A 115,343-nucleotide genomic window follows, 5' to 3' on the forward strand; every position below is an offset into this window, starting at 1 on the left:
GGCTCCTAGTGCCAAGGCATCCACCGTGCGCCCTTACTAACTTAACCTTATTTTTGACCTCTCAGTCATATACTCATTAATATTCACAGCGTTTCGGTTTATTTTCTTGTTACTATTTGATATCGTTATTCAATTTTCAATGTGCTAAATTTAGGATATTCAGAGACGGTTCGCTTGCGAAAACTTCTGTAGAAAAATAGGAAACTGACGCTGTGTTCCATGAACACAAGGAAGTTTATCTTTTTTCCTAAGAAGTTAGTCTCGTATTCAACTTCACTTCTTTATTAAGTTCAGTAGGATTCTATCCTAATGGAGCCTAGCGGGATCGAACCGCTGACCTCCTGCGTGCAAAGCAGGCGCTCTCCCAGCTGAGCTAAGGCCCCGTACAATACATAGTTGTACTCTATTTTATTTTTTCGCGATACTCTATTGTTAAGTTACCGCTGGTCCCTGTCGTGCGCTAACGCTTCGACAAAGGCGAACTGGCGTTCTCCTTAGCTGAGCTAAGGCCCCACAAGACCTCTCAAAACTAAACAAGACAAACTCAATGGCTTCCGTTTTCCTTAGAAAGGAGGTGATCCAGCCGCACCTTCCGATACGGCTACCTTGTTACGACTTCACCCCAATCATCTATCCCACCTTAGGCGGCTGGCTCCTTACGGTTACCTCACCGACTTCGGGTGTTACAAACTCTCGTGGTGTGACGGGCGGTGTGTACAAGGCCCGGGAACGTATTCACCGCGGCGTGCTGATCCGCGATTACTAGCGATTCCGACTTCATGTAGGCGAGTTGCAGCCTACAATCCGAACTGAGACTGGCTTTCAGAGATTAGCTTGCCGTCACCGGCTTGCGACTCGTTGTACCAGCCATTGTAGCACGTGTGTAGCCCAGGTCATAAGGGGCATGATGATTTGACGTCATCCCCACCTTCCTCCGGTTTATTACCGGCAGTCTCGCTAGAGTGCCCAACTCAATGATGGCAACTAACAATAAGGGTTGCGCTCGTTGCGGGACTTAACCCAACATCTCACGACACGAGCTGACGACAACCATGCACCACCTGTCACCGATGTTCCGAAGAAACTTCCTATCTCTAGAAATAGCATCGGGATGTCAAGACCTGGTAAGGTTCTTCGCGTTGCTTCGAATTAAACCACATGCTCCACCGCTTGTGCGGGCCCCCGTCAATTCCTTTGAGTTTCAACCTTGCGGTCGTACTCCCCAGGCGGAGTGCTTAATGCGTTAGCTGCGGCACTAAGTCCCGGAAAGGACCTAACACCTAGCACTCATCGTTTACGGCGTGGACTACCAGGGTATCTAATCCTGTTCGCTCCCCACGCTTTCGAGCCTCAGCGTCAGTTACAGACCAGAGAGCCGCTTTCGCCACCGGTGTTCCTCCATATATCTACGCATTTCACCGCTACACATGGAATTCCACTCTCCCCTTCTGCACTCAAGTTAAACAGTTTCCAAAGCCTACAATGGTTGAGCCACTGCCTTTCACTTCAGACTTTTCTAACCGCCTGCGCTCGCTTTACGCCCAATAAATCCGGACAACGCTCGGGACCTACGTATTACCGCGGCTGCTGGCACGTAGTTAGCCGTCCCTTTCTGGTTAAGTACCGTCACAGCATGAACTTTCCATTCTCACACTCGTTCTTCCTTAACAACAGAGCTTTACGATCCGAAAACCTTCTTCACTCACGCGGCGTTGCTCGGTCAGGGTTCCCCCCATTGCCGAAGATTCCCTACTGCTGCCTCCCGTAGGAGTCTGGGCCGTGTCTCAGTCCCAGTGTGGCCGATCACCCTCTCAGGTCGGCTATGTATCGTTGCCTAGGTAGGCCTTTACCCTACCTACTAGCTAATACAACGCAGGTCCATCTACTAGCGATGCAATTGCATCTTTTAAGCATCTAACATGTGTTACATACTGTTATGCGGTATTAGCTATCGTTTCCAATAGTTATCCCCCTCTAATAGGCAGGTTACCTACGCGTTACTCACCCGTTCGCAACTCACAGTCTATGGTGTAGCAAGCTACGGTATAAACTGTGCGTCCTACTTGCATGTATTAGGCACGCCGCCAGCGTTCGTCCTGAGCCAGGATCAAACTCTCATATAAAGTTTGAGCTCTCACTCATTTCTGTCACTGACAGATTTATTGTTTCTTCTTAATGTTTGACGGACTGTCTTCTTAAACAGTCGCCTGCACATTGGTTCGTCTTGTTCAGTTTTCAAAGGTCTTTGTCGCCCCTCAAGCGACAACTATCTTAGTATATCACCTCCTCCTCTTCTTGTCAATACCTTTTTTCATCTTTTTTTATTTTCTTAAACTTTTTCTTTCAATTGAAAGTTCTAAAATGAAGTTAGCCACTTCGAGTGTATGAAAAAACATCTCAAAGAGATATACTTGTAGTTCACCACAAATACAAGGAGATTCTTTAAGATGTCTACTCATTATACCCCAAAAGGCAAGCACTTAACAATAGCTGAGCGCCGTTTAATCGAAAAGTGGAAGGACGAGGGAAAATCAAATCGTCAAATCGCTCTCTTGCTTGGAAAAGGACCTCAAACTATTCATAATGACATCAAGCGTGAGCTGGTTCGCCAACAAGTACGCAAGGGAAAGTTTGAACTGCTCTATTCTGCAGATGCTGCTCAAAGTCGTTACGAATCAGCTAGAAAGAAGTCTGTCCGAAAGGGTCGACTTGATAAGGCTATCAAGGAGAAAATCTTGCACTATATCAAGCAGAAATACTCTCCTGAAATGATGGTAAATGCAAAGAAAGTCAACGTCCCCATATCTACCATCTACTACTGGATTCATCATGGACAGCTAGGACTGACCTACAAGGACTTGATTTATCCCAGAAAACCAAAAGCTGAAAAGAAGAGGGCTAGTCCGCGGTTTAAACCTGTTGGGAAGTCTATTGAGGGACGACCTGAAATCATCAACCAACGTCTTGAAAATGGGCATTATGAGATTGATACCGTCATTCTGACTAAGCAGAAAAATCAGTGCCTTCTCACCCTCACTGACCGCAGAAGTCGGCATCAGATTATCCGACTAATCCCTGACAAAACCGCTCAGTTGGTCAATCAAGTTGTCGCTGCACTTATGGAAACTAATACCATCAAATTCATCACGGCTGATAATGGAACGGAGTTTAATAGACTAGCTGAGATATTTCCACAGGACAACATCTATTACGCGTACCCTTACTCCTCACGGGAAAGAGGAACGAACGAGAATCATAACAGACTTATCAGACGATGGCTTCCTAAGGGAGTTAAGAAAATAACCCACAAACAAGTCACTTTCATCGAAAATTGGATTAATAACTATCCTAAGAAAGTTTTAAACTACAAGTCACCTCAGATTTTTTTGATGACTGGCTAACTTCTACTTGAAATTGAGCTTTTTATGACCTTTAAAAAGGGAAAAGTTCTGACTTATCTTAATCACTATAATCTTTTAAGTAGGCTCTTAATTCTCGAATCATAGCTTGGCGGCCTTTGAACCGTTCATCGGCTAGTAAGCGCTCGTACTGCTCCTGTTTCTCTGGGCTCAGTTGAGCTTGATAGCTCTTTAGCTGGTCTCGGAGAATCACCAATTCATCCAGATATAGTTCTTTTAGGCTGAGCTTGTGACCAATCTCGCTCACTTCTTCATAAGCTTGACGATCAAGTTTGCGTTTTTGACTTTCCTGTTTACGGAGGATGTCCAGGATATGATTCCGGAACTTGGTCTTATAGTAAACATAGAGCTGACTTTCTTCTTCTACCAGCTGCGGATACTGGCTTACCAACTGATAGAGCACCAACATTCCCTCTTGGTCCCAATCACTTAACTCCCACAGGTGGACATAATATTCCCGACAGCACTTTAGTACAATTCCTCTCACCTTGGCATATAACTCCTTGAACTCCATCTTCTTCTCCTTCCTTTTTCTTACCTTTTAAGGATAACAAACTTGAAGCTTTTAGGAGAGCTGGGTAGCTGTTCTACTCTTTTCGGTTTCTATTTCGCACTTCTTAATACACCTATCTATCTCTTCAGGTACTTTTACATTCTTTTCAGCGGATAAAGTTAAAACCCTCTGATTCTAAATCAAAGAGTTTTATCGTTTTAATTTATTCTGGCTTTTGCTCTTCCATTTGGGATTTCACTTCATCATAACTCAAAGCATGCGAAGAACTTACACTTGGTTCATCAGGCATTTCACCAGTTTCATACAATGATTTAATTTGATGACTATCAAGTGTTTCGTATTTAAGAAGAGCTTCTGCAATCAATTTATGCTTTTCACGATTTGATTGGATAATTTCTGCTGCTTTGTTGCGCGCTTCATTAAGCAAATTACGAACTTCTTCATCAATTTCATATGCAGTTTGCTCTGAAATTGATTTTTGTGGGCTCGCAGCGCCAAACATCGCATGGTTTCCTTCATATTGAACTGGACCGAGTTTTTCACTCATACCATACTCTGTTACCATCGCACGTGCCATTTGTGTGGCTTGTTCAAAGTCATTGGAAGCACCTGTAGTTTGGACGTTGAAAATAATTTCTTCAGCAACACGTCCCCCCATAAGTCCTGCCAATTGCTCTTTCATATCTTCTTTAGATAAAAGAGTCTGATCTTCTTTCGGGAGAGCAATCATATATCCACCTGCACGACCACGAGGTACAATGGTTACCTTGTGAACGACACGTGCATTTGATAAAACAAGACCAACAATCGTATGTCCTGCTTCATGATAAGCGACAATTTGCCGATCACGTTTTGAAACTGTCTTATCTTTTTTAGACGGTCCTGCAATAACACGATCTTCTGCTTCATCTATATCGGAAGCATCAATAACTCTTTTATTTCGACGCGCTGCGACAAGAGCCGCTTCATTTAAGACATTTTCCAAATCAGCACCAACAAAACCAGGCGTTTGTTGAGCAACTAGTTTTAAGTCAACATCTTCAGCAAGAGGTTTATTTCTAGCATGAACACGAAGGATTGCTTCGCGACCTTTTACATCTGGCTGACCAACAAGAACTTTACGGTCAAAACGACCAGGACGCAAAAGAGCGGGATCTAAAACATCACTTCGGTTAGTAGCAGCAATGACGATAACCCCTTCATTGCCTTCAAAACCATCCATCTCAATCAGAAGTTGATTAAGGGTTTGCTCGCGCTCATCATTTCCTCCACCGAGACCAACACCACGTTGACGACCAACAGCATCAATTTCATCAATAAAGATAATCGCTGGAGCTGCCTTTTTTGCATCTTCAAAAAGAGAGCGAACACGACTAGCACCGACACCGACAAACATTTCAACGAAATCTGAACCTGAAATACTAAAGAATGGAACTCCTGCTTCACCAGCGACGGCTTTTGCAAGAAGAGTTTTACCAGTCCCTGGAGGGCCTTCAAGAAGAACACCAGCTGGTATGCGAGCTCCTAGTTTTGTATAACGTTTAGGATCCTTTAGAAATTCAACAACTTCAACTAGTTCTTGTTTTTCTTCTTCCGCACCTGCTACATCAGAAAAACGTACTTTTATATCTTCTTTGTTTGTCGCACGCGCTTTATTACGTCCAAAACTCATAGCTCCACGCGCTCCACCGCCTCCACCTTGATTCATCATAGAGAACAGGAAGAAAGCAAAGATGGCAAATGGCACCAGAGTTGTCAGCACCTGAATCCAGACACCACTTGAACTTTCACGTTTAATGGTGATTTCAGTTCCCTTATCTGAAGCTAATTTTTGTAATTCAGCTACCGTTAAATCTGAAGGTAGAATAACACTAGTAAAGCGGCTTACAGAGGTAGAAGAAGGAGTAAAAAACTGAATACCACTATTATCCTTTACCTTCTTTTCTTTCTTATAAGTACCTGCAACTTCAATAACACTACCATTTGGCTGATAGCTAATATCCTTTACATTTCCATTTTTAATTTCTTTAACTAGCTCAGTATAGTTAATTTGTTGGCTGCGACCTACAGAACTTCCAGCTGAAAAATACTGAAAACCTGTAATGACAACAACAATGATTAAAATGTATAGGAAAGGATTTTTTATAAAACCATTATTTTGTTTATTTTTCATCTATCTATCAATATACCTTTTTATTTTGTGTAAACTTCTTCTTTTAAAACACCTACATATGGCAGATTCCGATAATTTTCATCAAAATCTAGACCATAACCAACTACAAATTCATTTGGAATTGTAAAACATGTGTAATCTGCTTCAATATCAACTTTTCGTCCTTCGGGCTTGTCCAAAAGTGTAGCAATTTTAACAGATGCAGCTTTTTTCTCCCTAAATAACTCACACAGGCTTTTCAATGTTTTTCCCGTATCAATAATATCTTCGACAAAAAGAATATGACGTCCAGCAATATCTTGATCAATATCTTTAATAATATTGATAACACCACTGCTAGATGTCCCACCATGATAGCTTGACACTAACATAAAATCCATTTCAATATGGGTATCAACATGCTTTATCAACTCTGCCATAAAAGGGATGGAACCTTTGAGAATTCCTACAAAAATAGGATTTTTCCCTGCATAATCACTAGTTAATTGAGTTCCTAAATTTTTTGCTGCTGCCACGATCTCATCATGTGAAACCAAAACTTTCTTAATATCTTGTTCTAGCATCTTCTTTACCTATCTAAATTTTGAATATAAAGTTTGTTATACATTATATCATTTTTTTGACTCTTACTCAAATCACATGTTACGATTCCAACAATTGCTAAGATTTTCCCATTTTGCTCAATAATAATAGCATTTTTTCTTTGATCTATAGGGATTTTTTGATCAATAAAGTAACGACGAAGCTTTTTATGGTGTTGGTTCAAGATAATTTCATCTTGTTCTTTTCTATGTCGAAGTAAAATTTCTGTTTCACGTGAAACAAACACTTCTTGGATGTTTTTTCCATGAAGCTCTTTTCCAAAAGAAAAGCGATAATTACCATATTCTACAATATCGTTATATTTTAACAAAATTGAATCCACTTTTAAATCAGACTGTGGACTGATTTTACGAATCTCAAAGGAATCATAATTTTTATAGAGTTCGTAACCCGCTTTAAGTGGTTGCTGATAATTAGATTGTTTGTTCAAGATTGCTAAAATATCAGAAAACTGTGCTTTACTTACCTGCAAATCAGGAAATTTCTTTAAATAAGTCTGTAGCAAAAAACTTTGCACAAAATATGGCTGAGATTGAAATTCTTTTAGATTTGTTAATTCAATATTTTTAGTTAAATATGCTAATGCGTTCTGCATTTGAGAAATTTCTGTTCCCAATTCTATTAAATGTTTCCTAAACTGCGGATCTTCTTGTTCTAACAACGGAAAATACTCATTTCGAATTCGATTACGTAAATAATGGTTCTCTTGATTTGTCCAATCTTCAAAATGAAAAATAGGAGGGAAATCTGATTTTTGAAAAGAAAGCAACGGTCTTATCAATTCTCCATTTGCAAATTTTTGTTTTTCTTTCATTCCTGAAATATGAACTAAACGACTGCCACGAAGAATTCTCATAAAAATCGTTTCTGCTTGGTCATCAGCATGGTGTGCTGTTACTAATGCTGTGCATTGTTCCTCTTTCATAATTTTTTTGAAAAAAGCATAGCGAAAATCACGCGCTTTTTGTTCTGAGAATGGTCCAGAAAAACTTGATGTAAAAATGCTTACACCAAGTTTCTTTGCTATTTTTTTTAGTTTTTCTTCTTCAAAGTCAGATTCTTCTCTCACTCCATGATTAACATGAGCAAGGTAAATTTCTATTTCTAGTTTTTCGCGATATTTATAAAGCCAGTCAAGCAAAGTCATAGAATCTAATCCACCAGAAATAGCAAGTAAAACTTTTCTATGATGTCTGAAATAGCCTTTTTTTTGCAACATTTGAAAAAATTGTTGTTCTATCATTTCAAAACCTCATAAATATCATCTGCAATTTTAGAAATGGTGTCATAATCAGAATGATTTGTAAAAATAGACAGAACAAAAGGAGAATTAGTATAAACAATTGCAACATCATGCTTAAAATCATAAGCATCCCCAATTTTATGAGCCACTTTTACATTTATATTTTTAGAAATACGCTGCTCATCAAAATTTGTTTGTGATAGTGCATTGATAATGTCCCCATTTTGTTCATAGATAGCTTCCATCACATTTCCTACCATCCTTGCTGAAGCATCGCGTTTTTCCACATCCCATTTTTTCCCAGCGATTTGCTCAATTGTTGCTTGATAAGCGTTGTCTGATTGATTAGTAATATAATATCCTAAAATATTTGTAGCTGCATTATCCGATTCTTTTGCGATATGGTTCATCAATTCCTGAATGCTGTAGGACTTATTATCTGATTTTTTAGAAATGCTTCCACTACCTTCTGTATCATAAGCACCTGAATAGTCATTTACAGCAGGAATATATTTTAAACCAGAAGATGGCTTGTATTTTCCTTCATTCAACTGCTTTTGAGCATAATAAAGAATAGGAAGTTTTGCCACACTAGCAGAATACATTTCCAAATCTGGGTTGATACCAGCAGTTTTCCCAGAATCTAGTTGTTTTACATAGATAGAATAGTCTGCTTTATTGTACTTGCTTGTTAAGATTTCTTGAACTTTATCCATACGATTATCTGTATCAGATAGATATTTTACATCAATCCAACCTTTGCCCTCAACATAAGCATATTTTCCTGATGTCGTCTCAGCCAGTTGAGTAATTTTCACTGGATGATATGGTAATAAATTCGTCTTCACTTCCTTTGTTCCATTTACAAAAGCTTGATTGTAAACTACAAACGACGGTTTGAGCCATATTGTTTGTGAAATATCTTCACTAGATTGGACAATATCATCATAAATCATTCGTTTATCGGCAGGAATGAATTGTCCATTTGCGAGTTTAAAAACTGGGAGTCCTTGTTCATTGACTTGTAAGTCAGAAAGTTTAATTGGTGTATTCGGAGTTAAACTCCCAGCAACTTTTTCTAAATTTAAGGACATATAAGTTGGAATTTGCTCATAAACATTTGGATTGGTTGGAAGATCCGTGTAGTAGTTACTGTAGGTCGTACTAGTAATTTCATACTGTTGCTTTGCGGTCAATTTTACATCTTGTTCTGTACTTACTACTACTTTTGCAGTGAAAAATGCTGGCAACAATAATAGAAATAGCAACTTACGCATGCTCTCCCCCTTCCTTTTTAGTCTCTTCTAATTTTAAGGTCTGATTTTTTCTGGATAATTCTTCTAATTTTTCATCAGAAAACTCCAAAAATTGTTCAATCGTTTTTAATAAATTTTCCATCCTTACTGTGGCAACAATCCTGGGATTGTATAGATATATTCCCCTTGTTTAGAATAATAATATTTAGCACGTGCATATTTAGCAGCATATTCTTCATCTTTTAATTTATTAGCAAAAGCTTTTTGAGATTCTTTTTCGTTGCTTATTTCTTCGTATCTCTTTTGTAAATGCGTTAATTGTGTTCGACGTTCTAGTAAATTTTGATAACTTTGAACCAAATTAAATGTCGGTAAAATGAACAATAAGATGACTAAAATCAATACCCAACCCATAAAGCGATTCTTTTTTCTTCTTTCTTGCTCTAAATAACGACGATGTTGGTTTTCATCTTGTATATAGCGATTATTTAATTGAACAATATTTCTAGCCATCTACTTCTACCTTTGTTTCTTTTATAATTTCGTACATTTTAGTGGCATCTTCTTTTTTAGTGCTGTCTTTCATCTCTAGAACACGAACTAATAAAATTTTATTTCCAAAACGAATCTCTATTTCGTCATTGATTTTTAAATCTGTTGAACTTTTAGCTAAAATTCCATTTACTTTAATTCTTCCCTTATCGGCTACCTCTTTAGCGATAGGACGACGTTTTATAATACGGGATACTTTTAAATATTTATCTAATCTCATAAAGTTACCTCAATTTATTATTTTACCATTTTTTAAAAAGATATTATAGATGAAAGCGAAACTTTACAAAATTGTAAAGTTAGCAATCTTTCTTTTGATTTTTAATTTCTACCAACTTTTCTGAAAACTGCAGAAGTCCTTCTAAAATTTCATAATCTTTTTTATTTTTTACATCAAATATAACTTCAATCAATCCCTTATTTTCTGAAATTCTTGCTTTTAAATTTGTTACAGAAAGAGCTTCAAAGTAATCTTGAGTTAAGAAAAACTGTTGAGAAACTTTTTCAAATCGGACAATCACAGATTGTTGCTTTTTTTCAACAAGCTGAACAAAAGCTTGATCTAAATAAGACTTTACAAGACCAATTTCTAATAAAAAGGCAACAACATCTGGATATTCTCCAAAACGATCTATCAATTCATTCTGTAATTCTTCATAATTTACACGACTGTCAATCTCGCGAATACGTTTGTAAATTTCAATTTTCTGCCTTTCATCAGTAATGTAATCGCTAGGAAGATAGGCATCAATCTGCAAAATAATTTCAGCATTTCCTTTTTGCCTTCTTTTTTCTTTACCTTGTTTTTTAGCAATAGCCTCTTCTAATAATTGAGAATACATTTCAAAGCCAACAGAATCAATAAAACCAGATTGTGAGCTTCCAAGAATATTTCCAGCACCACGAATAGATAAATCTCGCATAGCAATTTTAAAACCAGAGCCTAATTCTGTAAATCCTTTTATAGTTTCCAAACGTTTTTCAGAAATTTCTGTCAAAACCTTGTCAGGACGATACATGAGATAGGCATAAGCAATACGATTACTACGACCAACACGCCCCCGCAATTGATATAAAGTTGACAGTCCCATGTAATCTGCATTTTCAATAAAAAGAGTATTAACATTAGGAATATCAACACCAGTTTCAATAATAGTCGTTGTCACCAAAATATCATATTCCCCATTGATAAAATCAAGTAAAGTATTTTCAAGAAGGATTTCACTCATTTGACCATGTACATATCCAATAGAAGCTTCTGGAATCAATTCTTTCAATTCTGAAACTTTTTGCTCCATTGTATCAACTTTATTGTAAAGATAGTAAACCTGTCCTCCTCGATCCATTTCTCTTAAAACTGCATCTCGAATAACTGTTGCATTATTTTCTAAAACATAAGTTTGAACAGGGTAGCGATTTGTTGGAGGAGTTTCAATAACTGATAAATCACGTATACCTAACATAGACATATGGAGTGTACGAGGAATAGGGGTCGCCGTCAAAGTTAAAACATCAACTTTCGTTTTCAACTCTTTTAATTTTTCTTTATGCTTAACTCCAAAGCGTTGTTCCTCATCAATAACAATGAGTCCCAAATCAGAAAAATTAACATCTTTTGACAGGAGACGATGCGTTCCAATAATAATATCCACCTGCCCTTTTTTTAGTTTTTCTAAAATTGTTTTTTGTTCTGATTTACTTTTAAAACGACTTAATACTTCAATATTGATAGGAAAATCATTGAAACGTTCCTTAAAATTCGTATAATGCTGTTGAGCTAAAACAGTAGTTGGAACTAAAATTGCCACTTGTTTATGATCATTTACTGCTTTAAAAGCAGCTCTCATAGCTACTTCCGTCTTCCCAAAACCAACGTCCCCAACTAAAAGACGATCCATAGGATGATCACTTTCCATGTCTTTTTTAACTTCTTTTATAGAACGCAGCTGATCTTCTGTTTCTACGTAAGGAAAATCATTATCAAATTCTTGCTGGTAAGAATCATCACTAGAAAAAGCAAACCCCTTTAATTGACTTCTCTCTGCGTAAAGTTTGATTAAATCCTCAGCAATGTCTTCGACTTGATGTTGTACTCTCTGTTTAGTTTTTTGAAAACGTCCATCGTTTAATTTATTGATTTTAGGCGCTTTACCATCACTCGCAACATATTTAGAAAGAAGCTGAATCTGATCAACAGGAATAGAAATACGATCTGCATTTTGATATTGAATAGTGAGATAATCACGATGAATTCCTGAAATTTCAATCGTCTCAATTCCTAAATATCGCCCAATTCCATGAACATTATGAACAACATAATCTCCTTTTTCTAGCTCATTATAATTTTTCAAACGTTCAGCGTTAGAAATATTCTGTCTACGAACTTTTCGTTTTACTTTTTTTTGCAGAATTTCATACTCTGTAATCAAAACAATTTTTTCATCTACAAAATTAAATCCTTGAACTAAATGCCCTTCTACTAATTGAACAGCATGTTCATGAATTTTAGTATCATTGACATAATCAAGTGAAATTTCATACTCTTGTAAAGTTTTATGTAAAGTTTGTAAAGATAATGAAGAATTTGATTGTAAAATAACTGTATAGTTAGATTTTTTATAGCGACTGATTTCTTCTTTTAAAAGCTGGAATTGACTAAAAAATTCCTGCATAGGATACTGATTAAATTGATAAAGAGAATCAAATTTTAAATTTCCCAGTCCTTTATGAAAATTGGAAAAGAAGGTAGCTGGTTTATACTTTCTAAATATTGAATAAACATCTGCAAAATAAGATTGATTTGCAATAGCTTTACTAGTTTGTAAATCTTCTGTCAATAAATTTGCTGCTTCTAATTGAAACTGAGCATGTCTATTCATAATTTTTTGAAAATCATCAAAGAAAATTGGGCTATGTTTTGGAATATAATCAAGAATTGTCCATTCATTTTGATAAAAATAAGACAATAATTTTCTAATATCAGCATGTTGAATTTGTTCTTTTGTACTAGCTAAAATCTCCTCTAAATAAGATTTTGAAGTTGAATCTACAGTTTTTTCTATAAGATTTTCTATTTTTTTCTGTGCACTTTTATAATCTGCTTTAGTAAATATGATATCTGTAGCAGGATGAATATGCACATGTTCTACATTTTGAATAGAAATTTGATTTTCAGGATTAAATAGACGAATACCATCAACTTCATCACCAAAAAATTCAACCCGAAAAGGCATTTGACTAGAGCGCTCAAAAACATCTAAAATATCACCACGAAGACTAAACTCCCCTTGTTTCAATACTTGTGATACTTGCTTATAACCTGAATTTAGCAATTGAGAAATCAAATCTTTCAACTCATATTCTTGCCCTATTTTTAAATCAATATAAGCTGAATTGAAATTAACAGGATTGGGTAAAGATAGTTGACTAGCTGCCACATTAACTATCAAAAATCCTGATTGTTGAGAATCTAATAAAAAATCTAGAGCTTCCAAACGAGAAAAAATCTTTTCTTGAGAAGAAAAGACAAACTCAGCTAACGGAGTATCAGCTGCAAGAAATGTATAGACCCTCTCTTCTCCCACCAAGCCAATCAGATCACTAGAAAGTCTTTCTGCTTCACTATAAGTAGACGTTAAAATCAAAATTTTGTGATTTTCTTCTACACAAGAGGCCATTGTAATAGCCTTAGTTGAAGATGACAAACCCATTAGTAGCTGTCGAGTTGATTTATTTAGATTTCTTTGCCAATCAGCTATCTGTTTATTTTGATTAAATAATTCAATAATATCCATCTTTTTATCCATTGTACTGTTGCATTGTTTGTTCAAAATTATCAGACTGTAAATAATAATTTACAGCACTGTCAACTTTGTCAAGTGTATTTAAAATTATAGCATAGTCTCCTTTTGAAAATTTTCCTAACACATGGTGAATAATGGTTATATTATTTTCGGGACGACCAATACCAATTTTAATTCGTTTGAATTCTTGGGTTCCTATATGTTTGATAATTGATTTGATGCCATTGTGACCACCAGCAGATCCTTTTGCTCTAAGTCGTATTTTTCCTACTTCCATATCTAAGTCATCATAGATAACCACTAAATCTTCAATATCTAGACCATAATAAGATAAAAGGGCATGAACAGCCTTTCCACTTTCATTCATAAAGGTCGTTGGTTTGACAAAATACACTTTCTCACCATTAAAAAATGTGGAAGCTATCTCTGCTTGAAAAATTTTATCAGTTGTAAACTTTAAACTTTGTTCTTTACACATTTTGTCAACGAGCATAAATCCGACATTATGTCTTGTTTCAAAATATTTTTCTCCAGTATTTCCTAATCCTACAATCATCTTTACCATTTTTTACCTCTAAAAAGACCAAAAGGGCTGGAAAAGTTTTTCCAACCTCGTTTATATTTAGTTTACAGTGCTTTACACATTAAATCTAAATTCCATAATATCGCCATCTTGAACGATATATTCTTTTCCTTCTTCACGCAGCCGTCCTGCTTCCTTGACTGCTTTTTCACTCCCATATTTCACTAAATCATCATAAGACATAGTTACAGCACGGATGAAGCCTTTTTCAAAGTCTGAGTGAATAATGCCAGCTGCTTGTGGTGCTTTCATGCCACGTTTAAATGTCCAAGCTCGAACTTCCTTTTCTCCTGCTGTAAAATAAGTTCCAAGTCCTAATAAATGATAAGCTGCTCTGGTTAATTTGTCAACCCCAGATTCGTTCAAGCCCATTGCTTCAAGAAATTCAGCTTTATCTTCATCATCTAGCTCAGAAATTTCTTCTTCAGCACGCGCTGATATAACCACTACCTTTGCATTTTCAGTTGCTGCAAACTCGCGAATTTGTTGAACATACTCAATATTATTCGGATCTGCTACCTCGTCTTCACCAACATTCGCAACATAAAGCACTGGTTTTGTAGTCAATAAAAATAATTTTTTGACAATTTTTTGTTCTTCTTCATCAAATTCAATGGTACGCGCTGATAAACCATTTTCTAAAACTGGTTTAATTTTTTGCAAAACATGAAATTCAGCTACTGAATCTTTATCTTTTTGGGTTCGAGCAACTTTTTCCACACGTGCATAGCGTTTGTTGATACTTTCTAAATCTGCCAAAATCAACTCAAGATTAATCGTTTCAATATCAGCCATTGGGTCAACAAAATTTGACTCACGTCCTTGTTCCCGCATAACATTTTCATCATCAAAAGCCCGAACCACATGAACAATGGCATCAACTTCACGAATGTTAGCCAAAAATTTATTTCCAAGACCTTCTCCTTTTGAAGCACCTTTTACAATCCCTGCAATATCTGTAAACTCAAAAGTTGTTGGCACTTTTTTCTGTGGTTTGATAAGTTCTGTTAATTTATCCAAACGAGCATCTGGAACTTCTACCCGTCCAACATTAGGGTCAATCGTTGCAAAGGGATAGTTAGCTGCCTCTGCTCCTGCTTTTGTAATTGCATTAAATAAAGTGGATTTTCCAACATTAGGTAATCCTACAATTCCTGCTGTTAAAGCCATTTAGCTCTTCCTTTCATCTTCTCAGTTCAATAAACCATTATACCATATTTACAACTATTTGACTTATAACTTAATCATTTTTGTAAAATGTTGTATTTTCCTAATAAAAATATTATAATTTTATTGAGGTATAGGAGGTAATGCCATGAAAAAAAGATATTTAAAACAATTATTGTTTAGTATTGTTGCAGTTTTTTCACTCATAACTCTCATTGCATGCGGGTCTCAGGAAAAAAAATGTCATTTCAAAGAATTGATCAAAATTTACAATACGACTTACGTTTAACTTATTATTATAAAGGAGATACTGTCACAAAACAAACTACTAATTCATTTTGGTCTTATAAAACCTTAGGAGCTACTAAAAAAGAAGATGTTAAAGACAGAATTGATAAAGCTTCTCAAATGTATCAAAATATTAAGGGAATTAAAGAAAAAGTCACTTATGAAGAAAAGGGAGTTAAGGAAACTGTAGAAATTAACTTTAATAAAGTAGACTTTGATAAATTAGCAACCTTGCCTGGAATGTATACAGATAAGAATACAAGAAAATCTAAAAAAATTAGTATGAAAGCTAGTAAAGAACTCTTAACAAGTAAAGGTTTTAAAGAAATTACAGACGGTAAATTTGAAAAATTAAAATAAGATCATGAAAAAGTGCTAAGAAATCAATTTCCTAGCACTTTTTTTAGTTTTCGTTCAAAATTATATCGGCTCATCATCACGATATGTTGGCAATTTGTACAGCGAATTTTAATATCCGCACCCACTCGAATAATTTCCCAATGATTTGCTTTTTTGCCTGTAGATTTAATCGTACAAGCATGTGGTTTTTTCATTTCAACAAAATTTCCTACATCATACATTAGTTTGTTCTCACTGGCGTAATCAATTGAATAAAGTTTTCTGTATCTTCATTTGGAACTAAAGTAAATGGACGTACAGCCGAAATAAAGCTGATTGTAACTTTTTCACTATTAATAGCTTTCAATGAATCAATTAAATAAGTTGGATTAAAACTGATGGTTAAATCTTGACCTGATATACTTTCAGTATCAATTTCTTCATTTACACGGCCAACTTCAGGAGAGTTCACATGTGCACTAACTACACCATTTATAATTTCTAATTTAACTGTTCCATTCTGAGTTGCATTTGAAAGAAGGCGTGCGCGTTCCATTGCGTAACGAAGGTCATTTTTATCAAATGTGACAACACTCGTAAATTCTGTTGGAATTAAACGGTCGGTATCAGGATAATTTCCCTCTAACAGCCGAGTGTAGAAGCTAATATTTTCACTTCTAAAAAGCAATTGATTATTTGTGAAGTAAATCTCTACTGTTTCAATATCATCCGTAAAAACGGCTGAAAATTCGCGTAGAGAACGACTAGGAATAACAACATCAAAATTATCCCCATTTTTTTCTAAGACAATCTTCTTTTGGCTCATCCGATGAGAGTCTGTTGCAACCGTCTTTAAATTTTTATTTTCTGTTAAAACAAAATGAACCCCCGTTAAAATCGGACGACTTTCTTGTGTACTAGCTGCAAAAGCTGTCTCGTTAATAATATTTTTAAGAACACTTGTTTCAAGCATCAAAGGATTACTTGCTGAAATTTCTTGAATACGAGGGTATTGATCTGCATCTTTTCCTTTTAAGGTAATTTCTGATTTACCACTAGTTAAAACAATTTGCTTTTGCTCAATTTCTTTAAAATCAAGTGTAACATCAGGAAGACTTGATACAACATTGATGAAAAAAGTTGCTTCAAGCAAAATGGAGCCTGAAGAGGTCACTAAAAGCCCTGCATTTTCGTTTTTAATTGAAATAAAATTTTCAATAGAGATTTGTCCATTTGAACCAATTAATGTAATTCCTTCATTTGTAACATCAATTTTTACTGTAGAAAGAATTGGAATAGCATTTTTAAGACTAATAGCGCGTTTGGTTGTATTTAAAGCTTGTAAAAATAAATTTTTATTGATTGAAAAGTTAATCATAGACACTCCTTTTATTATTTTATGATTATTAAGTTAATAGTAATAGTAGTTTGTGTGAAACTTGTGGAAAAGTTTCCTAATCAGCGATAGAACACAAAAACAGACTTGTTTATAAATTGTGAATAACTTTAACATTTTTTCTGCAATTATCCACAGTTATCTGATTTTATTTTTTATGTTTTCTATTTCTAATCGAAGATTATCATCCGTTTCGAGCATTGTTTTAATTTTCCCATGAGCATGTATGACCGTTGTATGATCTTTACCGCCAAATTCTCTTCCAATTTTTGGAAGACTATTATCGGTTAATTCACGGGCCAAATACATAGCTACTTGTCTAGCAAGGACAATATTTTGAACCCGACGACTTCCTTTCATTTCTTTAACGCTAACTCCATAGAAATTTCCAACTTCTGTTTGGATTTTATCAATTGGAATAACTAAAATTTGACTTGCATCTTGTTTTCGAGCTCGAATAGCTTCAGCAGCAGCGTCAATTGTAATTTCTTTCAGATTTTTTACTCTAGCCATAAGAGAAATATCATTTAGAGCACCTTCTAAATCTCGCACATTTGAATCAAATTGACCTGCTAGATATTCTAAGGTATCATTTGGAAAAATGTAATCTAAACCTTCTATCTTATTGCGTAAAATAGCGATTCTTGTTTCAAAATCAGGTGGAGTAATGTTTTGAGTTAATCCCCATTTGAAGCGCGTGACTAAACGTTCTTCAAGATTATCCAGATGATCAGGACTTCGGTCGCTTGTTAAAACAATTTGTTTATTATCTCCGTGCAAAGCATTAAAGGTATTGAAAAATTCTTCTTGAGTAGAAACTTTTTTTCCTCCTAAAGATTGAATGTCATCAATCAATAAGAGATCAAGGCTGCGATAAGTTCTCTTAAAACTTTCCATTTCTCCTAATCGAAGATGTTCTAAAAAGTCGTTGATAAAAGTCTCAGCAGGAATGTATTTCACTCTAGCATCAGGAATATTTTCTAAAATTTGATTTCCAATTGCATTTAGTAAATGGGTTTTTCCTAATCCTGGTCCACCATAGATAAACAATGGATTATAAGTTGTTGCTAAATTTTCAGAAACAGCGAGTGCCGCCGATAGAGCCCAAACATTTCCATCACCTTGAACAAAATTATCAAATGTATATTTTGCTTTTAACCCAGTTTCAACAGGAGGAAGACTTGGTTTACCTACTGAATGATTTGTATTTGTTGATGGAGTAACTTCATCATTTTCCTCTTGAAAGATATAGTGTACGGTGATTTGGTCATTATAAATTTCAAAACCTGCAGTAATGATGACATCTGCTAAATTTTGATCCCAAAATAATTGTTTGACAGGACTGTCAAGAAGTACAGTAGCTTGAAAATTTTCAACTTTCATTAACCGAGCTCCTGAAACAAAATAATCATATGTATTTTTTTTGATTTGTTTTTGAGCCAATTCTAAAACACGCGCCCAAAAATTAGCTTCTTGTGACATAAAAAACCTCCTTCCTTGCTAATAAATTCTTCGTTATATTTAATTATCCATAGAAGTTATTTTAACATAAAACGCAAAAGTTTTCCACAATCTGTGGAAATAAATTCACATTGTTCTTTAAAGTTTTCCACAGATTGTGAATAAAGGAGTTTTTCTGTGATTTATTAAGTTTTTCTTATAAAATAAGAGTGGATAACTCTGTGACTTGAAAGAATAAAAATAACAGCCTTATTTAAAGCTGTCAATAATTCTTTGATATTCTTCTAGGTTTGAAAAATGAATACAAATTTTCCCTGATTGAGATTGTTTAGAAAATTGAAGAGAAATCTCTGTACCAAATATCTTTTTTAATCTTTTTTCTTCCTCTTTGAGGAAGAGATGATGTTTATTTTTTATTACAGTTTTTGTCTGTTGGGAATGCAATTGTTTTTCTAGCTGTCGAACTGAAAGGCTTTGAGATAAGATTTTATCAAACCACTGATTTTGCTCTTTTTCTGAGAGATTAATGAGCAGACGAGCGTGTCCCTGAGAAATATTTCTTTCTTTTATCGCTTCGATAATATTGAGAGGTAAATTTAATAACCGGACGGAATTTGTAATATAAGGACGTGATTTTCCCATAGTTAGAGCGATTTCTTTATGTGTCAACCCTTTGTCAATCAAATATTGATAAGATTGTGCTTCTTCTATAGGATTTAAATCTTCTCGTTGTAAATTTTCAATGATGGCTTGCTTCATCATTTCATCATCTGTTACTTCTTTTATAATAGCTGGTATATTTGTTAAGCCTGCTAATTTAGCAGCTCTAAAACGCCTTTCACCAGCTAGCAATTCATAACCAATTATCGGAGATTTTCGTACAATGATGGGCTGAATAATCCCATGTTCTTTTATAGAACTAGCAAGTTCAGCAATTTTTTCTTCTGAAAATTCTTTTCTTGGTTGATAAGGATTTGTTTGGATGTCATTAAGTGTGATATATTGATATTTTTCCATGTTTATATAGAATAACACACCTTTACAATTCTGTAAAGATGTGTTAATAAAGTGTCAATTATTTGAATCTAAATCTTTTGTAGATTTTGTAAGCTTAATGGTAGTAGTAGTTTCTTTTCCATCACGATAGAAAGTGATTTTTATGTTGTCACCAATTGAATGTTTGTATAAAGCGGATTGTAAATCACTTGTTGAAGAAATTTCTTTATCATCTACTTTTGTAATCACATCATATTTTTGAAGTTTTCCTTCAGCTGGCATTCCAGATTGAGCTGAACGTACGACAACTCCACTAGTTATTTTTGATGGAAGTTTTAAGCGTGATAGATCTGAACTAGACAGATTAGTGATGTCAATCATTTGGATTCCTAGAGCTGGTCGTGTAACAGTTCCATTTGCTTCTAACTGGTTAATAATGTTTATAACATCATTAGATGGAATAGCAAATCCTAATCCTTCAACCGAAGTTCCGCCGTTGCTAGCTATTTTACTTGAAGTAATACCAATTACTTGTCCTTGGATATTCACAAGTGGTCCACCAGAGTTCCCTGGGTTAATAGCTGTGTCTGTTTGAATAGCTTGTGTTGAAATCGTTTGTCCGTCTTCAGATTTTAAAGAAACATTACGATTTAAACTAGAAATAATTCCTTGCGTCACAGTGTTAGCGTAATTTGATCCGAGCGGACTTCCAATCGCAATAGCTGTCTCACCAACCGTCAATTTACTAGAATCTCCAAATTCAGCAACTGATTTTACTTTATCAGCACTAATTCGAACAACGGAGATATCAGAATAAGTATCTGACCCTACAATTTCTCCAGGAACTTTATTACCATCTGCTAAACGAATGTCAACTTTTTTAGCACCACTGATAACGTGAGTATTGGTTACTAAGTAAGCGTATTTTCCATCTTTTTTATAAATAACCCCAGATCCTTCGCTAGCTACTTGTTGAGAATTATCATTGTTATTATTTGAATCATCATTTCCAAACACGCTGTTTTGTGAATTATTATTAGCATAGGTAATAACGGATACCACAGCATCTTTCACTTTACTCACAGCTTGTGTTGTGGAATTTGTATTTTTATAAGCAGTAGTAACTTGATTAACTTTAGTCGTTGTAGAGCTATTTGTTGATAATTTAGATGAAGTTAAGTTTCCAAGTAAACCACCGATAAAACCTATAGCTAAGACCATGAAAAGCAATAACAATTTTTTTGTGAAATTTGAAGAGTTTTTCATATCTTCCTCCTAGTTATTTCAATTACTGAAAGTATAAAGAATTTAACTTAATTATAGCTTAAATGTTTTATCTTTTCCACAAATTGTGGATAACTTTTAAAATCTGTGATTTTCTAAGTCATTTATAAGGTAATTTAATTTTTTATACTGTGAATAAGGTGTGAAATAATTGTGGATATGGTAGAATAGAAATATGAAAATAAAACTTGTAACTGTTGGAAAATTAAAAGAAAAATATCTAAAAGATGGAATTGCAGAGTATGTAAAACGTTTAGGGCGCTTTACTAAATTTGAGATGATTGAACTTCCAGATGAAAAAACACCTGATAAGGCAAGTCACTTAGAAAATCAACAAATTCTTGACAAAGAAGGAAATCATATCTTATCGAAAATTAATGATAAAGAATTTGTGATTGTTTTAGCTATTGAAGGGCAACAATTTCCGTCAGAAGAATTCAGTAAGAGATTAAGCGATGTGACTGTTCGTGGATTTTCGGATATTACTTTTGTGATTGGTGGGAGTATTGGTCTGTCTACTGCTGTCAAAAAAAGAGCTAATTTGCTGATGAGTTTTGGAAAATTGACACTTCCTCATCAGTTAATGCGATTAGTTTTAGTAGAACAAATTTATCGATCGTTTATGATTCAACAAGGAAGTCCCTATCATAAGTAATCTTGACGTCATAGGCTTTTTTTGTTAAAATGATAGAGCATTGGTCTCATAGCTCAGCTGGATAGAGCATTCGCCTTCTAAGCGAACGGTCGCAGGTTCGAATCCTGCTGGGATCATATAAGAAAAGGGCACGGGAAAGCGTGCCTTTTTCTATAACTGGATAAAGAAGTCTTTTGAGATGTAAAAATGTATCGTTTAGAGTTTTTTTCAATTTATTTATGAAGATTTTGTATAATTACCTTGTAAGATTTCTTACAAAAAATAAACATTAAGGAGAAATTATGAAAAAGTTGTTTGCTAAAAAAGAGGTAGTAAAAAAGGAAGTTGTAGAATTTAAAGAACTGAATGATGAGCAGTTAGATAAAATCGTTGGTGGGGATAGGAGGGATCCTAGAGGAATGATTGGAATTGGGAAAAAATTATTTGGTTAGGAGATTTTATCATTATGAATCTGGATAAAATATTTATAATCATTTCTTTTATTATCGGAATTTTATCTTTTTCAATTGTTCATAAAAAAATTAGTAAAGTGAAAATTATAGATTTTCGCTTTACTTTATTGTGCTTGTGTTTATTTTTATTTTCATCTTTTATAAATTCGATTAATTCCTTATTAGCCTATTTATGTTTATTATTAGAGCCTATTATAATTTACTTCTATTTTTATCGCTTTAAGAAATATGAGAAGTGTATATCAGTTTTTGCAACCTTTTTAATTTATTCATCTGTAACTACCTCTGAAACCTTCTTTTCAGTTATTATTTCTTCTGTTACAGGTGATAAGTTTGTTGATAGATACTGGGGATTGTTCTATATTTTTATCAATATTATTTCTTTAATTTTTATTTTAAAAGCAATTGATTATTTTAAGTTTAATTTTAAATATTTTAAAAAGGCGGATTTCAAAGAGAATATTTTGCAGTTAAACTTTTATCTCTTATTTATTCATTTTGTATTAAATTTATCGCATTGGCTTAGTAACATGAAAAATTTAAATAGTTTTTCTAGTATGATTGCTACAATTTGCTTTTTAATGTTTATGTCAACTTTATTCTACTTACAATCTATTCGTGAAAAGTATGAAAAAGAAGAACAAATTAAACAAAAAGAACGAGAACAACTACAATTACAAAAATATACAGATGAAATAGTGAGTCTGTATAATGAAATTCGAGGTTTTCGTCATGATTATGGAGGAATGTTGGCAAGCTTCCAATCAGCCATTCATACAGCTGATATAAAAGAAGTAGAGCGAATTTATCAGGAAGTGCTAGTAAATGCTAATTTACAACTTCGTTCAGATAAATATACGTATTTTGATTTAAATAATGTTGGAGATTCAGCACTTAGAAGTGTTATGACACAAACCTTATTTAAGACGCGTGACTATAATATAGAATTAACATTTGAAGTAAAAGATTTTGTCAAACCCTTGCCGATTAAATTGTTAGATTTGGTTAGAATGACAAGTGTCCTTTTAAATAATGCAATAGAGGGAGCGGCAGAAAGTTATCAAAAAACGATGAATGTTTCTTTAGTAGATCTGGATACAGAAACAATCTTAGTTATTCAAAATTCACGTAAGAAACGACCGCTAGATTTAGAAGAGATTTACCAAACTGATTTTTCAACAAAGGGTGAAGGACGCGGTTTAGGCTTAAGCAATATCAAAGAAATTATTAACAACTATGAAGGAATTATCCTCGATACTAAAATTGAGGATGAATATTTTACACAAGTAATAAGAGTAAGGAAAGAAGGTTTATAATGAAAGTATTAGTATTAGAAGATGAAATTACACATCAAGTAAGAATGGAAACAACTTTGGCAGAGATTGCAAAAGAAATGGGAATTACGATAAAAGTTAAAGTAACTGGAAAAGTAAGGGAATTTAAAGAATATATTGAAAACGATGAAGTAAATCAATTATATTTTTTAGATATTGATATTAAAGGAGAGGAAACAAAAGGTTTAGAAATAGCAAAATTTATACGTCATCACAATCCGTATGCCATTATTGTTTTTGTTACAACGAAATCAGAATTTGCCACTATGACCTTCAAATATAAGGTATCTGCACTGGATTTTGTTGATAAAAATTTGAGTGATGTTGCTTTTAAAAAACATATAAAAGACAGCATTGAGTATACAAAAGCGACATTGATTGAAAATAAAGATATGGTGGATTATTTTGAATATAGCTTTCGTGGCGGAGAGGTTAGAATGCCTTTTAATGACATTTTATATATTGAAACGACAGGCTCTTCTCATAAATTAAGAATTGTCGGTAAAAACTTTTTTAAAGAATTCTATGGCACTATTGCAGATATTCAAGAAAAAGATAAAGAAACAAGACGTTTCTTTTCACCTCATAAATCCTACCTAGTCAATATTGGAAACATCAAAGGTTATGACAAAAAAATGCGAGAAATAATTTTTTATGAAGATCATCGTTGTCCGATTACTCGAATGAAACTTGGAAAATTAAAAGCTATTTTAGAGGAATTAAAAGGATAAATAGAATAGATAATGAAATAGCAAATATAGTTAAATTTTTAAATAAAAACTATTGACAAAGTTCTCCAAACTGGTATAATAGTATATGTTCTGTGAAAGAGCATATATGGTCCGTTGGTCAAGGGGTTAAGACACCGCCTTTTCACGGCGGTAACACGGGTTCGAATCCCGTACGGACTATATTATCCGGCATAGCTCAGTTGGTAGTAGCGCATGACTGTTAATCATGATGTCGTAGGTTCGAGTCCTACTGCCGGAGCTACGAAGCATTCATAAAGGATGCTTTTTTATATTAGTAATATATAATAAAACCCAAACTGTCTTTTTGTTCAGTTTGGGTTTTTAATTATAACAATTTTTTCTTTCGTATCTTATTATAAATAATAAAGAATGAGATTCCAGATAAAAATGCTATACTACCTTCTTTTAGACCATTCGGGATAAATGTCAGTTTTATTTTTCCTGCGCCTTTTTTGACATTAACCTTCATAAAGCCATTTTGTGCCCTTGAGATTTTGATTGATTTTCCATTTTGTGTTGCAGCCCAACCTTTATCATAAGGAATGGTAAAGAATAAAGAACTATCTCGTTGAGCTTGATAATGTGCTGTTATTGTATTATGTTTTGTTGTCACAGATACTTTTTGTCGTTGAATCTTGTTTATCGCTTGTTGAAAATGACTGGTGTCAAGCTTATAAAATTCAGGACTATCAAATGAAACTTTTGAATTATCTGGGAAAGATATTTTAACGGTTATGATTTGTTTTTGCTTAAAATAACCAAGATTAAAAAATGGAAAAACATTGTTGGTACCATAATGCATTTTTTGATTGTTATTTACAGTTATGTCAACTGATTTTTGGTTATCATTTGAGAAAGTTAAGTTTGGCAAAGTTAAATAAACTTGACTATTTGCTGGAACTTCTAAAGTGTAAGTGATGCTGGCAAAAGAGTCATAACTTTCTTTATCTACTTCTGCAGCTATTCTATTTCCAACTTGCTTAACATTATGATTACTTGTAGGAGGTAATCTGTGATAGTATTTTAAATTTAATCCAGAAAGCTGATTGAGAAAACGAGTTTGATTATCTAATGTTAAGTGATTAAACTTTACATCTCTGTAAATTGAATTTGTTAAAAATGCTAGTGAATTAGCATTTTTATTTTCATAAAGTGTTAAATTATCTTTCGTTTTAATGGAAGTAAAACCATATTTTTGAGGATTGTTTGTTGAAATATTATATTTTACACCCAATAAGCTATCCATAAGGATACTATTGTTTTGGTAACGTAAATTTAAATTAGTTCCAGATGACTTAAAACCTAATTTATCAAGAATAGAACTAGCTGCAGTATTGCGGACAGAAGAAAATTGTGAGATACCATTATAATTGTATTTCATACTGTCATTTCCAGTTTGAATAGCTAATTTTTCAGTTCTAAAAAAATTGGAATTTTTCTTTTTACTGTAGTTGACGAGTAAATCAATAGCTGTTAAATCTTGTTCATAAGCATTTCTACTTGCAAAGACCCATTCTTTTGCAATTCCTTCCATTTGATAAAAACTATTTAAACTTAGTTCGAAGCAAACAAATAATAAAGTAGAAATAGTAAATATTTTAACAGAAATATATTTTTTTGTATAAGCCCAAGAAATTAAAAGATAAGTAATCAAAAACTCTAATGTTAAGATGAAATTAACAGAACCTAAAAATTTGTAATGATTCTTAAAAATAAAAGCAGCAATAAAACCAAGTCCTAAGATAGAAAAACTGGCTAGAATGTTTGTGAATTTAATCTCTTTTAGACGCTCCAAGCTTTCTGCAGCTAAGAAGATAATGACAATGGAAAATGTCCAAGAATAACGATGTAGAAACATATTTGGCGCATGCATACCTTGCCAAAATAAATCTAACGGTTGTAAAGAAAAGCTAGCTACTAAAATTGTAATTAAAAGAAAATAAGCAAGTTTCACGTGAAACTTAATAGATCGTAATGTAAAAAATAGAACTGCTAACAATAATGGAATGAGACCAACATAAATCATAGGAATAGAGCCATATTTAGTTGTGTCAAAAGCTCCAATGAAGTTTTTGGCAAAAATATCTAAATACCAACTTTTTTCAGTCAGTAAGGTTGTCACTTTTGTTAATTTTTCACCATGAGTTTTTAAGTCTAGAAAAGTTGGTAAAATCATGATAAGACTCGTTATCCCAGCTAAAATTGATACAATTGTAAAGTCCAGGAAAGATTTAATCCTAGTTTTAAAATCCCATGAAATTTGAACAATATACCATAGAATAAGAAAGAGAACCATCATGTATCCAAAATAATAATTTTGAATGAAAAGAATTGACAGAGATGTAAAGTAAAGAACATAACCTTTTTGGAGTATCAAATAATGTAAACCGAGTAAAATAAGCGGAATAATGATGAAAACATCTAACCAAGTTTTTATTTCAAGTTGACTAACTGCAAAACTCATTAAAGCATAGGATGTTGACAGTATCAAAATAAGATGAGGAGAAATTTTTTTAAAGATAGCTTTAATACTTATGAAACATGTTAATCCCATTAAACCAAACTTTATCAGAGTAAATAAATATACTGCATCCGGCATATTTTTTAAATTGAAAAAGTAAACTAAAGGTGATAAGAAACTTCCAAGATAATAGCTAGATAAAGCATAAAAATTTAATCCAAGTCCACTTGTAAACGTGTAAAAAATACTGTCTGTACCATGCAAAATATTTCTTAAGGTAACATCGAAAATGACATACTGATGAAAACCATCTCCCAAAAGTGGAGAAGTATCACTTTTCCAATAAATTCCATTTATAAAATAAGTTAAAAACAGGATAAAAAATGGGATAAAAAAGGCAAACAGATAATAATGCTTAAGAAGTTTTTTGATTTTTTTCATAGGTTATGATAAATAATAAAATGCTAAAAATTAAGGAACTGAATCTTTTATCAGCTCCTACTGTCGAAAAGGTTTAATCTTTCCAAAGGTTCTTGACTTTTTCTTGTACTTCTTGATTTTCTAAAAATTCATCATAGGTTTCATCAATTCGGTCAATGACACCATTTTTAGAAAGAACAATAATGTGATTAGCAAGTGTCTGGATAAATTCATGATCATGACTAGCAAAAATAATAGATTCTTTAAAGTTTTTCAGACCGTCATTTAGGCTAGAAATAGATTCTAAGTCTAAGTGGTTGGTTGGATCATCTAATATCAAAACGTTTGATTTGAGAAGCATGAGTTTTGACAGCATGACACGAACCTTTTCCCCACCTGACAAAACATTGACAGGTTTGTTAACTTCATCACCAGAGAAAAGCATACGCCCTAAAAACCCTCGAAGGAAAGTATTGTCATCTTCTTCTTTACTTGCAAATTGACGGAGCCAGTCAAGAATAGATTCCCCACTAGCAAAGTCTTTGCTGGTGTCTTTTGGTAGATAAGATTGACTAGTTGTAACGCCCCACTTTACAGTTCCTTCATAGTCAATATCTCCTATAATAGCTCGAATCAAAGCAGTTGTTTGAAGGTCGTTTTGTCCAATCAAGGCTGTCTTATCTCCAGGACGCAGAATGAAGCTGATATTATTAAGAATAATATCGCCGTCAATCTTGACAGAAAGATTTTCGACTGTCAAGAGGTCGTTTCCGATTTCACGTTCTGCTTTGAAGTTAATAAATGGATATTTACGGCTTGATGGGACAATTTCTTCCAATTCAATTTTGTCAAGCATTTTTTTACGAGAAGTTGCTTGCTTAGATTTTGAAGCATTAGCAGAGAAGCGAGCAACGAATTCTTGCAGTTGCTTGATTTTTTCCTCAGCTTTAGCATTGCGGTCTGCTAAGAGTTTAGCAGCTAATTCACTAGATTCTTTCCAGAAGTCATAATTACCAACATAAAGTTTGATTTTACCGAAGTCTAAATCAGCCATATGGGTACATACTTTATTAAGGAAGTGACGATCGTGAGATACAACAATAACGGTGTTTTCAAAATCAATCAAAAAATCTTCTAGCCAAGAGATGGATTGGATATCAAGACCGTTTGTTGGTTCATCTAGTAACAGAACGTCTGGTTTACCAAATAGAGCTTTAGCAAGAAGAACTTTTACTTTATCTCCATTTGATAATTCGTTCATATTTTGGTAGTAGAGGGTTTCAGGAATATGAAGATTTTGTAGCAATTGAGAAGCTTCGGTTTCGGCTTCCCAGCCACCTAATTCAGCAAATTCACCTTCTAATTCAGCTGCTCGGACACCATCTTCATCAGAAAAATCAGGTTTCATATAAATGGTATCTTTTTCTTTCATAATATTATAAAGATGCTCATTCCCCATGATAACTACGTCAATAACTCGATTTTCTTCATAGTCAAAATGATTTTGTCGAAGGACTGAGAGACGTTCATCTGGTCCGAGTGAGATATTTCCAGTAGTTGGTTCGATATCGCCAGCTAAGATTTTTAAAAAAGTTGATTTTCCTGCACCATTAGCGCCGATTAAACCATAAGTATTTCCTTTTGTAAATTTGATATTCACATCATCAAATAATTTTCGATCACTAAATCGTAGTGAGACATCCGATACTGTAAGCAATATTTTTCTCCTAACTCTGTAATTAGTTTCATTTTACTAGAAAATTTGACTTTTTTCAAATGATTCAGGGATAAAATATTACATTTTAGAATATAGAGAAGTAAGAAAAAATAAATAGATTTATAATAAATTTATAAATTTTTAGGAGGAAAAAATGAAAATTTTATTAATAAATGGTTATCAAAAGCATGATTTCTGTAAAGGAGAATTAAATTTTAGTTTGTATAATGTTATGTTGGAAAATTTACGACACAAACATGATATTCAGTTATCGTCAGTTGAGGACTACAACGTAATAAACGAAAGAAATAAATTTTTGTGGGCAGATTTGATTATTTTTCAATTTCCTATTTATTGGTTTAATGTACCTGGGAAGTTGAAATTATATATGGATGAAGTCTTTGAATATGGTCAATTTTATTCATTTGCAGATACTTATGGACAAGGTGGTTTAATGAAAAATAAAGAATATATCTTATCCACAACTTGGAATGCCCCAGAAGAAGTTTTTAATAATCCGGCTGCATTTTTTGATGGAAAAAATGTAGATGATGTTTTAATTTCATTCCATAAGACCATGGAATTTTGTGGTTTAAAGAAAAGAAAAACACTATCTTTTCATAATGTTGTGAAAAATCCTCAATTTAAATTTTATAAACAGACAATAGAAGATTATTTTTTAAAAGAGTTGTAAATAGTGTAAAGGGGGCGTAAAGTGTTAGTTGTTTTTAATTTTAAAAATCAGATGTCAATCAAGCAACAATTAGAATTGTTAGAGAAGTTCAATCAACCAATGAGCAAACAACATCAATTGATTATTGCTCCTATCATACCGGATTATAATGTATATCATTTTGACATTGCAGTTCAAAATTTGTCAATTAAAGGAAGAAATGTAGGTGATTTATCGCCTCAACATTTAAAACATTACAATATAAATTATGCTTTTGTAGGTCATTTAGAAAGGCAAAAGTATTTAAATGAAACAACAAGAATGATTCGCTCAAAGATTGACAATGCTTTACAGAAAAATATTATTCCTATTATTTGTGTAGGAAATCATGAAAATCCTATTTTTGAATGCGCAACATATTTAGATGATCTAGATCTCCAGGATAAACATATTATTGTAGCTTACGAAATATTGAGTGCAACATTAAAAGGAAAAAAAGATTATTCCTTTATAGATGTTGAAGAAAGTTTTCAAGATTTAAAAGATTATTTGGATAATTTAAGTGTAAAGTTTGGTTTTACATATCAGTTGATTTTTGGTGGTGGTGTAAACTGTGAAGATATTGAACAGATTTTAACTATTGGATTTGATGGGATTCTTATTGGAGATAGAATTGAAAGTTTGGTTGAAACCTACCAATACTTACTAAAAGATACTCTTGTATTGATGTAGAAAGACAAGGAGAAGAAAAAATGAAATCAATTTTAGTAACAGGTGGAGCTGGATATATTGGCTCTCATACTGTAAAGGTACTTTTAGATGCTGATTATGATGTGCATGTTTTGGATAATCTAGCATCAGGTGTCAGGGATGCGGTGGATGTAAGAGCACACTTTAAAGAACTGGATGTTTATGATGAGTCTGCATTAAAAGCTTATTTACAATCTCATAAAATTGATGCTGTATTGCACTGTGCAGGGGAAATCGTTGTTAGTGAAAGTATTGAAAATCCTAGTAAATATTTTGCAGCAAATGTAGCTGGTATGAATCGTGTGTTAAAAGTATTATCAGAAGTAGGAATTGATAAAATTATATTTTCTTCTACAGCTTCAGTTTATGGCAATAATTGTATGGATAAACCTGCAAATGAAGATACGCTATTAAATCCAGTAAATCCTTATGCAGAGACAAAACTGATGGGAGAACGCATGATTTATTGGATGGCCAACCGCTATAGTTGGAAATATGTCATTTTTCGTTATTTTAATGTTGCTGGTGCTGCTATGGATACTTCAAATGGTTTGAGGGTTAAAAATCCGACACATATTATCCCTAATATTAATAAAACGGCTCTTGGACAAAATGATGCTTTAAAAATTTATGGCGATGATTATGAAACGCGAGATGGCTCATGCATTCGTGATTATATTCATGTTTTAGATTTAGCGCAGGCACATGTAAAGGGATTTGACTATTTGTTTACAGATTCGTCAACTTCACAGATTTTCAATTTAGGAACAGAACAAGGTTATACTGTCAAGGAAATTTACAATACTGCAGAGCAAATTTTACAGCAAAAAATTCCTCATGAAATTGTGGCACGTCGTTCTGGTGATCCAGCAAGTGTGTTAGCAAATGCCTCTAAAGCAAAAGAATTTTTAAATTGGCAAGCAACTTATTCTTTGAAAGATATTATATTATCTGATTATAAATGGCGTGTGAAAGCTGGTAATTCAATTGTCAAATAATTTTAAGAAGTGTAGAAATAGTTTCTACACATTTTTCTTGAAAATGGTATAATATTATCAAGAAAATTCAAGGAGAATGTGATGTCAAAACCTATTATTTTAACAGGAGATCGTCCAACAGGAAAATTACATATTGGTCATTATGTAGGAAGTTTGCGAAATCGTGTTTTATTACAAGATGAAGGAAAATATGAATTATTTGTATTTTTAGCTGATCAGCAAGCCTTGACAGATCATGCTAAGGATCCTAAGACAATTGTAGAGTCAATTGGAAATGTAGCATTAGACTATTTAGCTGCTGGATTAGATCCTGAAAAGACAACCATTTTTATTCAAAGTCAAATTCCTGAGTTGTCAGAGCTGTCAATGTATTATATGAATTTGGTGTCATTAGCGCGTTTGGAACGTAACCCAACTGTCAAGTCAGAAATTGCTCAAAAAGGATTCGGTGAAAGTATTCCAACTGGTTTTTTAGTTTATCCAATTGCACAAGCAGCAGATATTACTGCTTTTAAAGCGAATTATGTTGCAGTAGGAAATGATCAGAAACCAATGATTGAACAAACTCGTGAAATTGTACGTTCTTTTAACCATACTTATAATTGTGATGTCTTGGTAGAGCCTGAGGGCATTTATCCTCAAAATGAAGCAGCAGGACGTTTGCCGGGGCTTGACGGGAATGCAAAAATGTCTAAATCTTTAAATAATGGCATCTATTTATCTGATGATATGGATACTTTACAAAAGAAAGTGATGAGCATGTATACTGATCCTGATCATATCAAGATTGAAGATCCTGGTAAAATTGAAGGCAATATGGTTTTTCATTATTTAGATGTGTTTGGTCGTCCAGAAGATGCGCGAGAAATTACAGCCATGAAGGAACACTATCAACGAGGTGGACTGGGAGATGTGAAAACAAAACGCTATTTATTAGAAATTTTAGAGCGCGAATTAGGTCCTATTCGTGAACGTCATGTTGAATTTTCAAAAGATATGGGAGCAGTCTACACTATGCTACAAAAAGGTAGCGAAAAAGCACGTCAAGTAGCTAGTCAGACTCTTTCTGATGTAAAATCTGCTATGGGAATTAATTATTTCAAATAAATTAAGAAAGACTGTCACTAAAAGTGATGGTTTTTTAGATAATAGTGATTGACAAATACAGATAGAATGGTATCATATTAACAATAAATACGAGCTGTGCTCAATCAATAAAGAAAAGAGGAATTGTGGATGTCTAACTGGGACACTAAATTTTTGAAAAAAGGTTTTACTTTTGATGATGTATTACTCATTCCTGCAGAGAGTCATGTTTTGCCAAATGATGCGAATTTACAAACAAAATTGGCTGAAAATTTGACACTCAATATTCCAATTATCACCGCAGCAATGGATACTGTTACAGAAAGTAAAATGGCCATTGCTATTGCTCGTGCTGGAGGTCTTGGTGTTATTCACAAAAATATGTCTATTGAGCAACAAGCAGATGAAGTTCGGAAAGTTAAACGATCAGAAAATGGGGTTATCATTGATCCATTCTTTTTGACTCCGACTCATACGGTATCAGATGCAGAAGAGTTGATGGAACGTTATCGTATCAGTGGTGTTCCCGTTGTTGAAACGCTTGAAAACCGCAAATTAGTTGGGATTATTACGAATCGTGATATGCGATTTATTACGGATTACAATCAACCTATTTCAGCGCATATGACGAGTAAAAATCTAGTAACTGCTCCTGTTGGGACAGACCTTGAAACGGCAGAGCGGATACTTCATGAGCATCGTATTGAAAAATTGCCATTGGTTGATGACTACGGTCGTTTATCTGGTCTGATTACAATTAAAGATATTGAAAAAGTAATTGAATTTCCAAATGCAGCTAAAGATGAATATGGTCGTCTTTTGGTTGCTGGTGCAGTAGGAGTTACTTCTGATACATTTGAGCGTGCAGAAGCTTTATTTGAAGCAGGTGCAGATGCTATTGTCATTGATACAGCACATGGACATTCAGCGGGAGTACTTCGGAAGATTGCTGAGATTCGTGAACATTTTCCAGAACGAACGTTGATTGCAGGAAATATTGCTACTGCAGAAGGTGCACGTGCGTTATACGATGCTGGAGTTGATGTTGTGAAAGTCGGAATCGGTCCAGGTTCAATTTGTACCACTCGTGTCATTGCTGGAGTTGGTGTACCTCAAGTGACGGCGATTTATGATGCTGCACAAGTTGCGCGTGAATATGGGAAAACAATTATTGCAGACGGAGGTATTCAGTATTCAGGAGATATTGTGAAGGCACTGGCTGCGGGAGGAAATGCGGTCATGCTCGGTTCAATGTTTGCTGGTACAGATGAAGCGCCAGGTGAAACGGAAATTTTCCAAGGTCGTAAGTTTAAAACATATCGTGGGATGGGTTCGATTGCAGCTATGAAGAAAGGGTCAAGCGATCGTTATTTCCAAGGTTCTGTTAATGAAGCAAATAAATTGGTACCGGAAGGAATTGAAGGTCGTGTAGCTTATAAAGGTGCAGCAGCAGATATCGTTTTCCAAATGATTGGAGGAGTTCGTTCTGGTATGGGATATTGTGGAGCAGCCAATCTCCAAGAGCTACATGACAAAGCTCAATTTATTGAAATGAGTGGAGCTGGTTTGAAAGAAAGCCACCCTCATGATGTTCAAATTACGAATGAAGCTCCAAACTATTCTGTACAATAAGATTTATTATAAAAGCTCTGCAGTAGATAATGCAGAGCTTTTATAATTAACATACTTTGCAAACGTGTAAAGCGTGTTAATATCTAGTTTACACCTTGTCTTCAGTTAAATGTCCTTCATGAATTGAGAAAATTTTAATATTAGAAGGCATGTTTTGTAGATGTTCTAGAGTTGTTGTTGTCATAAATGTTTGGATATTTTGAGAAATAGTTTCAAGTAAATTAAGTTGACGACTATTGTCAAGTTCACTCATAACATCGTCAAGTAGAAGAATTGGTTTTTCTTTAGTAACAGTTTCCATGAGCTCAATTTCTGCCAGTTTGAGAGATAAAACCACGCTTCGATGTTGTCCTTGACTACCAAAATTGGCATTCATGTCATTGATATAAAAAGCAATATCATCTCGATGGGGACCAACTCCAGTATTTTTTTTAAATAAATCTCTACTACGGCTTTGCTTTAATGCAATTTGGAAAGATTCTTTTAACTTATTGGAATCTGAAAGTGGAACAGAAGAGCAGTACTTAATGGTTAAGTTTTCTAAATGACTTGAGAGTTCCAAATGCTTTTGTTGGCCAAAGTGCTCTAATTTTTTGAGAAATTCTATCCTATGCTGCATAACACGACAACCAAACTCTACTAGTTGATCATCTAAAACTGCTAAAAAAGTCTCATCCATTGTTTTTGCTGTTTTTAAATAAGTATTTCTTTGTTTTAAGACATGGTGGTAATTTGATAAATCAGATAAATAGATTGGTTTAATTTGCCCCAATTCTATATCAATAAATTTTCGTCTAAGGGCTGGAGCTCCTTTAATCAACTGTAAATCTTCTGGAGCAAATAAAACAACATTCATATTTCCAACATAATCAGATAGTTTGCTTTGTTTTAGATGATTAACTTTTGTAATTCTTCCTTTAGGTGTCAAGTCAATTTCCAAAGAAATATTTCCAGTTTGCTTGACAAGTTGTCCAGATATTTTCAGGGTATCTTTGGAGAAATAAATTAAATCTTTGTCTGAACGAGTTCGATGACTTCGTGTCAATGCAAGAAAATAGATAGCTTCCAAGATATTTGTTTTTCCTTGAGCGTTTTGGCCTAGAAAAATATTGAGACCAGAATGAAAATCTATTTCAGTTGCTTCATAATTACGAAAATGTTGAATTTGTAAGTTTTTTAACCACATATTAAATACCTGGGAAGCGGATAGGAGCTTTTTTATTAGATTTATTGGCTTTTTGATTTACTGTTGTTGATTTACTTTTTTTGATATTTTTGTTCATTTCTTTTACAAGGGTGGCAACTCGTCTTTTTTCTAAAAGTTCTTTTTCATGCTCCCCCCTGTCCTTTTCATTTGGTGCAGTCAGCAGTATTTCTAATTTTTGATTTGGAAGAGTAATGGTATCGCCAATGCGAATTTTCTTTCCGCGGCGAGTTTCGAGCTCTCCATTAAAATAAACTTGATTTTCTTGAAGAAAGCTTTTAATAGCACCACCACTTTGAATGATTCCGACTTCTTTTAATAATGCTTGTAGAGTGATGTAGTCATCAAATAATTTATATTCCATAATTCACCTCGATCTTTGTCATTATATCATAATTAGATGAAAAGATGATATTAGAATTATCACAAGCACACCATTAAGAAAACGTTTTAAGTTGAAAGAATAAAGCTTGAAGGAGAAATTAGGAGTCGTTTCGTGATATAATAGAAGTCAATATTAAAAGAACATGAGGGACACTATGGAGCTGGTTTCTGGAGTAGATCTCCATTTTATAACATCAAAAAAATTTAAAACGAATCGAATAAAAATGAGGTTTTCAGCTCCGATGTCTACGGATACGTGCTGGTTGCAAGTATGCTTGAAACAGCTAATGAAGTATATCCAACTTCGCAGATTTTTCGTGAACGATTAGCAACTCTTTATGGTGCCAACTTTTCAACGGGATTATCACGCAGAGGACTAATACATTACGTGGATTTAAATATCTCTTTTGTTAGCGATGCGTTTTTAAGTCGAAAAAATACACTGACAGGAGAGATACTTGATTTTTTAAAGGATAGCTTGTTAAGACCCTTAGTGAATGGAGGAGCTTTTAATCAGGCTGTTTTTGAAATTGAAAAAAAGAATGTACTCAATGATTTAAAAACTGAAATTGAAGATCATTTTTATCACGCACATCAAGAGCTGAATAAATTATTTTATACAGAAAAGGAAATGCAAACGTCTCGTTTAGCTACGCCAGACTTAGTTGACAAGGAAACACCAGAAAGTAGTTTTGCTATTTTTCAAAAAATGCTTCAAAATGATAAAATTGATATCTTTTTTATGGGTGATTTTAATGAGATTGAAGTCTGTGAATATATGAAAACCTTTGGTTTACAGCCTCGTCAACTTAGTTTACAATTGCATTATCATCAAGAGTTTTCGAATATTTTAAAAGAATCATTGGAGCAAAAAGATGCTCATCAATCTATTGTTGAATTAGGATATCATTTTTCTACTCAATATGGTGATAAGACTCATATCCCTCTTATTGTATTAAACGGACTTTTAGGTGGCTTTGCTCATTCAAAATTATTTGTTAATGTTCGGGAAAAAGAGGGTCTAGCTTATACAATTTCAAGTAGTATTGATATTTTTTCGGGTATGATGCGTATTTATGCTGGAATTGATAGGAAAAATCGAACAAAAACAGTGAGTTTAATTTATCGACAAATTGCAGATTTAAAAAAAGGACATTTTACTGATGAGGCGTTAAATCAGACCAAAAAAATGCTACGAAATGCGATGCTCCTTTCTTTAGATAGGCAAAATACGTTGATAGAACAAGCTTATATGTCATCTGTTTTGCAGAAAACATTTATGCCAATTGCTGTTTGGCTAAATGCTTTAGAAGCAATCAGCCGAGAAGATATCATTGTTGCTGCAACACAACTCAGGCTACAAGCGATTTATTTTATGGAAGGAAAATAATGCAAACTTTAAAAATGGAGAGGAAGGATTATCCAGCAGTTGGTGAAGCAGTCTATCAGACTACTTTACGAAATGGTCTAAAAGTATTTCTTTTACCCAAACGAGATTTCAATGAAACTTATGGGATTATGACAGCAAAGTTTGGCTCAATTGATACTTATTTTATTCCACGTGGTTCTAATCAAGCTGTTCAATATCCTGCAGGAGTTGCACATTTTTTGGAACATAAATTATTTGAGGATGAAAATGGTCAAGATCTTTTACAACAATTTGTTGAATTAGGTGCTGAGAGCAATGCCTTTACAAGTTTTACTAAGACCAGTTATCTTTTTTTGGCGACGGACAATGTTTTAGAAAATGTGAGATTGTTGCAAAGTTTACTAGAAAATGCTTATTTCACAGAAGAATCCGTTCAACGTGAACAGGGAATTATCCAGCAAGAAATTGATATGTACAAAGACAATCCAGATTATTGCCTGTTTTTTCACACTTTAGCAAATCTTTATCCAGACACTCCATTGGCAGAAGATATTGCAGGAAGCGTTGAATCAATTGCAGAAATAACCGTTGAGGATTTGGATGAAAACTTTGAAACCTTTTACCATCCATCTAATATGAGTTTACTGCTGATTGGTAATTTTGACTTAGAAAAGACCATTGCTGTTATTCAGGAACAACACGAATCTTTGAAGGGAATTGATGAAGAAAGTTTGATTAGACGTTTTTCCCTTGCGTTAAATCCTGTTATTTCTACTGGGAGTGTTCGAATGGAAGTGGCAAGTTCTAAACTTGCAATCGGATTACGCGGGAGTCAATCGTTAGCGGGAACCGATTTATTTCGTTATAATACTGCTTTAAAATTGCTATTTGCAATGATGTTTGGTTGGACATCTAAAAGATTTCAAACGCTTTATGAGGCTGGAAAAATAGACAACTCATTATCGTTAGAAGTTGAAGTAGAAAAAGATTTTCACTTTGTGATGTTAACAATGGATACTAGTGAGCCAGTTGCTCTGTCTCACCAATTTCGTTCTGCGATTCGTGATTTTGAAAAAGACCCTGATGTAACAGAAGAGCATCTTGATATTATAAAAAGTGAAATGTTTGGTGATTTTTTACATGGACTGAATTCATTAGAATATATTGCCACTCAATACGAAACCTTTTCAGAAGGGGATAATCTATTTGATTTACCAAAAATATTACAGACAATCAGTTTAGTTGATGTGATTGAGATAGGACATCATTTTATTGATTCTTGTGAAATGATTGATTTCACTATTTTTCCAAAATGATTTCATATTTTGGTGAAATTTGGTAAAATAGTGTTTAATAGAAAGAAGGCTAGTGTGTATGAGAAAGAAAACAATCGGTGAAGTCCTGAGGTTAGCTCGTATTAATCAAGGAATGAGCTTGGAAGATTTACAAAAGAAAACAGATATTCAGTTAGAGCTACTGGAAGCTATGGAAGCTGATGATTTTGATCGTCTTCCCAGTCCTTTCTATGCTCGTTCTTTTCTAAGAAAATATGCTTGGGCTGTTGATTTAGATGAGCGAATTATTCTTGATGCTTATGAAGAAGGAAGCATGATTACTTATGATGAAGTGGATGTTGATGAGGAAGAAAATTTTAGAAGTCGAAGAACAAAAAAACAACGAACTTCTTTTTTACCATTATTTTATCTGACGATCCTTGCATTAGCTATTTTATCTTTTGTTAGTTATTATGTTTGGACATACATTCACCATAACTCATTAACAACTACTCCTTCATCAAGTTATAGTGTTGTAAACAAACAGACAACTACTTCTTCTAGTTCGACTAGTGAGGCAACTTCTAGTTCGACTAGTGAGGCAACTTCTAGTGAATCTTCTAGCAGTTCAAAGACAAATTTGACTGTATCAGGAAATGGTAACAACTTGACAGCAACCTTGACAGGTGCAACAAGCTCTGTCAATTTAAAACTATCAGTTACTGATGCAACTAGTTGGGTAAGTGTTACAGGTACAGACTTAGAAGGTGGTGCAACATTAAGCCCTGAAAATCAAAGTGTGTCAACCACTATTTCATCAGGCACTACATCAACAATCACTCTTGGTGTGGTTCAAGGTGTGACCATTACAATTGATAATCAACAGATTGATACGTCAGGCTTGACAAGTTTGACAGGTACAATTACACTTATAATAAATAATTAAGGAAAAGAAAATGAAAAAAGAAAATATTCCCAATGCTTTAACTCTTTTACGGATTGCTTTAATTCCAATTTTTATTTTAATACTATCCTTGGGTCACTCTGTTGGAATGCACGTCTTTTCAGCGATTATTTTTGCAGTAGCTAGTATTACAGACTATTTGGATGGATATTTGGCTCGTAAATGGAAGGTTGTAACAAATTTTGGGAAATTTGCTGATCCGATGGCAGATAAGTTATTGGTCATGTCAGCTTTTATTATGTTGATTGAAATGAATATGGCACCTGCTTGGGTGGTTGCGGTTATCATTTGTCGAGAGTTAGCTGTGACAGGTTTGCGGCTATTGTTGGTTGAAACTGGAGGAACAGTTTTAGCAGCAGCGATGCCTGGGAAAATAAAAACATTTACGCAGATGTTTTCCATTATTTTTCTGTTATTGCACTGGACACTGCTAGGACAAGTTTTGCTATATATTGCATTGATTTTTACGATTTATTCAGGTTATGATTACTTCAAAGGAAGTGCTTATCTCTTTAAAGACACATTTAGATAATATGAAAAATATCATTGAAGTTCAGCATTTAAAGTATAAATACGATAATCATGTAGATAGTTATATCCTTAAAGATGTGACGTTTCACGTGAAACAAGGAGAGTGGCTGTCTATTGTGGGGCATAATGGCAGTGGCAAGTCTACGACGATTCGTTTAATAGATGGCTTGTTGGAAGCAGAAAGTGGCGAGATTATCATTGATGGAGATAAATTAACTCTTGAAAATGTATGGGAAAAGCGCCGGCATATTGGGATGGTTTTTCAAAATCCAGATAATCAATTTGTAGGGGCGACTGTTGAGGATGATGTTGCCTTTGGTTTGGAAAATCAAGGGATGGATTACCAAACGATGTTTGACAGAGTTCAAGAAGCATTAGACATTGTTGGAATGCAAGATTTTAAAGAACGTGAACCTGCAAGGCTTTCTGGTGGACAAAAGCAGCGCGTGGCTATTGCTGGTGTGGTTGCTTTGCGTCCTGACATCATTATTTTAGATGAAGCAACTAGTATGTTGGACCCAGAAGGGCGTTTAGAGTTGATTCAGACAGTTAAAAAAATTAAAGATCGACATGGTATGACTGTTATTTCTATCACGCATGATTTGGATGAAGTAGCTCTTAGTGACCGAGTTTTGGTGATGAAAGAAGGACAAGTAGAGTCAACTAGTACACCAAGTGAGCTTTTCTCACGAGTGGATTTAGAAGATTTAGGTTTAGATGAACCTTTTACAAATCAAGTAAAAGCAACTTTGCTGGACTCAGGCTTTCAATTGCCAGAGCGCTATTTAACAGAAAAAGAATTGCAGGATTATTTATGGGAATCACTTTAGAAAATGTAAGTTATACTTATCAAGCAGGCACTCCCTTTGAGAGTCCTGCCCTTTTTGAAGTCAATTTAGAAATAAAAGATGGCTCATATACTGCTTTGGTTGGTCATACGGGTAGTGGGAAATCAACTATTTTACAATTGCTGAATGGGCTTCTAGTGCCAACTGAAGGAAGTGTCGCGATTGATGATGTCAAAATTACTTCGACATCTATAAACAAGGATATTAAACAAGTACGTAAAAAGGTAGGTCTAGTTTTTCAGTTTGCTGAAAGTCAGATTTTTGATGAGACCGTTTTAAAAGATGTTGCTTTTGGTCCACAAAATTTTGGAGTATCAAAGGAAGACGCTGAACGTGTAGCACGTGAAAAGTTAACTCTTGTTGGAATTTCAGAAGAATTATTTGAACGTAGCCCATTTGAACTGTCTGGGGGACAAATGCGTCGAGTAGCCATAGCTGGTATTCTAGCCATGGAACCAAATATTCTTGTATTGGATGAGCCAACAGCGGGTTTAGATCCTGCTGGACGAAAAGAATTGATGAGTTTATTTAAACGATTACATGAAACAGGAATGACCATTGTTTTGGTAACGCATTTGATGGATGATGTCGCTAATTTTGCAGATACGGTCTATGTGATGGAAAAAGGAAGGTTAGTCAAAAGCGGAGAACCTCGGCAAGTTTTTCAAGCTGTAGCATTTATGGAAAGTATTCAACTAGGAGTTCCCAAAATTACAAAATTTGCACAAGAATTAAAAAATAGAGGGCTAACTCTTCCGTATTTACCTATCACCATAAAAGAATTTAAGGAGTTACTACATGGATAGTATGATTTTGGGGCGATATGTTTCTGGAAATTCAATCATTCATCGACTAGATCCTCGCAGCAAACTTTTGTCAATGTTTTTCTTTATTTTAATTATCTTTTTAGCAAATAATATTGTAACTAATGGCCTATTGTTCATCTTTGCAATATTACTAGTTGGGCTTTCAAAGATTCCTTTAGTTTTTTTCCTTAAAGGATTAAGATCTATGGTCTTTTTGATTGCTTTTACTACTTTATTCCAACTATTTTTTACATCTGGTGGCTCGTTGTTATTTCAATTTGGCTTTATAAGAATCACAGAGGTAGGTTTAGCTCAGTCAGGCATCATTTTTAGTCGCTTTCTTTTAATTATTATTTTTTCTACTCTCCTAACTTTAACAACCATGCCACTTAGTTTGGCAGACGCAGTTGAATCATTATTGCGGCCTTTAGCAGTATTAAAGGTACCCGTTCATGAAATAGGGTTGATGTTGTCAATGAGTTTACGCTTCGTCCCTACTTTGATGGATGACACAACACGGATTATGAATGCTCAAAGGGCGCGTGGGGTTGATTTTGGTGAAGGAAGTGTTGTTCAAAAGGTAAAATCAATTATTCCTATTTTGATTCCGTTATTTGCTTCTAGTTTTAAGCGTGCAGATGCTTTGGCAACTGCTATGGAAGCGAGAGGTTATCAAGGTGGTGTAGGAAGAAGCCGTTACCGTCAGTTGAGGTGGAAAAAAGAAGACACACTTTCTATTTTTACTATGTTTATCTTAGGTTTGATGTTATTTTTCTTAAAAAGTTAAAAAACTTATATTATTGTTAGCAAAAAAACGCCTTTTAAAGCGTTTTTTGCGTATAAAATCAATATTTCTGTAATCTTTGTAATACAATTATAAGATTAGAGTAATATTTTATGTGTAATATAGTATTATACGAAAAAAGGAGAAATTGATATATACATGAAATCAATGAAATTAACGTTATCAGGACTTCTTACTGCAGTTGCTTTTTTTGCAACAGGAACTATTGCAAGTGCTGAATCTTATACTGTTAAATCAGGCGATACTTTATCAGAAATTGCTAAAGAAAAAAATACATCAGTTGAAAAGTTAGTTGAGCTCAATAAAATTAAAAATCCGGACTTGATTAAAGTTGGACAAATTTTAGAGCTTGATGAAGAGAATCTTTCAGCAGGTTCGACAGAGGCTGCAACAGAAGAAGCTGTAACTTATGAAGATGTGACGTATAATGCACCTGCTGCTTCAACTACTTATTCGCAACCAGCTACAGCAAATCATTCTTCAAATGTTGTTCTTTCTAATGGTAATACAGCAGGAGCGACAGGTGCTTATGCAGCTGCTCGTATGGCAGAATTAACAGGTGTTCCAGCGTCAACTTGGGAACAGATTATTGCTCGTGAGTCAAACGGACAAGTTAATGCTTATAACCCATCAGGAGCTAGTGGTCTTTTTCAAACAATGCCAGGTTGGGGTTCAACAGCTACAGTAGATGATCAAATTCAGGCTGCTTATCGTGCATATAGTGCACAAGGGTTATCAGCTTGGAACTATTAAGCAAAATTTTATGATAAATGAGTAAACAAAAAGACGAACCATTTGTACTGCCCCCAAAAAGTTAGACAAAAAATATTAGTGAAAGGATTTAGTTCTGTACTGCACAGGACTAAGTCCTTTTAGTTTAGTTTTGCTCCGTTTATTGTTGTAATAAACAATATAAGTTGCAATAGCTTTCTCCAGCTCCTCAAGCGATTGATAACTCTTCTCATAACCGTAGAACATCTCCGATTTGAGGATGCCAAAGAAGGACTCCATCATCCCATTGTCTGGACTATTGCCCTTGCGAGACATAGATGGGACAATTCCTTTCGCTTCTAAGAATTGATGATAAGACTGGTGCTGATACTGCCAGCCTTGGTCACTGTGGAGAATGGTTCCCTTGTAGGTTTCAGCAGGAAAAGCCTTGGCTAACATTGTTCTGACCTGGTTCAAGTCAGGTGAACGTGACAAGGTAAAGGCAATGATTTCACTATTATACCCATCTAAAATAGGAGACAGGTAGAGCTTTCCATTGACGTTTGGTAAGGCAAATTCGGTTACATCTGTATAGCACTTCTCATAAGGCTTAGAAGCTTGAAATTGACGCTGAATGAGATTCTCAGCTTTCTTACCAATCTCCCCCTTGTAAGAAGAATACTTCCGTTGACGACGAATTCGAGCTTGTAGTCCCATCACTTGCATCAATCGCTGAACTTTCTTATGATTAACGTGAAAGCCACGATTTTTCAGTTCAAGATGAATCCGACGATAACCATAGTTTCCCTTGTGCTCATCATAAATCAATTGAATTTCAGCTTTTAACTCTTGATTCTTGTCTGGTTTGTCCAGCTGTTTTAGCTGGTAATAGTAAGTTGCACGAGAGAGTTTAGCTATGGCTAGTAGGAAACTTAATCGGAATCCTCCCTTGACCATCTCTCTAATTGTCTCTGCTTTTCGTGCTGTAAGGTTTTGTCCCTTAAGCGTAACTCCCTCAACTTTTTTAGATAGGCATTCTCCGTTCTAAGACGCTCGTTCTCTTCTTGAAGTCGCTCTAGTTCCGTCATTTCTTCCCAAGTTTTCTTTTTCTTACGTCCCATCTTTGGTGGTCTCCCTCTTTGTTTCTCAACAATAGTATAGCCGTTTTTCTTATATTGTGCCAGCCAATTTGGGAGAGTCCCCCTGTTAGGAAGGGCAAAATCGAGAGAGACTGACAATTGAGAACGCCCTTCAAGAAGAACTTGATGAAGGATTTTTTGCTTTAGTTCAGGAGAATAATAAGTCTTCTTACCTCTCTTGACAATGCCTACTCCATGCCTATCAATCAGCCGAATCAGATATTCGATCCCTGACTGATTGAAGTTAAACTGTTTTGATAATGACTTGAGAGTTGCGCCGCTTTTTCGCAAGTAATAGATTTGAACCTTGTCTTCATAACTTAATTTCATAAAAATAACACCCTAAAAGTTAGAGTTTTCTTGTCTAACTTTTGGGGTGCAGTTCAGAAAATGATTCGTCTTTTTCTATAGGTGATTGACTTAGCAAACATAGTTGTTTGTTTTAGAATCTTTGATTGTATATTGTAAATATGGTTTACAATTCATGTAAAGTATTATTTACCAAAGCTGTTAAAATTTTCTGAGGCGAATCTGAGATAAAATCTGCCCCATTGTCAGTTAATTCTTTCTTGTTTCCAAATCCCCACAGAACTCCTAAAGTAGCAATTCCGACTGATTTTCCACCAATTATATCAAATTTTGTATCCCCAACAATGATAGATTGTTCAAGATTAGCATGAGAATTATTTAAAGCACGAGTTATAACATCTGCTTTATGATAAGAATTTGGAAGAGAGCCGAAGATACCATTGAAATGTTTATCAATTTCTAGATATTGTGCCATTTTATGGGCCATTGGTTCATTTTTACTAGTGGTAATATAGACATGGTAATCCGAATGTTCTAATTCTAACAACAGTTCTTTTATACCCTTGTAAAGTTGAGCTTCAAAAACACCGTTATTTTTATAGTATTCTCTAAAGAAAGCAATAGCTTGATTGACATTGGTCTCTGGCACTACAGAAGCGAAACTAACTTCTAAAGGTGGTCCAATGAAAGTATCCAGCTCTTTGCTATCAGGGGCTTTGATATTTAGTGAAGTGAATGCGTATTGGAAAGCATTCTTGATTCCTACAGAACTGTCAACAAGTGTTCCATCTAAGTCGAAAAAAATATATTTAAAATTTTGCATAGTCTAAATTCATGTTTACAGGGATGTAAACTTTTTCCTTTTGTGTAGAAAGTTATTATCCAAAAATTTCTTTGGATAATCTACGACCAGTAGGTGTAGCTGCCAATCCACCTTCAGCAGTCTCACGAAAGGCAGTTGGCATACTTGCTCCAACTTGATACATAGCGTCAACTACTTCGTCAACGGGAATTTTTGATTCAATACCTGCTAAAGCTATATCAGCGGCAATGAAAGCGTAGCTAGCTCCCATAGCATTTCGTTTGACACAGGGAACTTCTACTAGACCTGCAACGGGGTCACAGATTAATCCAAGCATATTCTTAATCACAAAACAAATTGCTTGGCTGGCTTGAAATGGGGTACCACCTGCTGCTAAAACAAGAGCTGCTGCACTCATAGCTGACGCTGATCCAACTTCTGCTTGACAGCCACCTTCAGCTCCTGAAATAGAAGCATTATTAGCGATGACTAGACCGAAAGCTCCAGCTGTTAATAAAAAGTCTAGTTGTTGTTTTTCAGTAAGATTTAATTTTTCGATAGCAGATGTAAGGACAGCGGGTAAACAACCAGCACTTCCTGCTGTTGGTGTTGCACAGACCAACCCCATTTTAGCATTGTATTCATTGACAGCAATAGCATTTTTTGCTGCCGTTAAGACAGTATAGTCCGAAAGAGCTTTTCCTGATTGAATATATTTGTGGAGTTTGGCTGCATCGCCACCTGTTAAACCACTCCGAGATTTACTTTCATCTAATCCCATAACGACAGAAGCTTTCATAACTTCTAGATTTCTAGTCATCAAGCGTAAGACTTCATCTCGTTCACGACCTGTCAGTTCGTATTCAGTAGCAATCATCAGTTCGGCAACACTACCCTGAAAGTCTAAATCTGCTTGCTCCACTAATTCTTTGATTGAATAAAACATAAACTCTCCTATTTAAAGAAATTGACATTATGAAGTTTAGGAATTTTCCTGATTTCCTCAATAGCTCCTTCACAGCTGCGACTGTCAACTTCAATGATCATAATAGCTTTTTCACCTGCTTTTTCTCTTGTGACATTCATCTGTGCGATATTGATGTTATAACGAGAAAGTGCTTCAGTAACATGAGCAATCATTCCAGGAACATCCTGATGGACGATAATAATTGTCGGGGTATTCATGCTGAGCGAAACAGAAAAACCATTTAATTCAGTCACTTGAATATTTCCACCACCAATGGAAATACCAGTAACACTAATCGCTTTTTGCTCATTTTTAATGGTGATTTTAGCTGTATTTGGGTGTGGAGCATTGCTATCTTTTTGAATCGTCCAGACAATTTTAATCCCTCTTTTATGGGCAATTTCTAGGCTATTGGGAATATCAGGGTTATCTGTATCCATTCCGAGAATCCCAGCTACAAGAGCCAAGTCCGTACCATGTCCACGATAAGTTTTCGCAAAAGAATTAAATAGTTGGAATTCAACTTCTGTTGGCTCGTCATCAAAAATTGATGAAACAATTTTTCCAATACGAACAGCACCTGCTGTATGACTACTAGATGGACCAATCATAACAGGACCAATAATATCAAAAACAGATTGAAATTTTAGTGAGTTCATCGTAACTCCTTATAAATTCATTATCTTCATTATATCAAAGTTCAGTATATTTTTCTGCCTTTTTAGCTAATAAAATGAATGTGACGTAAATTCTAAACTTCCTTTGAGGTCACTTTTCTTATAGTAACCTTAAAGCAAATAAATATAGGATGGATTTTAGTCTCTCTTCAATTTGTTTGTAATATTTTTAATGAAAGGAAAAAACAATAGTAATAATTAAGGTATATGATAGTTCTATCACAGAAAAGGAGAATCTAAATGATTTTGAATTTAAAGAATACAAACAAAAAAACTAAAGTAGGTTTAATAAGCTTAGCAGCAACAGCGCTGTTCTTTCTTCCTACACTTGCAAACGCAGATAGTTATACAGTAAAATCTGGAGATACTCTTTCAGCTATTGCTGCATCACATAATACAACAGTTGATAAAATTGCTCAGAAAAATAAGATTAGCAATATTCATCTAATTAGTGTTGGGCAAGTATTGGAGTTAGATGACACAGCTACAAGCCCTACAACTGCGGAGTCAAGTAATTCTGCAACTACCACATCTGGTCTGAGTAATGAAGATGCAGCTGCAAAAGAATGGATTGCGCAAAAAGAATCAAGTGGCAGTTATACAGCCCAAAATGGACAATATTATGGTCGTTACCAATTGAGTTTATCATATTTAAATGGTGACTTGTCAGCAGAGAATCAAGAAAAAGTAGCGGACGATTATGTAGCGGGTCGTTATGGTTCTTGGCCAGCTGCTAAGACTTTCTGGTTAGCAAATGGCTGGTATTGATAAATACAAAAAATTATTGAGGTTGGGACAAAAAGATTTCAATTTTTAAAAATCTTAATTATTAAGCCCTTCAAATCTATAATTAAATGCGAAAAGCGAACAAAGCAGAATTCTGATTACCAGAAAACTAGTTTTGTTCGCTTTTTATATTTGAGGTCGGACTTTTGTCCCAGCCTCTTTTGTGATGAGAGTAAGGCTTTAATATAGTAGTTTACAGCTAAAAGTACTATTTTCAGGTATAGATAGAAGCTACAAAGTCGCTCACTAGATTCGGCCTTTTGATAGGATCTCTATTGTTTCATCCACTGAATTTTTAGTTTACAGCAGTGTAAAGTTATTGCTATCTGGTTATTGAAATTTGTTCTTAAGGTTATTTCGTGTTATAATAAACCTTGCTCTAAGCGACCTTCAATCGTTGAAAGCAAAACACGACCTTCAATCGTGAAATAACGAAAAGATGGGAGAACACGATGAGTAATCATTCTAAAACACGTGTCGTTGTCGGAATGAGTGGCGGTGTGGATTCGTCAGTTACGGCTCTTTTGTTAAAGGAGCAGGGCTATGACGTGATTGGCATTTTCATGAAAAATTGGGACGACACAGACGAAAATGGGGTCTGTACAGCTACTGAGGACTATAAAGACGTAGCAGCTGTGGCCGATCAGATTGGAATTCCTTACTACTCTGTCAACTTTGAAAAAGAGTATTGGGATCGCGTTTTTGAATATTTCTTAGCTGAATATCGAGCTGGTAGAACCCCGAATCCAGATGTCATGTGCAACAAAGAAATTAAGTTTAAAGCTTTTTTGGACTATGCTATGACATTGGGAGCGGACTATGTGGCAACAGGTCACTATGCGCGTGTAAAGCGCGATGAAGACGGAATTGTTCATATGCTGCGAGGAGTGGATAATGGCAAAGATCAGACTTATTTCCTTAGTCAGTTATCACAAGAGCAGCTGCAAAAAACGATGTTTCCGTTGGGACATTTAGAAAAGTCTGAAGTTCGAGCTATTGCAGAGAAAGCAGGATTGGCTACTGCTAAGAAAAAAGATTCAACCGGCATCTGCTTTATTGGTGAGAAAAACTTTAAAGAATTTCTGGGAAATTATTTACCAGCTCAACCTGGTCGCATGATGACAGTTAATGGTCGAGATATGGGTGAGCATGCTGGTTTGATGTATTATACAATTGGTCAGCGTGGTGGCCTTGGCATTGGTGGTCAGCATGGAGGAGATAATGAACCTTGGTTTGTAGTGGGTAAGGATCTTAGTCAAAATATTCTTTATGTTGGTCAAGGTTTTTACCATGACAACTTGATGTCAACGAGTCTTGACGCTAGCCAAGTACATTTTACAAGAGAAATGCCAGCTGAGTTTACTATGGAATGTACAGCTAAGTTTCGTTATCGTCAGCCAGATTCTAAGGTTACAGTAACTGTAAAGGGTGACAAGGCAATTGTCAACTTTGCAGAACCTCAACGTGCTATTACACCTGGACAAGCCGTTGTATTTTATGATGAAGAAGAGTGTCTTGGTGGTGGCTTGATTGACAATGCCTATAAAGATGGTAAGCTTCAACAGTATATTTAGATTGACATTTTTTAGCAATCTGCTAAAATGGATATAGCAATAACTATGATGGTCAAAGCTCATGGATGTTGCAGGCTTTTTGTCCTGCACTTCTAGAGGTTTGACTTTTTTGGTGAAAAAATAAGGAAAGAAAAGATGACACACAATTTTACTGAAAGTTATGATATTGTCGTAATTGGTGCTGGGCATGCAGGTGTTGAGGCTTCGTTAGCAGCCAGTCGAATGGGCTGTAAAGTCCTACTTGCGACAATCAATATTGAAATGCTAGCTTTTATGCCTTGTAATCCTTCTATTGGAGGATCTGCCAAGGGAATCGTTGTACGTGAAGTGGATGCTCTAGGTGGAGAGATGGCTAAGAATATAGATAAAACTTATATTCAAATGAAGATGCTCAATACTGGGAAAGGTCCAGCAGTTCGTGCTCTTCGTGCGCAAGCAGATAAGGAACTTTATTCTAAAGAAATGCGCAAGACGGTTCAACATCAAGAGAATCTCACTTTGCGTCAAACTATTATAGATGAGATTCTAGTTGAGAACGGGAAAGTCGTTGGTGTGAAAACAGCCACGCACCAAGAGTTTGCGGCAAAGGCAGTTGTCGTAACAACCGGTACAGCTCTGCGTGGAGAAATTATTATTGGAGATTTGAAGTATTCTTCTGGTCCTAATCATAGTTTAGCTGCAATTAATTTAGCAGACAATTTACGTGATTTAGGGTTTGAAATTGGGCGTTTTAAAACAGGAACTCCTCCGCGTGTGAAAGCTTCTTCTATCAATTATGAAGAGACGGATATTCAGCCTGGAGACGAAAAAGCGAACCACTTTTCCTATACTTCTCATGATGAGGATTATCTTAAAGATCAGATTCCTTGCTGGCTAACTTATACTAATGGAAGAAGTCATGAAATTATTCAAAACAACCTTTACCGTGCACCAATGTTTTCAGGAATGGTGAAAGGTGTAGGACCACGTTACTGCCCGTCAATTGAAGACAAAATTGTTCGTTTTGCAGATAAAGAGCGCCACCAACTTTTCTTGGAGCCAGAAGGTCGAGATACGGAAGAAGTTTATATTCAGGGGTTGTCAACGAGTTTGCCAGAAGATGTTCAAAAAGACTTAGTGCATTCTATTAAGGGACTTGAAAATGCTGAATTGATGCGAACTGGCTATGCGATTGAATATGATATGATTATGCCACATCAGCTTCGCGCTACTCTAGAAACTAAGAAAATCTCAGGTCTGTTTACAGCTGGGCAAACGAATGGGACATCTGGTTATGAAGAAGCAGCGGGACAGGGCATTATCGCAGGAATTAATGCAGCTCTGAAAGTTCAAGGAAAGCCAGAACTGATTTTGAAACGCAGTGATGGTTATATTGGGGTCATGATTGATGACTTGGTCACTAAGGGAACGGTGGAGCCGTATCGTCTTTTGACAAGCCGTGCTGAATATCGTCTCATTTTACGACACGACAATGCGGATATGCGATTGACTGAAATTGGACGCAGGGTAGGATTGGTTGATGATGAGCGCTGGCTGCGTTTTGAAATTAAGAAGAATCAATATGAGACTGAAATGAAGCGTTTGAGCACCATTAAATTAAAGCCAATTAAAGAAACGAATGAAATGGTTGAAAAATTAGGCTTTAAACCATTGACAGACGCAGTTACAGCGAAAGAATTTTTGCGTCGGCCAGAAGTTTCATATCAAGATGTTGTCAAGTTTGTCGGTTCAGCAGCTGAAGATTTAGATGAAAAGATAATCGAATTGATTGAGACTGAAGTCAAATATGAAGGCTATATTTCTAAGGCGTTGGATCAGGTTGAGAAGATGAAACGAATGGAAGAAAAACGGATACCAGCAAACATTGACTGGGATGATATTGATTCAATTGCGACAGAAGCTCGTCAGAAATTCAAGAAAATAAACCCAGAAACAATTGGACAAGCTAGTCGGATTTCAGGTGTCAATCCAGCGGATATTTCGATTTTGATGGTTTATTTGGAAGGTAAATCACGAAGTATCTCAAAAAATCAAGAAAAAGCAAAAAAATAAATGATGAAGATGCTTGTTCACATTTCTGAGCAAGTGTTTTTTTCGTCAATAATACTTGACAAAGCTGTAAACTACCAGAGAAATAAAGCTAATTTAATGGGGAAATCAGGTGTTTTGCTTTGTAAAGTGAGCAAAGAGATGCAGGAAGATTTAATTTTTTCTAATGTTTGACAGTATTGTTTGGCTTGTTTTAATAAGGGAAAACTCGCTTTTTTAGAGCTTTTGTGGTAAAATGGCGGTTAAGAGGTTTGTGATGAAAAAATTTCGTTTTATTCCAATTCATTTTGTAATCATGGGCGTTATTTCCTTTGGAATTTTAGCTATTTTATTACGAGTTTTTGGTAGCAGCATTCTGATGTTATCTGCGCTTTTTTTGGTGCTTGCTCTTTTGATTTTTCTATTGATTTACCAACAAAAAAGTTATGAAATTGATGAAGTGGAACAAATCCAGTATGTGAATGACCAAGCAGAAAATAGTTTGGCATCATTGCTTGAAAGAATGCCGGTTGGTGTTGTAAAAGTTGATCAAACATCTAGAAATGTAGAATGGTTTAATCCTTATGCAGAGTTGATTCTTACCAATGAAGACGGTGAATTTGATGTGGATTTGCTGCAAAAAATTACCAAAACACCATCTGAGGGTGCTGGATCGTATGCAACAATTGGGGATACAAAATATTCGGTCTACTTAGATCATGCTTCAGGTGTGTTTTACTTTTTTGATGCTTCTAGTGAGTATGAGGCTACTTCAGAATTAGTAACGACAAGGCCAGTTATTGGTATTATTTCAGTCGATAATTATGATGATTTAGAGGATGTTGTCTCAGATTCAGATATTAGCCACATTAATAGCTTTATCGCAAATTTTGTCTCTGAATTTGCAGAAAAATATGCCATGTTTTCTCGTCGTGTGGGAATGGATCGTTTCTATATTTTTACGGATTACACGGTGCTAGATCGGTTAATGCAAAATAAGTTTGCAGTTATTGATCAGTTTAGGGAAGAAGCTAAAAAGCGGGAAATTCCTCTCACATTGAGTATGGGCTTCTCTTATGGTGATAGTAATCATGAGCAGATTGGTAAAGTGGCTCTCTTAAACTTGAATCTTGCTGAAGTTCGTGGTGGTGATCAGGCTGTTGTCAAAGAAAATGATGAGTCAAAGAATCCTGTTTACTTTGGTGGTGGCTCAGCTGCATCGGTGAAACGGACACGTACTCGCACGCGAGCTATGATGACCGCTATTTCGGATAAGATTAAAAGTGTGGACCAAGTTTTTGTAGTTGGACACAAAAATTTGGATATGGATGCGCTTGGTTCTGCTGTGGGAATGCAAGTATTTGCTAGTAATATTATTGATCAGACCTATGCTGTTTATGATCCTCATCAAATGGCTGCGGATATTGAGCGAGCAGTTCGCAGGCTGCAGGATGAAGGAGAGACCAATCTTCTTTCGGTTGCTGATGCGATGACAATGGTGACCAATCGTTCTCTGTTGATTATGGTGGATCATTCAAAAACAGCTCTGACCTTATCAAAAGAGTTTTATGATTTGTTTAACCAAATTATCGTCATTGATCACCACAGAAGAGATCAAGATTTTCCGGAAAATGCTGTTATCACTTATATCGAAAGTGGAGCAAGCAGTGCCTGTGAATTGGTAACAGAGTTGATTCAATTCCAAAATTCTAAGACAAAACGCTTGAGTAAAATGCAGGCTAGTGTGTTGATGGCTGGGATTATGCTGGATACGAAGAAGTTTTCTTCTCGTGTAACGAGTCGGACGTTTGATGTAGCGAGCTATTTGCGCACGCGCGGAAGTGATAGCGTGGCTATTCAAGATATTTCAGCAACGGATTTTGATGAGTACCGTGAAGTGAATGAGTTGATTTTGAATGGTAAGAAAATTTTGCCGAATGTACTCGTTGCGACAGGTGTAGAAGAAAAATGCTATGATACAGTTGTTATCAGTAAAGCAGCAGATGCTATGTTAGCTATGTCAGGGATTGAAGCTAGCTTTGTCGTTAGTAAAAATAAGCAAAACAGTGTTTCGATATCTGCTCGTAGTCGTAGTAAAATCAATGTCCAACGTATCATGGAAGAACTGGGTGGAGGCGGTCATTTCAATTTAGCAGCAGCGCAAATTCTTGACCAGACAATTGCTCAGGTGGTTCATAGCTTAAATGAAATTATTGTTCGTGAAGTACTAAAAGATAAGGAGTTAGAAGAATGAAAGTAATCTTTTTAGCAGATGTAAAAGGTAAAGGAAAAAAAGGTGAAATTAAAGAAGTGCCTACTGGCTATGCACAGAATTTTTTGATTAAAAAAAATCTTGCAAAGGAAGCAACTGCTGCAGCTATTGGTGAACTTCGTGGTAAACAAAAATCAGAAGAAAAAGTACACGCTGAAATGCTGGCTGAAGCGCAAGCCATTAAGGAAAAGTTGGAAGCAGAAAGTACAATTGTTGAATTTACTGAAAAAGTAGGACCAGATGGACGTACTTTTGGTTCTATTACCAATAAAAAAATTGCTGAAGAATTACAAAAGCAATTTGGAATTAAGCTTGATAAACGATTGATTCAAGTCAAGAATCCTATTCGTTCTGTTGGCTTGATTGATGTGCCAGTGAAAATTTATCAAGATGTGACGAGTGTGATTAACTTACATGTAAAAGAAGGTTAATTGAAGAATATTTTTTGAGAGAGGAGGTCTTATGGCAGATATTGATGAATTGCGAGCACAACCGCAGGATATTTTAGCAGAGCAATCTGTTTTAGGTGCGATTTTTATTGATGAAAGTAAGCTGGTGTTTGTTCGTGAATATATCGAGCCAACTGACTTCTTTAAATATGCCAATCGGTTAATTTTTAAAGCGATGATTGACTTGGCAGATCGAGGCGATGCCATTGATGCGACAACTGTTCGTAATATTTTAGACAGTCAGGGTGATTTGCAAAATATTGGTGGCTTGTCTTACTTGGTTGAAGTGGTCAACTCAGTACCGACTTCTGCCAATGCTGAATATTATGCTAAGATTGTAGCAGAAAAGGCTGTTTTGCGCCGGTTGATTGCGCGGTTGACAGACTCTATCAATCTAGCTTATGATGGTGCCAGTCCTGCAGATGAAATCATTGCTGGGGCTGAAAAAGCGCTGATCGATGTTAGTGAAAATGCTAGTCGAAGCGGCTTTAAAAATATTAAAGAGATTTTGAATCTTAACTTTGGTAGCTTGGAAACGCGGTCTCAGCAAACTTCTGATATTACAGGGATTGCGACAGGTTATCAAGACTTGGATCACATGACCACAGGACTGCATGAAGAAGAGTTAATCATCGTGGCAGCTCGTCCAGCGGTCGGTAAAACAGCTTTTGCTCTCAATATTGCTCAAAATATTGGAACAAAGCTAGATAAAACAGTCGCTATCTTTTCTTTAGAAATGGGGGCAGAAAGCCTAGTAGACCGAATGCTGGCAGCAGAGGGGTTGATTGAATCACATTCAATCCGTACAGGACAATTGACGGATGAAGAATGGAGCAAGTATGCGATTGCACAAGGAAATCTAGCAGAAGCTAGCATTTACATTGACGATACTCCAGGAATTCGAATCACAGAGATTCGTTCACGTGCTCGAAAATTAGCGCAAGAAACAGGAAATCTTGGATTGATCTTGATTGACTACTTGCAGTTGATTACAGGAACTGGTCGGGAAAATCGCCAGCAAGAGGTTTCGGAAATTTCTCGTCAATTAAAGATTTTAGCAAAAGAGCTGAAAGTGCCAGTTATTGCATTGAGCCAATTATCACGGAGCGTGGAGCAACGCCAAGACAAACGGCCTGTTTTATCAGATATTCGTGAGTCGGGTTCTATTGAGCAGGATGCAGATATTGTTGCATTTTTATATCGAGATGACTACTATGAACGCGGCGGTGAAGAACCTGAAGGGCTTCCAAACAACAAGGTTGAAGTGATTATCGAAAAGAACCGTAGCGGTGCGCGTGGTACGGTAGAATTGATTTTCCAAAAAGAATACAATAAGTTTTCAAGTATTTCCAAGAGAGAGGAATAAATAATGAGTGATGCATTTACAGATGTTGCAAAAATGAGAAAAATCAAAGAAGAAATCAAAGCCCATGAGGGCAAAATGGTAGAAATGACTCTTGAAAATGGTCGTAAACGTCAAAAAAATAAGAAAGGGCGCTTGATTGAAGTTTATCCTTCTTTGTTTATCGTTGAATATACAAGTAATGGAGGTCAACCAGGTGAGATTGAAAACACTTATGTCGAATCTTATACTTATTCAGATATTTTAACAGAGAAAAATCTCATTCGTTATTTGGATTGAGAATAAATAGGTTTTAATGGCGAAAAACTGCTTTGATTGATGTGGCTGGAGTGAAAAATGATTAAAAATCTAGTTTTTGATTTTGGCAATGTTTTAATTGAATGGAATCCTGTTAAGATTTTAGCTGCTTTTGTAAAAGATGAAGGAGACCGTAAGTGCGTCAAGGCTGCTATTTTTGATTCGGGGCTTTGGGCTCAGACCGATACTGGAGAATTAACTTTGGAGGAAGCCATTCAGGCGGCTCAAACATTGCTAGATAGTTCTTACTCTGCCACTGTTGAGGCTATTTTTACTCATTGGTATGAGACAGTAGATGTTTATCATCAGCTACAAGAGAAAATTTTTGAATGGGCTCAGCTGGGATATGGCGTTTATATTTTGTCTACTACAAGTGAGATATTTTATGCAGTTGAAAATGCAGGTTTATTACCGATGACGAAAGTTTTGACTGGGAAAATCCTTTCTTACGAAGTAGGGTATGCAAAGCCAGATAAAAGCATCTATCAAAAGTTACTAGCTCAATACGCATTACAAGCTAATCAATGTGTATTTATAGATGATTTACAGGTTAATTTAGATGTCGCTAAAAGTCTAGGATTTGAAACTATTTTAGCAACATCTGAACAGCAAAATATAATTGCGATAGAGGAATTGTTGAAGAAAAAAGGTTATTTTCATAGAAAGAAATAATCTGGTAAAAATCCGTCTTTACAGATAGGATTTTTTTTGATATAATAGTTTTTGTGTGAAATAGCAGCAGGAGGGCATGAAGCTCGTCAACAGAATATTAGCTATAAAAGTAGCCTTGGCTGTTTAGGCGAAAATGTTCTGCACGAATCAGGGCTTTCTAAGTGACTATTTCCTCAAATTATTATTTTTTACAGGAGGACATTTTTATGTCACGTTATACAGGACCATCTTGGAAACAAGCTCGTCGTTTGGGTCTTTCACTTACAGGTACAGGGAAAGAATTGGCACGTCGTAACTACGTACCAGGTCAACATGGACCAAACAACCGTAGCAAATTGTCAGAATACGGTTTGCAATTGGCTGAAAAACAAAAACTTCGTTTTACTTACGGTGTAGGTGAAAAACAATTCCGTAACTTGTTCGTACAAGCAACTAAAATCAAAGGCGGAATCCTTGGTTTTAACTTCATGCTTCTTTTGGAACGTCGTTTGGATAACGTTGTTTATCGTCTTGGACTTGCAACTACTCGTCGTCAAGCTCGTCAATTCGTAAACCACGGTCATATCCTTGTTGACGGAAAACGTGTAGATATTCCTAGCTACCGTGTATCTGTTGGTCAAGTGATTTCAGTTCGTGAAAAATCACTTAAAGTACCTGCAATTCTTGAAGCGGTTGAAGCAACTCTTGGACGTCCAGCATTTGTATCATTTGATGCTGAAAAATTAGAAGGTTCATTGACTCGCCTTCCAGAACGCGATGAAGTCAACCCAGAAATCAACGAAGCGCTTGTCGTTGAATACTATAACAAACAACTTTAATCGATGGATTATCAGAAGTTGGGATTTCCCCAGCTTCTTTTTTGTTGTAAAGATTACGAAGAAAAGCCCTAGAGAGCTTGTGGGTGCTACTAGGGCAAGGTATAAGAAATATTCTAATACAGCATTTTTAAAAGGAAATCTGCCATTTGTTCGGGGCTTTCTTTTTTTCCTCTGGAAATCCACATTTGACAGACACCGAAAAAGGCATTTGTGAGATAAACATAGCTGTACTCTTTTTCTACTTGACTCAGCAATTTGCTACTGAAGCGATCTTGTAGGTCTTCGGCTAGCATAATTTGGAATTTATGGCGTAAAAAAGTTTGGATTTCTTTGGTTCCGTTTTCTGTCAATAAGGCAGAAAGGAGAGATTCGCGTGTGAGAAAATCAAAAACTTCTATAATGGCATTGCGCTTATCTTGGGCATACTTATCAAAAATGTATTCTAATTTATGAAAAAGTTTTTGCTGATAATGCTCAATCATGTCATATTTATCTTTATAATGCGTGTAAAAACTACTGCGACTAATGCCGGCAGTCTTGGTCAACTTGACAGTACTAATCTGGTCGAATGATTCGTGTTCCAGTAGCTCTACCATCGCGTTTTCAATAATCATTTTTGTTTTTTGGCGCTTGTTACTTTCTGCCATATTAGTTTTCCTCTTTTGAACAAATTTATACAACGTGTCTAAAATTGAAATTTTTCTCTTGTGAAAAATTTCAGAAACTGTATAATCTATTATATCAAATATTTAGACAATGTGTATAAAAATATTTCAAAAAATAAAATTTTTATACAGAGTGTCTAAGATAGAGGAGAAAAAATGTTCAAAGAATGGAAAGCAATTTTCAAAAAACCAATTTTTGTGATTGTCATGATTGGTGTTTCCTTGATTCCTGCTCTTTATAATGTGATCTTTTTGAGCTCCATGTGGAATCCTTATGGTAAAGTTTCAGAATTGCCAGTAGCGGTTGTAAATAAAGACCAACATGAGACATTTAACAACAACACCTTATCCGTTGGTGATGATATGGTGAAAAGTCTTAAAAAGAATGATGCTTTAGATTTTCATTTTGTATCTGAAGCAAAGGCAAAGAAAGGTTTAGAGAAGGGTGATTATTATATGATTATCACGCTTCCAAGTGATTTATCCCAAAAGGCAGCTAGTATTCTGGATAATAAACCACAAAAGATGCAGATTGATTATCAAACGTCTAGCGGGCACAGTTTTATTGCTAGTAAGATGAGTGATTCGGCTATGACGCGACTTCAACAAACTGTCGCAAACAATGTGACCAATACATACACGACATCGCTCTTCAAGAGTATGAATAGCTTGAAGAAAGGCATGATAACAGCTGCTTCTGGTAGTAGGCAACTCGCTTCTGGCGGTCAACAATTGAAAGAGGGTAGTCAAACCTTGACAGATAATTTGAATACTTTATCTAGCTCTAGCATGACGTTTGCAGACGGCGCTAATACATTGACGACAGGTTTGGGAACCTATACGCTTGGGGTGCGTCAGCTGTCAGACGGAATTGGTACGCTATCGACACGCCTTTCAGCTTATACGTCAGGTGTCGGTCAATTGGCTTCTGGGACAGATACGCTTTCAAAAGGTCTGACAGACTATACAAATGCTGTTGGTCAATTGGCTTCTGGCTCAGATACATTATCAAAAGGTCTGATAGGGTATACAAGTGCTGTTGGTCAATTGGCTGACGGTTCAGGGCAATTATCAGATGGCTTAACTACCTATACCAATAGTGTGGTAAATCTTGCAGGTGGCGCAAATCAATTAAACGGTCAATCGCAAAACTTATTAGCTGGGGTCAATCAATTGAGTGCTTCTAATGGAGAAATTCAAAAATTATCAAGCGGCGCGCATCAATTGGCCACGGGGCTGAACACGTTAATGACGACTGTTCAACAATCTGGCATGACTGCTGAACAAGTTCAAAAGCTACAGGATTTGCAAGCAGGTTTAACTGCTGTGCAAACCGCTCTTTCAACTGGATCAGACTTGTCAGCCGCTAAAGCGAGCATGACGACTGCTTTGAACGATATGGAGACAGCTGCGAACACACTTGCCAATAGTGCGACGACAGACAAGGCTACGATTGCAACTAACGTGGCTGCTACAGCTGCTTATCAAAAGTTAAGTGCTAGTGAGCAATCAGAAATCAATGCTGCGATTTCACAAGCTCCAAGTCAAACCGCTACAGCTGCGGCAAACATGTTGACAAATATTCAAGCGCTCAAGACGCAAGTGGCGAACTTGCCAGAGCAATCTTCTAATCAACAAAACATCGCTGTTATCGAACAAGCAAAAGGTGCGCTTTCAGAGCTTCAAACGAGCGCACAACAATCCCAAGCAAAAATTCTTGCAGCTTTGCAACAATCAACTGCGGGTGCTAATCAAGTAGCAGCAGGTATTGAACAATTGCAAAGGAGTTTAGCAACGGGTGCTGGTCGATTAGCAAAAGGTGTAACCGACTACACCAATGGGGTTGCTCAGATTACGGCAGGAGCTAATACCTTATCTGGCAATAGCGACCAATTGACATCTGGTATGGCAAAAATCAATTCTGGAGCTAATCAATTGGCGGCTAATAATGGTCAAATTGACGCTGGTTTAGCAAAATTAACAGACGGCGCTAGTCAATTAGTGAACAACTCTGCGGCTCTTGTGTCAGGGGCAGGCAAACTATCTGACGGTGCTGGTCAAATTGCGAATGGTTCTACGAAGCTGGCAGACGGCAGCTCAACTATCACGTCTAATCTGGGAGCACTTGTGTCGGGTGCGGACAGCTTAACAGCAGGTTTGACAGACGCCAAAGATCAATTATCCACGGTGACAACCAATAAAGCCAACGCCAAGGCGCTTGCAAATCCATTGACAACGAAGAAAACAGATAAAGACCACGTTGGTAAAAATGGTATCGGTATGGCTCCATATATGATTTCTGTGGCACTTTTTGTAGCAGCGATTTCAACCAATATCATTTTTAACACGTTGCCCTCTGGTAAGAAACCTGAGACACGTATGGAATGGCTGAAAGCACGTATTCAGGTCAATGGCGTTATTTCTCTCTTAGCAGGTTTGTTGGTGTATGGTGCGGTACATATGATTGGCTTAACCGCCAACCATGAATGGACAACGCTTGGAATCATTCTTTTAACGAGCATGTGCTTCATGGCGGTGGTGACGGCTCTGGTAACGTGGGACACCAAGCTTGGTGCTTTCATTTCTTTGATTTTGTTATTGTTGCAACTAGCCTCTAGTGCAGGGACTTACCCACTGCCATTGACGGATAAGATTTTCCAAAATATCAATCCTTGGTTGCCAATGAGTTACTCTGTTTCGGCTTTGCGTCAAACAATTTCGATGACAGGGCAAGTCGGCGGACAAGTTGCCTTCATGACAATCGTTCTGCTGCTCTTTGTTGGTCTTGGTTTCTTGGTTTACAATCCAAATAAAAAAGAATTAGTTTAATCAAAAAGAGGCTGGGACACTAACATAATCACCCACAGGAAAATGAAATCGGGGAAGATGATGTATAAACAGTGTTCCAGACTCGTTTATTTCTAGAATAAAATTCAACCTTACGGGGTGGATGACAACATCGTTTTTTTACGAAATATCGATGTTTGTCCCACCCTTTTTAAATCAAACCGAAATGGGCAAGGGCATGTGGAATGCCATTGTCATCATTAGAGCGCGTGATGAAAGTGGCTGCTTCTTTGACGGCTGTTTGGCTATTGCCCATTGCAATGGGATAATCTACTGTTTCAAACATGGTCAGGTCATTGAGTCCGTCTCCGAATGCGTAAGTCGGTGCTTCGTCTGCCAGCAAGGTCAGCAGGTGCTGAATCCCAGAGCCTTTGTTACAGCCGTGCGGCGTGATGTCTATCGAGTAGGGGCTGTTACGGAAAAAGTGCAGTTCAGGGATTTCTGTCTGATACTGGGTGTCTTTGTCAGGCTCCTCACTAAAAATGAGCAACATCTGACAAGGCTGGTTTTGATAAATGGTCGGACCGACTTGGGGCAGGTCTTGATGAAAATAGCGGAAATTCCGCTGAACGGTCAGACTGAGCGCCGTCACACGCATTTCTCCTTGCGAATAAAAACCGAGGTCGTGCTTATTTTCCTTTGCCAGTTGCAGGAGCTTGAGAATGCTGTTTTGTGCAATTCGTCCTTCAAACAGGAATTGCTTTTCATGGAGGATTTCCATGCCATTTAGCAAGATAGCGGAATGAATCCCAGCGTCTTCCAGAACCGTCCCCATTTCTCCGCGCCCGCGCCCCGTACAGATAATAGGCAGAAAGCCGTTGGCTCGTAGTTGAGCAATGGCTGTTTTGTTGTCTGTTGGGACTTGTCCTTGGCTATCAACCAAGGTACCGTCAATATCAAAAAATACAAATCCGTTGTAAGTCATTTGCTTCTCCGTCTCTTTTAGGGTGCTGAAGTTCCACGTGAAACATGAGAGAAATGGGAAGTACGATGCTGTTTGACTTCTTCTTTCAAGTTTTCGAGCAAGGTCGTTTCTTCTGTCAACTCAAGTAACTGGAGACCTTTCTGGATAAGGGCGTCGTCTCCTTGGCAAATGCCTAGGCGAACCTGAGCAAAGCCGAGCTTGTCGTATCGTTTGGTTTGCTTGGCGAGCGGTAAGATCATCTCGGTGATACGCTGGCAATCGTCAAGGCGGTTATTGAGAAAATAAACGGTGGAAAGATTGAATAAAATAGAGGCTTGAGTTCCTTTGATGTTTTTATAATCATTATATTTTTCAAGATTGGTGAGAATTTTTTCGGTAATCTCCTGAATGGTTTCAATTGGAAAGAAGAAGAGAATAACACCTAACAGACGAAAGTCACTTTCGTACCAGACATCTCGCTTTTCTAAGTCTGTCCAAATTTGCTCTGCCAATTGTTTTGCTTTATCGCTAAAGTTATGCTCTCGTACTTCCATAGTAATATTGATTGTGGAGAGAATATTTTGGATTGGCAAATCATGTTTGACTTTTTTAAGATGTTCTTCGCATAGATGAGCAATTTTTTTAAGTTCTGTATTATTAACAATAGATAAGTGGTTTGACATTTGATTGATAATCACTTGTCTTGTCCGCGGTTTATAGTAATTACAAATATATTCAAATTCCCCAAAGCTCATGTCAATCTGGTGGAGCAGAAATTCCATGGTTTCATAGCTGGGAACGGATTGGTTGCTTTCAAACTTGGAAAGATTGGAGCGAGAAATCCAATCTCCGCAAATCTCTTGCTGGGTGATTCCCTTTGCTTTTCGAATCGTCTTGTAAACTGTGCCAATATCCCAACGCATAGGCGACTCCTTGTGTTAAATATTAAATGTGAAAATAGTGGGCATTTTGTGAATGCCTTTTCATCATATTATATCATATAGATGAAAGGAGAAAAAGTGATGAAGAAAAAATATCTTTTTTATTTGTTCTTTGCAATAATGGTAGCTGTATCTTTAGCTCCATGGCTTCCGACCGAGTTAATGTAAGGATATTTATATTTGTGAAAAGAATAGAGGTGAAACCAATGTACTATATGTTGATGTAATTAGTATTGTTTTTTAAAAAGTATTTGTCTTTATAAAGAAAAAGGTATATATTATGAAAAAATTATATAAAATTTTCCTTACGATTGCAGCAGCTTTTATGATCGGTGCAACAGTTATACCGTCCTCAACTTCTGTTATTTATGCGAATAGTGTTGATGGTATTGCTACTAGAACTGATACTGTTAGTGATGAGGAAAAACACTTAACAGATGTTATTCAGTATATTTTAGATAATGCTGTTGTTTATGGTCAAGATGGATTAGTAAAGAATATAGATTTTAATGCAATTTATGAGAAATATGGTTATAGTGATGAATTAGCTCATGTTGAAAAAATTGTGAATGATGATTTGAGTGTGAAATCTAGTATAACTTTTCGTGCTAATATAGGGCATTGTGCGGTTGTAGCTATTCAAGATACATTAGGAGTTTCTGCGGTTTCATCTTTATTGAGTGGAGGAATTGTGGGATTACTACAACGTAAAGCAGCAGCAGAAATAGCTAAATTAATTTTGAAAGTTGGTTTAAAGAACGTGGCGCCAGCAGCGGCAGCAGCGTCATTAATATGGAGTTTTGGTCGTTGTATGTGGTTCTAAAGTATGAAAAGATTTTGTTATAGTCTCATTATTGTTGCTATTTTCATTTTAGCTAGAATATTATGGTTTCAAGTAAGTTATGGTAATCCTATGTATGATTTAATCGGAACTTTCTTAATTAGTATTTTAGTTTTTATTGCATCTTACTTAAGTCTAAAGAAGTATGTTGATTGAAAGAGTTAGAAAAAGAACTTTTTCAGAAAATTTCCTATAATTTCCCATTCATGTTATACTAAATGAGATGATTTTTCATTCGTCCGAGGGTCGGACGACTTGCCTTAAAACAGGTTTGCTTTGTCCGAGGGTCGGACGGCTTGCCTTGAAACAGGTTTGCTTCGTCCGAGGGTCAGACGGCTTGCCTTGAAACAGGTTTGCTTCGTCCGAGGGTCAGACGGCTTGCCTTGAAACAGGTTTGCTTCGTCCGAGGGTCAGACGGTTTGCCTTGAAACAAGTTTGCTTCGTCCGAGCCTCGGACAGGATAAAGAAAAGTCATTCATCTTATCTGAGGGTCAGATAAGAAAAAATATTTTTTAATAAGGAAAGGATTTTATGCCAAAAGGAAAGTTAGTTAATGTTCAGGTGAGCAGTCTCCGCCATGCGGAATTCACGCAGTTTATCACTCGATTTTTAGATGATGTGGAGAAAGAAGGGTTAGACTTCAAAAATGAAGAAGTGTTGACCGTTTTGATGAAAAAAATAAAGGCAGCCTTGCCGGCTTATCAAGCCTCTCTCGGTCAGATTCGGGCGAGTGAAAAGTCAGCTTCGATTAGTGCGGCTGATGAATTACGTGACACTGATTTGCAAGCTCTTCGCGATGCAATTAAGCCTTATCGGGCAGCCAAGCGTGAGGAAGAAAAAGCTGCTTATGAAAGTTTGAAACGCCTGTTTGAGCAGTACAAGGGTGCACATAGCAAGCATTACGAGGAAGAAACTGCCCTCGTTGTCAGCTTGCTGGACAAGCTAAAAACAGCCCCTTACAAAGATCAGTTGGATACGTTAGCGATTGGGAAATTTGTTGACAATCTGACGGAAAGCCACACTGCCTTTGAGCAACTCTTTGCTTCACGCTCACAAGAGAAGTTGCAAAAAGTGAGCTATGATGTCAAGCGATTGCGCAAAGAAGTGGCGACGCCTTACCAACAGTTGGCGGACTATGTGGTGATTTTGCACCAAGTCAAAGACGATGGCTTTTATGCGACCTTCCTTTCCGTGCTCAATAACAGCCGCAAGCACTATGCGGATGTCCTTGCCCGTCGCAAGGGCAAAGAGCCTAAAGCAGAAGCAGGAAAAGTAGCAGAAATCAACTAACATTTCTCCTTCATCTTACTTGAAGTTTGTCTGTCAGAGTGGTAGGATAAAGACGAAGAAGAGGAACGAGCAGAAAATTAGAAAGTGTGATGGGATGATAAGATTTCATTTTAATAACGAATTTTGGTTTCGGTGGCGGTTTTATCTGTTGAGCATGATGATATTCTTTTCCTTGGTTGTTGAACCTTATCCGAAATTGAACGTGTTCAATGTGATTTATTTTGCTGTGTTGGGAACATTTTTGCTCTTGCAGATTTTTGTGCCAGAGTGTTCGCATAAGCGATCCTATCCAGTAGGCAGCTATCACTTTAACTGGGAATTTTATAATGACATTTCCTTGTATCTGATGATTTATTTTTCGTACTCCTTCTACTCTGGTCCGAGAAGCAGCCACGATGTGTTGTACTGGATTTTTCTGGTAGCAGATATTCTGATTATTTTCAGTTTTCTTATCAAAAAAGAAAAAGAAGAGAAGAGTGAAGAATAAGATTGCGGTAGCTTCAGTTTTCTATTTCATTCTACAGACATCTATTAAACACCTCCAGAAAATGGGGGTGTTTTGTTTTCTTTAGCTTTCTTTTAAGGATTTGCCCGTAAACTACGTGGATAAATGATACGAAGGAGAGCAATCGCATGGCTAAAAAAACATTTAAAGATAAATTTCAACGGATAGAAACTAAGTACGTCATCTCAAAGGAAACGTTGGCAGATTTGCTACAGGAGTTTGAAGCGTATATGGCAGAAGATGAGCATGCCTATTCAACGATTGGCAACCTCTACTATGATACGTCAACCTATCAGATGATTCGGGAGTCTTTGGAGAAGCCTTATTTCAAGGAAAAATTGCGCGTGCGCACCTATGATGCTAGCCCTCAGGCGGATAGTCAAGTTTTTTTGGAAATCAAGAAAAAAGTGTGTAATGGCAAAGGTAGCAATTCTGGTGGACGGTGATGATAGACAAAAGAGGCTGGGAGAACCCAACCTCTTTCGTTTGACCCTTACTTAGTCGTCAAGGTGTGCAAGATAAACAGACAATGTTAAAATTGCTAACCATTGCGACACAAGCAAAGCTACAAAAAATATTAGATACATTAAATTAACCAATGTTGGCATGCTTTTAACAAAAAGTAAAGCAATAAAAGGGGAACAAATTGACCAAATAACTTGAATAGTGATGATTCTTTTTTTCATGTTTAATAGCTTCGATCTCCATGATAATATAATGGACTGTAGTAATTTGATGTGTTGGCAACTCCGACATTAAAGCTACCGGTTTGACCAATGCCAATTCCACCTCCGACTGAAACAGTAGTTGTTGTATTTCTATATAAATGACCGTTTAAAGTAAAGTGTATTCTATTAGCATCGGGTAAAGCATATTGGAAATTTCCTTGGAATATTAAACTTCCAGAATGATAGCCTGCATAAACAATTCGTTTTATTCCTCTAAACCAACCGCTTTTACTAACTTCACAATAGAAATATACATGTCCTGCATTACTTGGAATATAAGAAATTAACGTATCATCTTGATATGTAGCACCACGCAACATTACATATGAAGTTTCTTCATTTAGCTGAGCATTTCTAGCTTGAGAAGTGCTCTGGTTTGGGAATAAAGCACGTTCAGCTTCTGCAAAACTAACGCCTGTATTACTAACATAATTAGCTAAGATTTCATCTTTAGTAACTGTTACAACATCAAAATCTTTAACAGCAGTTTCATCGGCTTTTACAGTCGTTCCAATGCCAAAGACTAGAACTAAGAAACTTAAAAAGCTAATAAACATTAAACCTAAACGTCTCATGGAATGCCTCCTTTTATAAAATCAAAATTGATAAAACTACAGCTCTAATTATAAATCCTCCTTTCTAACGAACTGCTTAAAGAATTCCCCTTTTTCACTTTCAATATATCATAAAACTTTAAAAAAAACAAGTCTATTTTTGAAGGAAAATTTATGATATAATAAAGTTGATAACGTTAAAAAAACTAGAGCGAAACAACTCTAGTTTTTTGCATGCTCAGCCTAAAATCTCTAGAATCTCTGTCAAATTATCAACAGTCCAATCTGGAGTTTCTGCTGGATTCGTTATGTGGTTCAAGTGGCTAAATCCCTGTCGGATCCAAATGGTTTGCATTCCAAGTTGTTTAGCCGGAAGAATATCATTGTCCAAACGGTCGCCAATCATCACAGCGTGTTCAGCCAAACAGTTCGCTTGTTGGAGAGCCAGCTTAAAAATGGCTAGATTAGGTTTTGCCAGGCCAACATCGGCAGAAGAAATAATGAGATCTATGTAAGAATCAATACCAAAGTTTCTCAATCTTGCTTGCAAGTTCGGTAACTGGTTGGCAATAATCTCAATCTTGTAGTGTTGGTGGAGAGTTTTCAGCACTTGCTTGCAGTCAGGATACAGCACCTCTAAATCAGACCTCCAAGACGGACGCTTCAGACCATAATCGTTCAGAGCCTCCGCATCGCCTTTTTTATTTTCCTTAAAATAGTGGTTCATAGTTTGATAAAATGCTGCATAAGAAATATTAGTATCAGCAAGAGCCTGTTTAATCCGATCTTAGTAGGCTTTTTCTTCGTTTACCAAAGTTGAGCCAATATCAAAGAATAACCAATGAATCTGTTTCATGCGAAACCTCTAATAAAGATTGATGTCTCCACTGACAGCTTGGATAGTAAGAAAATCTGTAGAAGTCGTTGCTTGGTGGTGGATTGTGTTGCCAACGATTTGGTGGCTCGGCTGGAGCTGATCAGAAATAGAAATATCTCCATGTACCGTTTCAATATCATAGCTAAAATCATGGTGCAACAAATGAAGCGAAATATCTCCGCTAGTTGTTTGAATGAAAGTCTTACCAGCAATTTCTAAAGAATGCGTGTCGAGATCCCCTGACACAAGAGACAGCTTACAATCCGTCAATTTGGCATGTGCCAGATGGATATCGCCACTGATAAGGGTAACATCGGTTTGTTGCAAATGGCAATGCCGCATAGTCAGATCGCCACTTGAAAGCTCAATCGTTCCTTTTTGTGTTTGAAGATGAGATACAGCTACATCACCAGAAGTTGCTTGAAGTGAGAATGATTGAAGAATCTTGCCATTCGGGATTTGAATGCAAATGGGATGATTATCCAAACCGTTTTTCATGACATTAATAATCCAGTCCAAACCACTATAATGCGTGTTGCCTTTTTCTGTAATGTACCACTTCTCGTTTTGAACAGTAGAAATGATTTGATTGTTGCCTTTTCCATTATAGTATTTGATGTGGAAAAAATCATCAGGTGAAGGCTCAATCAGAATATCTTGCGTGGTGACATCAATATGCAATTCAGAGATTGTTGCATAGTCTTCAAAGATATAAGCATTGTCGGTATATGATTGGTGATTGTGTGCAGATGACTGGTGTTGAGGACGAGTTGACGTTTCTTCTGCTTGATTTGATGAAAGTGAGCGAATAATCTCTTCTGCTGCGTCTTTGGGATCTCCCAACTCCTCAATGACTTGTGCTTCATTTTCAGGTCCGGCTTCTTCAAAGTATTCCGTAAAATAATCCATTGCTTCTTTATAGTCTGCCTCAGGTAATGTTTTTAAGTATTTCTCTAATGCGGCTAAATAATCAGTTCTTGTCATGACGAACGCTCCCTTCTATAATACCGTTGACTGTCGCTGTATACACTTTCCACTCCTCCTTAAGGGTACTTAATTGCTTTCGTCCCTCTGGAGTAAGGGAGTAATACTTCCGTTTTCGACCTTGATATTCTTGCGAGTAAGTTGTTAAGTAACGATTCTTTTCTAACTTTTTTAAAATAGGATATAAGGTTGATTCCTTGATATTGGCAATCAATTTAATCGTTTGGCTAATCTCATAGCCATAGGAATCTTCACTTTCCAAAATCGCTAGAATGAGAAATTCAATTAGGGTAGAAGATGTTGGAAAATACATGAGTCACCTCCTATGTATAATATTTTTATATATAATTTTTCTATACATAGTATAGTGCTTTTCACTTTCAAAGTCAAGAAAATATATAAAATTTTTATATATTTTTAAAATGTAAGTCTAAAACTATTTTCTTTTCTAGTTTTTTGAGACAGCACATCTGTGATTTCCCTAGGTTTGTTGTAAATAAACCTTAATTCTAGCTTAATTCCTCAATTAAAGAATGTTTTGTATTGAAAAATAGCGTTAGAAAATGGTAAAATATACTAAGTCTTATCTAGAAGTAAGACAAAAGTGATGAATATGATGAAAAAACATAAAATAATTTTTAAATTTCTTGGACAGACGCTGCTTTATTTTGTGATATTTCTAGCGTTGCTTTATTTCTTTAATTATCTTGGTCAAGGCCAAGGTGGTTTTATCTATAATGAATTTTAGGAGCAGACTGTGACCAATTCAGTAATTAACGACATGATTGAAACGATTGAGCGCTTTGCTCAGTCTCAACCAGATTTTCCAGTTTACAATGTTCTCGGAGAAGTTCATACTTATCATGATTTGAAAGTGGACTCGGATTCGCTCGCTGCAAAGATTGACAGCCTTGCGCTTCCTGAAAAGTCACCAGTGGTAGTGTTTGGTGGGCAAGAATACGATATGCTGGCAACCTTTGTAGCTTTGACGAAGTCAGGGCATGCTTATATTCCGATTGATAGTCATTCAGCTCTGGAGCGCGTGACAGCGATTGTGGAAGTGGCACAGCCTAGTCTCATCATTGCAATCAATGACTTTCCGCTGAAAGATGTGAACATACCAATTCTTGACTTGGCAGCAGTTCAAACTGCTTTTGCAGCCAAACATCCTTACGAAATTACACACCCTGTTAAAGGTGATGATAATTACTATATCATTTTCACTTCGGGAACGACTGGAAAGCCAAAGGGTGTGCAAATATCGCACGGTAATTTGCTCAGTTTTACCAACTGGATGATTACAGATAAGGAATTTGCGACTCCAGCTCGTCCGCAAATGTTGGCGCAGCCGCCTTATTCTTTTGACTTATCGGTTATGTATTGGGCGCCAACTTTGGCACTTGGAGGGACACTTTTTGCGGTTCCGTCTGCCATTACGCAAGATTTCAAGCAGCTGTTTGAGACTATTTTGAACTTGCCAATCGCTATTTGGACATCCACACCGTCTTTTGCAGATATGGCGATGCTGTCTGAAGATTTTAATGCTGAAAAAATGCCAGGCATTACACATTTCTACTTTGACGGAGAAGAATTGACGGTTAAAACAGCTCAAAAATTGCGCAACCGTTTTCCAAATGCACGTATTATCAATGCTTACGGTCCGACAGAAGCAACTGTGGCTCTATCTGCTGTTGCTATAACGGATGATATGCTGACAAATATGAAACGCTTGCCGATTGGCTATACCAAAGCGGATTCTCCAACTTTTGTGATTGATGAAGACGGAAACAAATTGCCGAATGGTGAGCAAGGAGAAATCATTGTATCTGGACCAGCTGTATCAAAAGGCTATATGAACAATCCAGAGAAAACAGCCGAAGCATTTTTTGAGTTTGAAGGGTTACCAGCTTATCATACAGGTGATGTTGGTACTATGACAGATGAAGGTTTGCTGCTTTATGGCGGTCGTATGGATTTCCAAATCAAGTTCAACGGTTTTCGTATTGAACTAGAAGATGTTTCCCAAAACCTGAATAAGTCTAAATACATTGATTCAGCTGTGGCTGTACCGCGTTACAATAAAGACCATAAAGTACAAAACCTTCTAGCCTATGTCATCTTGAAGGACGGGATTAAGGAACAATTTGAACGTGAGATTGACATCACTAAAGCTATCAAGGAAGATTTGCAAGATATTATGATGTCTTATATGATGCCTTCAAAATTCCTTTATCGGGATTCCTTGCCATTAACACCAAATGGTAAGATTGATATTAAAGGTTTGATTAGCGAGGTCAATAACCGATGATGGATTTCATAAGACAGCTTCCTCACTTGGAACCGTACGGGGATCCGCAGTATTTTGTTTATATCATTTTAGCCGTTTTGCCAATCTTTGTTGGTTTATTCTTCAAAAAAAGATTTCCCATTTACGAAGCTCTGGTCAGCTTTGCTTTTATCATTTTTATGCTGACTGGACCAAAGTTAACGCAAATTTATGCGCTACTGTTTTACGTTATTTGGCAGATGATTTGGGTTTGGTCTTATAAAATTTATCGAAAAACGGGAGATAGCAAATGGATTTTCTATTTGCACATTGCTTTGTCTATCCTACCGCTTTTCTTTGTAAAGGTAACGCCAGCTATTTATGGTCATCAATCACTCTTGGGCTTTTTAGGAATTTCCTACTTAACTTTCCGTTCAGTAGGAATGATTATTGAGCTGCGGGATGGTGTTCTAAAAGACTTTAGCTTATGGGAATTTCTATATTTCATGCTCTTTATGCCAACTTTTTCAAGTGGGCCGATTGATCGTTTTAAACGGTTCAATCAAGATTATGAAAATATCCCTGAGCGTGATGAACTGCTAGATATGTTGGAGCAATCCGTTCAATACATAATGCTTGGTTTCTTATACAAGTTTATTCTGGCACATATTTTAGGCTCAATGATTTTGCCTCCTCTCAAGCAATATGCAGTGCAAATGGGTGGTATCTTCAACCTGCCAACTCTAGGAGTGATGTATGTATTTGGATTGGATTTATTTTTTGACTTTGCGGGTTATTCCATGTTTGCCCTCGCTATTTCCAATCTAATGGGCATTAAAAGTCCGATTAACTTTAACAAACCATTTATCTCTCATGATTTGAAAGAGTTTTGGAATCGTTGGCATATGAGCCTATCATTCTGGTTTCGTGATTTTGTATTTATGCGGCTGGTCACAGTACTTATCCGAAATAAAATCTTTAAAAATCGGAACACAACTTCAAGTGTAGCTTATATCATCAACATGCTAGTCATGGGCTTTTGGCACGGGGTTACTTGGTATTACATTGCTTATGGACTTTTTCATGGTCTAGGACTCGTTATCAATGATGCTTGGGTGCGAAAGAAGAAGACCATCAATAAAGAGCGGAAAAAGAAGAATTTGCCACCATTACCAGATAACAAATGGACACAAGCAGTGGGGATGTTTATCACTTTTAATGTTGTAATGTTTTCATTCTTAATCTTCTCAGGATTTTTGAATGACTTATGGTTTAAAAAATAAAAAAGGAGTTCTCTAATGGACGTAAAAGCAGAAGTATTAGAAATTATTGATGATTTATTTATGGAAGATGTATCAGACATGATGGACGAAGATTTGTTTGATGCAGGAGTTCTGGACAGTATGGGAACGGTTGAATTGATTGTTGAATTAGAAAACCGTTTTGACATTCATGTTCCCGTCTCAGAATTTGGTCGTGATGATTGGAATACTGCTAATAAAATTATTGAAGGCGTAACGGAGCTTCGTAATGCTTAAACGATTGTGGCTCATTTTAGGCCCAGTTTTCTGCGCCCTTTTGATGGTGGTGGCTTTACTATTTTTCTACCCAACCAAGCAACAACATGATTACCAAGCTGAAAAGCGCTCGGCTGTTACTTTGACGGCGGGAAGTTTCAAGGGAAGAACGCAAAAAGTACGTGCTTTGACAGATAAGAAGCACCGCTTTGTTCCTTACTTTGGTTCAAGTGAATGGTTGCGCTTTGACAGCATGCATCCTGCGGTTTTGTCAGAAAAATATAAGCGTAATTATCGTCCGTATTTTTTAGGACAACGAGGAGCCGCATCTCTTACGCAATATTTTGGCATGCAGCAAATGCTTCCGCAGTTAAAAAATAAGCCAGCTGTCTATGTTGTCTCTCCTCAATGGTTTACTAAAAAAGGCTACAGTCCAGCAGCATTTCAACAATATTTCAATAGTGACCAATTGACTAGTTTCTTGCGCCAGCAAGAAGGAGACATTGATGCTCAATATGCGGCGAAGCGCCTCCTGCAACTGTATCCTACGGTGGCTATGAAAGACAATGTAAAAAAAATAGCTAATCATCAGAAACTGTCAAACTTTGACAAACAGTACGTCCGTCTTATCAGCCGTTTAAATAAACGTGAGGATGCCCTTTTCAATTCTCTTTTTGCCGAACGTAATGAGAATTATGAAAAATTGGTACAACCTCAAATTAAGCGTTTGCCAGATAAATTTTCTTATCAGGATTTGGAAGAATTTGCGACAAAAGATGCTCAAAGAAACACGACTAATAATGATTTAGGAATTGATAATAAATTTTATAAGCATCGCTTGCGGAAACGTATTAAAAAGTTTAAAGGAAAGCAAGCAAAGTTTTCTTATACCAAGTCTCCCGAGTATAACGATTTACAACTTGTTTTGAAGCAATTTGCCAAGTCAAAAACGAATCCAATTTTTGTTATTCCTCCTGTCAATGCGAAGTGGATGGCCTATACTGGTTTGAGTCAAGAAAAGTATCAACAAGCGGTGAAGAAAATTCGTTATCAGTTGGAAAGTCAAGGTTTTACCAATATCGCGGACTTTTCAAACGATGGTGGGAAGCCCTACTTTATGCAAGATACCATTCACATGGGCTGGCTTGGCTGGTTGGCGTTTGATAAGGCTGTCAATCCTTTTATTTCCAATCCCAAGCCTGCTCCGACTTACCAGATGAATGATCGATTCTTCAGCAAAGAATGGGCAGATTATGACGGAGCAATTGAGAATTTTAAATAAGAAAAATAAAACACGAACACAAATTAACTAGTTAGTTGCTAGTTTGCTTGTCCGTGTTTTTTTATATGGGGAACTAGAGAATTTTATGAATCTGTCAGCTTTTCTATTGTATTTTGGAAAGATAGCTGTTAATCTAAAACATATTGCTTTATTGCTTGAGCGACACCATGATTATTATTGGTGTGGGTAACGGCTGCAGCTTGCTCTTTGACTGCTTTAGGAGCATTTCCCATAGCCACTCCTAATCCGGCTAATTTCAGCATGGGGAGGTCGTTGAAATTATCACCAATTGCCATGACTTGCTGGAGAGGAATTTGGTAAAAATGAGCAATCTCTTGAAGAGCATTTTCCTTAGAAACCTGTTTAGCTGTAACTTCTAGATAATTCTCTTTGGAAAGATAAAAGGCTGTTTTAGGAAAATTTGTGTTTTGCAGAGAGTCGTGAAGATTTTGGATGGTGATCGCTTCACCTATCAGAAGAAGTTTGTGAATAGAAGTCCGCCCTTCTACAACAGAAACTAGAGATTGAAGGATAGGATTTTCACCGGTAATATCTGCTTCTTCCTGAACCCATTTGTCAATCTGTTCAGCAAACCAATCCTTTCCTGAATAGAGATTAATAGCTACAGCTGGAAACTTCTCTTGGACGAGCTTTAGCAGACAACGAACTTCTTTTTTATCCAAAGCGTGTTCCATTAAAATATCATAATTCTGAGGATTTCCTTTGATGACAAGAGCGCCATTGTAGCAAGCCAATGGAGTGTCAATGAGACCAAGTTGCTGTGCGATTGGCTCCATGCCAAGTGGTGAACGCGCAGATGCCAACACAAAAGGGATTCCTTTTTCCTGCAAAAGAGGAAGCTGTGTTTTTAGCTGATAATCAACTTGGTGTTGGTCATTTAAAATGGTACCGTCAATATCGCTTATGACAAGGCGGATAGGTCGTTTGTTCATAAAATTTCTTCCTTATAAGCATGATATCATTGTGGGGTGATAATCAGAATGTTCATTTTTCTTCTTTGTTATTATTTTAACACAAAAAAGAATTTTTGAAAGCGGTTTAGCTGTTTTCTATTAAGACAAATTTAAGCAAAACAAGGTATATTATAACTAATCCTAAAAAACTTTTTTCATCATAATCTCCTAAACAAAAAAGCAGTCTTTCTAGATTGCTTTTTTGTATGGAATTCATGTTATAATGAAATTATGTTATCAAAAGAATTTAAACATATCATGCAGACAGATACAGTCGCAACGGCTAAGTCCTTGTTAGGTATGCAATTGTGCTTAGACGGACAAGTGTTGGGACGAATTGTTGAGACAGAAGCCTATTTGGGAGCTAAAGATAGTGCTTGTCATAGTGCGCATGGCAGACGAACACCAAAAAACGAGTCTATGTACTTATCTGCTGGACACTGGTATGTCTATCAAATCTACGGGCATCAAATGTTGAATCTAGTCACAAGAGCTGAGAATGTCGCAGAAGCTGTCTTGATTCGAGCCTTGGAATTACCAGACGGTACATTGCTTGCCAACGGCCCAGGAAAATTAACCAAATTTGCAGGGATTAGCAAGGAATTTGATGGTCAAGATTTGACCACTTCAAGGTTGCAATTGGTAGAAAATGCTGTCCCGTTTCAAATTGGCTCGCGCTCTCGAATTGGCGTGACCTGTACAGATGAATGGCGAGCTGCGCCTCTAGGCTTTTATGTTATGGGCAATCAGCATGTTTCTAAAATTTCGAAGGTAGGTTTATTGCCAGATGCTAAGACATGGAAAATAGATAATTAAAAAAACAGAGTGGAGAAAAGAGTCCAACAACTGAAAAAGGTTCACTCTCCATTCTGTTTTTGATTTTTATAAAATTTTATCAGATTTCTCTACATAAAAGAGGGCAATAATCATAATGATTGTAAGAATGAGCAAGACACATATAGCAGGTAGCCAAGAATGGAAGAAATCGGCACTATAACCAAATAGAGCTGGTCCAAAAGCAGCTAGTAAATAACCACCTGTTTGTGCTAAGCCAGATAGCTGAGCAGTTTGTTCAGGGCTACTCGTTTTTGTTGAAAAAGTAACCATAAGATATGGGAAAAGAGCACTCACAGCTGACCCAATGAGGATATTGGCAATGAGCCAATAAAAGAAATCATTCGTTTGAATTAAGAGCATGCTAATACCAAGGACACCCGCAGCAGAGATAATTGCTAACATTATCATACGATGACGAGGAGACAGCCGTGTTGTCAAGCTAGGAATGGTCATTGAAAAAGGTAGACTAATCAAGTTAAAGACAGAGGCTAAAACTCCAGCAGAAGCATTTGAAATGCCGGCTTGTGTTGCCATAGTTGGTAGCCAGGTTAGGCAAGTATAAAAAAGCAATGATTGCAAGCCACCAAAAATAATAATAGCCCAAACTTTTTTATTTTTCCAGATAGAGTTACCTTGTTGCTCTTTATTTTTGTTCACTAAGAAATGGTTATAAGATGTATTTGGCAGCCAAATCAAAAATGCTAAAAGACAAACCATTGTCAAAAAAAGGACAAGACCTTGCCATGAAGTTGCTTTTGTTATCGGCACTGCAATAGAAGAAGCAATAGTGGTTGATAACCCCATAGAGGTTACATACATGGTTGTCAAGAGCCCAATCCGATGGGGTTGATTGGCTTGGATGACACTTGGAAGTAAAACATTAAGTACTGCAATGGAAACTCCAATGAGAATCGTCCCCACGTAAAGAAGTGGTAGATTAAAAATCCGAATGAAGGATCCAATGGTAAGCAGAGAAAGGACGAGAGTGAAAAGCCGTTCGAGCCCAATTTTGCTCGCTAAACGCGCCGAAAATGAAGAACAGAGAGCAAACATAATCAAGGGCAAACTGGTCAAAAGTCCAAGTGAGCTTACTGAAACATGAAGTCCACTAGCAATGTCCGTCAAGACAGTTGGAAGCGTTGTAAAAGGCGTCCGCAAAGCGACACCCACCATGATAATTCCTGGTAATAAAAAGATAGAATGTTGTTTTTTCATAAATTCTCCTAGAAAGGTTCTTAAAAAATTATACCATAGAGATAGCCAAAATTATAGTCCTATATTAGTGCATTAGCTCAAGATAGTAGGCTGTAATAGTGGCCTCGCCGATTTTATTTCGTTGTCCCAACCACCAAGTAACTGTTTCAATAAAAGTTGTCGTGACATAATTTTTTAAAAATGGTTCTGGTAGCTCAGACTTTTGTGCCAATAGCTTTTCACGAATGAGAGGAAAAAGATAATGCTCTAGTTCTAATTTTAAACGATTGGTAAAATAGATATTTTTTGATAATAATAAAGTGGCTATTTTATCTTGGTTTTTCCTGAAATGGTAAAAAATATGAGCTGTTGCGTCAAAAAGTTCGCTTGCTTGGTAGCGCTCAACAAACGTATGCTGGAACAAATCTTGGCACATTTCTTCAAGTAGTGCTTCTTTTGTCTCAAAATGAGCATAGAAAGTCGACCGACCGACATCTGCAAGGTCAATGATTTCTTGAACTGTGAGGGATTCATAACTTTTTTGATTCAAAAGAGTGAGAAAAGCCTGATAAATGGCTGCGCGTGATTTTTTAACTCGTCTATCCATCGTTTCCGAACAAATCTCCTTAAATGTACACTATCAAACGAAGCATTAGATTTGTTTCTTGTTTCCTCTGTTAAAATAGTAGATAATATAATTGAACAAAGTGTTTTGTTTTGAATACATTATACAATAAATAAAATCAAATCTCAATGTGCGATTAGAAGGAGACAATAATGAAATCAAGTAAAAATGTCTGGATTGCATTTCTGTTAAATTCTTCGTTTGCGATTATTGAATTTATCTTTGGAGCTCTATTTAACTCTAGTGCTGTACTGGCAGATGCGGTACATGATACAGGAGATGCCTTAGCGATTGGCTTGTCGGCGTTTTTTGAAAAGATTTCCAATAGACGAGATGATAGAAACTATACATTAGGCTATAAACGGTATAGTTTGCTGGGAGCTATGTTGACTTCTACCATTTTGATAGTGGGTTCTATTCTCATTCTGGTTGAAAATGTTCCCAAGCTGTTTGCGCCTGAACGGGTAAATTACGACGGTATGCTTACCTTGGGAATTTTTGCAATTGTAATCAACCTTGCAGCCAGCAGAGTGGTTAGCCATGGACATACACACAATGAATCCATTCTGAGTCTGCATTTCTTAGAAGATATTTTAGGCTGGTTGGCTGTGATCTTTGTATCCTTTATTCTTCGTTTTACAAACTGGTATTTCCTTGACCCATTGCTTTCACTCATCATTTCAACCTTTATCTTGAGTAAAGCACTACCAAAGTTTTGGGAAAATGTTCAAATCTTTCTTGATCACGTACCGAGCGATGTAAATCTGAATGACCTTTATGCAGAAATTCAAACAATCGAGAATATCCAAACAGTCACTCAGCTAAATGTTTGGACAACCGATGGACTAGAAAAATTTGCGATGATTCATATTTGCATGAAACATCCCGAACAACAAGCAGAAACTCAGCAGCTCATTCGCCAACATCTCAAAATGTATGGAATTACAAAAGTCACCATTCAGACAGACGAAAGTTTAGATGAGCACGAAGAATGCTGTATTGGTGAGCAACAGTGAGGGGTAAAGAGTTTAAGACAGATGTTTTAAACTCTTTATTTGTATGTTTTCTTTTTTATGATTGTTGAAAATCTTTTATAAATTCTTGTGATTCCTGAAAAATATAGATTTGTGTTATTTTAGGATATAAGGAAGAATTGTTAGAATGTATTAAAGAAGGACAAATCTTTGATATAATAAGCTTATCAAAAAGTATAGGAAATGATTAACATGAAATATATCATCTTTACAATTATGTCAACTTTGATGTTAAGTGTCTCTCGATTACTTCTAGCACATATTTCACAATCAAATCTATTTTTAATAGCCCCTATATAGTGGGTAAAATCCTATGCAAGAATATTCAAATTTTGTGATGAACTATTAGCGACATCTACATTTCTATTTAGTAGCTACATCATTTTTTTCATTTTGCACAGTAGTAGAGAAGAAAATTATTTTATTATTTCGATTATTATTGTTAGTTTAATTTATTGTATTATAGCTTGGGTTGGTATTGTGTTAATTATTGGAAATATTGTTTATCCCGTTAATGGCATTATCCCTCTTAAAAAATCAGAACTATCCACAGCTACATTACAAATTTATTCGCGATTACATTTATCAGATTTAGCTTTGGGAATACTAACGATTTCTTTATCTTGCTTAAGTCTAAATTTATATGTCAAATTAGGCGGTTATGTTGTTGGAATAATGCAGATATTGTTTACTTACTACAGTAAGCGACTGAACTATAACGCCTACCTTTTTACAGTCATAGCTTGGAATATATGGATAATTGTGTTTCAAATAATTAATCAATAGAACATTAATTTATAAGGGAAACGAAGCTTTATTTTTGGAAAAATGAAAACTTATCTGACTAATATCTAATCAGCTGAAAATTAGTTAAAATGCTATTTTTTTAAATAAAAAAGCCTCTGAAACGTTGATTCCATAGGCTTTTCTGATCTCAATTATTTAACTTCTGTAAGGAATACTTAAAATCTATTTTAGTTGTGACAAACCTTATTAAATCAAGGTTTATAAGCTATTGATTTGGATAAAACTGTCAGAGGTTGCCAAAAAGGTTGCCATGAATTTCATGAGGTTAGCTCCGCAATTTTATTTAAATAAATATCTACCGCTTGTGTTTGATTTTTAGGGGCAAGCTCGGCATATATGTCCATAGTAGTCTTGATAGACTTATGTCCCATACGAACCTGTAACTCTTTCCAATTCATACCAGCATTTAACATCATAGAAGCGTGTGTATGACGGAATAAGTGAAAACCATAGTCAGGTAGACCAACTTCCTGTAATCGTCTTTTGAGTGTCGCACGTTCATTCCTATCGCACATATAGTTTCCGTAAATAGTTGGGAAAATCAACTTACTTTTTGAAAGACCGTTCTTCTTGAAATAAAGATTCATTTCATCATGGAAGTTTTGAAGTTGCTCAATAATTTGGTACGGAACAGCTATTTTTCTATTGCCCGAATCAGATTTAGGAGTATTTTTACAAACAACCTTTCCTTTTAATCCTAACTTAGGTTTCGCATTTTTCCAAACAAGAGTTTTAGTGACTAATATTTCAGAACTTTCAAAATCAAGGTCATAGATAGTCAAAGCTAATAGCTCATTGATTCTCATTCCTGAAGCAAGTAGACTGTCGCAGATAACTTTAAATCGCCGATTAGCCCTAGTATTAGGTAAAGTATCAACGAAATTTAGCCAGATAGTTAAATCTTCATCATGAAGAACCATAATGCGTTTTTGATTGCTTTTAGGTTTTGGGGGAATTTTGATAGATTGAGCAGGATTATGCTTTAATTCAAAGTGTGTTATTCCAAAATCAAAAATATCACTTAATTTATGGGCAATAGCTCCAAAATCTTTAGCACAGCCTTTTTCAGCTCTTTTTATTCCAGAATCTACAGATTCTTTTGATTTTGTTGCAAGCTCATTAACCCAGTTTTGAATATCAGACGAAGTAACTTTATCAGGCTGATATTGCCCAAATTGGGGGAGGATATAGGTATCTAGATAGTTCCTCACTCGGTTTAGAGTGTTATCTGAGCTGACCCAAGTCTCGTAGTTGGAGAACCACAGTTCAGCTAAATCTGACAAGGTAGCAATGCTAAAAGTTTCTTTCCTTGTTGAACCACTTTCTTCAAAATCAATTTTAGCTTGAATAATTTTACGGTCTAAGGAGCGTAGGGTTTTAGCTGTTACGGTTGTTTTTACAGGTTTTCCAGTCTTTATATCTAAGCCTAGATAGATGCTCTTTGCTGAATAACTAATCTCGCCATTGTCCTTTACTTTCTTGAGGACGGTTTTTCCTTTATGGATAATTTTTTCTATATTCATTGCTGCTCTCTTCAATCAATCGAAGAATTGAAAAAAGCTAAAATAGATAGTATCTCACTTTCTTTTTTGATACTCCTATTTTAGCACATTTCACTTCTAGTTGTGGCTTAAAAACTCTAAAACAGTATCAATATGATAGTAAACGGTTCTAGTACCCTCAATAGGTGGTTCTAAACGTTTAAGACCTCTATTTTCCCATGACTTCAATGTATTTGGAGATATACTCAGTAAATCTAATAACTCTTTTTGAGTATAAATAATACCAGTTCTATTCTTTTCACTATTTAAATGTTTTAGTAGGTCAATAACAGTAAGAAGCATGAGTTCAATTTGCTTTAAATCAAAATTATTGCTAGACATACTATTCTCACTTTCTTTGGTAAATATAATTGAAATATGAGATAATAGCAGTAGGGGTAAGCTACTGCTTATCTCTCGCTAATCCGCAACATCACTTTTAGGCTTCTTGGCGGAATCTTTAGGAGTGATGTTGTTTTTTTGGTAAAAAATTTGAAAGGCATCTTCAAGAAAATCTTCAAAATTAAATTTCTCAAGTTCCCTACTAAATTTATTTAACCATAACCCTACGTCTGGGTTGGGGGTGTAGTTGGTCTCATACTCTTGAATGAGCCTGATGATGAAGTGATTGCGGGCTTGAGTGCCCCAGACTTTTTCAATTTTCGTTAGAAGAGGAAAGAGTCCACTACCCTTCATTAAATATGAAATGGTTGATAAAAGGTCATTGTTACGAGAGTTTAAAGATTCAAGATCTGGGAAGATGCCAGCCCCTTTAAGTAAATCACTAGTGAATTGCAACGGTTGACCAGTCTCTGCATCATGGAAACAATATTTATCAATCATTTTGTTGACAATGAGTTTACTCAAATCTTGAGGGTTATCAATATCAAGAAGTAAGGTTAGTATTTGATTGCTATAAGTTCCTTTGTAAGAAGCTTCCATACGTACCCAAGAATTGCAATACTTAGTTAAGTGCATATAGCGACCTTGATTGTCTAATTGTTCCTGATACTTGTTATAGATACGCAGCAGAGCATTTACATTCTTTTTTTGCTACCGATATACATCGTTTGCGCTTGACCATTTACTTCTTGAGCGCTGATGTTAGAAATATTTTTACGTCCCTTATGATTAGTAATGATATATCGCTTGTTTTTCAGCCCTTGATACAGGTCATTGACAGACATTGAATAATTAAAGTAATCAACAGCAAGGTCAATACGAGAAAGGCGCAAATCATAATAGTCAGTATATAGCAATTGTGCTATATTGTGGATGTCAACTGCTTCACTATAATAGTCTTGATAGGAGGCTTTATAGTGAGACAAAGCCGATGCAGAAAATTTCAGGATAATGCCCATCGTGAAATCCATCTCATGCCATGCAATGGCAAAATAATAGGGCAAATGTTGAAAGGTAAAGCCATTTGTATAGCCTGCTGGCGGGGTTTCCAGTGGAACATAATTTCCAAAGAGAACTGGGAGGGATAGCTTTTCTGCTACTGTTTCAGACAGCGATAAAGCAAATTGATACCAATTATCTGGGTATTCTCCCACAGTATCTTCTGTCGGTTTGATGACAAATGTAGCTTCATCGACACTGGTCATAATGACTGGGTTACGGTCGTTATCTTTTTGAAGATATTTTTCAATTTCATTTCTACAAATCATTTTATCTTCTTTCTATCCGCCTAAAGAGTGAAAGTTAACTGGGCGGTAAATATTGTTTTGGTTAACTATTTATTGTAATGTAGCAAAATTCCTATGCTTTTATTATTCCACAGTTTTAGGAGGTAGTCACCCTAAATAAAATGTTGTAGAATAACGTTGATATAACAACTCTTTAAGGCAATAGAGTATAGTTTCCCTAAAGTGGAATTTGCAAAGCTTTAAAAAACAAGGTCAAATGGAACGGGGGTCTTTACATGTCCCCCGTATAACAGCCAGCTAAAGCTGGCGAGACAGTAAGCCAGCGTTTCCGCCGCAAGGCTACCCCTCGGCAACTGTCTCATCAGAATAGAAATAGCGGTCTGAACGATTAACAGCTTCTCGAATCAGGTTTTCTAAAGGAAGCATGTTATAACTTGGTACAATGATGTGACGACTATCTTGCCCATCTACCTTCATGTATCCTACACCTCGAGGGTTGTTTCTCACAATATTTTCTTTTTCATCTGAGAAGAGCATTGAGACAGTTTCCTTCGAGAGTTTGCCTAGTGCAATCACTGTACCTATCGAATCCCTTGATAGACCAAGTGAACTTTTATGAGCATCTTGCTGCGAAATAATTACATAGATTCTAAAGGAACGTCCTAGCTGAATTAAGCGAGTATAGTCTTTAATTGCCTGCTCACGCTCCTTTTTGTCAAGGCTATTTTGCCACGCATTAAACTCATCAAAACAGATAACAACAAATTCTCGTGATTTATCAATTCCTTTTTGACGATTTTCTAAAATGTTCAAGCCAATTTTTAATATGTCTGATACAGAATCAAAACGCTTAAAAGTTTTGCAGTCATTTAAAAAGGCAAAGTCAGAATCAGCCTTATAGTCCGCAATAAGGAATGGGGATTTTGGGTAACTATGAGCAAAACGAGCTAAGAAAATTTTTGTCGCATAAGTTTTTCCAGAACCACTGGAACCTACCAATAGAGCATGGGGCACACGCTCCACGGGTATATCCCAAAAGAATGGAGCCCCGTAGTCATATAGGCTTGCATCAAGAAAACATTTCATGTATAGTGCCTTTCTAAATGTAGGAAAAAGACATTTGGAGATTAAGGTAATATTGATTGTTATACCGTAAAATTTTTCCAAATTGAGTGTCAAATTGCAGTCTGTGTCCTTTGTCGGACCAGCTTTCATAGGTTGTAGATTCAGCTAGGTATTTGCTAAACTGTGTTAAAAAGACTTGTTGGATATAGCTTTCTTCTTCTTCATCAACAGGCTTCTTAGATAGCATAATAGGAAAACTAACAAGGTAAGAACGATTGTCATTGCTACTTTGCAAAAATCGAATGTAGCGACTATCAAAAAGAAGTTTTTGACCTGAAACAGTGGCGCTTTCTTCAATTACCTGCTCAATATCTGCTGTGATTGCTGGGAGGTTTAACTGAAGCATCTGAGCCTGTCTCTGCTTTTCGATAGTTTCACTAATCCTAAGAGCTAAATAAAGAAATCCAGTAAATAAGATAATTAGCCATGATATAAACGACATATAACAATTCCTTTCTATGGATAAGGGGAAATACTCCCCACTATCCATTAAACAAGTTCAATAAAAGCAGACTTAGCTTTTACTGAGAGTGCAGCACGATTCCCATTGGTATATGCAGTGATAGAAACATTCTCTAGAACAATTTCGACTTTTTCATCAAACAAAGTTGCAAAGTCAGATACATTAACCATATCAGCCTTGATATTTGTTTGATTGAACCGACCGTCTGGAGTTCGTACACCGATAGTTAATTGGGTTTGACCAGTGCTGAGACCAGAAGTAAAATCTTTTACTTCCGATGCGCCGATAAGACGACCTTGTATTGTTGTTTGTGTAGCTTCCACAGGCTACCTCTTTTCTAACCGTTTTATTAAATACATCAAAAAATTCACGGCTTTTCAAATTTATTGAAGGTATGTATTAGTGTGTGATAGCTATCTCACATTATTATTGTATAAAAACTAAAAAAATATGTTTACCTAAGAAATGCTATATTTTTGATATAATCTTTTTTGTTTAAAAATTAGGAAACTGTGGAATTTTTGATGAACTCATAACCCCTTGTAAATACTGGATTATAAAGACTATTATTTAGAGATTAAAAAAACTATAATTTAGCATGATAGAGTTTAATCAAGCATCATTATTTTTTGAAAACGTTTTACCCTAAAAGCTTTCTCCCTTCTTGAAATCTCTATATTTTATGTGATAAAATAAGATACTTTAACTTTAGGAGATGTTTCTATGAAAAACAAAATTAAAATAGAAGAACGTATGTTAGTTACAGTGACTCTCAATTTGATGCACAAAATGCAAGATTTTCAAGATTTTAAGAAAGAACAAGGTATTAGCGGAGATTATGAAGCCAAAGTCGCTTATCTAGTAGAGAACTTGCACGTACATGAAAAAACGGCTGAAAATTTGTTGTCTGGAAAGGTTGTGTCTCATAATAACTATTTAGAAATTTTCCCCTCGTTTGATTCTGAATCAAATGGTGATAGGCAAACAAAATTAGAAAAATTTGCCGAAATAATCTCGAAAGAAATTGAGAACGGAGATGACAATACTGTCAAAGAGGTAAATAGGATACTTTCTGATAGGTTAGATAAGTTAGATTTAAAAAAAATAGTCAATGCGACATTTATCCAATCACTGGAAAAATCCAGTCAGTCTAGTTTAAAAAGCCTAAAAAATCCAAGCAAAAGGACAAAAACTTTGGATTATGCTTGGGTCATCTGGAATAGCTTTTTTTATGACTATATTTCTAAAAGAGATGATCAATATCAAATATTTACTAAATTTAATGTAATAGAAAAAGCAATGGACTACCTCCCTTTAATCGAAAAGATTTTTGAATCAGAAGAAAATCTAGAGGTATTTTGTCAAGTAGCTGAACGATTGGATTTGTTTAAGATAGTTGATGAATATGAGGATTGGGAGAATATGGAAAAGTTTATTAAATCGGTTCAATCACGAAATGGATTTGATAATTATATAGATATAAAATAAGCATGTAAAAAACCAAGTCGTTTTTCGACTTGGCTTATTTTATCTGTTTCAACAATATTCTGAGGGCTTTAATAGTAGGCTCTCTTTTTTCTTTTGGGAGATTTTCAATATCTTCAATGAGTTGCACAAATTCCTTGCCTTTATTCTGATTTTCAATATTGAAAAAGGTATTCACGTCAACTTCAAGTGCTTGCATGATTTTTTCAATGGTTTCTATTTTAACGTTTAACTGTTTATTTTCTAAACGGTAAATGTAATTGAAACCTAAATCAGCTTTTTCTGCTAGATATTCTTGAGTCATTCCATTCTTCAGTCTTAAATGTCTGATTTGTTTAGCAACAAACTCTCTTAAATTCATATTTTTAGTCATGATAGCACCTCTTAACTATCATACAAGTTTCTTTTAATTAAAATACCACCCATTAAAGACTGAATTTTTAAAAATAATATAATACTAAAGACTGTAAATGTGATATAATATTTATAAAACAGTCTTTTGAGACTTATTTATTTAACAAAGGAGAACATTATGTCAAATTCTAAAACTCATGGTCATGGTACTATTAAGAAGCTCCGTACTGGTGCTGTGGTATCTGTATTGGCTTTGTCGTCTGTATATGGGGTATCTACAACGGTAAGTGCGGATGAGGTAGGTACAGGTGCTAAGGAGAGTATTGTTAAAACTGTAGAGAATCCTGATGCTAAGAATGATGCCCCTGTTGCTAAAGTAACAGAACAGCAAGTAACAGAAGCTAAGTCTCAAGCGGATACTGCAAATAAGGCTGTGGAAGCTCAACAAGGGGTAGTTACTCAGGCTGATACGGCTGTTAAGGGTGCTGACCAAGTTGTTACGAATACAGCAAATCAGATTAAAGAAGTAGAAACAGTTACACCTGCTAAGGTTGATGAAGCTAAACAGGCAGCTCAAACTAAATCAGATGAGCTTGCTAAGGCTGAGGACTCCGTTAAGTCTGCTGAACAGAGTCAAGCTGATACTGCTAAAAAGGTAGCAGACCAAACAACAGTAGTTAATCAGGCTGAGGCTAATGCTAATAAAACTGCAAGTGCTGTGGCTGATGCTCAGAAGAAGGTAGCTGACCTTTCTAAATCAACAACTGATACTACTAAGTTGCAAAAAGATGTTGATGACCTTACTAAGAAGGTAGCTGACGACCAAAAAGCCCTAGAAACAGCTAAGCAGTCTTTGGATACTGCTAAGTCTGATGAAGCTAATAAAGCTAAAGCTATTGAAGATGCTAATAAAGCAGTTAATGATGCAACTAAAACTGAAGCTTCTGCTAAGCAAACTTTAGATACTGCTAAATCCGCTGAAGCTGATTCTACTAAGAAAGTAGAAGACGCTAAAAAAGCTCTTGATGTAGCTAAAGCAGGTACTACACAAAAAGTACAAACAGGAACTAAAACTGTAACAACTGGTGGTAAGGCAACCCTTAAGGACGGAGTAGCTAAATCTGAATTGTTTGAATCAAATGGGGTAGTAACTTCTGATGCTTACTTAAAAGCTATTAAGGCTTTGGCAGAGGGTAGAGGCTCTTATGCTGATGTTCGTAAAGCTATTGCTGATGGTGTAGAGAATGTTCCAGGAAGTTCTTTAGCTGATATTGCAGCACCTAATCGTTTAGTATTTAAAAGTTGGAAAAGTAACTACAATCCGCAATTCTCTAATACAGATTCCACGACTAAGGTATCAGTTCATGATTTGACAGATGAGCAGTTAACTGATTTAGCTCTGTTCTATACTGCTGTGGTTAATGACTTGCGTTCTAAGGTTGGTACAGAACCACTTAAAGTAACTAAAGAGAGTGTAGCAGCTACTAAACAAGCACTAAAAAATTTGTTTAATAAAACATTCCCTGCATATAACAATATGTCTGAAGCAGAACTCAAGGCTAATGGTTTCTGGGGACCAGAGTCTATTAAAAAAGTAACAGAATCAAATCAAACTCAAGAACACTTAGATGCTGTTCAAGGTTCAGGAAAACTTTTAAATGGTGTAGTAGCTAATCAAGTACAGTACCAAGGGCATAATGGTGCTTATCAGACTATGGCTGATTTAAAGGCTAATTTGCTTGCTTTTGTAGGAAACATGCTCTACGGTTCCACTGGCACAGGTTCTAATGTATCAACAGCAGGTACTTCACGTGATAATTTTTCAGATGCTCTTGCTTTGCTTGGTCTTAGTGGTAACTACAACTCAGCTGGGGTAGGTGTAGACTTCTATACAACATTTAATGGTCTGGGGTACTCTGCACCAGCAACTTATGCTTTGATGCTAAACACTAATGGAGAGGCTATCGACAATCCTTATCAGACTTTAACAGGTGGAAAAACAGAGGTTGTTCCTGTTTATGAAACAAAAACCATTGTAGATGAAAAAGCAGTAGCTAAAGCTCAATTAGCTTACGACACAGCAGTAAAAGCAGACCAAGATGCTAAAGCTAGGTTGGCTGAGGCTCAAACTAAGTACGATACTGCTATGAAGGCTTTGGCAGATGCTCAAAAACAACTCTCTGACTTGCAATCGGGTACAGTAGATATTCCTGCTCTTGAAAAAGCGGTAGTAGATGCACAAGCACAGTTAGATGCGGATAAGGCATCATTGCAATCTGCTAAGGAAACACTTGCAGTAGCTAAGGCTAGTGCGATTGATAAAGCCAATGCTCTTTCTAAGGCTCAGGCTGAACTTGTAAAAGCTAAAGCAGAAAATACTAAAGCTCAACAAGCTCTTACACAAGCTAAGGAAGAACTAGAAGTACTTACCAAAGCTAATGGGGTAGCTAAACAGGCTGTTGAGTCTGCGACAGCTAATCGTGACAAAGTAAAAGTTCTTGCTGATGAAGCTAATAAAAAGGCTAAAGACCTTGAAACAGCTTTAACTAACAAACCAGCTGTACTTAAAGAACTCAATTCTAAACTTGCAGAAGCTCAAACTAAGGCAGCAGCAGCTCGTGCAGAGCTTGAAACTGCTAAAGAAGCACTTTCTAAGTTGCAGGCAACAGCTAAAGAAAAGGTTGCTAAGTACAATGAATTAGCTAAACTTAAAGCTGAACAAGATAAGGCTGAAGCTGATGCTAAGCGTTTGCAAGATTTGAAAAATAAGGCTAATGAAATCCGTAAAAACGGCGGTCAACCTAAAGAAGTTCTTGATGCTAAAGGTAATGTTGTAGATGTTGTTGATGCAGCGGTTAAAGAAGTGCCTACTAACTCTAAGGTAGTTCCTACTAATTCTAAGGTAGTTCCTGTAACTTATTCAAGGGTTGAAAGAAGCAAGCAACTACCAAACACAGGCTCAAAAAGATCTATACTTGGTTTACTAGGACTTAGCCTGCTAGTAGGTCTAGGATTGGGATATAAAGGAAAACATAGAAGAGGATAGGAAAATGAGTAACACAAGAAAATTTTTAAAAGAATTTATCAGATATAATTTATCCATTAGAGGTTTTGCTGTAATGAATCAAGGAAATTATTTGAAAGCAACAAAAGGTAAAGAAAAATTTAGAATTTTACCAGTAACTAGAACAATTCCGATAGATTCTGAAACCACTACAGTTGAAGCAAACTATGATTCTGTTAAGAAATTCCAAAAATACCATAATGAAAAGTATATTGATTGTATTGCTTATGGAATAAGTAAAGTTTCAGATAATGAGATTAAGGGGCTTGAATTATTTATAATTCCTATTGCAGAATTTGAGAAATATGTCCAACCTGACCAGAAAACAGGGGATGTTCTATCTAGAGCTTCTAATCACTATCATTACAATTATGCAAAATATAGTCACCCAATCAATGAGCTTATTCATAGCTCTTGGATAAGCAAGTAAAAAAAGAAAAATCTTCTTACATGGTGTAGGAAGATTTTTATATTCCACAAATGATTGAAAAGACTATGCTATTCTACTTATTTTTAGGAATGAAAAAAGCCCTAAGAATCTTCTAGGACTTCTCATTCTTCGATTGTTGACTTTCTTTTTTATTTCAAAAAAGGTTGCCAAAAAGGTTGCCATAGAACTGATTTCAAATGTTTTGTAATGAAATTCAATATTTCAAAAATCGCATGAAATCAAGGTTTTCAGCATGTACTGAAATGTAATGAAACCTTATTTAACTTCTGTAAACACTACATGTTTACGTAATTTTGGTGAGTATTTTTTCAATTGAAGACGGTCTGGAGTGTTGCGTTTGTTTTTAGAAGTAAGGTACAAGCGTTCACCAGATGCTTTGTGTTCAAGTGTGATATTTACGCGCATGATAGCTCCCTTCTATTATTCTGCTGCTGCAGCTTTGGCGATTTTACGTCCTTTGTAGTATCCTTTGAGGGATACACGGTGAGAACGTGAGTAATCTCCAGTAGTTTCGTCAAAATGTACAGATGGAGCTGTAATTTTGTAGTGAGTGCGGCGTTTGTTTTTCTTCGCTTTTGAAGTGCGACGTGCAGGTACTGCCATTTTCTTTATTCTCCTTTTAATATAAGTTCGATTCAATCTCTTTGATTTTCATCAACTGTAATAGTATATCAAAAAAAATTTGTAAAGTAAAGTTACTTGACAGATTTTCTTTTATTTTTTGGAAAAGGGCAGAGCATGCTAGCTTTTTAGAGAAAATATACCGAAACAGTCCTCAAAATCTGTTACTTGTGGTAAAATAATTATATTATATGAATGAAGAGGAAAGCTATGAAATTACAAAAACCGAAAGGGACTCAGGATATTCTCCCTCAAGAGTCTTTCAAATGGCAATATGTAGAAGAATTTGCTCGCAAAACATTTAAAAAATATCATTACGCAGAAATTCGCACCCCACTATTTGAGCATTATGAAGTGATTAGTCGTTCTGTTGGAGATACGACTGACATTGTAACCAAAGAAATGTATGATTTTTATGACAAAGGCGACCGTCATATCACATTACGCCCAGAAGGAACAGCACCAGTTGTGCGTTCTTATGTGGAAAATAAACTCTTTGCCCCAGAAGTCCAAAAGCCGGTGAAACTTTATTATATGGGTTCTATGTTTCGTTATGAGCGTCCACAGGCAGGGCGTCTGCGTGAGTTTCATCAGATTGGTGTAGAGTGTTTTGGATCCAACAATCCTGCGACTGATGTGGAGACAATCGCCATGGCAGCTCAATTTTTCAATGAAATTGGTATTCAAGGTGTAACGTTGCAGTTGAATAGTTTGGGGAATGCGGAGAGTCGCGCCGCTTATCGTCAAGCATTGATTGATTATTTGACGCCGTTGAAAGACAGTCTTTCTAAAGATAGTCAGCGTCGTCTGGAAGAAAATCCTCTCCGTGTGCTAGACAGTAAGGAAAAAGAAGATAAACTCGCTGTTGAAAATGCACCCTCTATCCTGGATTATCTAGATGAAGAAAGCCAAACTCATTTTCAAGCTGTGCGTTCGATGTTGGAATCACTGGGAATTCCTTATGTTATCAATACCAATATGGTCCGCGGATTGGATTATTACAATCACACGATTTTTGAATTTACTGCAGATGTAGCCGGTAATGAACTGACTATTTGTGCAGGCGGTCGTTATGATAGCCTTGTTGCTTATTTTGGTGGACCAGAGACGGCTGGATTTGGCTTTGGGATGGGCGTAGAACGTCTGCTCCTCGTTCTTGAAAAGCAGGGTGTAGCCTTGCCGCTGGAGGATAGCTTAGACGTTTATGTTGCAGTTTTGGGAGACGGTGCTAATAATAAAGCTTTGGAAATTGTACAAGCACTTCGTAAGCAGGGATTTACAGCTGAACGTGATTATTTAAATCGTAAGTTAAAAGCGCAATTCAAGTCAGCAGATACTTTCTCTGCTAAGACTTTGATAACTCTTGGTGAAAGTGAGATTGAAAGCAATCAAGTTACCATCAAAAACAATCAAACTCGTGAAGAATTGACAGTCAGTTTAAATCAGATTCAAAAAGATTTTCAAACAATTTTTGAACAACTGGGGTTTTAATTTAAAAAGGGAGAAAGCCAGTCGAATGGCTTTTTTCTCTCATAACATAGTAGAATGTTGAAGTAGAAGTGGAGAGAACAATGAAAAAAATAATCATTCCGTCTGTAATTCAGTTTCTAATTGTTTTTTTGATTATAGGAGGAATTGCCTATTTTGTAAGAGGGGATTTCTTTTTTCGGTTTTTAGCACCGATTTTTGGCTTGGCAGCAGGGCTATTGCGCTTAGCATCAAGTTATGTGGTCAAGGTTTTGCATCCTGAATTATATGACAAAGAAAGTAAGAGGTGAGTCGTCATCTTCTTTTGTAAAAATATTACGTTAAGATATGAAGATTTTGAAAAGCATGTCTTCTTTTTCATCGCTTTTGTGGTAAAATAGTAAAAGAATTAAAAGTTTGGAGAATAAAAATGAAACGTTCAATGTATGCCGGGCGTGTTCGTAGTGAACATGTTGGTCAAAAAATCACTTTGAAAGGTTGGGTGTCCCGTCGTCGTGACTTGGGAGGACTGATTTTCATTGATTTGCGTGACCGTGAAGGCATAATGCAGCTAGTTATCAATCCTGAAAATGTGGATAAAGAAGTCATGAAAATCGCTGAAAGTTTGCGAAGCGAATATGTGATCGAAGTGACTGGAAAAGTAGAAGCCCGTACGCAGGCGAATGATAAATTGGCAACGGGAGCTGTTGAATTACACGTGGAGCATTTGACAGTTCTCAATACGGCTCAAACGACTCCATTTGAAATCAAAGACGGTATTGAAGCAAATGATGATACCCGTCTCCGTTACCGTTATTTAGACCTTCGTCGTCCTGAAATGTTGGCAAATTTGAAATTGCGGGCTAAGGTAACACATTCTATCCGCAATTACTTGGATGAGCTTGAATTTATTGATGTGGAAACGCCGTTTCTTACTAAGTCAACTCCAGAAGGGGCGCGTGATTATTTGGTACCAAGTCGAGTGAACCAAGGTTATTTCTATGCTCTGCCACAAAGCCCTCAAATTACCAAGCAACTGTTGATGAATGCTGGATTTGATCGGTATTATCAAATTGTAAAATGCTTTCGTGATGAGGATTTACGTGGAGACCGTCAACCAGAGTTTACACAGGTTGACTTAGAAACTTCTTTCCTATCTGATCAAGAAATCCAAGATATTACAGAAGGCTTGATTGCTCGAGTGATGAAAGAAACGAAGGGGATTGAGGTTACACTGCCATTCCCACGAATGAAATATGATGATGCAATGGCTCTGTATGGAAGTGATAAGCCAGATACACGTTTTGAGATGCTATTGCAAGACTTGACAGAACTTGTCAAGGGAATTGACTTTAAAGTTTTCTCAGAAGCACCAGCCGTTAAAGCTATTGTTGTGAAAAATGCAGCTGACAGCTATTCGCGAAAAGATATAGATAAGTTGACAGAGCAAGCAAAACAGTATGGAGCAAAAGGACTTGCTTGGGTGAAAGTGGCATCAGGTGAATTAAATGGCCCAGTTGCTAAGTTTCTGAAAGACTTGACAAGTGACTTGACAGATGCTTTGCAGCTTGAAGACAATGATTTGGTTCTTTTTGTAGCGGATACACTGGAAGTTGCCAATGCATCCTTGGGAACTCTTCGTGTTCGTCTTGCAAAAGATCTAGACTTGATTGATGAATCGAAATTTAATTACCTTTGGGTTGTGGATTGGCCAATGTTTGAATGGTCGGAAGAAGAAGGTCGCTATATGAGTGCGCACCATCCATTCACTCTTCCACAAGCAGACACAGCTCATGAATTAGAAGGTGATTTGAGCAAGGTTCGTGCTATTGCTTATGATATTGTCTTGAATGGTTATGAATTGGGTGGTGGAAGTCTTCGTATTAACCACAAAGATTTGCAAGAACGAATGTTTAAAGCCCTTGGTTTTTCTGAAGAAGAAGCTACTGATCAATTCGGTTTCTTGCTAGAAGCAATGGATTATGGTTTTCCACCGCATGGTGGACTGGCAATTGGGCTAGATCGTTTTGTCATGTTGCTGGCTGGTGAGGAAAATATCCGCGAAGTGATTGCTTTCCCTAAAAACAACAAAGCAAGTGATCCAATGACTCAGGCACCAAGCATAGTTGACGCCAAACAACTTGAAGAATTAAGTTTACAAGTAGAAACTCATGAAGAAAAGTAAGATTTACAAACGATTGCGTTATTATTTGCGCCGTCTAGCCTATGATTTTAAGTTGATACGAGTACTTAAGAGTATTTCTCGTGAGAAGTACGATGAAAAGATTTCTGCTTCGCTCATTTATGGTTTTCTATCTGCGGTTGCAGTGAATCTTTTCTTTCAACCGGGACATGTTTATTCAAGTGGTGCGACTGGATTGGCACAGATTTTAGCTGCTTTAAGTACACGTTTTTTAGGATTTACTATTCCGGTTTCTGTGACTTTCTACCTCATCAATATCCCGCTGATGATTTTGGCTTGGTATCAAATTGGGCACAAGTTTACGGTATTTACTTTTATAACCGTTTCCATGAGCTCGCTGTTTATCCAGTTTGTTCCTGAAGTGAGTTTAACAAATGACCCGATTATCAATGCCTTGTTTGGTGGGGTCATCATGGGAATGGGAATCGGCTTTGCTTTGCGTTCCAATATTTCTAGTGGTGGGACGGATATTGTCAGCTTGACAGTTCGGAAGAAAACCGGCAGAAATGTGGGAAATATTTCCTTTATGGTCAATGGCATGATTATGATTATTGCCGGTGTGACTTTCGGCTGGAAATATGCACTATATTCGATGATTACGATTTTTGTGTCAAGCCGTGTGACAGATGCAGTCTTTACTAAGCAAAAGAAGATGCAGGCGATGATTATTACCAGTCATCCCGAAGAAGTTGTTGATAAAATTCATAACAAATTGCATCGTGGTGCAACCATGGTTAATGGTGCAGAAGGAACTTACAATCATGAAAAAAAGACTGTTTTGATTACAGTCATTACGCGTGCTGAATTTAATGAATTCAAGCATATCATGCGAAAAGTAGACCCGCATGCTTTTGTATCGGTAGCGGATAATGTTCACATTCTTGGACGTTTCGTAGAAGAATAAAACATCAGATTGGTTCGTTTAGCCAATCTGATGTTTTTTGTTATATGACTTGCAGTCTGTCTCGCGGTCTTCGGTGCGGGACAAATAGAGGCTGGGCAAAAACAAGCATAAAAGCAAAAAGGCTTAGAATCTGGTTTAAATAAATCTTGATTTTAAGCCTTTTATAATGTCGTTGATTATCTATTTCTGATTAAAAATGGTGTTTTTGCCCAGCCTCACGATTATTTAAGTACGAGAACTTGTTTTGCAGGGACAGTATAGGAATCTTTGTTAGTATTGAGAGGAACGTCAAGGCTGATCTCTGGGTAGTTGATAAAAATAGCTTGTTTATCCTGATTTGGATAGCTAAATGCTTCGTTTCCAAAGTTAATGAGGATTGTGATTTGATCTTCTTTTTCTTTAATTTTATATTCGACCACAGAATCACTTAGCCATTCGACAGAACAGTAATCTTTAATTTCTGTTCTTGTTTCCAAACTGAGGAGCAGATTTGCTTTTCTGAATTGGATCAACTGGCGAACAAAATCTACGTCTTTCTCATATTCAATTGAGTGTAGCCAATCAAGACGGTTGATGGCGTCTTGAGCATTATAAGTATTATCCATGAGGTTTTTACTACGGAAAAACTCTTGCCCGCTATGGAGGAATGGTACTCCTTGAGCTAACAAAGTAATATGCAAAGCGAGTCGTGCATCTGCTAACCGCTCATTTAGAGAGATATCTGGCTTTTTAATTGCAAAATAATCAAAAGCCGTTGCATCGTCATGGCATTCCACGTAGTTGATAGCTTGCTGGGGTGCGATAAAATGTGCTGTTTCCGTTAATCCAACATTAGCTGTCAATACATTTTCTATCGTATCTATTGGTTTGGAATCTTGGATTTGACTGCCTTCTAAAATCGTTTCTTTGATTGTATTGCGGAAGTGGTCGCTGAAAAAACCATAGCTTGGTAACTGAGCGGCGTTGAATTGATGTGCAAGCCGATTGCTATCGAGTCCCGTATTCATACGCCAGCCTTCTCCATAAAGGTAGACATTTGGATAAAGAAACTTCAATTCCTCTGCGATTTGTTTCATGGTTTCCATATCTAGAATGCCCATGAGGTCAAAGCGGAAGCCGTCCATTCCATAAAGAGTTAGCCATTGTTTGAGGGAATGCTTAATATAGCTACGAACCATTGCTCGTTCACTTGCTACGTCGTTCCCACAGAAAGTCCCATTTGTTAAATTGGCATTGTGATCATAGCGGAAGAAATAGCCTGGGACGATTTTTTCAAAAGCATAGGTTTGGGGATCGTAGACATGATTGTAAACGACGTCCATGATAACACTGATGTCGGCTTGATGATAAGCAGCGATTGCTTCTTGCAATTCAACGATTCTTGTATAAGGATCATGTGGATTCGTTGCAAAACTACCGTCAGGAAGATTGTATTGCATAGGGTCGTAGCCCCAGTTATACACGAGTTCTGGATGGTTTTCATCAACACTGCCAAAATCATACACTGGCATGAGTTGGATATGAGTAATGCCCAGTTGTTTGACATAATCCATTCCCAAAGTGTGTTCTTGCAAATCAGGAGACTCTGTTAGGGACTTGAATTTCCCAGGGTAAGAAAACTCAGCTTCTTTTTGCATGGAAAAATCTCTCACACTCATCTCGTAGATAACAGCTTTTGTTATTGGAATTTGTGTTGCTGCTCGGTGAATTGGGCGAGTAATTTTCTCTGGATTGACAACATAACTAACACCAGAATTGCTTTCTGAAGATAAGGCATAAGGATCATGGACTTCCACCCAGTGACCATTCACTTTGTGTAGATAGTAATAAGCAGCTCTATCAAAATTTCCAGAGACTTCTATTTGCCAAACGCCCTTTTCACCAAGTGTCATCGGATAAACTTGATTTTGTAAATGGAGCAAAACTTGCTCGGAAATAGGAGCCCAGAGTTTAAAAGTCGTTACTTTAGGAGTGTAATGAGCTCCTAAGTCATCGCCATCATAAGCAAAGGTCTGGTCAAAAATCGGTTTTCTCACAATATGGCGAAATTGCAAAAAGGTTTTATTACGATCTTGGTCGTAAATCCAATAATGTTCAGTTACATCTAGCGGTTTTAGAGGAGCAAGACTGTATTGCACGAAGTCATCTTGTTCTTCCAGAGTTCTTATCTGTAAGGTTTGTGTGCTATCAACCGTTTCGATTGTAAATTGTAATTGTTCAGTATAAAATTGTTTTTCTAACTCGATCGTGATGAGACTTTGGTCATCTAAGTAGGCTTGGAATGTTCGGAAAGCCATAAACTTCCTTTCTTTATTGTTCGATAATGCGATGTGGAATTAATTGGCGATAACAAATTTGTCGATTTTCTTTGGTATCATTGATAATTTGTAGAATAGTCTTGAACGAAACCCGCCCTAGCTCTAATGTGTTAATATCTACATAAGCTGTTAAATCAAGTTTGGGTTTAATAGAGTCAAAGGCTAGAGTGGGAACAGATAATTGATTTTCATTTAAATAATTACAAACTCCCTCTGCCAGCATACTGTCTGTTGTGATAATAGCATCAATTTTTGTATCACGACTGAGAAGGCGCTTGGTAAATTGATATCCTTTGTCTTCCAAAAATTCATTTGCAAAGGCTGTATTTTGAGGGTCAAGCTCTAAATGGTAATCTTCTAGCGCTTTTTGGTATCCTTTATAGCGGTCTTGCGTTACAAATAGTCTTTTGCTACCGCCGATAAAAGCAATATTACGGCAGTCTTTTTTGATAAAATATTCTGTTGCATCATATCCCGCTTGGATATTGTCATTATCCACCAAAGGAATAAAGGGAGAAAGAGATTTTCCCAAAATTAAGAAAGGAAATTGTTCTTCACTGACCATTTTCACTAGTGGATCATTTTCTTGAGAGTAAAGAAAGATGAGTCCGTCTACTCGTTTGCCAAGAACCATTTGGGAAATAGCTTCCATGCGTTCTTTTTCATTTTTTCCAGTCGCAATTTGAATAGCATAGTGATGCTCGGAAGCCACCTGAGCAATCCCGCGAAAGACTGAAGGAAAAAATGGATTTTGATAAAAAGCATCGGAATCATCAGGTAAAACAACACCAATGACTTGTGTGTAACTGCTAACAAGACTACGTGCATTAAGATTAGGATGATAATTCAATTCCTTCATAGCTTTACGGACTCTTTTTTTGGTCTCATCGCTGATGCTGGATTTATTTTGGACAACACGGGTAACGGTAGAAGGCGAAACTCCTGCCAATTTAGCAACTTCTTTAATAGTAACTCGCATAAAAAACCTCCTACTTTTTCATTTTTTCATCACGGAAATGTGTCCGATAGAAAATAATGACGAGATAAAGAACAAACAGAATGTTTTGAATGGTAATCATAGTGGTCATGGCTTGACCGAACAATAACCCTGCCGCGACAGCAATCAATGTTGGCAAACCTAAACAATTCAAAGCAAAATGATAGCATTCTTTGACGGTTTTAAAAGAAAAAAGACGAGATTTTTTCGTTAAGTAAAGGAAAAAAGTGGCACCTAGAAGGACAATAAAGAAGTTTAATGCCAATAGAAATCCTGAAATCAAAATCAAAAATAGACTGACAGTGATACGATTTTGTTGGAACCAATCTTGTGAAATGGCTGCGCTCAGAGCAGCTTTATTTTTTAAAGCAGCTTGATTGATGTGCTGATATTGAATGTTTGCCAGTTTTCTTCCTTTTTTACTAATAACCAATTGCTTTGGCTCAAAAGCAAGGGTCAGCTTTTCTCCTAAAGCTGTATTCCCTTTTCCAAGAAGGACAGTTCCTGCTTTGCTATTGTGAGTTGATTGCTGACCAGCATAGCTGAATTGATGATTTGCTATTTTAGCATTCTCTGTGATATCGTCCATTACTTCCTTTGTGATAGGGTCAAAAACACCGTCTACGAAGGTAGTGAGTGGATAAGTTTTGAGAGATGCATTTTGCACAGCAACTGGTATCATGGATAAGGAAATTAAAAAGATGCTTGTAAAAATCAATTGACACCAGGTCAGTAATTTTCGGTTGGCAAAAGGCTTTTTAAAACCGTAAATACTAGAAAAATAATTAAATGGATAAGGTAGCATAAGACACACTTTCTAAAAAATTATAGTCAGGTGATAGCTAATAAAATTAAATTTATTAGCTATCATACAACTATAAATAAAAGAGGGTGGGACAAGATTATCCCTTGTCGCCACCACTTGTTAAACCAGATACAAAGTTCTTTTGTAGGAAGAAGAATAAGATACAGATTGGCAAGGCAATCAAGATAGCACCTGCTGAGAAGTAGGCAATCTTCAAATTCTTCACATCACTAACAAAGGTTTGTAAACCAACAGCAACTGTATAGAATTCTTTTTCACGAAGTAAGAAACTAGATAAGATATAGTCTCCAAATGGTCCCATGAAAGCCCAGAGAGCTTGTACAGCAATCATTGGACGAACGAGTGGCAGTACAATTTGCCAGAAGCGTCTGAAGTGACCAGCACCGTCCAATTTAGCAGACTCATCAAGCGAGATGGGAACCGTATCAAAGTATCCTTTCATGAGCCAAGCGTTCATTGGGATACCACCGCCGACATAAAGGAAGATGAGGAACCAACTGTGGTTGAGCGCATTTAACATCAAAGCCATAACGAAGAAGGCGGTCAGGGCAGCCATTGTTGGCACCATTTGAATGATTAAGAAGAAGACCAGACTTTGTTTTCTAGCTAGGAAATTATAACGACTATAAGCGTAACCAGCTAGTACAACTATACTTGTTTGGATAATCATTGTCAAGATAGCAATGATTAAAGTGTTAAAGTACCAAGTCCCATAAAGAGTTTCAGTAAAAAGCTTGCTAAAGTTTTCTAGGCTAAGATTAATATCTGTATCTAGCTTAAACGCAAGGACATTCCCTGTCTTGAAAGCAGACATAATCGTAATCAAGAGAGGATAGATAATGATAATAGATAAAGCCACTAGATAGAAATAAGTTAAAAAGTGGTTTAAACGGCGTTTAAATTTAATAGAATTATTCATCTTACACATCCTCCATATCAAATGCATGTAGTTTCTTGAACGCAATCATGGAGATTGAAATCACGATAAGAGAAATGATAAGTGTTACCGCAGCAGCCATTGAGTATTGAGGAGCTGCACCTGTTGTTAAACGATAAATCCATGAAATGAGGATGTCAGTCGAACCTGCACCACCACCAACTGTACCAGGACCGCCATCATTAAAGAGGTACATGATAGAGAAGTTGTTGAAGTTGAAAGTATACTGACTGATGAGTGTAGGAGCAGCAACTGCTAAAATCATTGGGAAAGTGATATTGCGGAATTTTTGCCATGCATTTGCACCATCAATGTAAGCCGCTTCGTAAAGATCGTTTGGAATGGATTGCAAGATACCAAGTGTCAATACACAAATGTAAGGGAAACCAAGCCAACCTTGCATCATAATTAGAGCAATTTTAGTCCAGGTCGGATCTGTTTTCCAAGGAATCAGATGTCCATTTAAGAATGGCAATACTTTACCAAGAAGCGGAATGACTTGGGTATTGATTGCACCGATACTATCGTTGAACATGTTACTGAAAGTTAAGATAGTGATGAATGCTGGGACAGCCCAAGGCAGTAGGAAGATAACGCCGAAAATGCGTTTTCCTTTAATAAATGGTTGGTTTGCAATAATAGCGGTAAAAATACCAATAACGATTTGGACAGTTGAGGCAGTCAGTGCCCAGATAATAGTCCAACCAAGAACGGCTCCAAAAGCAGAGCGGAAAGTGCTAAGTCGCCAAATATTAGTGAAGTTTGTCACGCCAACCCAATCCAAGAGCTTGGTTGGAGGCAGATGTTGGAAATCATAGTTTGTAAAGGCGATTAAAAGAGTGACCAATACAGGGAAAATGATAGCAAAAGTCATTGCAATATATGAAGGAATAATCAATAGGTAAGGAAAACCATTAGCGTAAATTCCTTTTAACATATCTTTGAAAGTCGTAGGAACTGGATAATCATTATTCCAACGTTTCGCAATAGTATAAGCATCTTTTAGATTGAGAGCATAAAAGATGAAATAAACAATGACAAGAATAAAGTGGAATGCACCACGAATCAGCATGAAAAGAGAGTTATCGCGTCCAGACACCTCACCGAGAGTAAATAAGTTTCCTAACTCAGGAGCAGCAATGGCGAAAAAGTAAATCAAAAATAAGATGGTAACTCCTAAAAAGATAGCCCCTTTTGCTTTTTGTTTATTATAAATTTGCCCAAGTCCTGGGATGAGGGAGAGCAGCAATGCTTTACGTGGCTGTTGTTGTGTAGTCATCAGAGTCTCCTTTTTCTAAAATATAGAACTCGACTGGTGCTGCCAATCGAGTTCTATCCTACCTCAATCTGTTTTATTTTTTACCAAATTTTTGATCGATAGTATCTTTAATCAATTTCACGGCATCATTTGCAGCAGTTTTAGCATCTTTTTTACCACTTACAGCATCAAAGAGCATACTTGCTGCTGGATCCCATACAGTACTCATTTCAGAGATATTTGGCATAGGTTGAGCAGATTGGAACTGTTTAACAACAGCTGAAGTCAATTCATCATTTTTACCTTCAGCATATTTACGAGCTTCTGTATTAGCAGGTACTTCGTTTGTAGCATCATAGAAAGCTTTTTGTTGATCTGTTGATGTCAAGAAGTTGACAAATTTTTGAGCTGTTTTGGCATTTTTAGATCCTGCAGGGATGACCCAAGCTTTACCACCACCAAAGGTTTGATAGTTTTCACCATTTGGAAGTGTAGGAATAGTGGCAACACCATAGTTCACTTTAGCTTCTTTAAATGATGCAGCTTTCCAAGGGCCTTCAATGATAGCAGCTGTTTTACCTGATTGGAATTGAGTTTGAATTAAGTTTGCGGCACCTTTAGTATCTTGCATTCCTTTTGGCCATTTTGCATACCAAGTTTTAGCGTATTCAACACCTTTGATAGAACCGTCATTTGCAAGTCCAATATCTTTAGGATCGGTACCATTCTTACCAAAGACGTATCCACCATTACCCGCTAAAAGACCATAAGTATAATAGAAGTTTGTCCAGTCAGCGAGGAAAGCAGTTGTTTTGCCATTTTCGTTAGCAAAAGCATATTTGCTGTCTTTTGCCAGTTCTTCTAATTCAGCAAATGTAGTTGGAGCTTTAGAGATAAGATTTTTGTTATAGTACATTACTAATGTTTCAATAACAGCAGGTGCGCCATAAGTCTTACCTTTTGTTGTTACGAGTGCTTTGGTAGTATCATCTGTCATTGAACCTTTATCAAGTTTCATTTCAGAAAGTTGGCCGTCTGAACCGAGACTACCTACACGGTCATATGGAGACATCATAACGTCTGGAGCTTTGCCAGATTGGTTGTCAAGTGAAAGATTTTCAAGACCTTTAAGTTGGTCGCCAGTTTTAATAGTAACTTTTGTTCCACTTTCTTTTTCAAAAGCTTCAGCTGCTTTCTTTACATATTTTTCGTATTGTTTTTCTACGTAAACAGTGAGGTTTTTACCATCACCAGAAGAAGCTGATTTATTATTTTTGCTACCGCAAGCTACTAGTAACAAACTAGCCAATCCTACAGTTCCAAGAACTGCAACACTTTTCAACATTTTACGTTTCATGATTTATTCCTCCTAAAGAATAAAATAATAAGATAACAATTTAAAATAGTTTACGCAAACGTTTTCTTAAACTATACTTAGTATACCACAAATAGAAAACGGTTGCAACACTTTTTTAAAAAAATCTTAAAAATTTTTTATTTTCCACTCCAAAAAATTTAATAAAACAATAGAAGAAAATGATTTAAACATCCAAAACATTTTAAAAAATTACAAAAAAAGCAGAAAAATGGTTGCGTCCATTCTGGAATTAAGTTATAATCAAATCAACGCAAACGTTTTCGTTAAATGAATGCAAAATTTAACAGAAAAATTTATTGAGGTGATAAGATGAAAGAACGTCAAAGTGGTGTTCTCATGCATATTTCTTCTCTTCCAGGGAAATACGGAATCGGCTCATTTGGAAAAAGTGCTTACGATTTTGTGGATTTTTTGGTAAGAACAAAGCAACGCTACTGGCAAATTTTGCCTTTGGGCACGACCAGTTATGGAGATTCTCCTTACCAATCATTCTCTGCATTTGCGGGAAATACACATTTTATTGATTTTGACCGACTGATTGAAGAGGGTCTACTTACTGAAAGTGATCTTGATGGTTTAGACTTTGGTCAAGATCCAAGAAAAGTAGATTATGCGAAAGTTTTCAACAATCGTAGACCGGTTTTAGAAAAAGCTGTGAAACGTTTCTTAGAACGCGGAGATTTAGCAGCTTATGAAAAATTTGTAGCAGATAATGCGTCTTGGCTTGAAGTATTTGTTGAATACATGGCGATTAAAGAGCATTTCGACTTGAAAGCTTGGACTGAATGGCCAGATGCAGCGGTACGTCATCGTGAAGCGTCTAGCTTGGCAACTTATCGCGAAAAGCTAGCTGATCGATTGACCTATCATCGTGTTACGCAATATCTCTTCTTCAAACAATGGTTAGAATTGAAAAATTATGCTAACGAACATCATATTGAAATCGTTGGCGATATGCCAATCTATGTGGCAGCTGATAGCTGTGATGTTTGGGCGCAACCGCATTTCTTTAAAACAGATGAATTAGGACAGCCTACATGTGTAGCAGGATGTCCGCCAGATGAATTCTCTGCGACCGGTCAACTTTGGGGAAACCCAATTTATGACTGGAAGGCAATGGATGAAGATGGGTATAGCTGGTGGATTGAACGCTTACGTGAGAGTTTCAAAATCTACGATGTGGTTCGTATCGATCATTTTCGTGGTTTTGAATCTTATTGGGAAATCCCTGCTGGATCCGATACAGCCGCTCCTGGTAAATGGGTGAAAGGTCCTGATTATGCTTTGTTTAAAGCTGTGAAGGAAGAATTGGGTGAACTAAACATCATCGCCGAGGACTTAGGCTTTATGACCGACGAAGTGATTGCTTTGCGGGAAAAAACAGGCTTCCCTGGTATGAAAGTCACTCAATTCGCCTTTAATCCAGAGTCTGAAAGTATTGATAGTCCACATCTTGCGCCTAACAATTCTGTCATGTACACAGGTACGCATGATAATAATACGGTACTTGGTTGGTATCGCGATGAAATTGATGATGCCATACGTGAATATATGGCTCAATATACTAATCGTAAAGAATATGAAACAGTACCTCATGCTATGCTACGGACTATCTTTGCTTCTGTCAGCTTTATGGCAATTGCAACCATGCAAGATTTGCTTGAACTAGACGGCTCAGCTCGCATGAACTACCCATCAAGCATTGGTGGCAATTGGTCATGGCGTATGACAGCAGATGAATTGGACCCTGTGATTGAAGCAGAGTTATATAGCTTGACGAAAACATATCGTCGTTTAAATAAAAAATTATTAAAGGAAGAGAATGAATTGTAACGTTCTTTTCTAGGTAGGAGAAAAAATGTCAAATTTACAAGAATTTATCCAACAAACTTATCAAAAAGAAATTGCTGAATGCAGCAATGAAGAATTGTATATTGCCCTTTTAAACTATACAAAATTGGCTAGTGCACAAAAGCCAGTTAATACTGGTAAAAAGAAATTGTATTACATTTCAGCAGAATTTTTGATTGGAAAACTGTTGTCAAACAACCTCATCAACCTTGGCCTTTATGATGATGTCAAAAAAGAATTAGCAGACGCTGGTAAAGACTTGATTGAAGTGGAAGAAGTCGAATTAGAACCTTCACTTGGTAATGGTGGTTTAGGACGTCTGGCTGCTTGCTTCCTTGATTCTATTGCAACACTTGGTTTGAATGGAGACGGTGTAGGTCTGAACTATCACTTTGGTCTTTTCCAACAAGTATTGAAAAATAATGAGCAAACAACAGTACCAAACTTCTGGTTGACAGAGCAAAATTGGTTAGTAAAATCAAGCCGTAGCTATCAAGTACCATTTGCTGATTTCACTTTAACATCAACTCTTTATGACATTGATGTGCCTGGTTACAAAATGGCTACTAAAAACCGTCTTCGTCTGTTCGACCTTGACTCGGTTGATGCAAGTATCATTGAAGATGGGATTGATTTTGATAAGACAGATATTGCTCGTAATTTGACTCTTTTCCTTTATCCAGACGATAGCAATAAGAAAGGTGAATTGCTCCGTATCTTCCAACAATACTTTATGGTGTCAAATGGTGCACAATTGATTATTGATGAAGCGATTGAAAAAGGTAGCAATCTTCATGACTTGGCTGACTATGCTGTTATCCAAATCAACGATACACACCCATCTATGGTCATTCCAGAGATGATTCGTCTTTTGACAGAACGTGGTATTTCTCTTGATGAAGCAATCAATATTGTTAAGAATATGACGGCTTATACAAACCATACCATTCTTGCTGAAGCGCTTGAAAAATGGCCGCTTGAATTCTTGGAAGAAGTTGTTCCACACTTGGTTCCAATTATCAAAGAATTGGATAAGCGCGTGAAGGCTGAATACGCAGATCCAGCTGTTCAAATTATTGATGAACATGATCGTGTACATATGGCTCACATGGATATTCACTATGGATATAGTGTCAATGGGGTTGCTGCTCTTCATACAGAAATCTTGAAAAACTCAGAACTCAAGGCTTTTTACGACATTTATCCAGAAAAATTCAATAATAAAACAAACGGAATCACCTTCCGTCGCTGGCTCATGCACGCAAATCCACGTTTGTCAAATTACATTGATAGCTTGATTGGCCGCGATTGGCACCATGATGCTTCAAAATTAGAAGACTTACTTGAATTTTCTGGTAAGGCTGATGTGAAAGCTGAACTTGAAAAAATCAAAGCTCACAACAAACGGAAATTAGTTCGTCATTTGAAAGAGCACCAAGTTGTTGAAATCAATCCTGAATCGATCTTTGATATCCAAATCAAACGCCTTCACGAGTACAAACGCCAACAAATGAATGCTCTTTATGTCATTCACAAATATTTGGATATCAAGGCTGGAAACATTCCTGCGCGTCCAATTACAGTTTTCTTTGGTGGGAAAGCTGCTCCAGCATACACGATTGCACAAGATATTATTCATTTAATCCTTTGCTTGTCAGAAGTGATTGCTAACGACCCAGAAGTTTCTCCATACTTGCAAGTCGTTATGGTTGAAAACTATAATGTAACAGCAGCTAGCTTCTTAATTGCAGCCGGTGACATTTCTGAGCAAATCTCCCTTGCTTCTAAAGAAGCTTCAGGTACTGGTAACATGAAATTCATGCTAAATGGTGCTTTAACGCTTGGTACTTCAGACGGGGCAAATGTTGAAATTCATGAATTAGTCGGCGATGACAACATTTATATCTTCGGTGAAGATTCTGAAACAGTTATTGATTTGTATGCCAAAGAAGCTTATAAGTCAAGTGAATTCTATGCTCGTAAAGCAATCAAACCGCTGGTTGATTTCATTGTCAGTGATGCCGTTCTTGCAGTTGGTAAGAAAGAGCGCTTGGAACGACTTTACAATGAATTAATCAATAAAGACTGGTTCATGACGCTTCTTGACTTGGAAGATTATATCGAAACAAAAGAACGCATGTTTGCGGATTATGAAGACCGTGACGTCTGGCTTGAAAAAGTTCTTGTCAATATTGCAAAAGCAGGCTTCTTCTCTGCTGACCGTACGATTGCTCAATATAACGATGAAATTTGGCATTTGAACTAGTTCAATAGCGAATGGGCCCCTTGATTGATAGTTGAGGGGCTTTTGTTTGAAAAAAATAATTGACACTAGTGAAACTTTTGTTGCCATTTTTGACTGCTTACGTTATAATAAATAAAACTGAAAACTTTTTCACAACGAGGAGGATTATTGTGAAAAAACGACCAATTTATCTATATGTCTTGCTGACACTATCAGCCATTCTATCATCTTTTACATTTGTAGGAACCTTTTTTGGCAGTGAAAAAATAACGAATACAAGTTCTTATAAAGGATTGTCTGAAACGGTTGTGAAGCAAATCGTAGAAGTAACTGAAAGAAGTCTTGTCTTCCTTCATAATATTCCGCATAAAATATTAGTTGTCCTTTCCATTCTACTGTTGATTGCTGCCATTGTGTTTATCGTCAAGAAAAACATTCTATACGCTAATTTTGCCTATATTGCTTATGTGCTATTAGGAATTATTGGAACAATTTACAATTATATTGGTGGTATGCCACTCAACAATCTTTATAAAGATCAAACGATGCGTGCCACAGCAATCTCATCGACAAGAGTTTTGACTATTATTTATTTTGCATTTAATATTCTTTTCCTTGTTATTGTCTTTTTCAAGATGAAACGGCAGCAACAAGACTTAGCAAAAGAAGAATTACAATAGTTGACAAAACATATCTATCAGCTTAAAATTTTAAGAGAATGATAGATGTGTTTTATTTTTAGAAAGAGAGAAAATATGAAGATTTCCTTGGTTTATATTAGCTTAAGTGGGAACACAGCGAGTTTTATCAAACGCTTATCCACTTTTTTGCAAGAGCGACATGAAAATGTTGAGATTGAGCAGGTGGATATAAAAGATATGGTGAAAGAGGAGCGACCATTTTACGTCATGTCTCAGCCCTTTGTAGCCTTTTTACCAACCTACTTAGAAGGTGGAAATGGTTTGGATAATGGAGATGTAGAGATTCTTACCAATGATTTAGGTGACTTTATCGCTTTTGAAGAGAATTACAAGCGCTGTTTTGGCATTGTTGGTAGTGGTAATCGTAATTTTAACAACCAATATTGTTTAACAGCAAAGCAATATGCAGAGCGCTTTGGCTTTCCAGTCTTGGACACATTTGAACTTCGTGGCTTGAATGAAGATGTCAAACGAATTGGTCTGAAAATTGAAGAATTATACGGAATGTAATAAAAAATCCTATCGTTGTAAATACCGATAGGATTTTTTGATAGGGTTAGAAAATTACATTTTTTCTGGAGCATCAACGCCGAGAAGACGAAGAGATTCTTTTAGAACAACAGCTGTTGCGTAACTAAGAGCTAAACGGCTGTCACGTTCAGGATTTTCGTCTAAGATACGAGTGTGTGCGTAGAATTTGTTAAATGCTTGTGCAAGACTGATTGCATATTTTGCAATGAGTGATGGGTCATAATTGTCAGCTGCACGTTTGACAACACGGGCAAAATCTTGCAGCAGTTTAATGATTTCCCAACTTTCAGCATCATCTAGGCTGTATGTTGCTTCAGCGTTTGGCTTGAAGTCAGCCTTGCGAAGGATTGATTGGATACGTGCATAAGCGTACTGGATATATGGTCCTGTTTCTCCTTCAAAAGATACCATGGCTTCCAAATCAAAGTCGTAACCGTTGCGGCGGTCTGTTTTTAAATCGTAGAATTTAACAGCTCCTACTCCGACAGCACGAGCAACAGCTTCTTTGTTTTCAAGGTCAGGATTTTTGGCTTCAATTTGTGACTGAGCACGATTGATAGCTTCTTGAAGAGTTGGTTCAAGAAGGATGATATTTCCTTTACGTGTAGACAATTTTTGGCGGTTCTTTGTTACCAAGCCAAAGTCTATATGAATCATATCATCGCTCCAGTCAAATCCCATCTTCTTCAAAACGGCTTTTAATTGTCTGAAGTGATTAGCTTGTTCTTGACCTACAGCATAAATGTTTTTAACGAAGTTGTAAGTGCGAGCACGGTACATAGCTGTCGCAATATCACGTGTAATGTAAAGTGTTGCTCCGTCAGATTTCTTAATCATAGCTGGTGGCAGATTGACATCATCAAGGTTGACAATGCTAGCCCCCTTAGACTCTTCCAACAATCCTTTTTCTTCAAGGATTTTGATGCCTTCGTCCATCTTGTCATTATAGAAGGCTTCACCAGCCAGACTATCGAATTCAACGCCAAGCAATTTGTAGATACGGTTAAATTCTTTCAGGCTTTCGTCGCGGAACCATTGCCATAATTCAGTAGCTTCAGGATCACCGTCTTCTAGTTTTTTGAACCAGAGGCGACCTTCGTCATCAAGCTCAGGATCTGTTTCGATTTCCGCATTGATACGAACGTACAGTTTCAGTAATTCATCAATTGGATTTGCTTCGACGGCTTCTTTGCTGCCCCATTTTTTATAAGCCACCATTAAAAGACCGAATTGTTTTCCCCAGTCACCTAAGTGATTGATTTTAATGGTGTTATAGCCCAATTTACGGAAAATATTAGAAAGGGCATCACCGATAACAGTTGAGCGCAAATGACCAACTGAAAATGGTTTTGCAATGTTTGGGCTGGAGAGGTCAATGGTGATGTTTTCTCCATTTCCTTCATTTTGCTGACCATAGTTATTTCCTTCTTTTACAATTTCTTTGATAACTTGAGCTGAAATTTTTGATTTATCAAGGAAGAAATTAACATAAGGACCAGTTGCCACTACTTTTTCAAAGTTTGTTGAGTCAATTTTTTCTGCAATATCTGCTGCAATCGCTTGAGGCGCTTTTCGTTCTACTTTCGCTAAAGAAAAGGCAGGAAAAGCAATATCACCTAAATCTGAGCTTTTGGGTTTTTCTAGTAAATTTAAAATAGCGTCTTGGTCTAAGCTGTCAATGACCTTAGCCAATTCACTTGCAATCAATTGTTTATTATCCATGGTTTCTCCTTTGGTCTTTTACTAGTATTTTAACATATTTTTTGACGAATCTTCAATTTTTTTGGTATAATTTTGAGTATAAATATACATTATTGAGGATAAAATGAAAAAAAGTGAACGTCATAAACTAATTAAGCAAATGATTAAAGAAGAAAAACTGAGTACACAGAAAGATATTCAGGATCGTTTAAAAGCACAAGGCATTATTGTAACACAGACAACCCTCTCTCGGGACTTACGTGAAATTGGATTGACGAAAGCCAAGAAAAACAATGAAGTTTATTATGTTTTAGCAGATGAAACAAATAAAATCGATTTGGTTGAGTTCTTGTCTTATCATGTAGAGGGCGTTTCTCGGGCGGAATTTTCCTTGGTTCTTCATACTCGCTTAGGGGATGCTTCTATTCTGGCTAACTTTGTGGATGCCAATAAAGGTGAGCTAATTTTAGGAACGGTAGCAGGAGCTAACACGCTCTTAGTTATCTGTCGTGATACAGCAGCTGCAAAACAAATGGAAGAGCAGCTTCTTGAGAAAATGGATTAAGAAAATGAATGATGAGGCTGGGACAAAGAGCTCAGCTTCCTTTGTTTATGTAGTCAACAAGACGCAGTAGCTGATTGCTCAAAGCAATGCTTCGAGGTGGCGGATAGGACTTGCGAAGCACGTCTCAAGCTGTTGTTTTTCAAACTCGGAAAAACACCTTTGACAAAAACTTTGTTTTCTTTATCCACCACCTCAACAGTCTTCCAGACTGTTGAGCAACCCTGCGGGAGTGAGACTACGAACTGAAAATTTTCAAGATGAGTTTTGTTCTACTCCAGCTATGTGGATGTGGGACGACGAAATCAAGTTTCTACGAAACTATTGATTTCTATCCCACTCTTATCACTATTAACCAACAGAAAGGATGAGAATGACAAAAGAAAAACTATCTCCAGGAATGCAACAGTATTTAGATATAAAAAAAGATTATCCAGATGCTTTTTTGTTGTTTCGCATGGGAGATTTTTATGAATTATTCTATGATGATGCGACCAATGCGGCACAGATTTTAGAGATTGCTCTGACTAGTCGCAATAAAAACTCGGAAAATCCAATCCCAATGGCAGGAGTTCCTTACCATTCAGTGCAGCAATACATTGATGTTTTAATTGAAGCAGGCTATAAAGTTGCGATTGCAGAGCAAATGGAAGATCCTAAAAAAGCGGTTGGAGTAGTCAAACGCGAAGTAGTACAGGTGATTACGCCGGGGACAGTAGTTGATTCTTCAAAACCAGACAGTCAGAATAACTTTTTAGTGGCTTTGGATAAGCTGTCAGGTATATATGGACTGGCTTATATGGATGTGGGAACGGGTGAATTTCAGGTCACAAGTCTTAGTGACTTTAACATAGTCTGTGGAGAAATCCGAAACTTGCGAGCTCGTGAAGTGGTCTTAGGGTATGAATTGCCTGAAATGGAGCGCCAAGTATTGGAGACTCAAATGACTCTCCTTTTATCGCAAGTAGAAACTACATTTGATGATGTTCAGCTACTAGGAAAGGACTTGTCACCGCTAGAGCACCAAGTAGCTGGAAAGTTATTACAGTATGTTCATAAAACGCAGCTACGTGAGCTTAGTCATTTGAAACAAGTTCATCATTATGAAATCAAAGATTTCTTGCAGATGGACTACTCAACTATGGCAAGTCTGGATTTAACAGAGAATGCTCGGACAGGAAAGAAGCACGGGAGCCTTTATTGGCTGATGGATGATACCAAGACAGCTATGGGAACACGATTGTTGAGAGCGTGGATTCAACGTCCGTTGATTGATAAAGAGCGAATCGTCAAGCGGCAGGATGTAGTGCAAGTCTTTTTAGATCATTTCTTTGAGCGCAGTGACTTATCAGACACTCTCAAAGGAGTGTATGATATTGAGCGTTTAGCCAGTCGGGTTTCGTTTGGCAAGACCAATCCAAAAGATTTATTACAACTTGCTGCGACATTGAGTCATGTACCACAAATTAAGGGAATCTTAAAAGGAATTGACAGCCCAGTTTTGGAAGATTTGATTGCCAAATTGGATGAAATTCCTGAACTGGCGTCCTTAATTCAGTCAGCAATTTCGCCGGATGCTCCAAATGTCATTACAGAGGGTAATATTATTAAAACAGGTTTTGATGAAACCTTGGATAAATATCGAGTGGTTATGCGAGATGGAACGAGCTGGATTGCAGATATTGAGGCGAAAGAAAGAGAAGCTAGTGGAATTAACAACCTGAAGATTGATTACAATAAAAAAGATGGTTATTATTTCCATGTCACCAATTCTCAGCTTGAGCATGTTCCCAGTCATTTTTTCCGCAAGGCAACTTTGAAAAATTCGGAGCGTTTTGGTACGGAAGAACTGGCTCGTATTGAAGGTGAGATGTTGGAAGCGCGTGAAAAATCAGCTAATTTGGAATACGAGATTTTTATGCGCATTCGTGAGGAAGCTGGTAAATATATCAAACGCCTGCAATCCTTGGCGCAAACTCTGGCAACGGTTGATGTGCTGCAAAGCTTTGCAGCTGTAGCAGAAAAGCAACATTTTGTGAGACCAGAATTTATTGAGCAGCGCTCTATCCAAATTGATAAAGGGCGGCATGCGGTCGTAGAAAAAGTTATGGGTGCACAAACCTACATTCCTAATAGCATTTCAATGGATGAGAATGTTAATGTTCAGCTAATTACAGGCCCAAATATGAGTGGGAAGTCAACTTATATGCGGCAGTTAGCGATTATTGTGATTATGGCTCAAATGGGCTCTTATGTTTCAGCCGAAAGTGCCCAATTGCCGATTTTTGATGCAATCTTTACTCGAATTGGTGCAGCTGATGACTTGGTTTCTGGACAATCAACCTTTATGATTGAAATGATGGAAGCGAACCATGCTATTTCTCAAGCAACAGAAAATTCACTCATTCTTTTTGATGAGTTAGGAAGAGGAACAGCTACCTATGATGGCATGGCGCTTGCTCAAGCTATTATTGAGTATATTCACAATCGGACAGGAGCCAAGACACTTTTTGCGACTCACTATCACGAGTTGACAGAACTGTCAACTAGCTTGACACAACTAGAAAATGTCCATGTAGAAACCCTAGAAAAAGATGGTCAAGTAACATTTCTTCATAAGATTGAGGTTGGACCTGCTGATAAATCTTATGGGATTCATGTAGCAAAAATTGCAGGTTTGCCAAATGATTTGTTGACAAGAGCGGATCAAATATTGACACGATTAGAAAGCCAAGCAAATGAGAAGTCATCTTTTGGCATCTCTAATACATTGCCTACGGATGCTCGTGAAAAAAATCAAGTGGCTGAGCAGATGTCTTTATTTACAGAAACAACTGAATCACCTATTTTAGACGAGTTGCGCCAGTTGGACATTTATAATATGACCCCAATGGAAGTGATGTTGGCTGTGGCAGAGATAAAGAAGAAACTTTAAAATGTTGAAGCTATAGTGGATGTGACTGGCTAACAGCTTAATTTGCTGAATGTCATACCAGCATTGCAGCTAGGGTCTAATCTTCAAACCACAACAATTTAGTAAGCTATGATCGTTTTCTATCAATCTGCATTCTAAGTTGGGCTCAAATAACCGCCGTGAGTTTTTTCACAGCGGTTATTTCTTGCTATTTGCTTTGTTTGTTTAAGTGATGATTGATTTTCTCAATTTTCTTTTTAGTCAGATAAGACAGGATTGTCCAAAGGATGAGATAAACAACAGTAAATTCCAAAATTAACTGTAAGATGAAAATGGGTTCACTTGGAAACCAGCCGGCTAATAGAGCTAGAGGGATAAACCCTAAAATCATAAGCCCATAATGACAGATTGTTGCTTTGAGAATGCTCCAATCTTTTTTGAAAAGCTCTTTCCCTAAGCTAAAGAGCAAGCCGATTAGACACCATATCGCTGCGCAATAGAGAACGACTAAGGCGCCGTGAATATGATGCTGTTCCATCCAAAGACCAACTGCTGAATAAGGGTTGAGCGGATGATAGACAGGTGCAAAAAAGTAAGAAAAGATGACGGATAGGAGAAGCCCGATAACAATACCTCCTAGAGCATCTCTGAATAATGTTTTTTTCATAGCTGTAATTTCTCCTTTATAGCTTTGAGATAACGGCGAGATGAATAAGTTATCTGACCGTTTTTTAGTGTAATCTGAATCAGACCGCTGCCGGTCAATTTCAGATGATCAATCTGTTTGGTATTGATGATTTCAGATTGGGAAATCTGTAGAAAATCAGCAGGAAGCAATTCCAAAACTTGATAAAGTGGAAGCCCTAAGTGATAATTGTCTGTTACTGTTTCAGCCCAAACTTGGCGATTTTCAATATAAACCCGCTGAATTTCAGTAGTATCTAATAGGTAAATCTCTTCCTCTTTTTTGGCTCGAATAACTTTGTTTTTATCGAGTTGTTGAGCAAATTTCAGCAGTTGCTGAATGGCATCTGACAAAGCCGGTGCTTCGATAATGACTTTTTCCTCTGAAAACTTTTCGTCAATATGCAATTGAACTTTCATAAACATCCCTTCTTTCCAGATGTTGGTTTGCTGCTGATTTTCGTTAATACCAAGAGGTCACTAACTACCTCCCTCTTCCTAAATCTATTAAACATTATTTCGACTAGGAAAACAAGGACTTTTACCTAAGTGGTTGCTTTGCTTGTCTATTTGGTTCTTTCTAGGAAATGATGTGTGTTCCCCTCACACCAGACTTCTGATAGAAAAACAGCTTTATGTTATAATAATAGCTAGAATACTTACGGAGAAAACTATGTCAAAAATTATTGAACTAGGAAATAGATAGTTTTACAACTCATTGACAGATCTTAACCGTTGATATTACTGGGTTTTATCAATATTATGTAATATTAGAAGTTGTTAGAAAATCCTTAAAAGTCCACAAAAAGGTGAACAAAAAAAGACCTTTACAGGTCATTTACAATATGAGTTCAGCAGGCAAGAACTGGCGTAGTGAATAGCTACGCTTTTTAGTTGCTTGTAGCCTTGCTGATAAGATTATTATACCATGTCATCACACGCATTTCTGTTGCTGCGCATGCTGACTGTGTCTAGGCTTGTAACTTTGTTTCTAGGGCTTGAGTTAGCACCTCAGAATAATTTACTTTTTCACGATCCGCTAATCTTACTAGCCATTCAGGGACAGTCACATTCTTTCTAACGGCTTTATTGTTGCGAATAAACGGGGTAGGGTCTGCTTGTATCATGCTAACAAAGCCGTCTTTAACGGTTAAAGCCATGATGTCGCTAGGCTTTGGCATATCTAATCCTTCGTCTATGTAAGCAGCTAAAACACTCTCAAGCATTTCACGGGCATTTTTCAAGGCTTCTTCAACATTTGCCCCTTGTGTGCCTCCTCCAAACTCTGGAAATTCTACCCAATAAGAACCGTCTTCCTCTTTATGAAAAATTGCTGGATATGATTTTAACATAGTCTGTTACCTCCAAAAATGAAAGATAAGGGGGATTATTTCAGCCCCAAATCTTTCAGGATTTTGCTTTCTAGCCCTCTTCCTAAATCCTTGTTTCCATGGATTGGGATAGTCACTATATAATCAAAATCTTCATGTTTGAAATGGTGATGGCTGCCGTTCTGTCGGATTTCTACCCAACCATTTTTCTCGGCTAGCTTTGCCATTTCTTTTCCTGTAAGTGGCATAGTGCACGTTACCTCCTTACATTTTCTATTATACACATTATGCGCATTGAAAGCAAGTGGAAAGAAAAAGTTTTTTAACTGATAGCATGTATAAAATACTGCAGTTTAGCATTTAGCTATGGATTGATAATAAGGTTCTAAAAACGGAACGATTTTGCGCCAAGTCTCCCTCGTGACTGTTCCCAAATAGTTCGGCGGGTCACTGGGTAAACGCCCTTTGTTCTGCCGATAGTAAGGATTTTTAACCAAGCGACTTCACCTCCTAATCCGTCCCCCGTGACACCCCTTAAAAATCTGAAAAATCGGCGTGCGACGTAAGATGATATCTTGTCGCGGCTCTCTTGCTCTCGCAAGGGTGCGGGGGGGTGTTTTAAAATTGATTTTTTCTTTTCCTCTTGCATTCAAAAATTTCAAAAAGGGAATTTTTTGCACAGAAGAGGGCAGCGTCCTTTTATTCCAAATAACCTCTACCCCGTTCAAAAAAATAGGGGGCAAATAGCCCCTGTATCTTGGTTTGTATAAATACTGTTTCAACCTGTTACGTAAGGTTTAAAGACAAGCAATTCACAGGCTTTATACCATTCCGCAAACTCTAATAATGCCTTGCTTTGTTCTCTGTAAAATTCCGATTCAGACAAGTCTAATTCCATGTATATACAGATATTGCTACACTGTCTTGCTTTGCAAAATCTTCTAATCAATATTTCTTTGTACATATCACTAGAAAGCAAACTAACAGCCTTGTCTATCTCTGTTTTCTCCCTTTCTGCGTCTAGCCTTTTTACTACAAAGGTTTCAAGTCCTTT

At 36.5% G+C, this 115,343-nt stretch carries 106 protein-coding genes, 4 tRNA genes, 2 rRNA genes and 5 pseudogenes (2 of these 117 cut by a window edge); 57 read left to right on the plus strand and 60 right to left on the minus strand.

Annotated features, from left to right (window positions below; genetic code table 11):
* The 3 genes from ANG_RS00570 to ANG_RS00580 all read right to left on the minus strand — a co-directional run.
* A 23S ribosomal RNA gene (locus ANG_RS00570) occupies positions 1-47 on the minus strand (it extends 2,855 nt beyond the left edge of the window).
* A gap of 263 nt (positions 48-310) precedes the next feature.
* Positions 311-383: transfer RNA gene (locus ANG_RS00575), tRNA-Ala, on the minus strand.
* A 184-nt stretch (positions 384-567) separates the two neighbouring features.
* Positions 568-2,123 (minus strand): 16S ribosomal RNA (locus tag ANG_RS00580).
* Together the 16S and 23S rRNA genes with 1 tRNA gene alongside form the textbook arrangement of a ribosomal RNA operon.
* Before the next feature lie 324 nt (positions 2,124-2,447).
* On the opposite strand from ANG_RS00580, the gene ANG_RS00585 reads away from it, so the two are divergent.
* Positions 2,448-3,401: an IS30 family transposase gene (locus ANG_RS00585; protein WP_003034583.1), complete on the plus strand. Its 954-nt coding sequence runs from the start codon at positions 2,448-2,450 to the stop codon at positions 3,399-3,401.
* A gap of 58 nt (positions 3,402-3,459) precedes the next feature.
* Here the strand turns inward: ANG_RS00585 and ANG_RS00590 are convergent, their stop codons facing one another.
* From ANG_RS00590 to ychF, 11 genes are all read right to left on the minus strand, one after another.
* Complete coding sequence (locus ANG_RS00590; RefSeq protein WP_020999414.1) at positions 3,460-3,933, minus strand: sigma-70 RNA polymerase sigma factor region 4 domain-containing protein; 474 nt, start codon at positions 3,931-3,933, stop codon at positions 3,460-3,462.
* Positions 3,934-4,135: 202 nt separating this feature from the next.
* Positions 4,136-6,106: an ATP-dependent zinc metalloprotease FtsH gene (gene ftsH / locus ANG_RS00595; RefSeq protein WP_025271546.1), complete on the minus strand. Its 1,971-nt coding sequence runs from the start codon at positions 6,104-6,106 to the stop codon at positions 4,136-4,138.
* A gap of 20 nt (positions 6,107-6,126) precedes the next feature.
* Complete coding sequence (gene hpt, locus ANG_RS00600; protein WP_004225026.1) at positions 6,127-6,669, minus strand: hypoxanthine phosphoribosyltransferase; 543 nt, start codon at positions 6,667-6,669, stop codon at positions 6,127-6,129.
* 5 nt (positions 6,670-6,674) lie between these two features.
* On the minus strand, positions 6,675-7,952 hold the full coding sequence (tilS, locus tag ANG_RS00605; protein ID WP_004225057.1) for a tRNA lysidine(34) synthetase TilS: 1,278 nt from the start codon (positions 7,950-7,952) through the stop codon (positions 6,675-6,677).
* Complete coding sequence (locus tag ANG_RS00610; RefSeq protein WP_025271547.1) at positions 7,949-9,229, minus strand: serine hydrolase; 1,281 nt, start codon at positions 9,227-9,229, stop codon at positions 7,949-7,951. Before ANG_RS00610 ends, tilS begins: the two co-directional genes overlap by 4 nt.
* Positions 9,222-9,350 carry an SP_0009 family protein gene (locus ANG_RS11530; RefSeq protein WP_003038253.1) on the minus strand — a complete coding sequence of 43 codons (129 nt, stop codon included), beginning with the start codon at positions 9,348-9,350 and terminating at the stop codon, positions 9,222-9,224. The genes ANG_RS00610 and ANG_RS11530 overlap by 8 nt, the downstream gene beginning before the upstream one ends.
* Before the next feature lie 2 nt (positions 9,351-9,352).
* The gene (locus ANG_RS00615) at positions 9,353-9,721 is read right to left on the minus strand and encodes a septum formation initiator family protein (RefSeq protein ID WP_004225047.1); all 369 of its coding nucleotides are present in this window, start codon (positions 9,719-9,721) and stop codon (positions 9,353-9,355) included.
* A complete protein-coding gene (locus ANG_RS00620) occupies positions 9,714-9,980 on the minus strand; it encodes an RNA-binding S4 domain-containing protein (RefSeq protein ID WP_003029504.1) in 267 nt (88 codons plus the stop codon). Before ANG_RS00620 ends, ANG_RS00615 begins: the two co-directional genes overlap by 8 nt.
* Positions 9,981-10,059: 79 nt before the next feature.
* Positions 10,060-13,566 (minus strand): transcription-repair coupling factor, encoded by a 3,507-nt coding sequence (gene mfd / locus ANG_RS00625; protein ID WP_025271548.1) that lies wholly within the window; start codon positions 13,564-13,566, stop codon positions 10,060-10,062.
* Positions 13,559-14,128: an aminoacyl-tRNA hydrolase gene (gene pth / locus ANG_RS00630; RefSeq protein ID WP_003038255.1), complete on the minus strand. Its 570-nt coding sequence runs from the start codon at positions 14,126-14,128 to the stop codon at positions 13,559-13,561. The genes mfd and pth overlap by 8 nt, the downstream gene beginning before the upstream one ends.
* A gap of 72 nt (positions 14,129-14,200) precedes the next feature.
* On the minus strand, positions 14,201-15,316 hold the full coding sequence (gene ychF / locus ANG_RS00635; RefSeq protein ID WP_004225045.1) for a redox-regulated ATPase YchF: 1,116 nt from the start codon (positions 15,314-15,316) through the stop codon (positions 14,201-14,203).
* A gap of 145 nt (positions 15,317-15,461) precedes the next feature.
* Here ychF and ANG_RS00640 point away from each other — a divergent pair.
* A pseudogene (locus tag ANG_RS00640) lies at positions 15,462-15,961 on the plus strand (DUF1307 domain-containing protein).
* 23 nt (positions 15,962-15,984) lie between these two features.
* Here the strand turns inward: ANG_RS00640 and ANG_RS00645 are convergent.
* From ANG_RS00645 to ANG_RS00665, 5 genes are all read right to left on the minus strand, one after another.
* Positions 15,985-16,182: a DUF951 domain-containing protein gene (locus ANG_RS00645; protein WP_003038262.1), complete on the minus strand. Its 198-nt coding sequence runs from the start codon at positions 16,180-16,182 to the stop codon at positions 15,985-15,987.
* On the minus strand, positions 16,182-17,318 hold the full coding sequence (gene dnaN, locus ANG_RS00650; protein WP_004225019.1) for a DNA polymerase III subunit beta: 1,137 nt from the start codon (positions 17,316-17,318) through the stop codon (positions 16,182-16,184). The genes ANG_RS00645 and dnaN overlap by 1 nt, the downstream gene beginning before the upstream one ends.
* Positions 17,319-17,474: 156 nt before the next feature.
* Positions 17,475-18,818: a chromosomal replication initiator protein DnaA gene (gene dnaA / locus ANG_RS00655; protein WP_004225063.1), complete on the minus strand. Its 1,344-nt coding sequence runs from the start codon at positions 18,816-18,818 to the stop codon at positions 17,475-17,477.
* A 228-nt stretch (positions 18,819-19,046) separates the two neighbouring features.
* Entirely contained in the window at positions 19,047-19,814 is a 768-nt protein-coding gene (locus tag ANG_RS00660) for a ParB/RepB/Spo0J family partition protein (protein WP_025271549.1), read from the minus strand.
* Between the two features lie 54 nt (positions 19,815-19,868).
* Positions 19,869-21,059 (minus strand): S1C family serine protease, encoded by a 1,191-nt coding sequence (locus ANG_RS00665; RefSeq protein ID WP_003032033.1) that lies wholly within the window; start codon positions 21,057-21,059, stop codon positions 19,869-19,871.
* A gap of 193 nt (positions 21,060-21,252) precedes the next feature.
* Here ANG_RS00665 and rlmH point away from each other — a divergent pair, with 193 nt between their 5' ends.
* The 7 genes from rlmH (at position 21,253) to ANG_RS00700 (ending at position 24,508) form a co-directional block, all read left to right on the plus strand.
* Entirely contained in the window at positions 21,253-21,732 is a 480-nt protein-coding gene (gene rlmH, locus ANG_RS00670; protein WP_004225060.1) for a 23S rRNA (pseudouridine(1915)-N(3))-methyltransferase RlmH, read from the plus strand.
* A gap of 42 nt (positions 21,733-21,774) precedes the next feature.
* Positions 21,775-21,848, plus strand: a tRNA-Arg gene (locus ANG_RS00675).
* Between the two features lie 165 nt (positions 21,849-22,013).
* Positions 22,014-22,163, plus strand: a complete 150-nt coding sequence (locus ANG_RS10760) for a bacteriocin (protein ID WP_003038250.1) — start codon at positions 22,014-22,016, stop codon at positions 22,161-22,163.
* Positions 22,164-22,177: 14 nt separating this feature from the next.
* Complete coding sequence (locus tag ANG_RS00685) at positions 22,178-23,500, plus strand: GHKL domain-containing protein (protein ID WP_003038254.1); 1,323 nt, start codon at positions 22,178-22,180, stop codon at positions 23,498-23,500.
* On the plus strand, positions 23,500-24,249 hold the full coding sequence (comE, locus tag ANG_RS00690; protein ID WP_003038257.1) for a competence system response regulator transcription factor ComE: 750 nt from the start codon (positions 23,500-23,502) through the stop codon (positions 24,247-24,249). Before ANG_RS00685 ends, comE begins: the two co-directional genes overlap by 1 nt.
* 108 nt (positions 24,250-24,357) lie before the next feature.
* Positions 24,358-24,429 (plus strand) — tRNA-Glu (locus ANG_RS00695).
* Positions 24,430-24,434: 5 nt separating this feature from the next.
* A tRNA-Asn gene (locus ANG_RS00700) sits at positions 24,435-24,508 on the plus strand.
* Positions 24,509-24,595: 87 nt separating this feature from the next.
* On the opposite strand, the gene ANG_RS00705 is transcribed toward ANG_RS00700, so the two are convergent.
* Both ANG_RS00705 and ANG_RS00710 read right to left on the minus strand, forming a co-directional pair.
* The gene (locus tag ANG_RS00705; RefSeq protein ID WP_004225037.1) at positions 24,596-27,172 is read right to left on the minus strand and encodes a YfhO family protein; all 2,577 of its coding nucleotides are present in this window, start codon (positions 27,170-27,172) and stop codon (positions 24,596-24,598) included.
* A gap of 73 nt (positions 27,173-27,245) precedes the next feature.
* Complete coding sequence (locus ANG_RS00710; protein ID WP_003038260.1) at positions 27,246-28,868, minus strand: ATP-binding cassette domain-containing protein; 1,623 nt, start codon at positions 28,866-28,868, stop codon at positions 27,246-27,248.
* A 154-nt stretch (positions 28,869-29,022) separates the two neighbouring features.
* Here ANG_RS00710 and ANG_RS00715 point away from each other — a divergent pair, with 154 nt between their 5' ends.
* The 5 genes from ANG_RS00715 (at position 29,023) to guaB (ending at position 34,007) form a co-directional block, all read left to right on the plus strand.
* Positions 29,023-29,562 carry an NAD(P)H-dependent oxidoreductase gene (locus tag ANG_RS00715; protein WP_004225066.1) on the plus strand — a complete coding sequence of 180 codons (540 nt, stop codon included), beginning with the start codon at positions 29,023-29,025 and terminating at the stop codon, positions 29,560-29,562.
* A 21-nt stretch (positions 29,563-29,583) separates the two neighbouring features.
* Entirely contained in the window at positions 29,584-30,273 is a 690-nt protein-coding gene (locus ANG_RS00720; RefSeq protein ID WP_004225021.1) for a triose-phosphate isomerase, read from the plus strand.
* Positions 30,274-30,293: 20 nt separating this feature from the next.
* The gene (gene galE / locus ANG_RS00725) at positions 30,294-31,289 is read left to right on the plus strand and encodes a UDP-glucose 4-epimerase GalE (RefSeq protein ID WP_004225065.1); all 996 of its coding nucleotides are present in this window, start codon (positions 30,294-30,296) and stop codon (positions 31,287-31,289) included.
* A gap of 81 nt (positions 31,290-31,370) precedes the next feature.
* Positions 31,371-32,396 (plus strand): tryptophan--tRNA ligase, encoded by a 1,026-nt coding sequence (gene trpS / locus ANG_RS00730; protein WP_025271550.1) that lies wholly within the window; start codon positions 31,371-31,373, stop codon positions 32,394-32,396.
* A gap of 129 nt (positions 32,397-32,525) precedes the next feature.
* Positions 32,526-34,007, plus strand: coding sequence for an IMP dehydrogenase (gene guaB / locus ANG_RS00735; RefSeq protein WP_003038256.1), 1,482 nt, complete (start codon positions 32,526-32,528; stop codon positions 34,005-34,007).
* An 88-nt stretch (positions 34,008-34,095) separates the two neighbouring features.
* Here guaB and recF read toward each other — a convergent pair whose 3' ends face one another.
* Entirely contained in the window at positions 34,096-35,193 is a 1,098-nt protein-coding gene (gene recF / locus ANG_RS00740; protein WP_004225039.1) for a DNA replication/repair protein RecF, read from the minus strand.
* Position 35,194: 1 nt separating this feature from the next.
* A complete protein-coding gene (gene yaaA / locus ANG_RS00745; protein WP_003038263.1) occupies positions 35,195-35,575 on the minus strand; it encodes a S4 domain-containing protein YaaA in 381 nt (126 codons plus the stop codon).
* A 175-nt stretch (positions 35,576-35,750) separates the two neighbouring features.
* Between yaaA and yfmF the strand changes: the two are divergent.
* The 8 genes and pseudogenes from yfmF (at position 35,751) to ANG_RS00785 (ending at position 42,945) form a co-directional block, all read left to right on the plus strand.
* Positions 35,751-36,985 (plus strand): annotated as a pseudogene (gene yfmF, locus ANG_RS00750) (EF-P 5-aminopentanol modification-associated protein YfmF).
* The gene (gene yfmH / locus ANG_RS00755) at positions 36,985-38,280 is read left to right on the plus strand and encodes an EF-P 5-aminopentanol modification-associated protein YfmH (RefSeq protein WP_025271551.1); all 1,296 of its coding nucleotides are present in this window, start codon (positions 36,985-36,987) and stop codon (positions 38,278-38,280) included. The pseudogene yfmF and the gene yfmH overlap by 1 nt, the downstream one beginning before the upstream one ends.
* A gap of 58 nt (positions 38,281-38,338) precedes the next feature.
* Positions 38,339-39,184, plus strand: a complete 846-nt coding sequence (gene rodZ / locus ANG_RS00760) for a cytoskeleton protein RodZ (RefSeq protein WP_025271552.1) — start codon at positions 38,339-38,341, stop codon at positions 39,182-39,184.
* Positions 39,185-39,194: 10 nt separating this feature from the next.
* Positions 39,195-39,734: a CDP-diacylglycerol--glycerol-3-phosphate 3-phosphatidyltransferase gene (gene pgsA, locus ANG_RS00765; RefSeq protein WP_004225055.1), complete on the plus strand. Its 540-nt coding sequence runs from the start codon at positions 39,195-39,197 to the stop codon at positions 39,732-39,734.
* A 1-nt stretch (position 39,735) separates the two neighbouring features.
* Positions 39,736-40,563, plus strand: a complete 828-nt coding sequence (locus tag ANG_RS00770) for an energy-coupling factor ABC transporter ATP-binding protein (RefSeq protein ID WP_003038248.1) — start codon at positions 39,736-39,738, stop codon at positions 40,561-40,563.
* A complete protein-coding gene (locus ANG_RS00775; RefSeq protein ID WP_004225051.1) occupies positions 40,548-41,387 on the plus strand; it encodes an energy-coupling factor transporter ATPase in 840 nt (279 codons plus the stop codon). The genes ANG_RS00770 and ANG_RS00775 overlap by 16 nt, the downstream gene beginning before the upstream one ends.
* Positions 41,380-42,174 (plus strand): energy-coupling factor transporter transmembrane component T family protein, encoded by a 795-nt coding sequence (locus ANG_RS00780; protein WP_020999897.1) that lies wholly within the window; start codon positions 41,380-41,382, stop codon positions 42,172-42,174. Before ANG_RS00775 ends, ANG_RS00780 begins: the two co-directional genes overlap by 8 nt.
* 156 nt (positions 42,175-42,330) lie before the next feature.
* Positions 42,331-42,945 carry a LysM peptidoglycan-binding domain-containing protein gene (locus ANG_RS00785; RefSeq protein ID WP_003038249.1) on the plus strand — a complete coding sequence of 205 codons (615 nt, stop codon included), beginning with the start codon at positions 42,331-42,333 and terminating at the stop codon, positions 42,943-42,945.
* A gap of 75 nt (positions 42,946-43,020) precedes the next feature.
* Here ANG_RS00785 and ANG_RS10765 read toward each other — a convergent pair.
* The 4 genes from ANG_RS10765 to sdaAB form a co-directional block, all read right to left on the minus strand.
* Positions 43,021-44,372, minus strand: a protein-coding gene (locus ANG_RS10765) for an IS3 family transposase (protein WP_148290573.1) whose coding sequence is annotated in 2 segments (ribosomal slippage) — positions 43,021-43,910 and positions 43,910-44,372 — 1,353 coding nt in all. Because the reading frame shifts where the segments join, the coding sequence is not laid out codon by codon here.
* Between the two features lie 145 nt (positions 44,373-44,517).
* Positions 44,518-45,174 (minus strand): HAD hydrolase-like protein, encoded by a 657-nt coding sequence (locus ANG_RS00800; protein WP_003037147.1) that lies wholly within the window; start codon positions 45,172-45,174, stop codon positions 44,518-44,520.
* Positions 45,175-45,229: 55 nt separating this feature from the next.
* Positions 45,230-46,099: an L-serine ammonia-lyase, iron-sulfur-dependent, subunit alpha gene (sdaAA, locus tag ANG_RS00805; RefSeq protein ID WP_003037102.1), complete on the minus strand. Its 870-nt coding sequence runs from the start codon at positions 46,097-46,099 to the stop codon at positions 45,230-45,232.
* Between the two features lie 8 nt (positions 46,100-46,107).
* Positions 46,108-46,779 carry an L-serine ammonia-lyase, iron-sulfur-dependent subunit beta gene (gene sdaAB / locus ANG_RS00810; RefSeq protein WP_003037091.1) on the minus strand — a complete coding sequence of 224 codons (672 nt, stop codon included), beginning with the start codon at positions 46,777-46,779 and terminating at the stop codon, positions 46,108-46,110.
* Between the two features lie 258 nt (positions 46,780-47,037).
* Here sdaAB and apf point away from each other — a divergent pair, with 258 nt between their 5' ends.
* The 10 genes from apf (at position 47,038) to rpsD (ending at position 57,056) form a co-directional block, all read left to right on the plus strand.
* A complete protein-coding gene (gene apf / locus ANG_RS00815) occupies positions 47,038-47,565 on the plus strand; it encodes an aggregation-promoting factor (RefSeq protein ID WP_003037122.1) in 528 nt (175 codons plus the stop codon).
* A gap of 470 nt (positions 47,566-48,035) precedes the next feature.
* A complete protein-coding gene (gene mnmA, locus ANG_RS00820) occupies positions 48,036-49,157 on the plus strand; it encodes a tRNA 2-thiouridine(34) synthase MnmA (protein WP_025271554.1) in 1,122 nt (373 codons plus the stop codon).
* A gap of 135 nt (positions 49,158-49,292) precedes the next feature.
* Positions 49,293-51,209 (plus strand): tRNA uridine-5-carboxymethylaminomethyl(34) synthesis enzyme MnmG, encoded by a 1,917-nt coding sequence (mnmG, locus tag ANG_RS00825; protein ID WP_003037149.1) that lies wholly within the window; start codon positions 49,293-49,295, stop codon positions 51,207-51,209.
* Positions 51,210-51,380, plus strand: coding sequence for a hypothetical protein (locus ANG_RS11140; protein WP_157768691.1), 171 nt, complete (start codon positions 51,210-51,212; stop codon positions 51,378-51,380).
* Between the two features lie 82 nt (positions 51,381-51,462).
* Complete coding sequence (locus ANG_RS00830) at positions 51,463-53,439, plus strand: DHH family phosphoesterase (RefSeq protein WP_003037158.1); 1,977 nt, start codon at positions 51,463-51,465, stop codon at positions 53,437-53,439.
* The gene (gene rplI, locus ANG_RS00835) at positions 53,436-53,888 is read left to right on the plus strand and encodes a 50S ribosomal protein L9 (RefSeq protein ID WP_003037167.1); all 453 of its coding nucleotides are present in this window, start codon (positions 53,436-53,438) and stop codon (positions 53,886-53,888) included. Before ANG_RS00830 ends, rplI begins: the two co-directional genes overlap by 4 nt.
* Positions 53,889-53,919: 31 nt before the next feature.
* Complete coding sequence (gene dnaB / locus ANG_RS00840; RefSeq protein ID WP_003037117.1) at positions 53,920-55,272, plus strand: replicative DNA helicase; 1,353 nt, start codon at positions 53,920-53,922, stop codon at positions 55,270-55,272.
* A gap of 3 nt (positions 55,273-55,275) precedes the next feature.
* Complete coding sequence (locus tag ANG_RS00845; RefSeq protein WP_003037156.1) at positions 55,276-55,548, plus strand: Veg family protein; 273 nt, start codon at positions 55,276-55,278, stop codon at positions 55,546-55,548.
* 57 nt (positions 55,549-55,605) lie between these two features.
* The gene (locus tag ANG_RS00850) at positions 55,606-56,238 is read left to right on the plus strand and encodes an HAD family hydrolase (RefSeq protein WP_003037112.1); all 633 of its coding nucleotides are present in this window, start codon (positions 55,606-55,608) and stop codon (positions 56,236-56,238) included.
* A gap of 206 nt (positions 56,239-56,444) precedes the next feature.
* Entirely contained in the window at positions 56,445-57,056 is a 612-nt protein-coding gene (gene rpsD, locus ANG_RS00855) for a 30S ribosomal protein S4 (protein WP_025271555.1), read from the plus strand.
* 113 nt (positions 57,057-57,169) lie between these two features.
* Here the strand turns inward: rpsD and ANG_RS00860 are convergent, their stop codons facing one another.
* The gene (locus ANG_RS00860; protein ID WP_003037114.1) at positions 57,170-57,703 is read right to left on the minus strand and encodes a TetR/AcrR family transcriptional regulator; all 534 of its coding nucleotides are present in this window, start codon (positions 57,701-57,703) and stop codon (positions 57,170-57,172) included.
* 174 nt (positions 57,704-57,877) lie between these two features.
* Here ANG_RS00860 and ANG_RS00865 point away from each other — a divergent pair, with 174 nt between their 5' ends.
* Complete coding sequence (locus tag ANG_RS00865) at positions 57,878-60,550, plus strand: YhgE/Pip domain-containing protein (protein WP_025271556.1); 2,673 nt, start codon at positions 57,878-57,880, stop codon at positions 60,548-60,550.
* A gap of 169 nt (positions 60,551-60,719) precedes the next feature.
* Here ANG_RS00865 and ANG_RS00870 read toward each other — a convergent pair whose 3' ends face one another.
* Together ANG_RS00870 and ANG_RS00875 are read right to left on the minus strand one after the other, a co-directional pair.
* Positions 60,720-61,493 (minus strand): Cof-type HAD-IIB family hydrolase, encoded by a 774-nt coding sequence (locus ANG_RS00870; RefSeq protein WP_003037125.1) that lies wholly within the window; start codon positions 61,491-61,493, stop codon positions 60,720-60,722.
* 17 nt (positions 61,494-61,510) lie between these two features.
* Complete coding sequence (locus ANG_RS00875; protein WP_003037119.1) at positions 61,511-62,395, minus strand: helix-turn-helix domain-containing protein; 885 nt, start codon at positions 62,393-62,395, stop codon at positions 61,511-61,513.
* Between the two features lie 298 nt (positions 62,396-62,693).
* Between ANG_RS00875 and ANG_RS00880 the strand changes: the two genes are divergently transcribed.
* The 4 genes and pseudogenes from ANG_RS00880 to ANG_RS00895 form a co-directional block, all read left to right on the plus strand.
* A complete protein-coding gene (locus ANG_RS00880; protein WP_003037107.1) occupies positions 62,694-63,236 on the plus strand; it encodes a hypothetical protein in 543 nt (180 codons plus the stop codon).
* Positions 63,237-63,785: 549 nt separating this feature from the next.
* On the plus strand, positions 63,786-64,544 hold the full coding sequence (locus ANG_RS00885; RefSeq protein ID WP_003037089.1) for a DUF6261 family protein: 759 nt from the start codon (positions 63,786-63,788) through the stop codon (positions 64,542-64,544).
* Between the two features lie 211 nt (positions 64,545-64,755).
* Positions 64,756-65,031 carry a hypothetical protein gene (locus ANG_RS00890; protein ID WP_231847282.1) on the plus strand — a complete coding sequence of 92 codons (276 nt, stop codon included), beginning with the start codon at positions 64,756-64,758 and terminating at the stop codon, positions 65,029-65,031.
* 146 nt (positions 65,032-65,177) lie between these two features.
* Positions 65,178-65,459: pseudogene (locus ANG_RS00895) on the plus strand (VTC domain-containing protein); the annotation flags it as partial.
* A 278-nt stretch (positions 65,460-65,737) separates the two neighbouring features.
* Here ANG_RS00895 and ANG_RS00905 read toward each other — a convergent pair.
* From ANG_RS00905 to ANG_RS00920, 4 genes and pseudogenes are all read right to left on the minus strand, one after another.
* Positions 65,738-66,352, minus strand: coding sequence for a hypothetical protein (locus ANG_RS00905; protein WP_003037127.1), 615 nt, complete (start codon positions 66,350-66,352; stop codon positions 65,738-65,740).
* A 217-nt stretch (positions 66,353-66,569) separates the two neighbouring features.
* Positions 66,570-67,187, minus strand: a pseudogene (locus ANG_RS00910) (HAD family hydrolase).
* A gap of 9 nt (positions 67,188-67,196) precedes the next feature.
* Positions 67,197-68,192 carry a DUF4097 family beta strand repeat-containing protein gene (locus ANG_RS00915; protein ID WP_003037137.1) on the minus strand — a complete coding sequence of 332 codons (996 nt, stop codon included), beginning with the start codon at positions 68,190-68,192 and terminating at the stop codon, positions 67,197-67,199.
* A complete protein-coding gene (locus ANG_RS00920) occupies positions 68,179-68,505 on the minus strand; it encodes a PadR family transcriptional regulator (protein ID WP_003037164.1) in 327 nt (108 codons plus the stop codon). The genes ANG_RS00915 and ANG_RS00920 overlap by 14 nt, the downstream gene beginning before the upstream one ends.
* Before the next feature lie 303 nt (positions 68,506-68,808).
* Between ANG_RS00920 and ANG_RS00925 the strand changes: the two genes are divergently transcribed.
* Genes ANG_RS00925 through dltD form a run of 5 tightly spaced genes read left to right on the plus strand, consistent with a single transcriptional unit; the run spans position 68,809 to position 73,257 of the window.
* Positions 68,809-68,940 carry a teichoic acid D-Ala incorporation-associated protein DltX gene (locus tag ANG_RS00925; RefSeq protein ID WP_021002226.1) on the plus strand — a complete coding sequence of 44 codons (132 nt, stop codon included), beginning with the start codon at positions 68,809-68,811 and terminating at the stop codon, positions 68,938-68,940.
* A gap of 33 nt (positions 68,941-68,973) precedes the next feature.
* Positions 68,974-70,500, plus strand: a complete 1,527-nt coding sequence (gene dltA / locus ANG_RS00930; RefSeq protein ID WP_414929855.1) for a D-alanine--poly(phosphoribitol) ligase subunit DltA — start codon at positions 68,974-68,976, stop codon at positions 70,498-70,500.
* Positions 70,497-71,741: a D-alanyl-lipoteichoic acid biosynthesis protein DltB gene (dltB, locus tag ANG_RS00935; RefSeq protein WP_003037153.1), complete on the plus strand. Its 1,245-nt coding sequence runs from the start codon at positions 70,497-70,499 to the stop codon at positions 71,739-71,741. The genes dltA and dltB overlap by 4 nt, the downstream gene beginning before the upstream one ends.
* 15 nt (positions 71,742-71,756) lie before the next feature.
* Positions 71,757-71,996 (plus strand): D-alanine--poly(phosphoribitol) ligase subunit DltC, encoded by a 240-nt coding sequence (dltC, locus tag ANG_RS00940; protein ID WP_003026725.1) that lies wholly within the window; start codon positions 71,757-71,759, stop codon positions 71,994-71,996.
* Positions 71,989-73,257 carry a D-alanyl-lipoteichoic acid biosynthesis protein DltD gene (gene dltD, locus ANG_RS00945; protein ID WP_003037140.1) on the plus strand — a complete coding sequence of 423 codons (1,269 nt, stop codon included), beginning with the start codon at positions 71,989-71,991 and terminating at the stop codon, positions 73,255-73,257. The genes dltC and dltD overlap by 8 nt, the downstream gene beginning before the upstream one ends.
* A 128-nt stretch (positions 73,258-73,385) precedes the next feature.
* On the opposite strand, the gene ANG_RS00950 is transcribed toward dltD, so the two are convergent.
* Entirely contained in the window at positions 73,386-74,210 is an 825-nt protein-coding gene (locus ANG_RS00950) for a Cof-type HAD-IIB family hydrolase (RefSeq protein WP_003037103.1), read from the minus strand.
* Positions 74,211-74,462: 252 nt separating this feature from the next.
* Between ANG_RS00950 and ANG_RS00955 the strand changes: the two genes are divergently transcribed.
* Positions 74,463-75,047 carry a DNA-3-methyladenine glycosylase gene (locus tag ANG_RS00955; RefSeq protein WP_003037131.1) on the plus strand — a complete coding sequence of 195 codons (585 nt, stop codon included), beginning with the start codon at positions 74,463-74,465 and terminating at the stop codon, positions 75,045-75,047.
* A 66-nt stretch (positions 75,048-75,113) separates the two neighbouring features.
* On the opposite strand, the gene ANG_RS00960 is transcribed toward ANG_RS00955, so the two are convergent.
* Both ANG_RS00960 and ANG_RS00965 read right to left on the minus strand, forming a co-directional pair.
* Positions 75,114-76,283 carry a CynX/NimT family MFS transporter gene (locus ANG_RS00960; RefSeq protein ID WP_003037110.1) on the minus strand — a complete coding sequence of 390 codons (1,170 nt, stop codon included), beginning with the start codon at positions 76,281-76,283 and terminating at the stop codon, positions 75,114-75,116.
* A gap of 64 nt (positions 76,284-76,347) precedes the next feature.
* Entirely contained in the window at positions 76,348-76,869 is a 522-nt protein-coding gene (locus ANG_RS00965; protein ID WP_003037145.1) for a TetR/AcrR family transcriptional regulator, read from the minus strand.
* Between the two features lie 170 nt (positions 76,870-77,039).
* Between ANG_RS00965 and ANG_RS00970 the strand changes: the two genes are divergently transcribed.
* Complete coding sequence (locus ANG_RS00970) at positions 77,040-77,903, plus strand: cation diffusion facilitator family transporter (protein ID WP_003037133.1); 864 nt, start codon at positions 77,040-77,042, stop codon at positions 77,901-77,903.
* Between the two features lie 1,082 nt (positions 77,904-78,985).
* Here ANG_RS00970 and ANG_RS00975 read toward each other — a convergent pair.
* The 7 genes from ANG_RS00975 to ANG_RS01000 form a co-directional block, all read right to left on the minus strand.
* Complete coding sequence (locus tag ANG_RS00975) at positions 78,986-80,251, minus strand: tyrosine-type recombinase/integrase (protein ID WP_001019353.1); 1,266 nt, start codon at positions 80,249-80,251, stop codon at positions 78,986-78,988.
* A gap of 96 nt (positions 80,252-80,347) precedes the next feature.
* Positions 80,348-80,611 (minus strand): MerR family transcriptional regulator, encoded by a 264-nt coding sequence (locus ANG_RS00980; RefSeq protein ID WP_000097742.1) that lies wholly within the window; start codon positions 80,609-80,611, stop codon positions 80,348-80,350.
* A gap of 78 nt (positions 80,612-80,689) precedes the next feature.
* Positions 80,690-81,247 (minus strand): hypothetical protein, encoded by a 558-nt coding sequence (locus ANG_RS11260; RefSeq protein WP_231847263.1) that lies wholly within the window; start codon positions 81,245-81,247, stop codon positions 80,690-80,692.
* Between the two features lie 59 nt (positions 81,248-81,306).
* Complete coding sequence (locus tag ANG_RS11265; protein WP_231847265.1) at positions 81,307-81,939, minus strand: replication initiation factor domain-containing protein; 633 nt, start codon at positions 81,937-81,939, stop codon at positions 81,307-81,309.
* Positions 81,940-82,257: 318 nt separating this feature from the next.
* Positions 82,258-83,004 (minus strand): type IV secretory system conjugative DNA transfer family protein, encoded by a 747-nt coding sequence (locus ANG_RS00990; protein ID WP_025271559.1) that lies wholly within the window; start codon positions 83,002-83,004, stop codon positions 82,258-82,260.
* Between the two features lie 13 nt (positions 83,005-83,017).
* The gene (locus tag ANG_RS00995; protein ID WP_024053244.1) at positions 83,018-83,485 is read right to left on the minus strand and encodes a hypothetical protein; all 468 of its coding nucleotides are present in this window, start codon (positions 83,483-83,485) and stop codon (positions 83,018-83,020) included.
* Between the two features lie 47 nt (positions 83,486-83,532).
* Positions 83,533-83,829 (minus strand): hypothetical protein, encoded by a 297-nt coding sequence (locus ANG_RS01000; protein ID WP_021002216.1) that lies wholly within the window; start codon positions 83,827-83,829, stop codon positions 83,533-83,535.
* Positions 83,830-84,229: 400 nt separating this feature from the next.
* Here ANG_RS01000 and ANG_RS01005 point away from each other — a divergent pair, with 400 nt between their 5' ends.
* Positions 84,230-84,994, plus strand: a complete 765-nt coding sequence (locus ANG_RS01005) for a hypothetical protein (protein WP_025271561.1) — start codon at positions 84,230-84,232, stop codon at positions 84,992-84,994.
* Between the two features lie 34 nt (positions 84,995-85,028).
* Here ANG_RS01005 and ANG_RS01010 read toward each other — a convergent pair whose 3' ends face one another.
* On the minus strand, positions 85,029-85,364 hold the full coding sequence (locus ANG_RS01010; protein WP_000164875.1) for a helix-turn-helix domain-containing protein: 336 nt from the start codon (positions 85,362-85,364) through the stop codon (positions 85,029-85,031).
* A 159-nt stretch (positions 85,365-85,523) separates the two neighbouring features.
* Between ANG_RS01010 and ANG_RS01015 the strand changes: the two genes are divergently transcribed.
* A complete protein-coding gene (locus ANG_RS01015; protein ID WP_025271562.1) occupies positions 85,524-88,391 on the plus strand; it encodes an SEC10/PgrA surface exclusion domain-containing protein in 2,868 nt (955 codons plus the stop codon).
* A gap of 4 nt (positions 88,392-88,395) precedes the next feature.
* On the plus strand, positions 88,396-88,839 hold the full coding sequence (locus tag ANG_RS01020; RefSeq protein ID WP_021002212.1) for a hypothetical protein: 444 nt from the start codon (positions 88,396-88,398) through the stop codon (positions 88,837-88,839).
* A 276-nt stretch (positions 88,840-89,115) separates the two neighbouring features.
* Here ANG_RS01020 and rpmG read toward each other — a convergent pair whose 3' ends face one another.
* Complete coding sequence (rpmG, locus tag ANG_RS01025) at positions 89,116-89,265, minus strand: 50S ribosomal protein L33 (protein ID WP_003026692.1); 150 nt, start codon at positions 89,263-89,265, stop codon at positions 89,116-89,118.
* A 15-nt stretch (positions 89,266-89,280) separates the two neighbouring features.
* Positions 89,281-89,463: a 50S ribosomal protein L32 gene (gene rpmF, locus ANG_RS01030; protein ID WP_003026691.1), complete on the minus strand. Its 183-nt coding sequence runs from the start codon at positions 89,461-89,463 to the stop codon at positions 89,281-89,283.
* A gap of 228 nt (positions 89,464-89,691) precedes the next feature.
* On the opposite strand from rpmF, the gene hisS reads away from it, so the two are divergent.
* From hisS to ANG_RS01050, 4 genes are all read left to right on the plus strand, one after another.
* On the plus strand, positions 89,692-90,972 hold the full coding sequence (gene hisS, locus ANG_RS01035) for a histidine--tRNA ligase (RefSeq protein ID WP_003038327.1): 1,281 nt from the start codon (positions 89,692-89,694) through the stop codon (positions 90,970-90,972).
* Positions 90,973-91,052: 80 nt separating this feature from the next.
* The gene (locus ANG_RS01040; RefSeq protein ID WP_003027825.1) at positions 91,053-91,259 is read left to right on the plus strand and encodes a hypothetical protein; all 207 of its coding nucleotides are present in this window, start codon (positions 91,053-91,055) and stop codon (positions 91,257-91,259) included.
* 119 nt (positions 91,260-91,378) lie between these two features.
* Positions 91,379-93,133: an aspartate--tRNA ligase gene (aspS, locus tag ANG_RS01045; RefSeq protein WP_003038315.1), complete on the plus strand. Its 1,755-nt coding sequence runs from the start codon at positions 91,379-91,381 to the stop codon at positions 93,131-93,133.
* A complete protein-coding gene (locus ANG_RS01050) occupies positions 93,120-94,055 on the plus strand; it encodes a YitT family protein (protein WP_003038405.1) in 936 nt (311 codons plus the stop codon). The genes aspS and ANG_RS01050 overlap by 14 nt, the downstream gene beginning before the upstream one ends.
* Before the next feature lie 221 nt (positions 94,056-94,276).
* Here the strand turns inward: ANG_RS01050 and pulA are convergent, their stop codons facing one another.
* The 6 genes from pulA to ANG_RS01080 all read right to left on the minus strand — a co-directional run bounded on the left by pulA (position 94,277) and on the right by ANG_RS01080 (position 101,748).
* On the minus strand, positions 94,277-96,352 hold the full coding sequence (gene pulA / locus ANG_RS01055) for a type I pullulanase (protein WP_003038390.1): 2,076 nt from the start codon (positions 96,350-96,352) through the stop codon (positions 94,277-94,279).
* A gap of 13 nt (positions 96,353-96,365) precedes the next feature.
* Positions 96,366-97,352, minus strand: coding sequence for a LacI family DNA-binding transcriptional regulator (locus ANG_RS01060; protein ID WP_003038340.1), 987 nt, complete (start codon positions 97,350-97,352; stop codon positions 96,366-96,368).
* 10 nt (positions 97,353-97,362) lie between these two features.
* A complete protein-coding gene (locus ANG_RS01065) occupies positions 97,363-98,175 on the minus strand; it encodes a hypothetical protein (RefSeq protein WP_003038367.1) in 813 nt (270 codons plus the stop codon).
* 97 nt (positions 98,176-98,272) lie between these two features.
* Positions 98,273-99,115, minus strand: a complete 843-nt coding sequence (locus tag ANG_RS01070; RefSeq protein WP_003038378.1) for a sugar ABC transporter permease — start codon at positions 99,113-99,115, stop codon at positions 98,273-98,275.
* 1 nt (position 99,116) lies between these two features.
* Positions 99,117-100,412, minus strand: coding sequence for a sugar ABC transporter permease (locus tag ANG_RS01075; protein ID WP_025271563.1), 1,296 nt, complete (start codon positions 100,410-100,412; stop codon positions 99,117-99,119).
* A gap of 73 nt (positions 100,413-100,485) precedes the next feature.
* Entirely contained in the window at positions 100,486-101,748 is a 1,263-nt protein-coding gene (locus ANG_RS01080) for an extracellular solute-binding protein (RefSeq protein WP_003038364.1), read from the minus strand.
* Between the two features lie 330 nt (positions 101,749-102,078).
* Between ANG_RS01080 and malQ the strand changes: the two genes are divergently transcribed.
* The 4 genes from malQ (at position 102,079) to nrdI (ending at position 107,076) form a co-directional block, all read left to right on the plus strand.
* Positions 102,079-103,602, plus strand: a complete 1,524-nt coding sequence (gene malQ / locus ANG_RS01085; RefSeq protein WP_025271564.1) for a 4-alpha-glucanotransferase — start codon at positions 102,079-102,081, stop codon at positions 103,600-103,602.
* Between the two features lie 25 nt (positions 103,603-103,627).
* Positions 103,628-105,886 (plus strand): glycogen/starch/alpha-glucan family phosphorylase, encoded by a 2,259-nt coding sequence (gene glgP / locus ANG_RS01090; protein ID WP_020999885.1) that lies wholly within the window; start codon positions 103,628-103,630, stop codon positions 105,884-105,886.
* Between the two features lie 149 nt (positions 105,887-106,035).
* The gene (locus ANG_RS01095; RefSeq protein ID WP_003027812.1) at positions 106,036-106,545 is read left to right on the plus strand and encodes an ABC transporter permease; all 510 of its coding nucleotides are present in this window, start codon (positions 106,036-106,038) and stop codon (positions 106,543-106,545) included.
* Positions 106,546-106,620: 75 nt separating this feature from the next.
* Positions 106,621-107,076, plus strand: a complete 456-nt coding sequence (gene nrdI / locus ANG_RS01100; protein ID WP_020999884.1) for a class Ib ribonucleoside-diphosphate reductase assembly flavoprotein NrdI — start codon at positions 106,621-106,623, stop codon at positions 107,074-107,076.
* A gap of 54 nt (positions 107,077-107,130) precedes the next feature.
* On the opposite strand, the gene argS is transcribed toward nrdI, so the two are convergent.
* Entirely contained in the window at positions 107,131-108,819 is a 1,689-nt protein-coding gene (gene argS, locus ANG_RS01105; RefSeq protein ID WP_003038336.1) for an arginine--tRNA ligase, read from the minus strand.
* Between the two features lie 103 nt (positions 108,820-108,922).
* On the opposite strand from argS, the gene argR reads away from it, so the two are divergent.
* A complete protein-coding gene (gene argR / locus ANG_RS01110) occupies positions 108,923-109,363 on the plus strand; it encodes an arginine repressor (RefSeq protein ID WP_003038414.1) in 441 nt (146 codons plus the stop codon).
* Positions 109,364-109,733: 370 nt separating this feature from the next.
* Positions 109,734-112,295: a DNA mismatch repair protein MutS gene (mutS, locus tag ANG_RS01115; RefSeq protein ID WP_020999883.1), complete on the plus strand. Its 2,562-nt coding sequence runs from the start codon at positions 109,734-109,736 to the stop codon at positions 112,293-112,295.
* Between the two features lie 187 nt (positions 112,296-112,482).
* Here mutS and ANG_RS01120 read toward each other — a convergent pair whose 3' ends face one another.
* The 6 genes and pseudogenes from ANG_RS01120 to ANG_RS01140 all read right to left on the minus strand — a co-directional run.
* A complete protein-coding gene (locus ANG_RS01120) occupies positions 112,483-112,941 on the minus strand; it encodes a DUF3021 domain-containing protein (RefSeq protein WP_003038399.1) in 459 nt (152 codons plus the stop codon).
* A complete protein-coding gene (locus tag ANG_RS01125) occupies positions 112,938-113,378 on the minus strand; it encodes a LytTR family DNA-binding domain-containing protein (protein WP_003032335.1) in 441 nt (146 codons plus the stop codon). The genes ANG_RS01120 and ANG_RS01125 overlap by 4 nt, the downstream gene beginning before the upstream one ends.
* Positions 113,379-113,929: 551 nt before the next feature.
* Positions 113,930-114,310, minus strand: coding sequence for a type II toxin-antitoxin system HicB family antitoxin (locus ANG_RS01130; protein ID WP_003038371.1), 381 nt, complete (start codon positions 114,308-114,310; stop codon positions 113,930-113,932).
* A 35-nt stretch (positions 114,311-114,345) separates the two neighbouring features.
* Entirely contained in the window at positions 114,346-114,537 is a 192-nt protein-coding gene (locus ANG_RS01135; protein WP_003038349.1) for a type II toxin-antitoxin system HicA family toxin, read from the minus strand.
* Between the two features lie 135 nt (positions 114,538-114,672).
* Positions 114,673-114,786 (minus strand): annotated as a pseudogene (locus tag ANG_RS11270) (phage terminase small subunit P27 family); the annotation flags it as partial.
* Between the two features lie 281 nt (positions 114,787-115,067).
* Positions 115,068-115,343: the 3' portion of an ArpU family phage packaging/lysis transcriptional regulator gene (locus ANG_RS01140; protein ID WP_003038422.1), read on the minus strand. The gene runs 165 nt beyond the window's last position; only the last 276 of its 441 coding nucleotides appear in the window; its start codon lies beyond the right edge, outside the window — the gene reads right to left on this strand; it ends in the stop codon at positions 115,068-115,070.

Source organism: Streptococcus anginosus subsp. whileyi MAS624 (genome assembly GCF_000478925.1).
Classification (GTDB): domain Bacteria; phylum Bacillota; class Bacilli; order Lactobacillales; family Streptococcaceae; genus Streptococcus; species Streptococcus whileyi.

Coding starts and splice junctions, on each gene's coding strand:
- hpt (WP_004225026.1), bottom strand. CDS start 6,669: ATGCTAGAACAAGATATTAAGAAAGTTTTGGTTTCACATGATGAGATC.
- ANG_RS00975 (WP_001019353.1), bottom strand. CDS start 80,251: ATGAATATAGAAAAAATTATCCATAAAGGAAAAACCGTCCTCAAGAAA.
- dltC (WP_003026725.1), top strand. CDS start 71,757: ATGGACGTAAAAGCAGAAGTATTAGAAATTATTGATGATTTATTTATG.
- ANG_RS00950 (WP_003037103.1), bottom strand. CDS start 74,210: ATGAACAAACGACCTATCCGCCTTGTCATAAGCGATATTGACGGTACC.
- ANG_RS01060 (WP_003038340.1), bottom strand. CDS start 97,352: ATGCGAGTTACTATTAAAGAAGTTGCTAAATTGGCAGGAGTTTCGCCT.
- comE (WP_003038257.1), top strand. CDS start 23,500: ATGAAAGTATTAGTATTAGAAGATGAAATTACACATCAAGTAAGAATG.
- ANG_RS01130 (WP_003038371.1), bottom strand. CDS start 114,310: ATGTTAAAATCATATCCAGCAATTTTTCATAAAGAGGAAGACGGTTCT.
- ANG_RS00960 (WP_003037110.1), bottom strand. CDS start 76,283: ATGAAAAAACAACATTCTATCTTTTTATTACCAGGAATTATCATGGTG.
- ANG_RS01010 (WP_000164875.1), bottom strand. CDS start 85,364: ATGACTAAAAATATGAATTTAAGAGAGTTTGTTGCTAAACAAATCAGA.
- ANG_RS01020 (WP_021002212.1), top strand. CDS start 88,396: ATGAGTAACACAAGAAAATTTTTAAAAGAATTTATCAGATATAATTTA.
- mfd (WP_025271548.1), bottom strand. CDS start 13,566: ATGGATAAAAAGATGGATATTATTGAATTATTTAATCAAAATAAACAG.
- ANG_RS00615 (WP_004225047.1), bottom strand. CDS start 9,721: ATGGCTAGAAATATTGTTCAATTAAATAATCGCTATATACAAGATGAA.
- yaaA (WP_003038263.1), bottom strand. CDS start 35,575: ATGGAATATAAATTATTTGATGACTACATCACTCTACAAGCATTATTA.
- ANG_RS11265 (WP_231847265.1), bottom strand. CDS start 81,939: ATGATTTGTAGAAATGAAATTGAAAAATATCTTCAAAAAGATAACGAC.
- recF (WP_004225039.1), bottom strand. CDS start 35,193: ATGTGGTTAAAAAACTTACAAATTCAACATTTTCGTAATTATGAAGCA.
- ANG_RS00865 (WP_025271556.1), top strand. CDS start 57,878: ATGTTCAAAGAATGGAAAGCAATTTTCAAAAAACCAATTTTTGTGATT.
- ANG_RS00845 (WP_003037156.1), top strand. CDS start 55,276: ATGAGTGATGCATTTACAGATGTTGCAAAAATGAGAAAAATCAAAGAA.
- rplI (WP_003037167.1), top strand. CDS start 53,436: ATGAAAGTAATCTTTTTAGCAGATGTAAAAGGTAAAGGAAAAAAAGGT.
- ANG_RS00800 (WP_003037147.1), bottom strand. CDS start 45,174: ATGCAAAATTTTAAATATATTTTTTTCGACTTAGATGGAACACTTGTT.
- ANG_RS00905 (WP_003037127.1), bottom strand. CDS start 66,352: ATGAGACGTTTAGGTTTAATGTTTATTAGCTTTTTAAGTTTCTTAGTT.
- ANG_RS01080 (WP_003038364.1), bottom strand. CDS start 101,748: ATGAAACGTAAAATGTTGAAAAGTGTTGCAGTTCTTGGAACTGTAGGA.
- rpmF (WP_003026691.1), bottom strand. CDS start 89,463: ATGGCAGTACCTGCACGTCGCACTTCAAAAGCGAAGAAAAACAAACGC.
- ANG_RS00830 (WP_003037158.1), top strand. CDS start 51,463: ATGAAAAAATTTCGTTTTATTCCAATTCATTTTGTAATCATGGGCGTT.
- yfmH (WP_025271551.1), top strand. CDS start 36,985: ATGCAAACTTTAAAAATGGAGAGGAAGGATTATCCAGCAGTTGGTGAA.
- ANG_RS00885 (WP_003037089.1), top strand. CDS start 63,786: ATGCCAAAAGGAAAGTTAGTTAATGTTCAGGTGAGCAGTCTCCGCCAT.
- ANG_RS00955 (WP_003037131.1), top strand. CDS start 74,463: ATGTTATCAAAAGAATTTAAACATATCATGCAGACAGATACAGTCGCA.
- ANG_RS00645 (WP_003038262.1), bottom strand. CDS start 16,182: ATGTATGATGTAGGAAATTTTGTTGAAATGAAAAAACCACATGCTTGT.
- galE (WP_004225065.1), top strand. CDS start 30,294: ATGAAATCAATTTTAGTAACAGGTGGAGCTGGATATATTGGCTCTCAT.
- ANG_RS00770 (WP_003038248.1), top strand. CDS start 39,736: ATGAAAAATATCATTGAAGTTCAGCATTTAAAGTATAAATACGATAAT.
- dltD (WP_003037140.1), top strand. CDS start 71,989: ATGCTTAAACGATTGTGGCTCATTTTAGGCCCAGTTTTCTGCGCCCTT.
- guaB (WP_003038256.1), top strand. CDS start 32,526: ATGTCTAACTGGGACACTAAATTTTTGAAAAAAGGTTTTACTTTTGAT.
- malQ (WP_025271564.1), top strand. CDS start 102,079: ATGAAAGAACGTCAAAGTGGTGTTCTCATGCATATTTCTTCTCTTCCA.
- ANG_RS11530 (WP_003038253.1), bottom strand. CDS start 9,350: ATGGAAAATTTATTAAAAACGATTGAACAATTTTTGGAGTTTTCTGAT.
- pulA (WP_003038390.1), bottom strand. CDS start 96,352: ATGGCTTTCCGAACATTCCAAGCCTACTTAGATGACCAAAGTCTCATC.
- ANG_RS00920 (WP_003037164.1), bottom strand. CDS start 68,505: ATGTATTTTCCAACATCTTCTACCCTAATTGAATTTCTCATTCTAGCG.
- ANG_RS01120 (WP_003038399.1), bottom strand. CDS start 112,941: ATGAAAAAAACATTATTCAGAGATGCTCTAGGAGGTATTGTTATCGGG.
- ANG_RS00715 (WP_004225066.1), top strand. CDS start 29,023: ATGAAAATTTTATTAATAAATGGTTATCAAAAGCATGATTTCTGTAAA.
- sdaAA (WP_003037102.1), bottom strand. CDS start 46,099: ATGTTTTATTCAATCAAAGAATTAGTGGAGCAAGCAGATTTAGACTTT.
- ANG_RS01135 (WP_003038349.1), bottom strand. CDS start 114,537: ATGCCACTTACAGGAAAAGAAATGGCAAAGCTAGCCGAGAAAAATGGT.
- ANG_RS10760 (WP_003038250.1), top strand. CDS start 22,014: ATGAAAAAGTTGTTTGCTAAAAAAGAGGTAGTAAAAAAGGAAGTTGTA.
- ANG_RS00660 (WP_025271549.1), bottom strand. CDS start 19,814: ATGGAAAAATATCAATATATCACACTTAATGACATCCAAACAAATCCT.
- dltB (WP_003037153.1), top strand. CDS start 70,497: ATGATGGATTTCATAAGACAGCTTCCTCACTTGGAACCGTACGGGGAT.
- glgP (WP_020999885.1), top strand. CDS start 103,628: ATGTCAAATTTACAAGAATTTATCCAACAAACTTATCAAAAAGAAATT.
- ANG_RS00785 (WP_003038249.1), top strand. CDS start 42,331: ATGAAATCAATGAAATTAACGTTATCAGGACTTCTTACTGCAGTTGCT.
- ychF (WP_004225045.1), bottom strand. CDS start 15,316: ATGGCTTTAACAGCAGGAATTGTAGGATTACCTAATGTTGGAAAATCC.
- rpmG (WP_003026692.1), bottom strand. CDS start 89,265: ATGCGCGTAAATATCACACTTGAACACAAAGCATCTGGTGAACGCTTG.
- pth (WP_003038255.1), bottom strand. CDS start 14,128: ATGGTAAAGATGATTGTAGGATTAGGAAATACTGGAGAAAAATATTTT.
- ANG_RS00925 (WP_021002226.1), top strand. CDS start 68,809: ATGAAAAAACATAAAATAATTTTTAAATTTCTTGGACAGACGCTGCTT.
- argS (WP_003038336.1), bottom strand. CDS start 108,819: ATGGATAATAAACAATTGATTGCAAGTGAATTGGCTAAGGTCATTGAC.
- ANG_RS00860 (WP_003037114.1), bottom strand. CDS start 57,703: ATGGCAGAAAGTAACAAGCGCCAAAAAACAAAAATGATTATTGAAAAC.
- ANG_RS00980 (WP_000097742.1), bottom strand. CDS start 80,611: ATGTCTAGCAATAATTTTGATTTAAAGCAAATTGAACTCATGCTTCTT.
- ANG_RS01050 (WP_003038405.1), top strand. CDS start 93,120: ATGAAGAAAAGTAAGATTTACAAACGATTGCGTTATTATTTGCGCCGT.
- ANG_RS01065 (WP_003038367.1), bottom strand. CDS start 98,175: ATGCTACCTTATCCATTTAATTATTTTTCTAGTATTTACGGTTTTAAA.
- ANG_RS01070 (WP_003038378.1), bottom strand. CDS start 99,115: ATGAATAATTCTATTAAATTTAAACGCCGTTTAAACCACTTTTTAACT.
- ANG_RS01005 (WP_025271561.1), top strand. CDS start 84,230: ATGAAAAACAAAATTAAAATAGAAGAACGTATGTTAGTTACAGTGACT.
- argR (WP_003038414.1), top strand. CDS start 108,923: ATGAAAAAAAGTGAACGTCATAAACTAATTAAGCAAATGATTAAAGAA.
- ANG_RS00780 (WP_020999897.1), top strand. CDS start 41,380: ATGGATAGTATGATTTTGGGGCGATATGTTTCTGGAAATTCAATCATT.
- mnmA (WP_025271554.1), top strand. CDS start 48,036: ATGAGTAATCATTCTAAAACACGTGTCGTTGTCGGAATGAGTGGCGGT.
- ANG_RS00965 (WP_003037145.1), bottom strand. CDS start 76,869: ATGGATAGACGAGTTAAAAAATCACGCGCAGCCATTTATCAGGCTTTT.
- dnaB (WP_003037117.1), top strand. CDS start 53,920: ATGGCAGATATTGATGAATTGCGAGCACAACCGCAGGATATTTTAGCA.
- ANG_RS01040 (WP_003027825.1), top strand. CDS start 91,053: ATGAAAAAAATAATCATTCCGTCTGTAATTCAGTTTCTAATTGTTTTT.
- ANG_RS00880 (WP_003037107.1), top strand. CDS start 62,694: ATGAAAAAATTATATAAAATTTTCCTTACGATTGCAGCAGCTTTTATG.
- ANG_RS01075 (WP_025271563.1), bottom strand. CDS start 100,412: ATGACTACACAACAACAGCCACGTAAAGCATTGCTGCTCTCCCTCATC.
- ANG_RS11260 (WP_231847263.1), bottom strand. CDS start 81,247: ATGCACTTAACTAAGTATTGCAATTCTTGGGTACGTATGGAAGCTTCT.
- ANG_RS00870 (WP_003037125.1), bottom strand. CDS start 61,493: ATGACTTACAACGGATTTGTATTTTTTGATATTGACGGTACCTTGGTT.
- ANG_RS00620 (WP_003029504.1), bottom strand. CDS start 9,980: ATGAGATTAGATAAATATTTAAAAGTATCCCGTATTATAAAACGTCGT.
- dltA (WP_414929855.1), top strand. CDS start 68,974: ATGATTGAAACGATTGAGCGCTTTGCTCAGTCTCAACCAGATTTTCCA.
- dnaA (WP_004225063.1), bottom strand. CDS start 18,818: ATGTCACAAGAAGCTAATTTTTGGGCGCGTGTTTTAGAATTGGCTCAA.
- ANG_RS00705 (WP_004225037.1), bottom strand. CDS start 27,172: ATGAAAAAAATCAAAAAACTTCTTAAGCATTATTATCTGTTTGCCTTT.
- pgsA (WP_004225055.1), top strand. CDS start 39,195: ATGAAAAAAGAAAATATTCCCAATGCTTTAACTCTTTTACGGATTGCT.
- mnmG (WP_003037149.1), top strand. CDS start 49,293: ATGACACACAATTTTACTGAAAGTTATGATATTGTCGTAATTGGTGCT.
- ANG_RS00995 (WP_024053244.1), bottom strand. CDS start 83,485: ATGTCGTTTATATCATGGCTAATTATCTTATTTACTGGATTTCTTTAT.
- ANG_RS00990 (WP_025271559.1), bottom strand. CDS start 83,004: ATGAAATGTTTTCTTGATGCAAGCCTATATGACTACGGGGCTCCATTC.
- ANG_RS00610 (WP_025271547.1), bottom strand. CDS start 9,229: ATGCGTAAGTTGCTATTTCTATTATTGTTGCCAGCATTTTTCACTGCA.
- ANG_RS00665 (WP_003032033.1), bottom strand. CDS start 21,059: ATGAAAAACTCTTCAAATTTCACAAAAAAATTGTTATTGCTTTTCATG.
- ANG_RS00850 (WP_003037112.1), top strand. CDS start 55,606: ATGATTAAAAATCTAGTTTTTGATTTTGGCAATGTTTTAATTGAATGG.
- ANG_RS00915 (WP_003037137.1), bottom strand. CDS start 68,192: ATGACAAGAACTGATTATTTAGCCGCATTAGAGAAATACTTAAAAACA.
- apf (WP_003037122.1), top strand. CDS start 47,038: ATGATTTTGAATTTAAAGAATACAAACAAAAAAACTAAAGTAGGTTTA.
- ANG_RS11140 (WP_157768691.1), top strand. CDS start 51,210: ATGATGAAGATGCTTGTTCACATTTCTGAGCAAGTGTTTTTTTCGTCA.
- ANG_RS00590 (WP_020999414.1), bottom strand. CDS start 3,933: ATGGAGTTCAAGGAGTTATATGCCAAGGTGAGAGGAATTGTACTAAAG.
- ANG_RS00875 (WP_003037119.1), bottom strand. CDS start 62,395: ATGCGTTGGGATATTGGCACAGTTTACAAGACGATTCGAAAAGCAAAG.
- ANG_RS00585 (WP_003034583.1), top strand. CDS start 2,448: ATGTCTACTCATTATACCCCAAAAGGCAAGCACTTAACAATAGCTGAG.
- rpsD (WP_025271555.1), top strand. CDS start 56,445: ATGTCACGTTATACAGGACCATCTTGGAAACAAGCTCGTCGTTTGGGT.
- ANG_RS01125 (WP_003032335.1), bottom strand. CDS start 113,378: ATGAAAGTTCAATTGCATATTGACGAAAAGTTTTCAGAGGAAAAAGTC.
- hisS (WP_003038327.1), top strand. CDS start 89,692: ATGAAATTACAAAAACCGAAAGGGACTCAGGATATTCTCCCTCAAGAG.
- aspS (WP_003038315.1), top strand. CDS start 91,379: ATGAAACGTTCAATGTATGCCGGGCGTGTTCGTAGTGAACATGTTGGT.
- tilS (WP_004225057.1), bottom strand. CDS start 7,952: ATGATAGAACAACAATTTTTTCAAATGTTGCAAAAAAAAGGCTATTTC.
- ANG_RS01015 (WP_025271562.1), top strand. CDS start 85,524: ATGTCAAATTCTAAAACTCATGGTCATGGTACTATTAAGAAGCTCCGT.
- ANG_RS00775 (WP_004225051.1), top strand. CDS start 40,548: ATGGGAATCACTTTAGAAAATGTAAGTTATACTTATCAAGCAGGCACT.
- sdaAB (WP_003037091.1), bottom strand. CDS start 46,779: ATGAACTCACTAAAATTTCAATCTGTTTTTGATATTATTGGTCCTGTT.
- mutS (WP_020999883.1), top strand. CDS start 109,734: ATGACAAAAGAAAAACTATCTCCAGGAATGCAACAGTATTTAGATATA.
- dnaN (WP_004225019.1), bottom strand. CDS start 17,318: ATGATTAACTTTTCAATCAATAAAAATTTATTTTTACAAGCTTTAAAT.
- ANG_RS00970 (WP_003037133.1), top strand. CDS start 77,040: ATGAAATCAAGTAAAAATGTCTGGATTGCATTTCTGTTAAATTCTTCG.
- ANG_RS00685 (WP_003038254.1), top strand. CDS start 22,178: ATGAATCTGGATAAAATATTTATAATCATTTCTTTTATTATCGGAATT.
- ftsH (WP_025271546.1), bottom strand. CDS start 6,106: ATGAAAAATAAACAAAATAATGGTTTTATAAAAAATCCTTTCCTATAC.
- nrdI (WP_020999884.1), top strand. CDS start 106,621: ATGAAGATTTCCTTGGTTTATATTAGCTTAAGTGGGAACACAGCGAGT.
- rodZ (WP_025271552.1), top strand. CDS start 38,339: ATGAGAAAGAAAACAATCGGTGAAGTCCTGAGGTTAGCTCGTATTAAT.
- rlmH (WP_004225060.1), top strand. CDS start 21,253: ATGAAAATAAAACTTGTAACTGTTGGAAAATTAAAAGAAAAATATCTA.
- trpS (WP_025271550.1), top strand. CDS start 31,371: ATGTCAAAACCTATTATTTTAACAGGAGATCGTCCAACAGGAAAATTA.